The sequence below is a fragment of the Sporosarcina sp. ACRSM genome (assembly GCF_022346545.1).
Classification (GTDB): Bacteria; Bacillota; Bacilli; order Bacillales_A; family Planococcaceae; genus Sporosarcina.
The window spans coordinates 115,344-230,686 of sequence record NZ_JAKRNU010000002.1 but is presented as its reverse complement, the minus strand read 5'-3'; the positions used below and the strand labels follow the sequence as shown (position 1 = coordinate 230,686).

Sequence of the window (115,343 nt, the reverse complement as noted above, 5' to 3'; positions counted from 1 at the left end):
TCGCAGCGCTCGGTTTACTCGCTCCTTGGGTGGCAGGTGCGGCGATGGCATTCAGTTCCGTATCAGTTGTCCTAAACGCATTACGTTTACAAAGAGTTAAATTAGAAAGGTAAATAACTAACACAATACTTTCGGATTTCACATTAGAAAGCCCCAGTTTAGTGCTGGGGCTTATTTATGCGAAGGGCATTCTTGCCTTGTGCATATAACTACAATAAACGGTACGGGATATGTATAATCAACCATTGGATGAAGGGAAATTGGAAAAGAGGCTATGAAATGAAGCATAACATAACGGTTTATACAACTACACTATGTCCTGTATGCCGAATGGTGAAAGACTTTCTCAATGATTCGGATATACCCTTTAAAGAAATCAATGTAGATATTCGGCCAGTTACCATGATAAAACTTATCGGGAAAACAAAGAAACTCACAGTACCACAAACAAATATAAACGGAGAATGGATATCCGGTTTTGACCCCATCCGTATACTGAATGCAATGAGTGTGGAAAATGATATTTAACTAAAACTGTTTGACAATTCGTTCATTTCGAAGTTATTCTTATTTAGAAGTCGTCATAAAAGAATTTGAAAAACGAATCAGTTAAAATTGAAATATGCTGAAAGCAGCTACATACGAAGTGAGGAGAGGTTTTATATGATGATTGATACTGTTTTGGAATATAATGAGCAATTCGTTAAAGACCGAAAATATGAGGAGTTTCGTACAACCAAATTCCCGAACAAAAAAATGGTGATTGTCACCTGTATGGATACAAGATTAATTGAGCTTTTACCCCAGTCTATGAATTTACGTAATGGGGATGCTAAAATCATCAAAAATGCGGGTGGTGTTATTTCCCATCCATTTGGTAGTGCTATGAGAAGTATTCTAGTGGCATTGTATGAACTACAAGCAAGCGAAGTTTGTGTAATCATGCATCATGGGTGTGGCATGAACAATATAAATTCAGTTGAAACGATTAAGAAGATGCAAGAAGGCGGAGTTTCTAAAGAAACATTTGACACATTGGAGTTTGCCGGCATTGATATTAAGAATTGGCTCGCAGGTTTTGAAAATGTAGAAGATAGCGTTCGTAATAGCGTGAATATGATTAAGAAACATCCCCTTCTCCCAATTGGTACACCTGTCCATGGCTTAGTGATTGACCCGGAAACAGGTAAATTAGATGTGGTAGTAAAGGACGATGTTACTGTATAATCACATTAAAAAAGGAATTAGCATTATCCGGCTATTATCCGATATTGTATCCGAATAACGAGATAAGTAAAAGGCATTTGAGAATAAGCTCGTTCCCAAATGCCTTTTACTTTAACTTGACTCAGCAGAAGACTTCCACTTCCATAAGGGGCGGGATGAATGCCGGAAAGCGTTTCAATCAGAGGGAGTTCAAACTCCCTGCTGATTCAAGTTAAGCCTCCGGCGGATGTCACAGATTTTGAAAGGAGTTAATTGCGCAAGCGCAATTCAAAATCTGGACGCAATCACGCCGAGGCGTGATTGATTTGCTGTTTAACACTGTGTTAGTTTTGTTGCAGGAAATCTGCAGTCGATTTTACATCGCAATACATACTTCCAACAGCGCTGACAAATGCAACATGGACTTGTTCAGCTGGAACGGTTTTACCTTCATAAGCCATGTCGCGCGTAGCACATGCATCTTCGATAAGTGTCGTTTCAAAGCCTAAATCTACAGACGCTCTGACAGTTGCATCGATACACATATGCGTCATCATGCCTACGACGACTACTTTGGTTACGCCATTCTCTCTTAATTTGCTTTCCAAATCAGTTTTTAAATAGCTGTTAGGGAAGTTTTTGACGATTAGGTGTTCGTTTTCCAAAGGTTGAACTGTTTCATGTATTTCAGCACCCTCTGTATCCGGAAGGAAGAAGCCCAATGATGGATCAGCTGCGATATGCTGAACGTGAAAAATGTTCTCATTTTTGTTCTTTCTAAAATGTTCAAGTACTTTAGCAGCATTCGCAGCTGCTTGGTCTGGATTCACTAATTCCATTCTTCCGTTTTGGAAATAGTCGTTTTGAATATCTACAATAATTAGAGCTGTGCTCATAATTCTCCACCTCGTTTAAAGTATTTTGCTACATTACAATCATATACCGTATGTGGTATTTTATCGATAAGTTGATGAAACACTTTCAGATAAAACAGTTTCACGGTGAAAGGAATGTATTATGGAACTTGATAATGTTGATTTTCAAATACTTCGGTTGCTTTCCGAAAATTCGCGCATACAATGGAAAGACTTAGGTGAACAAATTCATATGACGGGACAGGCGGTAGGAAATCGTATAAAAAAACTTGAGGATAACGGTGTCATTAAAGCCTATTCTCTAATCGTCGATGAAATGAAATTAGGACTTTCCTATACAGCGTTTATCATCATTTATATGAAAACAGCAAACCATGATTCGTTTATACGGTTAATGAATGATCGAAATGAGGTAGTGGAAGTTCATCGTGTATCGGGAGAAGGCTGTTATCATCTAAAAATAATAGTTGATTCTCAAGAGCAATTGAATCTTTTTCTGGATAAAATACTCGAATATGGGAATTATACTGTACATTTATCGATAAAAGAGATTAAAAAACGCAATCCATTATCTACCACTCTATGATAGAGATCCTTTATGCTTAGGAAATACTTATAAAAGGTAACCGTCTAAACAGATTAAACGTTTAAATGGTTACTTTTTTATTTGACTTCCTTATAGCATTGAAAAATTCCACCCGTATATAATTTTTAGAGTATTCAAATGTCCGAAGATTATTTAAAGTTAAGTTATATAAATCAGATTGACTTTTTTGACATTATTATTCGTCACTACTTTCGTAAAACGGCAAAATGTTGTCGTGTTTGTTGAGAATATGAATTGATTTATATATGTACTAAAATTGAATACTATTTTAGGGGGAATAGAAATGCAGAAAAGTGGAAAAGTCAGACTTCCAAAAGGGAAAACGGTTGCAGTAAATATTGGTTTCGATTTCGATGCACAATCAATTTGGGATGGCTCATTCAATCTAACATCTCCTGCTTACATGGCTAGAGGCGAGTTTGGAGCAGAAGTTGCTGCACCTCGATTGCTGAAACTAACCGAAAAGTATGATATCAAAACAACATGGTGTATTCCCGGACATACAGTGGATACGTTTACAGACATCTGTAAAGAAGTTGTAGCGGCCGGACATGAAGTGGCTCACCACGGGTATGTACATGAAAATCCGACAAATATGACCTATGAGGAAGAAGAAAGAGTCATGCAAATGGGACTTGAATCCCTTGCCAAAATTGGCGTGAAACCACGCGGATATCGCTCACCGTATTGGGATTTTAGCCCAAACACACTTACTATTCTTGAAAAATACGGATTTAAATATGATAGTAGCTTAATGGGCAATGATCTTCATCCGTATCGACCTCGCCCAGTTGAAGTTCATTCAGATCGAGCGAATGTATTCGGACCACCTTCCAGCATTTTAGAAATACCCGTTTCTTGGTATTTGGATGATTTTCCACAGATGGAGTATATTACTGGAGGACAAGAAGGGATGAGACCAGTAGAGGATATTTTTAATCGCTGGGCTTCCATTTTTGATTATGCCCGTAATAATGAGGAAGGCGCATGTTATGTGTTAACAACGCATCCTCAAACAATTGGTCGTGCACATACGATTCAAATGTTGGAAAAGTTAATTCAGTACATGGAAGCGAATGGCGCATGGTTTGCAACACTAGGTGAAATCTATGACGCTTATGAAGAATCTGACGAGTAAGTCGGATACGGGAAAGATAATACTATGTGGGAGGAATTCAATTGAAAAAAGTGAAAATAACGGCTTGTCAATTTCGTGTAGAAAAAGTATCTTCATTTGAAGTATTTCAAAGACAGGTGGAAGAACTAATTAGTCAAGTGCCAACAGACTCGGATTATGTTCTTTTCCCTGAATTATTCACGGTCGGTTTATTGGCGAGTTTTCCGGACGCAGATTCATTGACTGCTACTGATTTGACAAAAATCGATGAATATACACCACAATATATAGAACTCTTTAGTAATATTGCGAAAGAACGGAAACAGGTTATTCTTGCAGGTTCACATATAGTGGGTAGGGAGGATAAATACTTCAATATTGCTTATATTTTTGATAAAGACGGAACATACGTCGAACACAAAAAAACGCATATTTTTCCTGCGGAATCCAATTGGGAAACGGCTGAAGGCGACAGTCTAGAAGTATATTCTATCGGTCCAGCCAAAATCGGGTTAGCGGTTTGTTATGAATCTGAAATACCGGAAATTTCAAGGATACTCAGTGTAAAGGGAGCCGAAATTATCTTTGCCCCTTCATACACGTTCACTGAAGCCGGATTTTGGCGTGTACGTCATTGTGCACAGGCTAGAGCTATTGAAAATCAGGTGTACGTTGTTCATTGTCCTACTGTTGGTGATCCTGGAGAACCTCTTCCAAAGGGATACGGCCGCTCGTCCATTCTAAGTCCATGTGATCTCGCTTGGTCACCAAACGGTGTTGTAGCGGAATCGGAAACAAATACACACACCGTCGTAACCGGAGTTGTAGATATTGATGAAATTTATGAAAATCGAAAAACCGGTGCTGCAACAACTTTTTATGATCGAACACGTCGTGAGGATGTTTACACGAAATATGAGCCTTATAAATCGATGCATGAAAGAAGTCTTTTAACAAAATAAATTTGTAAGCGCTTATAAATATCGAATCAAGTCCATTGAGGTAACCCGTTCTTAGGTAGGCGAGATAAGTGTGGTGTTACCTCATAAATCAGCAAGACGTTTAACAATGGAGGAATACATAATGAGCAGGTTAACAGGGAAAGTAGTCGTTATAACTGGAGCAGCTAGCGGAATGGGGGAAGCCCATGCAAGGCTATTTGTAAAAGAAGGGGCACAGGTTGTATTAACTGATATTAATGAAGAAAAAGGTCAAAAAGTGGCAGAGGAACTTGGTGAAAACGCACTCTTTGTTAAACATGATGTAGCGAATAAAGATGATTGGCAAATTGTGATTGATCAGGCGGAGAAAGCATTTGGACCAATTACCGGACTTGTAAATAACGCTGGAATAGTGGGACCACTTGGACCTTTGGAAGAATTGAACGATGAAGATTTCAACAGGGTTATTGCCATTAATCAATATAGCGTTTTTAAAGGGATGCAAACGGTATTAAAATCGATGAAAAAAACGAACGGCGGTTCCATCGTGAATATTTCCTCAACTTCAGGTCTAGTTGGAACTGCCAATGATATTTCTTATAGTGCAACAAAATTTGCCGTCACTGGAATGACTAAAACGGCTGCCTTGGAGCTTGCTAAGTATAATATACGAGTGAATTCCGTACATCCGGGTGTAATCAGTACAAACATAAAACTATTCGATGAGGTTATAACAGCAACTCCTTTAGGACGAATCGCAGAACCTGAAGAAGTTTCATACTTAATCTTACATCTCATCTCAGATGAATCAACATTCACAACGGGCTCAGAATTTGTTGTAGATGGTGGATTTACAGCTAAATAATAACAAAAACCTGCTGACCACAAGTATTGCCAGCAGGTTTTTGTTATTATTTATGCAGAACGCAAAGAAAGGAATGATGTATTTGTTTATCAGTCTAAAGTATAAATATATTATTCTCTACTTTTTCATGACAATTGTACCTATCATTATCATCATTATATTGATTTCCCAACTTGGGGCTACTAGACTATATGATAAAACTGTCGACTCTAATTTGCATTTCCTTAAAGTGGTAGGCGGTTCCAGTGTTGCTTATCATGAGAATTTCGAAACAGCCCATAGTATGAAAGAATTTTTCGAAAGGTTATTTACTGATTTTAAATTAGAATCAGAAGAGCAAACTTTCCATGTGATTGATGGAGAAGGTAGGAATGTATTTTCTACAAAGGACAGCAAAATCGATTCCAATATGCTAATTGAAAAGATTGAAAAACACAGTGCCAGTTCAGAAAGTAAGAGTGAATTAAGATTGCCTAATAACAATGAAGATGTATTGGTCTCTTACTATCTCGATAAGGAATTGAATATTTATTATATTTTACTTACACCAGCCAACTACGTGCTTGAAAAGGTCTTTTTCATTAAAGAATTGATCATTATTCTTGTGATAGTAAGTTTTATCAGTATTTTTTCGATTGTTCTGATATCCTTCTATTTAACGAGGCCGATTCGAAGGCTGTCAAAAGAGATGAAGCAAAAAAATATCTCACTCTCTGATGAAGTGATGATGAAAGATGAGGTATGGGAAATATCGATTCAGTTAAATAAAGTATTTCAAGAACTAAAAGACCAGATCGATAAAGGATACCATCTTGAAATCAAAACAAATAAAGCTCAGTTTTTAGCTCTGCAATCACAAATAAATCCGCACTTTCTCTATAACACGCTCGGAACCATCAATTCCATTGCTATAATTGAAAGAGTACCGCTTATTGCAGAATTGACGAGGTCTCTCTCTAACATGTTTCGTTACAATACAATTCAGGATAAGGAATATGTTTTCTTAAAAGAGGAATTGGAGCACGTAAAAAATTATTTGCGGGTTCAACTGATTCGGTTCGATGGAATGATTAGGAAAGAGATTAAATTTGAGGATGAGTTATTAGAATGTAAAACGATTAAATTTATGCTTCAGCCAATCGTCGAAAATTGTTTTGAACACGCTTTCGAACATCTAGAAGCGCAAGGTTTAATCCGAATAGTAGGATATAGAAAAGGCGATTCGATTATAATTGACGTTGAAGATAACGGCCTATCATGGAAGCAAAAGCAACTAGATGAAATGAATGCATTATTTAACGAGGCTGATACCTCATTGAATAATGAACAATCCAAAGGTATCGGTCTATTAAATGTAAATACGCGCATCAAATTAGCCTTTGGAAAAGTATATGGATTGTCTTTTCATTCGGTTCAACCAAGAGGTCTTTGTGTAAAGATTACCTTACCTTTTGAAAGTCAGAACGGAGGGGAAGTACATGTTTCGAATGATGATAATCGAAGATGAGGTATGGATGCGAAAAGGATTAGAAAAAATGTTGGCTTGGGACGAGTTACATATTCAGCATGTTGCGAGCGCAAGAAATGGACAAGAAGCCCTCGAATTAATGGATGAATGTAAACCGGATATCATTCTTACGGATATCAAAATGCCCAAGATTGATGGGTTTGGCATGTTAGATAAAATCTCGGAAATTACTGGACGACTGCCGAAAATCATTATTATATCGGGTTATGATGATTTTGAGTTTGCAAAAAAGGCAATACAACATGCTGTCATAGATTATATATTGAAACCGGTTGACCCGGAAGAATTGGAAAAATCATTAACGAAAGCAATCAAGATGATTTTGCATGAAGCAGAGCAAGCATTTCAAACGAATTACTACCAAAATCAAGAATACATCGACATCGATATTGGTATTTCTTTAAAAGAAGAAACGCTGATCTTAAAAGCACTTCAAAAAGGAGATAAAGGATTTGTTAAAAGTATTATTGATGATATATTGGAAAAGTATAATTCTTTAGAACAAAAAAGGATTATTCATTTCCAATTATATTTGTTCTTGTCTAGATATTTAACTGCTGAACAATTAAAATCGCCTAATCGGCTGATGTTACTTCACAAATTTAAGTCTGCTTATACATTTGAAGAACTCAGGGGGATTTATAACCTGGCTTTTGAGCCACTAGTGGATGAGATTATTCAAAACTTCACCCCATCGAAAATAAACTATATTTCACAAGCGAAAGAGTATATCGATATGCATTACAATAATTCTTCATTATCATTAGACCAGATTGCAGAACATCTTAATCTTTCACCAGCCTATTTAAGCTTCATCATTAAAAAGGAAACGGGCATAAATTTCACATCACACGTAACTCAAAAAAGGATTGAATCCGCTAAAGACCTTCTTTTGAATTCAGATATGCCTCTTTATGAAGTTAGTGTAGAAGTTGGTTATAACGATGTAAAATATTTCTTAAAAGTATTCAAAAAAGAAACAGGCTTTACCCCAAATCGTTACCGGGAATTATACAAATAAAAACGGGAGAGAAATTATGTACGAGTCTCAAGGTTTAAATCGATATCATCTACTTTTGGTATTCATTACTTTTTTAGGGTGGATGATATCGGCAATGGATGCATCATTATTTTTCTTTGTGGGACCTTATTTGATGGAACGATTTGATTTTGATTTGCAAGCGTTTGGTTTTATTGTCGGAGGCGGCTTTTTTTTAGCCATTTTTTTTAGCGTATTTGTCGGTCCCTTAATGGATTTTTGGGGGCGGAAAATAATATTTCAATGGATTCTTGTACTTGTAACAGTTGGAACTTTTTTGAGCGGTTTAGCTTGGAATTTTACTTCATTAGTCATTTTTAGATTGATTGCTACAGGAAGTGCTTTCGCTGAGTATGCAGTAGGCGCTACCATACTAATTGAATCAGTTCCTAAAAAACATCGTGGTTGGTTGCTAGGGATAATGGCAGCAGGTTGGCCGGCAGGCACTGCGCTTGCCGGAATTATTACATCCTATTCAATTCCAAATCTAGGTTGGAGAAGCGCGTTTTTTATTGCTACAATACCAGCATTTGTAATTATTGTAATTAGACTATTTGTCGAAGAATCAGAACAGTTTAAGAAAGAACGTAAACGCCAAGCAATATCACTAGATTTTCGAGCGAATAAAAACTTTATGGAATTTGTAAATAACCAGGTCAATGTATTTAAAACTAATTACAGTAAGCTTTTGAGTGGAAAAAATTTATCGAATAGTATACTTGTTTGGGTATATATAAACGCCGCCGTATTTTCGTATAGTTTGTTAATATGGTTCGCCCCTTATTGGATGAGAGATGCCTTCGGACTTGACTTGATGCAGACAACTTATATCACCGTGTTAGGAAGCCTCATTAGTATTTTGGGGTATATTTGCTGCGGATGGCTTGGGGGCTACTTGGGCATCCGTAAAACAAACCTTATTTTTCTCTCAACGGGTACTGTACTGATTGTTTGGATCAACTATTTTTCGAACGAATTTTCCTCCTTTTTAACTGGATACCTTTTATGGAATTTTTTCGGGGCTGGTATATGGGGGATTATTCCGAGACTGTTTACAGAAAAATTCCATACGAGTATACGTGGTACAGCTGCGTCTTTAAATTCAGCGTCTTGTTGGTTAGGATGGGCTGTTATAAGTTCATTTTCACCTTTTATACTTGAGTATATTGGCTTCAATCTAATCATTTATCTTTCAGTAATCATCTTTTTCCCTATAGCTCTTATTACCAATTGGATTATGACAAGGAGTTAACGATTAATTTGAAGTAGGGACGGCGTATTGGATAGAGAGAGATCGAAAAAACAGCAAAAAGAGACTGGGACAAAACCCACCTCAATATAGGAAATAGTGAAATTGAGCTCGCTCAATTTCACTTTTTTTATTTGACGCTTACTTTTTTAAGGTGAAATACATAGCTAAAACAAAGTGCTTTGCCGGTTTCACTTTGTTTTTTTAGTTTTCAAGAAAGCTTATGTTATTTACTGATAACAATGGATAATTTGTAGTTTGCATGTTTGTTTAATTCCGACAAAAATTCATCTAATACTTCATTAGATGGAAATCTACTTTCCAGAAGATAACAACTATCGCCGCTGATTTTATAATTATTGATGACATATTGATTTTGTGTTTTTATAAACGACAGATATGGTTGATGGTACAAATTTTTTGTATAGACGTTAATAAAAGCATGTATAAAATACCCCATTTTGACTTGGTTGACTTCAATGCTACACCCCGTGATAACTCCATTATCCAGCAATTTCATCACTCTAGTTGCAGCCGCTGGCCCAGTCAAATGAACCTTCTCACCCAATTCTTTCATCGTCATTCGGCTATTTTTAGACAACACATCTAAGATTTGCTGGTCCGTGTGATCCAACATTCTATCAAATCCTTTCAAGAAAACCTTTTTGTGTACTGTTACCTTAAATCGTAAAAAGCACATCCAGTATGTGCTTTTAAAAATTAAGTCAAACGGCAAAAAGACTTTATTTTATCTGTGTATTTGTTATTGGGCATAGTATAAGCTATTTCCATACCAAAGAAAAGGAGTACATCAACATGAAAATCCAACAAATTCGAAATGCAACCATCATTGTGGACTATGCAGATAAAAAATTTTTAATCGATCCATTTTTGGCGGAAAAAGGTACGTATCCCCCTTTTGAGGATACGATCAGACAAGATAAATATAACCCTTTAGTTAGTTTGCCGGCATCGGTTGATACTATTATTCAAGGGATTGATGCTGTTATTCTTACGCATTTGCATTTAGATCATTATGATAAAGTGGCCAAAAATGTATTACCGAAAAATCTCAAAGTGTTTGTGCAAAATGAAGCAGATGCCGAAGTAGTCAGAAATGATGGTTTTCAAAATGTAGAGGTTTTAACAGAAGAAACGGTCTTTGGCGATATCCGATTAATCAAAACCGAAGGCGAACACGGAAGAGGAGAAAACGTATTAAAACTTCTTGGCCAAGTATGTGGCATTGTCTTTAAACACTCAACAGAAAAAACGTTATATGTAGCTGGAGATACAGTTTGGTATAAAGGGGTCCAGGAAGTGATTGAGACACATGATCCAGAAATTATCGTCGTAAATGGTGGAGATAATCAAATACTGTCACTTGGTTCCCTCATCATGGGGAAAGAGGATATCTATGAAGTGTACAAAGCTGCATCTAATGCAACAATCATTTCTGTGCATATGGAAGCTGCCAATCATTGGACATTATCAAGAGAGGAATTAAAAAGCTTTGCGATTGAGAAAGGAATTGCTTCTCATGTTTTAGTTCCTGATGATGGTGAATCGTATACTTTTTAGGTTTTAAATGATATGGAGTTTCAATAGACAAGGCGCGCTCATGATTAGTTTTTTGAAAATCATGAGCTTTTATTGATCAGGTATTTTTGTAGGAGGTAATTTTATGAAAAATAAAACTCGATATATGAGTCATTCACAACAGCCAGTTTGGTTGCAAAGTTATATTGATTCGCGTGAAAAACAAAAACAGCTTTATAAAAAAACATTAATAATCGTGATTTTTTCACAAATCTTTGCAGGATTAGGGCTTGCAGCGGGTATAACGGTCGGTGCACTGATTGCACAAGAGATGCTAGGGACAGACAGTGCGGCAGGAATTCCAATTGCCTTACTTACTTTAGGGTCTGCAGGAGGAGCACTGCTTATAGGCCGACTTTCACAGCGTTTTGGCCGCAGATCAGGACTTGCAACTGGTTTTCTTATTGGTGGACTGGGAGCGATCGGCGTTATACTCGCCACCTTTGCCAATAGTGTCATTCTTTTATTTGTTTCCCTGTTTATTTATGGTGCGGGCACCGCTACCAATCTGCTAGCACGATATGCAGGCACAGATCTGGCGACGTCTAAACAGCGGGGAACCGCTGTAAGCCTAGCCATGGTTTCCACTACTTTTGGTGCTGTAGCAGGTCCTAACTTGGTTGATGTGATGGGGAAATACGCGCAATCTATCGGGATTCCAACTTTAGCTGGCCCCTTTATTCTAGCGGCGGCTGCTTTTATCCTTGCCGGATTGGTTCCTTTGATTTTCCTCCGTCCAGATCCGTTGCTTTTGGCTACGGCTATTGCGAATGCCCAACAGAAGGACAGTGCTAAACAGGCAGGTTCAAATTTGGAAGGTTTTACAATAAACAAAAAAGGAATAGCCGTGGGTGCTACAATTATGATCTTAACTCAGTTTGTCATGGTGGCCATCATGACAATGACACCTATACACATGGGAAACCACGGTCATAGTTTGAGAGAAATAGGGTTGGTCATCGGTTTTCATATAGGCGCCATGTATTTTCCTTCGCTTTTCACAGGCGCGCTTGTAGATAAAGTCGGTCGGAGTGCTATGGCTATTGCTTCTGGCATCACGCTTTTGGCCGCCGGTATAGTGGCCGCGTTTGCGCCTGGGGAATCATTGGCACTGATGATCACTGCGCTCGTCTTACTTGGTATTGGCTGGAATCTTGGTCTAATTAGCGGAACAGCTCTCATCGTAGATGCAGCACATCCATCTGTCCGGGCCAAAACGCAAGGGTCAGTTGATGTCTTGCTTGCATTATCCGGTGCTTCTGGCAGTGCATTATCTGGAATGGTCGTTGCTCATTCCAGTTATGCAATGCTATCTATTGCTGGAGCTATTCTTTCGCTATTACTGATTCCTGTAATTTTTGTTTTGTCTCGTAAACCTCATAGCGTAAAGCAGCTATGAGTATCTACTATTCTTATACTGTGAGCGTGAAATAGCCCCCATCCTACATTGAGGCGGGAGCTATTTCACGCTTATTTTTTAGTTTTCTTTATTGAACTCTCCCCATTGGCACATTTCTTGGATAATAGGCCAGAGTGTTTGCCCTTTTTCAGTCAGGCTATATTCGACCTTCGGAGGGATTTGTGGATATTCCTCCCGATGAATGATACCATCATCTACCATTTCCTTTAAGGTGGAACTGAGCGTTTTATAGGTGATTTTCCCGATCATTCGCTGAAGCTCATTATAGCGCACTGTCCCACTTTTTGATAAATAGTAAATAATGAGCAGTTTCCATTTACCGTTAATAATGGAAAGTGTATAGCCGAAAAATGTTTCTTCGTTGTCGGCAACGTTAACTTTGGATTTTTTCGTCATTATACTATCCTCCTAGATAGTATGCGTCAAGAAAGTGCATACTTGTTACTGAATCTATATCGACTATATAATACATTTAGTTTCAAGTAAAGGGGGGAAATGTTGTGGCGAAAATCGGAATTTATGGATCTTCCTTTGATCCGATCACGAATGTTCACTTGTGGACGGCGAGTACGATTGCTCATCGTTGCAAATTGGATTGCGTTATTTTCCTGCCTTCCTCCAATCAGCGTACCGACAAACAGATGCATATTTCTGATGAGCACCGGTGGAACCTAGTCCGCATGGCGATTAAGGGAAATGAGAAGTTTGTTGCCAACGATTATGAAATGAGGCAGTATGCTTGGGAAATTGCCACCTACCTGACAATGAAACACTTCAAGGAAAGATATCCGGATGATGAGGTCTACTTCATCATGGGTGCTGACCTGCTCGTAGATATCGGGGATGAGAAGTGGAAAAAGTCGAAAGAGCTTGTACAGGAAAATAAGTTTATTGTCATGGCGCGAAATGGCATCGACATGTTGACCGCGATTGCAAAATCACCGATTCTGCGAAATGTAGATGATGGTAAAACCTTTCATCTAATCGACAAAGGATTAGCTATGGAAATTAGCTCTACGTATATTCGGGAAGAGTTCCAAAAAGAAGGGGAACCACGATATTTACTTCCTGAAAATTGTTACGAGTACATCAAAGCTAATCATTTGTACCAAAACTAAGGGGGAGTTTCCAATGAACATGCAGATGGAAATCCTAAAAGCATTGCATGTAAAACCTGAAATCAATGTTAAAAAGGAAATTCGCAACCGGATCGACTTTCTCAAAGCATACTGTTTGAAAGTGGGAGCAAAAGGTTTTGTCTTGGGAATCAGTGGGGGGCAAGACTCGACGCTTGCCGGAAGGCTGTCGCAATTGGCAGCCGAAGAACTGAGGGCAGAAGGTAATGAAGCCGAGTTTTATGCAGTACGCCTCCCTTACGGCATGCAAAAAGATGAAGAAGATGCTCAAGCGGCTTTAGACTTTATCCAGCCTGACCAAACAGTTGTCTTCAACATTCAGGATCCCATCGAAGCTTTTGTCAATGTCTATTCGAATGCGACGAGCGAAGTCATGACTGATTATCACAAGGGGAATGTGAAAGCCAGAATGCGTATGGTTGCACAATACGCGATTGCCGGTGAGCAGCAATGCTTGGTCATCGGTGCGGATCATGCGGCCGAGGCCGTAACGGGTTTCTTCACAAAATACGGCGACGGTGGCGCCGATATCCTTCCTTTGGCCGGTCTCACAAAAGGGCAGGGACGCGAACTCTTGAAGGCGCTTCATGCCACCGAGCAACTTTACCTAAAGACGCCAACAGCGGATTTATTGGATAACAAACCTCTTCAAGCGGATGAGACGGAACTTGGGATTGCATACGATGATCTCGATCAATATTTACAAGGGAATCAAGTTAAGCCCGATATTAAGCTGATTATTGAAAACCGATTCGAAGTGACAAAGCATAAGCGGGAGCTGCCCGTTACCCCATTTGATACATGGTGGAAGTGAGCATTTGTTTGAATGGAAGTCACTCCGTATAGGGAAGGGGTATTTGCTGTACGAGGTTTGGCTGTTAATTATATTTACACTATCCCTGAGGGAAGTATATGTCCTAAAAGTGCATACTTGTTTATGAATGTATACCCGCTTTATAATACATTTAAATCAAATTAAAGGAGACAAATAATATATGTTACCAGAACAATATCAAGACAATATAAACACATTACTGCAAAAAATCGAGGAAGCTGACGCAATTGTAGTTGGCGGTGCTGCCGGTATGTCTGCGGCTGCCGGATATAACTGGTATCGGGACGATGAAAATTTTCGGAAGTACTTTAACGCATTTGCTGAAAAGTATGGGATTGACAGCATCTTTGGAGGCTTTTACTATAAATTCCGTACTGAGGAAGAACGATGGGCTTATCTTGCCACGTTGATCAACTTTGTAGCGGAGGTTCCCCTTGGTCAGCCTTACAAGGATTTATATAAAATTCTAGACGGTAAAGAATATTTTGTTCTCACTACCAATCAAGATACGCAGTTTATGCAAATATTCCCGGAAGAAAAGGTCAGTGCCATTCAAGGGAACTGGACAGCTTTACAATGTTCAAAACCTTGTCACGACCAAATTTATCCTTATGCGGAACAGGCAAAGGAATTGTGTTCCCACATTGAAGGAACGAAGATTCCAACTAGCATGGTTCCCGAGTGTCCGGTGTGTGGCGGACCTATGGAACTGTGGGTACGTTCCTTTGTATTTCTGGAAGGAACCAAATTTAGAGATGAGCATCGAAAATATCGTAAATTCCTTCTGGAAAATCAAGAGAAGAAAGTTCTCTTTTTAGAGTTGGGTGTCGGTCAAATGACTCCAATGTTCATCAAAGAGCCGTTCTGGAACATGACGTACAGTTGGCCGGATGCATACTACATTACCATCAATCCAAAGGATGCATTATTGCCGGGGCAGCTGGAGGAAAAAGGGCTTGCGATTCATGAAGATATTGCCCTAGTACTAAGAGATGCGCTGGTCGAACAGCAAAAAGAAAGTAAAGAAGGCGCAGTTTGACAGGAGCATCAGGCTTACTCACATGAACAGGACGAGGAGGAAGAAAACGTATGGAAGAGAAATATTCTAATGTACTAGCAAAAATAAAAGAGGCTGACGGAATCATTATCGGAGCAAGTAATGGTCTCTCCATTTCGGAAGGCATCCATATTTTTGCAGAGAACGCGGACTTTCTGGAGAATTTCGGTGATTTCCGTGAGAAGCATGGTTTTCACAGCATTATACAGGGATGCTTTCATCGATTTCCCACCGAGGAAGAAAAATGGGCATTCTTCAGCCGCATGTACGATTACTTTTTATATGACAAAGAAGCCAGTCCAGTCATGAAGAATCTTTATGAATTAGTGAAAGATAAAAACTTTTTTGTGGTGACTTCTAACATAGACGACCATTTCAGACAGGCAGGATTTCCAGAGGAACGTCTATTCGAAATAGAAGGAAGCAGTCGGAATCTGCAATGCACGAATGGCTGTCACGATAAAATTTATCCAGGTGATGAACTATTGAGTGCAATGGCCCGAAACCAACAGGACGGAAGGGTCCCTCTGGATCTCATTCCAAGATGTCCGGAGTGCGGTGGGCCGATGCAAGTCCATCTAGAATTCGATCGTAATTTTCTAAAAGGTGAAGCATGGCAAGCCAGTTATCGTGCTTATCGGGATTTTATCGAAATAGCACATGGAAAAAAACTAGTTCTTCTGGAATTAGGGGTAGGTGCAAGAAATCAATTGATTAAAGCCCCATTTATGAATTTAACCCATCTTGAGGAAAATGCTACCTATATTACCCTGAATAAGGGAAGAGAGCTTTTCATTCCAAACGAGATTGCTGCTAAATCGATTGGGATCGATGGCAATATTGCGGAAGTATTAGAGCAATTAGTACAGATGAAATAAGCTGATTCAAGTTACGTCTTCGGCGGATGTCACAGATTTTGAAGTACGCCGAAGCGTAATTCATCTAATCAGAAAAAAGGAGAGATTGAAAAATGTTTCTAGCGAATGTTCTGAATGATTCTATCTGTCAACCGATCAAAGAGCCTTATGAACGATGGTATGCATTCATGGAGAAAAATGTAGAGTTTTGGCTTCCGGATAGTGAATGGCACACGAAAACGCATTGTGCTCGTGTCTTGTTGTTATCGCTCATTATCGGACATCAAAAAGGGCTAAGTGACGAGGAAAAGAATGCGCTTGGAATGGTAGCTGTATTTCATGATTCCCGTCGTCTAGATGATGGGATCGACAAAGGACATGGAGCGCGTGCTGCTGCGTATTATAAGGATTATTGCCGAGCGCATGATTTGCCCTTTGATGAGCAAACCTACTACATTACCTATTACCATGACCAAGATGATTCACTTGGATTATCAGAAATTGCGAAATCTCCTCGTTTAGGTGAACGGGGTGTATTGCTATATCAAATTTTCAAAGATGCTGACGCATTGGACCGTTTCCGTCTGGGTCCTGATGGTTTGGATGTAAAATTTCTTCGGACCGAAGAAGGTCGTCAACTTGTTGAATTTGCTAAAGATCTCTTACGAAAAAGTACAGAATCGAAAGCATAAAAATCTATTAATCGTGAGTAAGTCCTGTCGTATTTTATTAGCTGAGGAGGAGAGTGTTATGAACGAGTATATTGACGATAGCTTCGCCCTACACACGGACTTGTACCAAATCAATATGGCAGAGGCATATTGGGAAGATAACATTCATACCAAAAAAGCCGTATTCGAATTGTATTTTCGAAAACTGCCGTTTGGAAATGGATATGCCATTTTTGCTGGATTGGAACGAATCATTGATTATCTCCAAACATTTCATTTTTCTGAAAGCGATTTAGATTATTTAACAGAACTTGGCTATCGAGAAGACTATGTCGACTATTTGCGAACGGTACGTTTTACAGGAACTGTCCGCGCCATGAAAGAAGGGGAAGTCGTATTTGGCAATGAACCCATTCTTCGTGTCGAAGCACCGTTAGCCGAAGCGCAGCTCATCGAGACGGCTTTATTGAATATCGTAAACTATCAAACACTCATCGCAACCAAAGCATCCCGCATCAAACAAGTCGCAGGTGAGCAACCCGTCTCAGAGTTCGGATCAAGACGCGCACATGAATTCGATGCCGCATTATGGGGGACAAGAGCTGCTTATATCGGTGGGTTCTCCAGCACAAGTAATGTTCGAGCTGGAAAACGATTTGGTCTTCCTGTTTCAGGAACCCATGCCCATTCCTTTGTCCAAGCGTATCAAGATGAATACACGGCTTTCCATAAATACGCAAAACGGCACAAAAATTGTGTCTTCTTAGTGGACACCTATGACACCTTAAAGTCAGGTGTTCCTATGGCAATCCAAGTCGCCAAAGAACTGGGTGACAACATAAATTTTGTAGGCATTCGCTTAGATAGCGGAGATTTGGCTTACCTCTCCAAAGAAGCAAGAAAGTTGTTAGATCAAGCAGGCTTTGTTGACGCTAAAATTTATGCTTCGAATGATCTGGATGAATACACCATTATGAACTTGAAAGCACAAGGAGCGAAAATCGATGCATGGGGAGTTGGCACGAAAGCGATCACCGCTTACGATCAACCGGCTTTAGGTGCTGTCTACAAATTGGTCTCCATTGAAGATGACAACGGACAGATGCGTGATACGATCAAAATTTCTTCGAGTCCTGAAAAAGTGACAACACCGGGATTGAAAAAGGTATACCGCATTATCAATAATCTTACGAAAAAATCAGAAGGGGATTATATCGCCTTAGCTAGTGAACAACCCGAAAAAGAAGAAAGACTTCATATGTTCCACCCTGTGCATACGTACATTGGAAATTTTGTCACCAATTTTACAGCCAAAGACTTGCACGAAGATATTTTCGTCAATGGCACACTTGTGTATGATCGTCCGCGCATCCAAGAGATCCAATACTATGCCGGGCAACAACTGGACCTTTTATGGGAAGAGTACAAACGTTCATTAAACCCGGCGGAGTATCCTGTTGATTTAAGCCAGGCTTGTTGGGATAACAAGATGAAGAATATAGAAGAAGCAAAAAAATATAATAGCCTACAAACGATATCCTGATATAGCAAGAAAATTGATCAATAACATTACTGTTTGGAGTTGACTTTAAATGACAAAAGAAGCTTTATTGATTGTGGATATGAGCAATGATTTTGTAGCAGATAATGGAACATTGACGGTTGGTAAGCCAGCTCAAGACATTGTGCCTTATATTAAGGATTTGGCAACGACGTTTTTAGCGGGGGGAGATCTCGTTGTCGTATCGATGGATGCACACCAACCAGATGACCCGCACTTTGAATTATGGCCGCCACATAATATTGTGGGGACAGAAGGACAACAATTGTATGGAGAATTATACGATTGGTTTGAAAGTCATCAAGAGAATAAGAATTTGATTTATTCGCCTAAAACGAACTATAATGCATTCTTCAAAACAGATCTAGCCGATACGTTACGAAATTCAGGGGTAGAAAAGGTTCATACTGTCGGAGTGACGACGGATATTTGTGACTTTTTAACCGTTGCGGGGGCAGATGCAGAAGGATTCAAAACGGCCATTCATAAACGAGGTATAGCCACGTTCACTGAACTTGGAGAAACGATGCTAAATCATATGGAGCGCTGTTTCCATACGGAAATTATTGAATAAACAAGAGATGGATCAGGTCGGTTAATTACATGATGGACTTGTGATCAAAAGATAGGATGAAACGAAATGGAGAAAGCACCAAAAGACACACGTGTCGTTGTGGGAATGTCAGGCGGAGTCGATTCTTCTGTAGCTGCAATGCTTCTAAAAGAGCAAGGCTATGATGTAATTGGGATATTTATGAAAAATTGGGATGATACAGATGAATTTGGCGTTTGTACGGCTACAGAAGATTACGAGGATGTTATCCGCGTCTGCAATCAACTGGATATTCCGTATTATGCCGTGAATTTTGAAAAGCAGTATTGGGACAAGGTGTTCACTTATTTCCTAGAAGAATATAAGACAGGAAGAACGCCAAATCCCGATGTAATCTGCAATAAAGAAATCAAATTCAATGCATTTTTAGATCATGCGATGAGCCTTGGAGCCGATTATGTAGCTACAGGACATTACGCGAGAGTGATCAGAGAAAACGGGAAAGTCAGCATGTTAAGAGGGAAGGATGAAAATAAGGACCAGACTTATTTCCTTAATCAATTAACAGAAGAGCAGTTAAGTAAGGTGTTATTCCCGCTTGGCGATATCGAAAAACCAAAAGTAAGAGAATTGGCAGCCGAAGCTAACTTGGCGACCGCATCCAAAAAAGATAGCACAGGCATTTGCTTTATCGGAGAACGAAATTTCAAAGAGTTCTTAAGTGGTTATTTGCCTGCCCCAAAGGGGAATATGGAGACTTTCGATGGAAAAGTTGTCGGACAACATGATGGAATCATGTACTATACCATTGGGCAGCGGCATGGATTGGGGATTGGAGGAAACGGTGATCCTTGGTTTGTCGTAGGAAAGGATCTGCAAAGGAATGTGCTGTATGTGGAACAGGGCTTCCATCATGAAATGCTCTATTCAGACAGCATCATTTCTGACAATGTCAGCTGGATTTCAAAGGAAGATATACCACATACATTTGAATGTACAGCAAAATTCCGCTATCGCCAGTCGGACAATAAAGTGACGGTGGAGCGCTTGGATGATTCCAAAGTTAAAGTTATTTTCCACGAACCGATTCGTGCTATCACACCTGGACAAGCAGTTGTTTTCTATCAAGGAGAAGTATGCCTTGGTGGAGGAACGATTAACCAAGTGTATCACGACAATAAACAATTAACGTATGTAGGTTAAAATGGAGGGAACGTTGATGGCGGACATTTCTATTTTACTGTCATTCAGTGCAGGTGCGTTAACTTTCATATCCCCTTGTGTATTTCCACTTTATCCTGCATTTTTATCGTATATTACGGGAATGAGTGTAGCAGAAATACAAATGGGTGAATTAAAAGGGCAGCGAAAAGCAATTTTGCATACATTATTCTTTTTAGTTGGCTTTTCAATCATTTATTTAGTGTTCGGTTTCGGAACAGCGGGAAGCGCGAGTTTATTAGAGAATTGGTACTTTCAATATGGAAGTTTAATTCGGCAAATTGGTGCTATCTTAATGGTGATCTTTGGATTGATTACGATTGGGTTACTCCAACCAAAATTTTTGATGAAGGAGCATAAACTGCATATTAAAAATAAACCCGCCGGCTATTTAGGTTCAGTACTGATTGGACTAGCTTTTGCATTAGGCTGGACACCTTGTATGGGCCCGATTTTAGCGGCTACATTAACACTTGTAGGTGCAAATCCCTCACAGGGTCTATGGTATATGGCAGCTTATGTTTTAGGTTTTAGTATTCCTTTTCTATTCATGGCATTTTTCATTACTAAATTCGCTTGGATAAAAAAATACAGTGGCTCCGTAATGAAAGTAGGCGGTGGAATTATGATTGCAATGGGAATGATCCTGTTTTTTGATAAACTTACATTTATCAATTCATTAATTCAACCGATCTTCGGAGATTTCCAAGGATTTTAGTCATTTTAAGAATCCATTTTGAGCAAGCTTTTTCAAAATGGATTCTTCTTTTTATCCCTCAACTGCTGAAATGTGATCATTACTCAAATTAATGAGTTGACTTATTACCCGTAGGGGTATAATATAAGTCTTGTGATCGATTCTCATGATTGAAAGTAGCGAGAATCTTATAAAGCATCAAGCAAACAGTCGTTATCCAGAAACGACTATTTTATTACCGTAAATTATACCTATGCGGGTATAGGTAAAGATGTTGTCACGATAATTAATCATCTAAGGGAGGTAGCGGTATGATTCTAGCTAATATGCAATTAGATGCAAAAGGTTTAGCCTGTCCAATGCCGGTTGTAAAAACCAAAAAAACAATCAGCGATCTCGAAGAAGGCCAAGTATTAGAAATTCAAGCGACAGATAGAGGGTCAAAAGCTGATTTAACTGCTTGGGCAAGTACTGTCGGACATCAATATTTAGGTACAGTGGAAGAAGGCGATGTTCTTTATCATTACATTCGCAAAGGTTCTAATGAGCCAGGAGTGAAAAAGGCCTTTGAACAAACGATTTCACTTGAAGAACTTCAATCACAGAACGGTTTGATTTTAGACGTACGTGAAGCAGCTGAATATGCGTTTGGGCATATTGAAGGTGCCAAATCCATTCCGATGGGAGAATTAGAATCTCGTCTTGCGGAATTGAATAAAGAACAAGAAATTTATGTGATTTGCCGTACAGGCAATCGCTCAGATTTGGCAGCACAACTTTTAGCAACTAACGGCTTTACAAAAGTTTATAACGTTTTACCAGGTATGAATGAGTGGAACGGCAACCTAACAAAAGAAATCTAGGAGGAATTGATGATGTCAGAAAAAGTAGCTATTATTGCAGCAAACGGTGGAATGTTTGATGCTTACAAAGTATTCAATATCGCAACGGCAGCAGCAGCTTCAGAAAAAGAGGTACAAATCTTCTTCACGTTTGAAGGGTTGAACTTAATTCACAAGCAAGCCATGCATACATTAGAAATGCCAGCTGGAAAGGAACATTTCGCCGAAGGCTTTGAAAAAGCGAATGTTCCCAGCATTCCACAACTCGTAGAAATTGCGCAAGATCTTGGTGTGAAATTTATTGCTTGTCAAATGACAATGGATGTGATGGGGCTAACCAAAGAAGATTTCGTGGATGGAATCGAAGTGGGTGGAGCCGTAACATTCCTAGAGTTCGCTAAAGATGCGGCGCCAACATTAACATTCTAATCAGAAAAACTTCATGCAGTGGGGGAACTTCCCTCACTGCAAAAAAATCGACACTAATATACCTAGGGGGGTAAGAGAAGATGACTGTAAACAAATGGACAGCAGCACAAGTTGCTCGAAAAGTAATTGATAACGAAGAACTATTTATTTTAGACGTACGTAACGGAGATGCGTTTGAAGATTGGAAAATTGAAGGGCATAAATTTGAGTATTTAAATATTCCTTACTTTGAATTATTAGATGGTGTGGAAGAAATTCTATCGAAACTTCCGACGGATAAAGATGTCCTAGTCGTCTGTGCGAAAGAAGGGTCTTCTATCATGGTAGCAGAAATGCTATCTGAAGCTGGTCGTGAAGTGGCCTACCTTGAAGGTGGTATGAAATCTTGGAGCAGCTACTTAGAACCAATAAAAGTGGCTGACTTAAAAAATGGCGGTGAACTTTACCAATTTGTTCGTCTAGGTAAAGGTTGCCTATCCTATATGGTGATTTCCGGAGGAGAAGCAGCAATTATTGATGCAGTCCGTTTCACGGATGTATTCATAAACTTTGCAAAAGAAAAAGGTGTAGAAATCAAGCATGTGTTTGACACACACTTACACGCAGACCATATTTCAGGTGGACGTCACATCGCAACCGAAACAGGCGCAACTTACTATTTACCACCAAAAGACGCGACAGAAGTGGTGTTTGATTACACGCCACTCACGGATGACCTAAACGTGAAAATCGGTGCATCTCAAATTGATGTAAATGCACTGTACTCACCTGGTCATACGATTGGTTCTACATCATTTATTATTGATGCTCAATTTTTACTAACAGGAGATATTTTGTTTATTGACTCCATCGGTCGTCCAGACCTAGCGGGGCTAGCGGAAGATTGGGTAGGGGATTTACGCGAAACATTATATTCCGGTTACCGTGAACTGGCAGAAGACCTGGTCGTATTACCTGCACATTTCATGATCATTGATGAATTGAATGAAGATGGAACGGTAGCAAGACGTCTTGGTGATCTATTTAAAGAAAATCATGGGCTGAACATCGATGACGAAGAAGAATTCCGTCGTACGGTGTCAGATAACTTACCCCCACAACCAAATGCGTACGAACAAATCCGTCAAGTCAATATGGGTAAAATCAATCCTGACAATGATGAACAAACCGAAATGGAAATTGGACCGAATCGCTGTGCGGTTCGATAAAAATGAATAAAGGAGTCATTCACATGAACATTACAAAAACACTAGATGCAAAAGGACTTGCATGTCCAATGCCGGTCGTTAGAACAAAAAAAGCGATGGATACGATGAACTCCGGTGAAGTACTTGAAGTGCTGGCAACGGACAAAGGTGCGCTAAGTGATATCCCGGCATGGGCAAAATCGGGTGGCCACACGATAGTAGAGCAAAAAACAGAAGAAGACGTGCTCTATTTCTATATTCAAAAAGCATAATGAAAATCAAATAGCGAGTAGCTATCAATACTCGCTATTTTACTTTGGAAAGAAGGGTAATCCATGGATTTAACATTTATCATCGTCGTATTTGCTATTGGATTTATCGGCTCTTTTTTATCCGGTATGTTAGGTGTTGGTGGTTCGATCATTAAATATCCAATGCTGTTATATATACCTCCCATGTTCGGCCTTGTAGCCTTTACAGCCCATGAGGTATCAGGTATCAGTGCGGTACAAGTACTGTTTGCTTCCCTTGCCGGAGTCTGGGCATACCGAAAAGGCGGCTATCTGAACAAACCACTCATCATTTATATGGGAGGAGCCATCTTACTTGGGAGTTTACTTGGTAGTTATGGCTCTAGCTATTTATCAGAACAAGCGGTGAATGTCGTATATGGTATTCTTGCCGTCATTGCTGCAGTGATGATGTTTGTACCGAAAAAGCCAGTAGATGATATCCCGCTAAATGAAGTGACATTTAATAAGCCAATCGCAACCATCTTAGCTTTAATAGTAGGAATCGCATCTGGTATAGTCGGTGCCGCAGGCGGATTCCTACTCGTACCGATCATGTTGACCGTCCTGCATATACCAACACGAATGACGATTGTAACAAGTCTAGCCGTTACGTTTATTTCTTCAAGCGGAGGGAGTGTAGGTAAACTCGTTACTGGTCAAGTGGCTTATTGGCCAGCCATTATTATGATTGTGGCAAGCCTGCTCGCAGCGCCGCTTGGAGCGAAAGCCGGTAAGAACATGGATACAAAAGTTTTACAAGTTATTTTAGCAATTCTGATTGCAGGTACGGCAGTGAAGATTTGGTTTGATATTTTGGTGTAGTTGATTGAAGCCCATGACAGTATCAAAATAAAAAACAGACAGAAATGTTGTTTTTTCTGTCTGTTTCATGCTTAAAATGTGTAAGATTCGCCGTCATCTGGCACTAATACATTAGAAGAAATCCCTTTTTCATTCGTAAAGTTTCTTAATTCTTCTCTTGATAATGTCCAGTGATTGACCGCTTCCATATGGGTTGAAATAATTTTTGCATTTGGGGACGCTTTATACACTTCATAGATATCCTCTTTCCCCATGACGAGTGAACCGCCTTCCAAAAATTGATTGTCTCCACCATTGACCACAATGACTTCTGGTTTATGTGATTCGATCACTTCTTGAACAGCAGCATACCAAACCGTATCTCCAGCTAGATATAACGTTTTTTCATCAGGGTGCTTGAAGACAACACCACACACTTGTCCCGCAAGTTCTACTAGTGGGCCTCTCCCATGTTCACCCTTTGTTTTAATGAATTGGATGCCTTCAAACACTGTATTCTCTTGTAAAATCTCAATATTGGTGAAACCAGCGTTTTGAATGACTGATGCATCCTCATCATTTTGTACAAACAATTGAATATCTTTTGGCAATGCTTCTATAGCCGCATCATCCCAGTGGTCTAAATGGAGATGAGTGACAATGACAGCGTCAAGATTGGACACGATATTATCAATAGACGTTGGAAGGCCAACTAAAGGATTGTTTTGATCTTGTCTTGGTGCAGGGGGAAATCCTCCTTGAGGTCCGAAAGGTGGATAAGCTCCTTTCTCTGCTAACATAGGATCAATTAAAAACTTTTTCCCAGCATATTGTACTACGAGTGTAGCATTTCGAATAAGTTGAATATCCATAATAACATCTCCTCTTTCCTTTGATTCAGGTATAGTTTATACTATGGGCAATTAGGTGATACAGAGGAAAAATCAAGTCTTTTTACAGTTTGACTTGATTATTGAAAGGATTTGAAAAAATGTTGGATGACACGGATCTGCTTATCTTAGATGAACTAGCTAAAAACAGCCGGATTACAATGAAAGAATTAGGTGAGAAAGTCCATTTGACCGGACAAGCCACTTCGGCGAGAGTTGCAAAACTAGAGGATAACGGAGTGATAGAGGGGTATACCATCCAAGTTAATCAAGACAAGTTAGGGTATGTTACGCATGCTTTTATTACGATCATGACAGAAGGCACTTACCATCAACCGTATCTGTCATTCTTAAAAACACAAGAACCCTATGTAATTCACAACTATAAAATCAGTGGAGATGGTTGTTATCTTCTCGAATGCAAATTTCCATCCAATGCAGAACTGGATCAATTCCTAGAAGATTTAAATAAGCACGTGAACTATAAGTTGTCGATTGTCATTAATAAATAATGCATTTTGATAAGAATGGGGGATTTCAACTTCATACACATCAACCATTGTGAGCAGCTTCAGTGTCCGAAGTTGACAATATACCTGCAAGGGTATAAAATGGTGTTAGGCTTTTTTGATGCATAAAATATAAAATGCTATTTTTTATGAACTGATTGTAAATCTCATCAAGAATAACAGCATAGTGGAGGTGAATACTCATGGAATACAATGATCAAATGAAAAACAGAGTCAAGCGCATGGAAGGGCAACTTCGTGGAATCTTGAAGATGATGGAAGAAGACAAAGATTGTAAAGAGGTCATTACGCAGTTATCCGCTGTTCGCTCCGCAGTAGATCGAACAATAGGGGTGATTGTCAGTTCCAACTTAGTTGAATGTGTTCAAGAGGCTGAACAAAATGGGGTCAAAACGGACGAACTCATTAAGGAAGCTGTCAACTTGCTTGTAAAAAGCAGATAAGAATCTAATGGTTGACAGCTTTCTTTTCAGCTATTAATATACCTGTAGGGGTAGCGGTAAAAGAAGTTCTGGATAAAAAGGTTAATTTTTTTAATTATATAAATACCTATATGGGTATAGAGAGGTGGAGTTAGATTTGGAATTTTTCAATTATGTCATTATTGCACTTTTCCTGTTTTTCATCTTACAGCGTGTTCTCCCTACAAAAGGTGTGCGGCATATCTCAACAACTGATTTAAAAGAAGAGTTACAAAGCAAGGAAAAGCAATTTGTCGATGTCCGAACACCGGGTGAATTCAAAGGAAATCATATCAAAGGCTTTAAAAATATCCCTCTCAACCAACTTTCTCAAAAAGCGGATCAGGAGCTTTCAAAGGATAAAGAAGTGATTGTCATTTGTCAAAGTGGGATGAGGAGCAAAAATGCGAGTAAGATATTGAAGAAATTAGGATTTGCAAAAGTGACAAATGTAAAAGGCGGCATGCTTACTTGGAGAGGGTAGTAAGGTGATTTTTTTGAAGGTTTTAATACCTACATGGGTATTGAAACCTTGATAAAGTTAATATTATTAAATTACTGGAGGATTGTTAATGATGGCTGAATTAAAAACAAATTTGAATATTGTTTGGAATGGTGGAAAAACTGGAAAAGGTACACTTACAGCGGATTATCTAGAAACGGACGTTGCTATTCCGACAGCTTTAGGTGGTAGTGGGAACGGGACAGATCCAAAAGAGCTGCTCGTTTCTTCAGCAACAACTTGTTATATCGCAACGCTTACTTATATGCTCGAAACTAGAAAACTACCTGTAGTGGAACTTACAATAAATACTGCAGCTTCTGTATCCAATACAGGGTTTAACATTGCGCATGCTCCACAAATCGTTTTAGCTGCGGATGCCACAGAAGATCACGTACAATCTGCAGAAAGAGCGATAGAAGGAGCAGATAAAAGTTGTGAAGTCGGGAATTTGTTGAAAAAAGCTGGTGTGGTCATTGAAGTGCAAGGGAAAGTTTCTTTGAAATAAAGGGGACGAACAGAAAACTGCCTTTTAAAATTTTTTTAAATGGTATATACCATAGGAGGTAACTGTATGACTGTGAATAACTTGACTTCAAAAGAAGTAACGAAAAAGATATTTAACAAAGAAGAACTATTTATTTTAGATGTTCGTAACGTAAATAATTTCACCGAATGGAAAATTGAAGGGGAAAACTTCAATTATTTAAATGCTCCATACATCGAATTAAAGGATGGTGTGGAAGGCATTTTGGATAAGATTCCTACCGATAAAGACGTACTCGTTGTTTGTGCAAAAGGGCGTTCATCAATCATGGTTGCAGAAATGCTGTCGGAGGCAGGACGTAACGTTTATTCCTTAGAAGGTGGAATGACAGCGTGGAGTGAACATTTGGAACCTGTTAAAATTGGAGATTTAAAAAATGGCGGCGAGATTTATCAGTTCGTACGAATCGGTAAGGGTTGTTTATCTTACATGGTCGTTTCAAATGGTGAGGCTGCCATTATTGATGCGGCAAGAATGACGAATGCTTATCTTGTATTTGCAGATCGGATTGATGCAAAGATCACTCATGTATTTGATACGCATCTACATGCCGATCATATTTCTGGGGGAAGAAAACTAGCTGAAGAAACAAACGCAACCTATTGGCTCCCACCGAAAGATGCCTTAGACGTAACGTTTGATTATCAACCATTAGAAGACGGAAATGAAGTGCTAATTGGCGATACTGCCATCAAAATTCATGCTTACTATTCTCCAGGCCACACGATTGGCTCTACTTCCTTTGTTGTGGGCGAACAGTTCTTACTATCAGGGGATATTTTATTTATTGATTCAATCGGAAGACCAGATCTTGCTGGGTTAGCGGAAGATTGGGTTGGAGATTTGAGGGAAAGTCTATACAAAAGATACAAAGAATTATCGGGAGAACTTATCGTTTTACCAGCACACTTCATGATCATAGATGAACTAAATACGGATGGCAGTGTAGCTGGAAAATTAAATACACTCTACGAAACCAATCATGGGTTAAACATTGAGGACGAGGATGAATTTAGAAAGCTAGTCACTGAAAATTTACCAGCCCAGCCAAATGCATATCAAGAGATTAGAGAGATGAATATGGGGAAAATGAATACTGATGAAGAAACACAACGAGAAATGGAAATGGGTCCGAATCGTTGTGCGGTCCGATAAAAAGGGTACGAGTAATTGGTTCCCTTTTCTAACGGAGGAAAAATGGATATAGGCATTTTGCAACTATTAATTTCAAACAATTAATAGGCACTCATATAGGGCAATTAGAGTTTCAAAAACTACATAGAAAGGATGATGAAAAGTTGAACCATTGGAATACTCGCTTTCAATCAGACAATTATGTTTATGGCAGGGAACCGAATGCTTTTTTATCGGAATTTCAACAGAAAATCAAAATTTCCGGGGATGTCTTAGCTATAGCCGAAGGAGAAGGGCGCAATGCAGTTTATTTGGCAGAACAGGGCCTGAACGTCACTGCGTGGGATTATGCGGAATCGGGACTAGCCAAAACAAATAAGCTCGCTGAAGAACGAGGGGTAACGGTTTCGACTAAACTTGTTGACTTAAACGAAGCGCACTGGAGTGAAGAGGAGTGGGAAGCTATTGTATGCATCTTCGGCCACTTCCCGACAGAACTCCGACAGAAAACCCTTCAAGGTGTAAAGGAAGCTGTAAAGCCGGGTGGTTATTACTTGACAGAGGTCTATTCACATTACCAGATCCCTTATAAAAGCGGCGGACCACAAGATCTGGATTTTTTATACAAGCCGGAAGAGTTTTTGAAAGTCTTTGCTGATTGGCGCATCGTTCATTTTTTCATGGGAGAGGTTACCCGCCATGAAGGTGAACTTCATAATGGACTGTCACATGTGATTCAGTTTGTCGGTCAAAAACCTGAGAAGCAACAGGGTTGAAGTGAAACTATTTGACCCGAAAATTTCATACAGCAAATCAAAAAACGACTCTAAACGATGCATTTGAGTCGTTTTTTTGATGTAGCTAATTAAAATGAATGATTGTCCATTTTCATCAAACTTTCATAAACCTTTAGTATTGTTGACAGTGAGCGATTTTTATCTTCATTCAGCGGAAGACTCCCACCTCCAGAGGTGGCGGGGTGAATGCGGTTTTGTTTTCTGTTCAGCGGGTGTTCAAACGCCCGCTGAACGAAGATAAAGCCTCCGGCGGATGTCACAGATTTTTAGGGGAGCTTTTCGAGCGAGCTCGAAAAAAATCTGGACGCAATTACGCCGAGGCGTAATTGATCTAGGGGGTTCACATTAGCCATGTCAAGTACACAATTGTCCGTCGGTATGATCATTTTAAGTTTGGCTGTCGGTTTTTTCACTTATTACTTCTTAAGTGATTTAACAAAGGAAAAAAAGAAAACTTATCTGGGAGAGCTTTTGGAGCAACTGATGAATTTTGTTATTTATATATGGGTTGGGAAAATTCTTTTAAACCTTTCTGTCTTTATCAAGGACCCCTTGTCAATATTAGCCTACCCAAGTAATTCAACTGCATTTTACTTAGCGTTTTTTGCAAGCGTGCTTACAATCACAATCAAATCCAAACGGCAAAAAATTAAAATCCCTCCATTATTAAATGCTTTTCTCTATGTCTTTTTAATCGCGTCGTTTGTTTATGAATTCATTCAAATCGTATGGAATGACAATACATATTCAATCAGATATATGGGATTACTTGCTGTGCTTATTATTGTGGTCATCGTGAACCGTGATCGGATAGCAATTGATCGATTCAATCTCATCATGTTGGTCGGTTGGACGCTAGGTACATTGGGAGTGGCTCTCAGTATGCCATTTACGATGGTATTCGGCTATACAATATCCCCATGGTTCTTGGGTTTCATTTTAATCGTTTGTTTAACAATACTTATTTTCAAAAAAAGAAAGAAGGTGTCGTAATTGGGAGGAATTGAGACGGATACGATGTTAGTCGTGGGAATGCTTCTGGCCATAGGGGCGGGTGCTTTATCTTTTCTATCACCTTGTGTGTTGCCGATTTTCCCTGCGTATTTATCGTATATCACAGGCATCAGTGTAAAAGAACTGCAGGGAAATCAAAGCGTTAAAATACGCAGTAAATTATTGAGCCATTCTGTATTCTTTTTGTTAGGTATTTCACTTGTTTTTATTGGTTTAGGTGTCGGTGCTTCGTTTTTGGGTCAATGGATTCAAACGTTATTAATCGGTGATTCAGGACTGCTGATCCAACGTTTAGCCGGCGTCTTCATTATCTTCATGGGCCTTTTTGTTGGTGGTTGGATCAATATTTCATTGCTAATGAAAGAAAAGCGTTTCCAATCCACTAAAAGGCCTGTTGGCTATTTAGGTACTTTTTTTGTCGGAATGGGGTTTGCTGCTGGATGGACACCTTGCATCGGTCCGATATTCGGTTCCATTTTATTTTTGGCTGCAAGTGATCCAGGTCAAGGAATCTTGTATACAGTCATGTATGTGATTGGTTTTTCCTTGCCATTTCTTATCCTGACATTTTTCCTCGGATCGACCAGGTGGATTGTTCGTCATAGTCAAGTGATCATGAAAACGGGTGCCATCATCATGATTCTGATGGGTTTGATCTTATTTACTGGTCAAATGCCACGCATCACTGAATTTCTACTTAAATTAGTGCAGGATACGTGGTTTGAAAAATTAGGATGAGAACGGGAGGAATGGTCAATGAAAAAGGCAATACTTTTGTTGGTTGTAGGGGCAATGCTTGGTTGGGCTGTGTTTGAGTTTGTCAATTCATCTGATAAAGACGAAGCTCTAAATACCTCCGAATATGAAAATGCGAATATCGGAGAAAAAGCGATTGAATCCAATGAAGTTGGAATTCGTAAAGGTCAATTAGCACCGGATTTTGAGCTGAAGACATTAGATGGCGAGACAGTAAGGTTGTCAGATTACAAAGGACAACGCGTCATGTTAAACTTCTGGGCAACTTGGTGCCCGCCATGCCGCGCCGAAATGCCTGATATGCAAAAGTTTCAGGAAAAGAAAGATGTGAAAATTTTGGCTGTGAATTTATCTGAAACAGAATCAGATCCAAGGAATGTTCAGAAGTTTATAGACGAATTGAACCTGACATTGACAGTTCCTTTGGATGACGAATCCGCCGTCTCAAACGAATATCAGGTGATGGCTTATCCAACCACTTATATGATTGACGCGAATGGGCGCATTCAATTTGTCACGTTAGGCGCACTGAATTATGACTTCATGGTACAGCAGTTCGAAATGATGCAATAGGCTATTTCTATGGAGTAAACTAGGAATAGAGGTGATTCGTGATGAAACAAACGATTATGGTTGTTGAAGATGATCAAATGATTCGAAATCTGATCGGTATCTATTTAAAGAAAAACAGCTATGAAGTGGTGGAAGCAAGTGATGGGGAAGAGGCGAAGACAGTTTTTCTAGCACATCGGCCTTGTTTAATCATATTGGACCTCATGCTTCCCAAGGTAAGTGGTGAAGAATTCTGCACTTGGATACGTGAGCAAGCGCATAATGAGGTTTCGGTCATTATGCTTTCAGCGAAAGTACGGATTGATGATCGGATTACCGGCTTAAAATTAGGGGCAGATGCTTATATGACAAAGCCATTTGACCCCAATGAACTGATTGCGCAAGTTGAAGCGGTTCTTCGTCGCACGGGACAGTTTTGCCAAAAAATTGTCTATGAAGGATTATGCATCATGCCAAGAAAAGGGGAAGTTGTACTTTACGGCAAAGATATAAAATTAACAAAATATGAGTTTAATTTATTGTATTACTTCATGCAAAATCCGGATATTGTATTATCACGTGAACAGCTTATGGAGCAAATTCATCCGAATATGGAAAGCAGTATAATGGATCGTACCATTGATGCGCATATAAAAAAACTTCGTGAAAAAATAGAAGACTATCCATCGAAACCAAAGCGTGTCCAAACGGTTCGGGGAATGGGGTATAAGTTTGTCTCGGATAAATAAGCGCTTAGCCCGACTCATACCAGCTGGATTTCTATGGCGCTTAACATTTTTGAATGTGATAGTTGTTGTAGCGATAACTGCCCTAAGTGGTTGGGCCATTTATCATACCGCCTGCTTTCTAGCGGCGGAAGTGGGAGGCTTGGATACGCTTCGGCAGCAACGATTCAATCGTACGCTTTTTAACTACTTATGGATCTTGATCATCATAGCAATCTTTACGGGAAGTGTCCTTCATTTTTATCTAATCAAACGCTTTATCAAACCAATCCGAAGTTTGATCCGAGCCACGAAAGAGCTGAAACAGGGTCATTATCCTGATCCAGTGAACGTCTATAAAAATGATGAAATTGGTCAATTGGCTCTCCAATATAATGAGCTTATTGCACAGTTAGAGATGAATGAACAGCAGAGGAACAGGCTCGTTACTGACGTATCACATGAAATAAGAACGCCCTTATCGAATCTAAATGGGTATCTGCAAGCATTGAAAGATGGAGATATAACCGGAGATCAAGCACTTTTTGCCTCCCTATATCAAGAATCGAACCGATTGTCCCAAATGCTGGAACAACTGGAACAATTGAAAGAGTGGGATTACATATCCGTCCAATCGATTGTTGAAAAGGAAACCCATGAAATCAAAACTATCCTCCATCAATGCGTCGCGATGTTTGAAAGGACTTTGGAACAAAAGAATATTCCAATTCTCCTTAAGATCGAATCGTGTAAGTTAGATATCCATGTGGTGGGAATCCAACAGGTCATTAGCAATTTGTTGGAAAATGCTATCCGCTATTATGAGGGAGATGGCTCCATTCTAGTAGCAGGGGAGAAGCGAGGAAAGGCTTACTATATTTCGGTTACAGGTCCTAGCAAACCAATACCAGAAAAGGAAAGAGAAAACGTATTTAGACGGTTTTATCGACTTGACGCTTCACGAAGCCGTATGACCGGTGGCTCTGGATTGGGACTTGCCATTTCAAAGGAAATTATCGAACGGCATCAAGGTGAAATTGGTATAGACACGACGGATGCGGGTAATCGTTTTTGGATTGTGTTACCGGGTTGAGGTAATGGTATGAAAAAGTTGAATGTGGCACTACTGGTAGTTGTGATCTTTTATGATGGTTTCATCAATTGAATATAAATGATAAATAGCCCCGCTTATTATTAAATGGGGCTATTTATCATTTACAATCCGTTTTCGCTTGAATAGGGTCAGAGATGGAAACAACGCCTTTTACAAAGAGGTCTGCTCCTATTTTTAAGGCAAAATGATTCTTTCCGAAACCTTTTTTTCTAAGATTGGTATCTTGTGGCTACGCCATATTCGGTTGCTTTCTAGACGAACCGTTTGCAATGAGTACACCAACTAAAATGAGCAGGGCGCCAAAATAGCCTTGTAGTCCCATATTTTCATGCAGAAAGATGAAGGCAAGGATTGCTGAAAAGACGGGTTCCAGTGAAAAGAGGAAACCGGCGCTTTCAGGTGTTGTATATTTTTGTGCAATGGGCTGCATCACAAAGCCATATGCAGAGCAGAAAAGTGCCATTCCGAGTATCGCAGTCCATTGGATGGCGCTGTTCGGTAAAACAGGTGTTTCAAATACAAAGGCGCCAATGGTTACATAGAGTGTAGCAAATCCCAATTGATAAATCCCTAGCTGCAAGGCATCCACCTTACGTACAAAGCGATTTGTCACAATAATATGGATTGCATAGAAAAGGGCGGCCACTAAACAAAGAAGTGCACCCGTTGTTATCGTAAAATCCTCGCCGATTACAAGAAATGACAAACCGATCATGACTATCAGAACGCCCCAAGCAATTTTGCTATTTGGCAATTTGCGGGTGATGAATACTTGTAAAATGGGTACAAGAATCACGGTTGTACTTGTCAAAAAACCTGCTGTAGAAGCGGTCGTAGTTTGCACGCCATACATGATCGCAAAGAAAATTCCAGCTAGCAAAGCACCTACGATCGCACTGTATTTCAACGTTCTAGTATCGACATGAATAATTTTCTTGGAAAATATTGCGCTCATGACGAGAAATGCAAGACCGAATCGTAGAGCGATGATTGTTAAGGTAGGAATTGCCTCCACCGCAATCTTCATAAAAATATACGATGTTCCCCATGCCAGTGAAACCGTCGCTAAAATCAAGTTTGCCTGTCGTTGAGTCATAGTTGTATGTCTCTACCTTTCATCCAGTGTACCTGTATTGTATCATCCTACTTTACATTAATAAAATGAATGATTATTATAGTACTATTAGATTTGCTAATGAAAGGGGTAAGAGAATGAATCCATATGAAGCTTTTATTAAAATCATTGAAACAGGTAGTTTTACGAAGGCAGCTGAAGAACTTGGCTTTACGCAATCTGCCATCAGCCAAATGGTTCACTCATTGGAGAAAGAGCTTTCGACTACGCTGATTTTGCGCTCCCGTAAAGGGGTTACATTGACGCCCGATGGTGAAGAGTTTTTGCCTTATATCCGGAATATCCGTAATTCACATCGGGAGTTGATCGAAAAGCATAATGAAATGCAAGGATTACAAAGAGGGTTGATCCGGATTGGAACGTTTTCAAGTGTTTCGTGCAATTGGCTGCCGGGGCTGATGAAGGATTTTAAGGAACAATATCCGAATGTGGAGTTTGAATTGCATCAAGGGGAATATACAACGATTTCAAACTGGATTAAAGAAGGGCGTGTAGATTTCGGCTTTGTCAATCCAACCGCTGTATCGAATCTGAACACAATCCTACTCCAAGAAGACGAAATGCTTGCTGTGTTGCCGACGGACCATCCTTTAGCTACGCACCACACTGTTTCCTTGGAAGACTTAACAAATGATCCCTATATTCTTTTGGACGAAGGAGAACTAAATGAACCGCTATCCATTTTTCAACAAAACAATTTAGAGCCGAACATCCAATACCGAGTGCATGATGATTATTCCATTATGGCCATGATCGAACAGGGGCTAGGGATATCGATTTTATCCAAACTTGTCTTGAATAGATGCCCGTATCCTATCGTGACGAAACCGATTGCTCCATCGGTATTTCGTAAAATCAGTCTAGCTTATAAAGATAAAAAGGTGCTCCCGATCGCCAGCAGATATTTTATCGACTTCATCATCGAAAGGTATGGCAAGCCGAATTGAAGATGTTTTGTTGGAATTATAGTATAGATCAAATGGAACTATTAGTTTGCCATTGAATTGAGAAAGGCGTATAGTTATCTATAGTAACTATTACTTTCGGTAACTATATAAGGAAAGGGTGAATAGCTTGGAAGGTTTTTTTCGGCATTTTTTACGTCTTTACCGACCATTGATTACTTCGCTAAATGAGCTATTGAGCCAATTTGAGCTTTCTTATTCATTATGGCAAGTGATTCATTATGTGAAAAACAACGGTTCTTCGACGCTTGTTGATATTTCAACTTACTATGAAGTTGAAAAACCGACCATTACGAGAAGGGTCCACCGTTTGGAAGAACTCCAAATCGTTAAGCAAATACCGGGTACTGATCGACGGGAAAAAATCATTCAGCTGACGGAAAGAGGGGAAGAGATTTACCAAGTATGTCGAAGTAAGATAACGGATTTGGAAAATAGCATGACGGAAGGAATTTCGAAAGAAAAGCAATATGTGCTATCGCAATTGCTTCCTCAAATACGAGAAAACATTCTAAATAAAGAAGGTAAAAAAGATGAATAGGCCAAAATTATGGACGAAGGATTTTATCATTGTATCATCTATCAATTTCTTGATTTCTTTAATCTTTTATTTATTAGTCGTGACGATTGCGGTTTATGCGGTAGACGAATATAATGCTTCAACGAGTGAAGCAGGGCTTGTCACGGGGATTTTTATCATAGGGGCGCTGATTGGACGGATTTTTATCGGACGCTACCTTGATGTGATTGGTCGAATGAGAACATTATATATTGGATTGCTTTTTTTTACACTGGCAGTCGTTTTATATTTTGTCAATATCGGACTTACTTTTCTACTCATTAACCGTTTGATCCACGGAATTGCGTTGGGGGTAGCGAGTACAGCGACAGGAACGCTTGTTACGCAAGCAATTCCCGTTTCACGAAGAGGGGAAGGTATTGGTTATTATAGCATGAGTGCGACATTGGCCACTGCAATCGGCCCGTTCATCGGCATGTTTATGAGCCAGCATACTAGTTTCCGAATGATTTTTGCCTTCTGTCTTGTATTAGGTATCATCAGTCTATTGATCGCATTTCTTATTCGTATTCCTCCAGTAGAAATCCCGGCACAGACAGCCGAGGCAGGGGGCTTTAAATGGACAAATTTTGTTGAGCCGAAAGCATTGCCGATTGCCATTATTACGTTAGCGCTTGCTTTCTGTTACTCAAGTGTCCTTTCTTTTATTACTTTTTATGCGATTGAAATTGATTTGGTGGAAGCGGCAGGCTTTTTCTTCCTCGTTTATGCGATTGCCGTTCTTGTATCACGGCCATTCTCCGGAAGATTATTAGATCTAAAAGGCGCGAACTTCGTGATGTATCCGGCATTTCTCCTTTTTGCTGCCGGCATGCTTCTTCTAAGTACGGCACAGAGCGGCATCATCTTGTTGGTCGCCGGCGCACTGATCGGTTTGGGCTTCGGGAATATGCAATCGAGTACGCAGGCGATTGCCGTCAAATTGACCCCTGCGCATCGGATGGGATTGGCTACCTCGACATTCTTCATCTTTTTGGATGCCGGTTTCGGTTTCGGCCCTTATCTCCTTGGCTTCCTCATTTCGGCAACTGGATACAGCACCATGTATGTTGTCTTAAGCATTGTAGTTGTAGCTACGGCTGTACTTTATTATTTCCTACACGGTAGAAAAGATCGTCTTCTGAATGAGCCATTGAGCTGACAGATGCATGTGAATATTGATCATGTAAATCTGTCAAACGGATAGATGACAGACTAAGAGTCAAGTACAGAGAACATTCTGGGCTTGGCTCTTTTCTAGTAGATTTCTTTCCATTCTTCATTGATGATACGATAGAGGATTTTTCCAATTGATATGTACAATATATCGTGTCGACAGTACAATAAAAAGAAAATAACATACTGCTTATTTTAGCCAGTGTAATTTATCTGCTAGGGAGAAGGTTTGCGATGCCGGTACTATCATTCTTGTTGTACGTGTTTGTCATGAGTTTCACGCCTGGTCCTAATAATATTATGGCCATGGTTTTTGCAAATCACTATGGGTTTAAGAAAACACTTCGGTTCTGTCTCGGTGTAGGTGCCGGTTTCTTTATCATTATGATGTTGTCCAGTTATTTCAATTTGGTCCTCCATAGTTTTATCCCCAAAATTGAATTACCGATGATGATTTTAGGGGCGGGGTATATGGTGTATTTGGCGATTAAAATCATGACGAGCACAGGAAGCGCGGATCATGATGGAGGAGGAAAATACAATAGCTTTATGGCAGGGATGCTGTTGCAATTTGTCAACCCAAAAGGTGTTTTATATGGCATTACGGTAGTTGCGACATTCATTCTCCCGTATCATAGTTCGACGATCAGCTTGCTGCTATTATCATTATTTTTAGGGTCCGTCGGAATGTTGAGCACATGCAGTTGGAGTCTCTTCGGTTCGATATTCCAGAAGTTTCTATCTAACCATCGAAAGCAATTTAACGTTGTAATGGGATTGTTATTAGTGTATAGTGCACTGTCGATTTTTATCGGATGAAATACATATTGAAAAGCTGTTTTAATGTGGGGAGACACACGTTAAACAGCTTTTTAATTTTACAGATATGATTGTGCTAATAATAGAATGCTTAATTAGAATGGAAAAAAGTGACGATGAGCTTGTATATTTACTTTTACAGACGAATGAGTTAGACTAACGTAGATAATAAATATCCACGTTATATTTGTTGTTTTATGAGAAATGTTTTATCTTCATTCAGCAGAAGACTTCCACCTCTATAGGTGGCGGGATGAATGCTGTTTTGTTTCCTGTTCAGTGGGTGTTCAAACGCCCGCTGAACGAAGATAAAGCCTCCGGCGGATGTCACAGATTTTTTAGAGGAGCTTTTTTCCCGAAAGCGAAGGGCGCCTGCTTAGGAGCGACAGGCATAAGGAGAAGATGCGGCGTGGCGTTTTTTGCCACAGAGCAACTTTGACTTATGACCCGAGCTCCTGGAGCCCGGAGCTAGATGCGAGCAAGCTCGAAAAAAATCTGGACGCAATTACGCCGAGGCGTAATTGATAAAAGGCGGTGAATGTTGTGCAGATGAAAACGGGCGTTGAGCAATCTGTGTACGCCATCATTTTGCTGAAAATGTTGCCAGATAAAGCGGTACTACCTGGAGAGGCGATCAGTCAACAATTAGGAACTTCCCCAACCTATTTTCAGAAATTGTTGAGGAAATTAGTGAGGGCAGATTTGATCACTTCGGTTCCAGGAGTGAAGGGCGGCTTTAAATTAAAGAAAAAACCTGAGGAAATCCAAGTTTACGATGTTTATCTTGCGATTGAGGGGCAACAATCCCTTTATTCTCCCAGCGGAATTCTGGATGACATGCTTGAATTGGAAGAAGAAGATAGATGCTGCTTGTTATCGGACTTGATGGATGAGGCTGAATCTGCTTGGAAAACGGTGTTGAAGCGTGAAACAATAGCATCTTTATATGAAGAAACAGCGAATCGCTTTCCTGGGAAAGTGGAGGAGTTAAAAGAATGGGTTACCGAAAAAATGGTCGTGTAAGAAAATGGAGGAAGTAGGGGAACAACGTTATGGAAAAATTTCAATCGCATCATGGTTTTGTAAGGACATTTAAAGAACATCACTTAACGCTTGGACTCCTATTCCCCTTGGAAGCGTATAAAGGAAGCTTTCCGACGATGGATTTGGAAGCGCAAATGACCCTTGCGAAAAAGGCGGAACAGCTAGGTTTTGCCTCTTTGTTCGTAAGAGATTCCCCGCTTTACGACCCGACTTTCGGTGATGTCGGAGCCCTTTATGATCCGTGGGTATTTCTTTCTTACGTTTCCGCGCACACAGATCGGATTGCGCTTGGCACCGCAAGTATCGTGACCACGCTGCGACATCCGCTCCATATAGCGAAAGCGGCTGCTTCGCTCGATCAACTCTCAAAACAACGTTTCTTAATGGGCGTTGCAACTGGAGATCGCCCCATCGAATTTCCTGCGTTTAAGGTGGCGCGTAATGAGCGTGAAAATTTATTTGCAGAATCGATTAAAGTGATGAAAACAGTATGGAGAGAAACCTTTCCGAACATCCTGACAGAGAGGGTCGAACTGGTTGAAGGGGATGTTGTCCCTAAACCGCTTTTGTCCACGATTCCTGTTTTTGGAACAGGTTATTCTGGCCAAACGATTGAATGGTTGGCCGAACATACAGACGGTTGGCTATTTTATTCGCAAGGGGTCAATGAACAACGTGAACTTGTGAAAAAATGGCACGAAGCGGCGGGCGGATTCAAACCGTTTGCACAAACATTGGCGATCGACTTATCTGAAAATCCGAGGGAAGCCCCGAAACCGATACAGGGCGGGTTTAGATCCGGTGCTGCTTTTTTAATTGACTATCTTAGTGCTTATGAGGATGCGGGAGTGAATCATGTGATGCTAGGTTTGAAACATGGAAAGCGTCCTGCAGAAGAAGTGATTCAGGAATTGGGGGAATCTGTGCTCCCTCATTTTCCTGCCATTAGATATTGAAGGAAGTGGAATATTAATGATTAAAGGTTTAGAACGAATTAATGAATTGGCGAAAAAAGAGCGGGAAGAAGGCCTGACGAAAGCTGAAATGGTTGAGCAAACGGTCTTGCAGCAAGATTATTTGCGTGAAATTCGCGGGCAAGTGTTGAACACCGTTTCAGGAATGACGGTGCTCGATCCACTAGGCAATGATGTCACACCTGAAAAATTGCGTGAACAGAAAAAGTTGCAAGCCGATCAGAACGAGTAGAAAGAACGTTAAAGGACGAAAGGAAGTAAAGTTATGAAAGACTATTTAGTAAAAGCGATTGCGTTTAACGATCAAGTACGTGCTTATGCAGTAACAACAACAGAAACAGTTGGAGAAGCCCAACGTCGCCATCAGACATGGCCGACTGCTTCCGATGCGCTTGGCCGATCTATGACAGCGAGTGTAATCATGGGTGCGATGCTCAAAGGTGAGGAAAAGTTAACAGTAAAAATAGATGGTGGCGGTCCAATCGGCACCCTGTTGGTAGACGCCAATGCGAAAGGGGAAGTCCGAGGGTATGTAACAAATCCCCAAACAGATTTTGACCTGAATGAACAAGGAAAATTAGATGTTTCACGAGCCGTGGGAACGGATGGCATGCTTACCGTATCCAAAGATATCGGACTGCAGCATCCTTTTGTTGGACATGTTCCACTCATATCGGGTGAGTTAGGCGAAGATTTCACGTCCTATATCGTGCATTCAGAACAAGTGCCTTCCTCTGTAGGCGTCGGGGTTTTGGTGAATGCTGATCAGACAATCCAAGCGGCAGGTGGATTCATCATTCAACTGTTACCTGGTACAGATGAAGAGACCATTACGAAGATTGAAGAACGTTTGAATGGAATGATGCCGATTTCCTCGATGGTTGAGCAAGGAATGACGCCGGAACAAATGCTTGAACAAGTGCTCGGAGCCGGAAATGTAAAAATGCTTGAGCAAATGCCCGTACATTTCCAATGTCAATGTTCCAGAGAACGGATTACGAATGCCATCGTCAGCTTAGGAAGCGATGAGATTCAAGATATGATTCAGACGGAAGGTATGGCTGATGCACAATGCCATTTTTGCAATGAAAACTACCATTTTTCTAAAGAAAATCTAGAACGGTTATTGGAAGATACTGTCTAACAAAATAAGTTTTGTCTAGGTCATAACGATATTTATAAGCGATTCTCCGGTTGAAGGGGAGGATTTTAGTATTTCACTTCAGGTATTATTTTAGAGAAATAAAAAGCCGAGAATATAAGTAGAGTGCCAAAGGAAGATCCTCGTTCGATTTTTTCAATGAATGCAAGTCGTTCAATCAGATGGAAATGCTCGTATAAGTGCAATTCCAGTGAATAACGACTTGCCTCTTCTCCTCGTCTAGAAGTTCCTTTAATTGGCTGTTTGACAGATGGAAAATAGTATTGTAAAGTAGGTATCATAATTGAATACAACCTCACTTTAAAAATAGTGAGGTAGAGGCGCGATATTTAATAGTTCTTAGTGGAGTTTGAGATGCAATGATTCTAAGAAGAAGGAAATGTCGCCGAAGCTTGTAATCTTTCTCACGATTGCTTGCTGGGTCTGCAGCGAATAACTGCAGGACTGTCTCAATAAACGTCCCGGTTTATTGAGTGGGCTATCTCATTTGGGAAAAGTGGAGGATTTAGGGCAACTTACATATTGCGACCTGAGATCACTTCAGGTCTTTTTGTATAAGTTGCCCTTTTAGTATGTTAGAAATATAGTAAAAAAGATTCAGAGGGGGAGAATCAATGATGAGAAAAAGGTTATCATCATTCATCGCGTTATCATTTTCAGCGATGCTGTTGTTAGCTGCATGTGGAACAAAAGAGAGCGGTAGCACAACTTCTTCGGAAGGAGAAGGGGAACAGAAAGAAGTTTTACGGGTAGGGATGGAAGCAGGATACCCACCATTTAACTGGACGCAATTAGATGATGCCAACGGTGGAGTGAAAATTGAAGGCAATGCGGAATATGCAGGCGGTTATGACGTAGAAATCGCTAAAAAAATTGCTGAAGGTTTAGGAAAAGAATTAGTTATCGTCAAAACAGAGTGGGACGGTCTAGTCCCGTCATTACAATCCGGTAAAATTGACGTGATTACAGCGGGCATGTCACCAACTGAAGAACGGAAACAATCCATTGACTTTTCCGACAACTATTATACTTCTAATTTTGTGATGATCGTCAAAAAAGGTAGCAAATATGAAAATGCAACTTCCATCCAAGATTTCAGTGGGGCGAAAATAACGGGACAGTTAAATACATCCCACTATGGCGTCATCGACCAAATTGAGGGTGTCAACAAACAACCGGCATCGGATAATTTCCCGGCAATGCGCGTTGCCCTTGAGTCTGGTGTCATTGATGGTTATGTATCAGAACGTCCGGAAGGCATCAGTGCTTCATCCGCCAACCCTAATTTTGTAATGGTCGAATTTACAGAAGGATTTGTTGCAGATGAAGAAGAAACTGCGGTTGCAGCCGGATTAAAAAAGGATAGCGAATTAGTTGATAAAATCAATGAAATTTTAGCAGACATTTCGGAAGAAGAACGTCAGAATATTATGGACGCTGCGATTAAAAATCAACCAGCGGCAGAATAAGGATGAAGTGATACCGGCTGCCTCTTATTGCAGCCGGTTTTTCACTTGATTCAGCTTCTGCTAAATCAAATAAAAGCCTCCGGCGGATGTCATAGATTTTGAAGGGAGTTAATTGAACCAGCCATTAGAAAGCGCAATTCAAAATCTGGACGCAAATACGCCGAGGCATTATTGGTTTTGGTTAGATTCCCCTTTGGAAAGGATGGAATGAATGAGTCTCGAGTGGATTATTCAAATGATTATTAATAACTGGCCGATGTTTCTTCGCGGAGCGGGCATGACGCTTCTCATTTCTGTCATCGGGACGATTATCGGAGCAATTATCGGTTTACTTGCAGGAGTGATACGCACAATCCCCGTTCCAGAACGACGGGCAAAACGAATCTTATTAAAAACGGTAAATGTGATTCTCACATCCTACATAGAGTTTTTCCGTGGAACGCCAATGATTGTTCAAGCAATGGTCATTTTCTATGGATCTGCTTTGGCTTTTGGGATAGATATGGACCGGACTATAGCGGCCATCGTGATTGTCTCTATCAATACAGGGGCCTATATGGCGGAGTTTGTCCGTGGCGGTGTCATGTCGATCGATAAAGGACAGTTTGAAGCGGCACATGCGGTCGGGATGAATCATGTTCAGACGATGCTGAATGTTGTTTTACCCCAAGTGATCCGTAACATCTTACCGGCAACCGGCAACCAATTTATCATCAATATTAAAGATACATCTGTTCTGAACGTCATCGGCGTTACGGAATTATATTTCCAAACAAAAACGGTCGCAGGTATTAGCTTTAAATATTTTGAGCCATTTTTCGTTGCCTGTATATTGTATTTCGTCATGACGTTTACCGTCACTCTGATTCTCCGTTATTTTGAAAGAAAATTGGAAGGACCGGAAAACTATAGCATGATCGGCCAGCCGGCACAAATAACGACTGTAGCCAATACAAAAGAGAGTTAAGACGGAGGTGGGGGACAAATGGAAAAAGTCATCGATATTCAACATCTTAGAAAATCATTTGGTACGCATGAAGTATTAAAAGATATCAATTTTTCAGTAGCCAAAGGGGAGGTTGTCTGTATCATCGGGTCATCTGGATCCGGTAAATCCACTCTTCTTCGTTGTATCAATCTATTGGAGAGGCCAAGTGGCGGACGAATCATCTACCAAGGTGAAAATATTCTAGATGCTAAGCATGATATTCATTCATACCGTACGAAGTTAGGGATGGTATTCCAACAATTCAACTTGTTTAATAACCATGATGTATTAAGTAATTGTGTTGTCGGACAAGTGAAAGTGTTAAAACGCACAAAAGAAGAAGCAGAGAAAGTGGCAATGAAGTATTTGAAAGTGGTAGGCATGGATCGCTATGTGAATGCAAGAGCTAGACAATTGTCTGGCGGTCAGAAGCAACGTGTAGCAATTGCCCGCGCCCTATCGATGGAACCGGATGTCATGTTATTCGATGAACCGACATCCGCATTGGATCCAGAGATGGTAGGGGAGGTTCTGAAAGTAATGAAGGAGCTCGCTGAAACCGGCTTAACAATGCTGATCGTAACTCATGAAATGGAATTCGCAAAAGAAGTTTCCGATCGCGTCGTCTTTATGGACAAAGGAGTCATTGCTGAAGTAGGGCCTCCCGAACAAATTTTCAATAACCCGACACAAGAGCGAACGAGGGAATTTCTAAAACGTACGTTGAAATGATCATATATGGACGAAAACAGCGAGTCTTTCCCTGATCTGTTCAGGGAAGAGTCGCTGTTTTTGTTGTATTCTTTCATTTACTTTGAATGACTTGTTAACCAATTGTCGACGAGTGGGTAGAGTTCATTGACTGCTTTACGGCCAACAACGACGGAGACATGTCCCGTATCCATCAAGTGATACGTTTTGTCTTTACTAGATATTTTATCCATCAAAGGCTCAATTTGAATTGGATTAGCAATGTTATCACGTTTTGCAGCAATATTTAAGACATTTGCTGTAATTTTGCCAAGTTCTACTTTCCGCCCGCGGATGTAGAGTTCATCGTTAATCAGCTTGTTCTCCTGGTAGAACTCGCGGATCCATTGGCGATAAGCTTCCCCAGGGAAAGGTATTCCGTCGTTTAACCATTTTTGCATAAGCTTCCAATTATGAACGAATGCATCATTATCTGCTCGATTCGCCAATCCGACGTAAGGTCCATAAATATTGGCAATCGGGTTCAATAATTTGTTCCCGAAGTCGATCATATCATGGGGAATTAAACCAAGTGTATCGACCAGTTTATCCAAGTTAAAATAACGTTTATCTAAAAAATTCGAATAAAGGCCGGCGTCTGCAAAATCAAATGGACTTGTCATAAAAATCAAGTTGCGGATCGGTAAATCTTGATGGAGTGCAGCGAAGATAGAAGTCATCGTGCCTCCCATGCAATAGCCAAGCAAACTGATTTCGCTGGCTTCCGAAGTCCGCAACACTTTTTTGACAGCACGTGGAATGTAGTCCAGAATGAAGTTATCGAATTTTAAATGGCGGTCTTCATACCCGAATGTACCCCAATCCAACAAGTACACATCATGCCCTTGGTTTGTCAAGTGTTCGATCAAGCTGTTTCCAGGATATAAATCTAAGATATAAGGTTTATTGATCAGTGCGTAAATCATTAGGATAGGTACTTTGTTCGTCTTTTTTACGGCAGGTTGGTAACGATAAAGTTTCGTCTTATTTTTGGTCCAGATGACTTCTTTCGGCGTTTGGCCAACTTGTGGCTCGGCCTCTGTCGTTAACACTTCCGTCATCCGTTTTAGTCGGCGGTAGCCGTTCTGATATTCTTCAGGTAATTGGTCCACCCAATTATCCAATTCTCTCGCACTCGAATAAATCATCATTCTCCCCCTAAACCAAGTTTTCCAGGTACTGATGGACGTTTCCGATAGAAGTCATTACATGTATAATCCGCCGTTCACATTGATCGTCTGACCTGTAATATAGTTTGCTGTCGCAAGGTATACGACCGCTTCAGCAATTTCATCCACTTCACCAAGTCGACGCATCGGAACTTTTGATACGATGGAGTCTAATACCTTCTCCGGCATTGCCGAAACCATTTCAGTAGCAATAAACCCTGGGCAAACCGCATTGACCGTGATACCATTTTTTGCTGTTTCTAACGCAAGAGATTTGGTGAAACCGATCAGACCAGCCTTTGAAGCTGCATAGTTTGTTTGTCCAAATCCACCTGCTTGCCCGATGATCGAACTGATATTGATAATACGACCGTATTTTTGCTCCAGCATTTCGTTAATCACTACTGAAGTTGTACGGTATACGCTATTCAAGTTCACGTCGATCACTTCGTTCCAATCTTCTTCAGAAAGGTTTCGGAACGTTTTATCTCTTGTAATGCCCGCATTATTGACTAATATATCAATTTTACCAAAACGTTCCTTTACCGCTCCGATAAATTGTTGAATATCATTTGCATTCGATACATCGGCTTTGATCGCGTAGGAGTTGCCGCCCTCTTCTTCAATAGCTTTTACAACTGCGTCCGCACTTTCCACATTGGATTGATAGTTGATTGCCACTTGGGCACCTTTTCGCGCTAATTCCTTTGCAATTGCAGCGCCGATTCCACGGGAACCTCCTGTAACAATTGCTACTTTCCCTTCAAGTGGTCTCAAGCTTTCCTGTTTTGTGATTTCGTTTTCGAATAACATTGTCATTGACTGCACACTCCTTCTAATGTTGTGGGATGTATTGAACTTTCACTTCATCTATATTATTGCTTCGTACTCACGGCAGGGACTGCGGGTGCGGGTTTCGTATTCACTTCTTCGATGAGAGTAAGCACTTTATCCAATTTTTTGTCCAAGTTTGATACGGCTTTTTTCAGCTGATTGATTTCCTTTGAGGTGTCTTCTTTTGCCGCAGCATCATCGATTTTATCTTCGAGATCGTCCACTTTGTTCTCTAGATTGATAACGAGGGATGCAATGTTGGAAACTTCGCCTCTTGTAGGCATGTTCACCTGTTTAAGATAAGTCTCGGTCATTTGTGATATGACTTCCTGGTATTGTAAATAGCTATTTAATGTTTGCCCCAATCCTTCGGAGAAGGTTTCTTTCCCCAAGGATTCTTGGAGCACACCGCTCCAGGATGCTTCTGTTTTTTCGTAAATCTCTTTCCACATCGTAAACGGATCAAATGGCACTTTCTGAGTCAAACAACATCATCTCCTTTTCAAATCTATGAGCCTTCTAAAGTTCAGTTTCATTGTACAGGAACATAGTTTTTTTATCAATTAAAATAATCTAAATAATCCGACTCATTTTTGCTGATTTTGACAGCATTCGACATATAGGGTGTTAGATAATGTTGTGATTTGTCTGTTTTTTCTGGGTACTCATTTATGTTAAGGTATAATTGTGTCCAATTTTCAAACTGAGGACATTCGCACTTCTCTCATATCAATGAATGTCCTACATTTAACTTACACTTTACGGAAAGAGGGAGACTTCTGAGAATTTGCTTTCAATAATGAAGCATTAACTGAACTAAAGTTAAAGAGTTGACAAAGTAAACACATAGGTGTAAATTACACTTATAAGTAATTTACAATTAGGTGGTGCTCGACAATGAATTCTGATCAGAAAACATCGGGGAGCGAGAAAAGCGCCAACTTAGGAACCCCGAAAAATTTTCTCATCCCGATTATGCTGTTACATCTTCGGGAGTGGAATGCGCATGGTTATGAATTAATGCAGAAAATTTCCCAATTTGGGATCCATTCTATTGATCAAGGAAATTTTTATAGAATACTTCGGCAACTGGAGAAGGATGCAATGGTCACTTCTGAATGGGATACGACATCAGGAGGGCCCGCCAAACGCATATATTCCATTACGGAGGCTGGAGAGCGGTATTTGGAGTTATGGGCAGACTCACTTGGTCATTATCAAAAAATGTTGGATCAGTTTTTCAATTTGTATAATCCGTTTTTTCCGTCTTATAAAATGCCCTCAAATGAGACGGAGGAAGAGAATGATGATCACTACTAGACGGGTGATATGCAAAATATTTTGCATTCAACATATATATCCATGATCTATGGATCCAATACAAAGGAGGAGACTTTGATGACAAAGAAAGTAGCTGAGGTCAAGCAACAAGCAACAGGGGTGGATCTGATTTGGGATAGCTGGTTAAATAATTTCAAAACACTCCAAAGTATTCAAGCGGAGGTTGAAAGAAAATCATTTCGAGTTTTTGATTACCAAAAGGAACTGATTGATTCTACGCGCAAAACTTTGGATAATATGGAAACGGAATCGAATAAGCTCGTTAAAGAATGGTCAGATCGATTAGAGGACAGTGTAAAAGCTTCTGAAAAAATTCAAAGTGAATTGTCAGCCAATTGGTTATCAACGATTGAAGAAATCAATAATAAAGTACAATCACTTGCTTGGAGTCCAAGTCATGCAGTCTTGGATCTGTTTACGCAATCACAGGCACAACTCGAAACGACCGTCAAAGAAGCTGTACAACAACAGAAAGAAGGTCGCACTGAAGTGCTGAAGCAAATCGAAGACTTAACAATTCAATTGAAGCAGTCGCATAAAGGTGTGTTGGAAACAGTAAAAGCTTGATCCAATTGACTGCCAATGTCCTAATTGACACAAGCAGCGGGAGGGTCGATTCAGTTGGTAAGTTATGATGAGATCAAGATTGGCGACAGAGCGAATATTTCGAAAACTATTACTGAATTTGATATCTATCAATTTGCCGGGATCACTGGTGACTTTAATCCATTACACGTAAATGTAGAGTATGCCAAAAAATCAGTTTTCCAAGAACGGATTGCGCACGGTGTCTTGACAGCTGGATTCATTTCAGCAGTGCTAGGGATGAAACTGCCTGGTCCGGATACAATTTATTTATCTCAAAATCTCAACTTTAAGGCACCCGTTAAAATTGGGGATACAGTTATGGCAGAGGTCGAAGTGTTGGAGAAAAAAGATGCAAAAAAGATTCTTCGGCTTCGTACGACTGTCACGAACCAATTCGATCATAGTGTTGTCGAAGGAGAAGCCGTTGTGATGATGCAAAACTAGCTTTTTCTTCTTTTATAAAAGTAAGTGCCAAGTTATGTAGACCCATAGCTTGGCACTTTTTTTGCAAAATTTTTAAGATAAAGTGAAACTTCAATCAGTGGGGGTTTTCTTCATCCTCCACTGATTGAGGGGAACACAAGCTAAAAGCGTCACGTCCTGTGACAACGCTTGTGTAACCAACATCGTGTTGGCCCGAACCAATCGGGCTTTTATCTTCCTTTAACGGATGTCCAAACTACCCGCTGTAGGAAGGCGACTTAAGTTCGCGGCGTCATGTAAGTGCCTTAATTTCTGCAAAGAGCGCAGAAATATGGCAAATCGAACCCTTCGCTGTTCGATTGGCAGTTGATCTCCCACCTCTTCTTATCGTTTTACTTAAGTCTTGAGGTGGGAGTCTTACTGCCTGTTAATGCGGGATAAAATTGAAACGACTTTCATACACTTTTAGAAGTATGAAAGGGGAATTCGAATTGATTGAAAAAGCACTTTTAATGATTATCCTTTTGCGTATTTTCTCAGGAAGTGTAGATATTACCGCTGCGATGTTAATGTACAAGTTCAACGATTTGGAAAAAGCGTTTTATATCAATACGCTTTTAGCATTAGTCGGTCCCATTGTATTAATCATTACAACAGGGATTGCCTTATTCGGACTAGCTGAAAAAATTTCCATAACCCGGATGATTTGTCTGTTTGGCGGTATTGTACTCATTATTTATAGTTTGAACGCAGACTAAATCATTCGAACAAAGAACAAGCCATCTCTTGATCGGGAAAAGAGATGGCTTGTTCTGTTAGGATGCTGGATAAAAGTCATATAGACCGATGTTTTGTACCCATACTTCGGCATTTTGCCCAGTGGGGTAGGCAATCCATAAATCACCTTTTAAACTGATGTCTTTTTTCCGCAACCAAGTGATCTTTTGGATAGAAGGTAAAAAGATTGGATCATAATCGCCTTTGTTAGAGGAAGGCGACGTTATTTTCGTCTGTTTTTCATTGTCGAAAGTTACAAAATATAAAGCGGGTTTCGGTCGCTTATCAGGATCATTGGACCATTCACTTTCCGGCACTCTGGAAACGATAAGGGAATTGTCATTTACCCAGGAAAATCCTAATTCTGCATAGTTTTTTGGAGTCAGTGTTTCGGTTTGTCCGGTCGTCGGTTCAGTGACTTTCAGATCTTTGTTTTTGAAGCCGAAGACAATTCGCCCTCCACCAGCGATATAACCGAGTGTATTCTTGTTGAACGCCCATTTCGGTGTGAACATATTAATCGTTTCATCGATCACTTCAAATTGTTTGCCATCCGCAGACAAAATACAAATCATATTGCTATCCATCGACCAGGAGGGGAACGCTGAGACGATAAAGGAAATCCATTGCTTATTGGGCGAGTAGGTCAATGATTCGGCATTGATGGATTGAATCTTGACATCCCCTTTTACCAGCTCCTTTGGAACGACGAAAAACTTCTTTGTACTTTTTGTTAAGTCTTGTATATTTCGGTAACCATCCGCTATCGAAATCATATAAAGGATGGGGTGGGTCCAACCGTCTGGACGAATCGAAGCACTTGATGAGGCGATAAAGCCTTTCCCATCTGGCTGCCACTGATACTCATTGACACCTAAAGCGATATTATAAAATGTTTTCAAATCGGATATGTTTAGCACACCACCGTCGCTAAAGGCAATGATGTTTTCCGTTGGTGACCATTTGGGATTATAACCGTCATAAAAGATTTTCTGATGTTTTTTCGTATTGGTATCGTAAACCCATAATTCATTGCTTGTTTTTTTATTTCCGACAACGCTGCCGGTCACTTCTTTCTGGTAAAGGATCATTCTTCCATCAAATGACCATTGGGGAGGATAATTGTATAGCGCTCTATTCTCCGTTATTCGCCTCTCATTTTCACCTTCTTTTATCCATAAGTATCCGTCCCGGCTGAATACGATTTTCATTTTGGTACTAGCTGTTTCAGCATGCAAAGAAGAAGGGGAAATCAAACAAAAAATCATTAGGACTAGGATAATTCTTTTCACGGCTTCACCTCGTTTTTTTTTTATGATTTCCGATTAACGCGAAACTAAGCATGAATAATTGTTTTGGATTTTTTTACTGAAAAAATCATCGTAACGAACATCTGTGAGACAATTGTGTTTTATGTTTCCAGCAGGTAGATGTACAATAAACTTAAGTGTTTTGACAGTTCATTCTAAACTATATAAAAAGGGGAACATGAAATGTTGACAGAAGTGGCAGATGGCATACATAAGGTGATAATCCAATTTCCTGGGGGAATGGGTGAGGTGAATTGCTATTTACTGAAAGGGCTTAATGGGTATACAGTGATTGATACGGGGACTGATTCGGAGGAAGCGAAAGAACGATGGAAACAAGTCTTGGCATCTGGAATTGTCATCGAAAAAGTGGTTTTGACACATACCCATATCGATCACATCGGTCTTGCAAAATGGTTTCAGCAAGAAGTCGGCGTGCCGGTCATCGTATCCAATCTAGGGTACGAGGAAATGAAAAAGAGGCGAGATAAGTGTAGAAGAAAACGAATAAACAACTTGCTCGTTAAACATGGAGGACAGGCACTTCCTGATTCGAAGAAAGATGATTCGTTCCTTTATGATTTCGAACCGAATGGTTTTTTTGAAAATCAGCAGCACATCCAATTGGGCGCAGAATTATTTGAAGCGATTTGGACACCTGGTCATGCACCGGATCATTTTTGTTTTTACAATCGTGATAAAAAAATAATGATTGTGGGAGATCATGTATTACAAAAAATCAATCCGGTCATCGGTTTATGGTCGGGAGAAGAGGAAAATCCTTTACAAGATTATTTGATCTCCCTCCAAAAAATAAAAAAATATCCTGCTGAAATTGCGTTATCGGGTCATGGGGAGACGATTAATCATTTACTGGGTCGAGTGAATGCTTTGACAGCTCAACATGAGCATCGCCTGCAACAAGTTTTACAATCCGTGAAAAATGACAGTAAAACGGCCTATCAAATCTGTATCGAAATATATGGAACGGAAAATATCATCCTCAACTTAAGTGCTTTCATGGCAACGCTTACGCGATTATTATATTTAGAGTCGATTGGGAAAGTGAGAAGAAGGGAAAGCGAGCAAGAAGTTCTATTCGTAGCAAACGTGTAACGCTCGGAATTAGCCAAGTATCATTTCAGGAAAATCTTCCGACATCTCACACAACTCATTGAAAATGTTTTTATTTATCCTACAAGGGAAACCTATAAAGGATATTACATTCGGTTATGAGGTGGTTTTGTTGAATCGGTTATTTTCCATTTTGATTTTTATCGGCATTCCGCTCGTTGTGGTAGGAGCTATCTTCCATTGGTCGGATATTCCGATGTTTTTTCTTTGTTGTGTAACGATTATTGCCCTTGCAGGTTATATCGGAAGGGCGACAGAAAGTTTGGCGATTGTGAGCGGTCCGAGAGTGGGTGGCTTGCTGAATGCAACGTTCGGCAATGCGGTTGAACTGCTCATTTCCATTTTCACATTGAAAGCAGGCATGATCGGCATTGTTTTGGCATCTTTGACGGGGTCTGTTCTTGGAAACTTGCTGCTTGTGCTTGGTCTATCCTTCTTTGCAGGCGGCATCAAATATAAGCGTCAAAATTTTAGTATTCATGATGCGAAATACAATTCAGGCTTGTTGATTTTTGCGGTCATCGTCGCTTTTGTCATACCCGAAATTTTTTCGATGTCGATGGATCACTCAAAAACTTTAAGTTTAAGCATCGGTATAGCGGTGATTTTGATTGCTTTGTATATGGCGGGTCTCTTCTTTAAATTGGTGACGCATCGGGGTGTATTTGCATCCGCCGAACAACGGGAAGAAGAAACTGAAACGCCGGAGTGGACAAAGGGAAAATCGATGCTTATTCTTTTATTGGCAACGGTAGCGGTCGCATTTGTTTCGGAACAACTTGTTCATACATTTGAAACGCTTGGTGAGCGGTTCGGCTGGACGGAGTTGTTTATCGGTATTATTATCGTGGCCATTGTCGGGAATGCCGCAGAACATGCATCCGCTATTACAATGGCGCTGAAAAACAAGATGGATATCGCAGTGGAGATTGCGGTCGGTTCCACATTACAAGTCGCTATGTTTGTGACACCTGTCCTTGTACTTATTTCGCTCTTTATGGTGCAACCGATGGCACTCGTTTTCACGGTACCTGAATTGGTGGCGATGATCACGGCGACACTTCTTGTTATCAATCTTTGCAATGATGGGGAATCCAATTGGTTTGAGGGTTTGATTCTCTTTGCGGCTTATGTCATTATGGGAATCGGTTTTTTCCTTTTGTGAACGTGGAAGAGTTTAGAAAAGATCAGCTTCTTTCGTAAAGACGATTGTGCATGTCATCGTCTTTACGGAGGAGTTGGTCTTTTTTCCTATTATGACGAATTTGAGTACTAAATGTCACTCCAGTCAGAATAGAATGAAAATGTCATGCCGAGTAACGGCTCAGAAAAGAATTGGCCTTTGCAAGATGGCGGACATTGAAAGCAAACTGACGAAGGAGGAGATTTTGGATGTCAAAAATAAAAATACTGTTCTGGACCATTGTTTTCGTATTTTCAACGTATTCGGTGACCTATGCTTCCGATGTGATTGAATTTCCTGTGACGGAAGAAACGTATGAAGTGCCCGATGTGTTCACTGAGGATTTGGACGAGCCTAACGAAATCACAGCTCCGGAGGAAAATAAAGATGAATTGACAGATGACAAAATGGAATTAAGTGCCGAGCCGGATATCTATACGGTTATAGAAGGGGATAACTTGTTTCGTATTGCCCTGACGCATGAAATACCCCTTGACGACTTAATGAGTTGGAATGACTTGGAAGGGGATTTGATCCATCCGGGCGATGAATTGCTTGTCAATGGAGAGGAGATTGAAGAAAGTAAAGATCCTGTCGTCGAAAGTGGAGAAAAAGCTGTTTCTTCACAAGAAGTTGCCGAATCTACTCCATCTACACCATCCATCGATGAAGGAAAAGAGCTTTTTGTGACCGCAACAGCTTATACGGCGTATTGTAAAGGCTGCTCAGGGACGACTGCCTATGGCATAGATCTGCGCTCAAATCCCGATCGGAAAGTGATTGCAGTAGATCCGAGAGTGATACCGCTTGGGACAAAGGTATGGGTGGAAGGCTATGGGGAGGCGATTGCAGGAGATACCGGCGGCGCGATTAAAGGGCATAAGATCGATGTATTCATCCCTTCCTATGAACGTGCGATGGAATGGGGCGTGAAGAAAGTGAAAATGAAAGTGTTGAATTAATTGAAGAAGCCTGTCCAACAAACATGTGTAAATAGTTTGTTGGACAGGCTTTTATCCATTAAGATAAACGATTTTTAAAATCATCGTAACCGAATTGCTTGATGACTTTCGGTCCGTCATTCAACGTATTAAGTACGATAGATGGTAAGTTGATACCGTTGAAAGTATTGTTTTTGACCATTGAGTAATGGGCCATATCACAAAAGACCAGTTTGTCGCCAGGTTGTAGCGGTTGATCGAAAGAATAGTCACCGATGACGTCGCCTGCTAGGCATGTCGGACCACCGAATCGATACGTGTAGGCTTTCTCGTTCGGAAGTCCCGCGCCGATGATCTCTGGACGATAAGGCATTTCCAATACATCAGGCATATGGCAAGAAGCCGATGTATCTAAAATCGCGATATCCATTCCGTTATAGAGCGTATCCATAACGGTTGCGACAAGAAATCCTGTGTTTAGGGCCACGGCTTCTCCCGGCTCTAAGTAGACATCGACGTCGTATTTGTTTTTCATATACAAAACGGATCGCTCCAACGTTTCGATATCATAATCCGGGCGGGTGATGTGATGGCCGCCACCGAAATTGAGCCATTTCATCTGATGAAGATATTTCCCAAACTTTTCTTCGATCACTTGAAGGGTACGTTCAAGTGTATCAGAGTTTTGTTCGCACATTGTATGGAAATGGAAACCATCAATCCCATCCAGTTGGTCAGGTTCAAAATTATCCAGTGTCACGCCGAATCGGGAATGCGTGAAACAAGGGTTATACATGTCCACTTCAATTTCAGAGTACTCCGGATTGATGCGGATGCCGCACTCAATCTTTTTCGGATGATTTTTTACCCTTTCCTTAAACTTATTCCATTGCTGAAAAGAGTTAAAGACAATATGGTCCGAATAAGAAAGAATCTCCTCAAAATCGGCATCCGAGAAAGCTGGGGCATACGTATGGACTTCCTTCCCCATTTCCTCGTAGCCTAGTTTCGCTTCCAAAATACCACTTGAAGTTACACCATCTAAATATTTACTAATGAGGGGATACACCGCAAACATTGAAAAGCCCTTCTGCGCAAGTAGAATTTTACAACCCGTTCGATCGGCAACCGATTTGAGCTTCTCTAAATTTTTAATGAGCAGTCCTTCGTCTACGACATAGCTAGGGGAGGGCACTGCATGTACGTCAAAATTCAATTTTCAGGCCCCCTTAGTCGATTAGTGTAGGATTGAAGCTTTCTTGCCATGGCAGACCGTACTCGTTCAATGCTTCCATAAATGGATCTGGATCGAATTCTTCAATATTATAAACGCCAGGCTTGTTCCATTTTCCTGTCATAATCATCATTGCACCGATCATGGCAGGGACGCCTGTTGTATAGGAAATTGCTTGAGAACCGACTTCTGCATAACACTCTTGGTGATCACAGACATTGTACACATAATACGTTTTTGGTTCACCATCTTTGACACCTTGGAAAATACATCCGATATTTGTTTTCCCTTTTGTACGCGGACCGAGGGAAGCCGGGTCCGGAAGAACCGCTTTTAAGAATTGCAATGGTGCAATTTCTTTTCCTTCGAAGTTAATCGGCTCAATGGATGTCATGCCGACATTTTCAAGCACTTTTAAGTGCGTCAAATATTTTTCAGAGAATGTCATCCAGAAACGGATTTTTTTCACGCCTGTAATGTTCAAAGCAAGGGATTCCAATTCTTCGTGATAGAGCAAGTACACATCTTTTGGTCCGATTTCCGGGAGATCGTAAACACGTTTGACGGATAATGGTGGTGTTTCGATAAACTCACCGTTCTCGTAGTATCTGCCATTAGCAGTGATTTCACGGATATTGATTTCCGGATTGAAATTCGTTGCAAATGGGTAACCGTGGTCACCAGCGTTTGCGTCAACAATATCAATCGTATGGATTTCATCAAAGTGGTGTTTAAGCGCATGTGCGGAGAAGACACCTGTCACGCCTGGGTCAAAGCCACTGCCAAGAAGGGCCGTAATGCCGGCTTTTTCAAATTTTTCACGGTAAGCCCATTGCCATTTGTATTCAAATTTTGCTGTGTCAAGAGGTTCATAGTTTGCTGTATCCAAATAATGAACGCCAGTTGCCAGACATGCATCCATAATCGTTAAATCTTGGTAAGGTAGCGCAACGTTAATGACGATATCCGGTTGGAATCCGTTGATCAATTCGATCAGCTCGTTTACATTGTCGGCATCTACTTGTGCCGTTTGAATTTTCGTGCGGCCACCGTCCAATTTCTCTTTTAATGCATCGCATTTAGATACTGTACGGCTCGCGATACAAATTTCTTCGAATACGTCCGGAACTTGACAACATTTGTGCACAACAACGCTAGCAACTCCGCCAGCACCAATAATTAAAGCTTTACCCATTGGTAAACACCACCCATTTCATTTATTTTTAGTTTGTTTTGATTGCCAACAACAGTTCCCGCAGTACTTTACAGGCGACGGCTGTGGAAACACCGCTGTGATCATACATAGGGGAGAGCTCATTAACATCACAAGCTACAATATTAAGTCCGGCGACTTGCAAGATCGCTTGCAATAAGTCCATAAAGCTGACGCCGCCAGCTTCAGGCGTGCCCGTGCCAGGGAAGACTGACGGATCCAAGACATCTAAGTCAATCGTCAAATAGACCGGTTTTCCTTTTAATTTTTCGACGACTTGTTCCAGTCCGCCAAAATTAAATTTGTTTGTAAAAACATGGTCTTTACCCCATTGGAACTCACTGCGATCCCCTGAACGGATACCGAATTGGAAAATCTTTTCGTCCCCTAGTATATCCCATACTCTTCGGATGACGGTAGCATGAGAGAGCGTTTCTCCTAGATAGTCATCACGTAAGTCGGTATGCGCATCGAATTGGATAATATGCAAATCAGGGTACTGTTTGGCGACGGCACGCACAGCACCAAGTGTGACAAGGTGTTCGCCACCGATCATACAAGGGACTTTGCCGGCATCCAAGATCTGTTTCGTGAATTCTTCAATATGCGTTAATGCTTTCTCCGTATTTCCAAAACTTAGCTCCAAATCGCCACCGTCGAATACGGCGATATCTTCCAAATCTTTATCTTGATAGGGGCTATATGTCTCAATGCCAAACGAATCCCCGCGCATCGCTTTACTCGCAAAACGCGTTCCGGGGCGGAAAGACGTCGTGGAATCGAAAGGCGCCCCGAAAATGACGATATCGGACTGCTCAAATTCATTATCGCAGCCGATAAATGTTTCTATATTTTTACTCAACATCTTGCAATTGCTCCTTCACGTAGTTTGGCAGTGCGAATGAACCGACATGGATATCAGTATTATAATATTTCGTGATCAAGTCGAGTTCATTCCAAGCGACTGCATCCAAATCGGCAATCGGGTCATATTTTTTAGACGCGAATCCGAACAGCCAATGACCGGATGGATAGGTCGGAATATGGGCTTGGTAAACTTTACAGATCGGGAAAAACCCGAGAATCCGTTGATGAGCCCTTTGCATGCCGAGCGCATCTTCTGTATAAAAAGGGCTTTCATGTTGATTGACCAAAATACCATCTTCTGTAAGAGCTTTAAAGCAGTTCCCATAAAATTCTCTTGTAAACAAACCTTCTCCAGGACCAAAAGGATCTGTCGAGTCGACGATGATCAAATCATAGTCATTTTCTTTTTTACGGACAAATTTAAGTCCATCTTCAAAAAATAGGTTCACTCTTGGATCATCCAATTGAGATGCAGTTTGCGGAATGTATTCACGGCATAAGTCCACAACCATCTGATCAATCTCAACCATGTCGATCTGCTCGATTGACTGATATTTTGTCAGTTCACGAACTGTACCACCATCTCCTGCGCCAATCACAAGTACTTTTTTTATACCCGGATTGGTCGCCATCGGAACGTGGGTGATCATGTCATGGTAAATGAATTCATCTTTTTCGGTGATCATCACATAACCGTCAAGGGTCAGTACTTTTCCGAATTCCACAGTTTGGAATATATCAATTTTTTGAAACTCACTTTGTCCCGTATAAAGGTGTTGTTCCACTCTTATTGAAAAACGGGCATGGGGTGAATGATCTTCCGTGTACCATAAATTCATCATTCCACCTCCTTCAATACATTTATATGTTGGATGGCGCTATCTTCAGTCCCTGTTAAAAAACATCCTTTTTCTTTACAGTAAGCGATATAATCCAGTATTTCTGTTGTGATGCGCTCACCCGGCGCAAGGATAGGGATGCCAGGTGGGTAACACATGACAAATTCACTGGAAATATAACCGGCACTTTCCGCAAGCGGTAAATTTTTTTTAGGTGCATAAAATGCCTTTTGAGGCGTAGCGACTACTTGCGGATTAATATATTCATGGTCAAAGACATCATTTTTATCTTTTGCATAGCGCCGTTTGATCTCCGCGAGTGCGGCGACTAGCCGTTCAAGATCCAACTGTCTATCTCCGACGGAAATATAAGCGAGCAGGTTGCCGATATCGCCAAATTCAATTTGGATATCGTATTCGTCCCGGAGAATATCGTAAATTTCTATTCCAGCAAGACCGATTTCACGAGTATGGACGGAAAGCTTGGTGACATCGAAGTCAAAAATCGTATCGCCATTCAGCAGTTCCTTTGAAAAAGCATAATAACCACCAATTTTGTTAATTTCGTCTCTTGTGTATTGGGACATTTGAGCCACTTTTTCGAATACTTGTCGACCATGAAGGGCTAAGTTCTTCCTAGAAATATCCAAAGACGAGAGCAATAGGTAGGATCCGCTTGTCGTTTGGGTCAAGTTGATGATTTGACGCGTATGTCCTTCGCTCATTTCATTATTGATCAAGAGGAAAGAGCTTTGTGTTAAAGAGCCCCCGGATTTGTGCATGCTAACAGAGGCCATATCAGCACCAACTGACATAGCAGAAGCTGGAAGGTTTTCACCAAAGTAAAAATGTGTGCCATGTGCTTCGTCGACGAGGACGAGCATCTGATGTTCATGTGCAAGATCTGTCAGCGCTTGTAAGTTTGAACAAATCCCGTAATAAGTGGGATTGTTGATGAGAATAGCCTTCGCATCGGGATTTTCCAAAATGGCACGTTCTACATCTTGGACAGACATCCCCAAAGGAATGCCAAGTTCTTCATGTACACCTGGATTGACATAGACTGGCACGGCTCCGGTCAGAATGAGCGCGTTAATGGCACTGCGATGCACGTTCCTTGGCATGATGATCTTATCACCGGCTTTACATGCGGTCATAATCATTGCCTGAACGGCGGATGTCGTGCCGTTGACCATGAAAAAGGCATGTTTTGCACCGAAAGCTTGAGCAGCCAATTGTTCAGCCTCTTTAATGATCGATACGGGATGACAAAGATTGTCTAACGGTTTCATGGAATTTACATCGACCGCCAAACATTGTTCCCCTAGGAACGCAGCCAGTTCTTCATTGCCTCTTCCACGTTTGTGACCCGGTACATCGAAAGGGACGACCCGCATATGCTTATAACGGTTCAACGCTTCCATGATCGGGGCTTTCTCTTGTGAAAGATGTGTCATTTTATCACCTCTCACTCATCATATATATTGGTACCGCTGAAAATTTCAATCATTTCTTTGCGCAAGTTATTCGTAATTGTCAGTCGCTCTTTCGGAGACAATTCGAGAACATCCCTGTTAAATAGGTAATTTTGCAATTCGATTTCTTTGATCAGCAGTTTTGTGTGAAAAATATTTGATTGGTACACATTGACATCGATTGCATCGTATTTTTGCAATGTAGAGGTATTAATGTACTCTTGAATCGATGTCATCGGTTGGTCCATAAACAATTTCTTCCCGTTGACATCGCGTGTAAACCCCCGTACTCGATAATCCGCTGTAATGATATCAGAATCGAAACTGCCAATCAGATAATCAAGTGCGTTCAACGGCGAAATTTCGCCGCATGTTGCCACATCGATATCTACACGGAAAGTGGCAATTGAGTTATCCGGATGGAATTCCGGGTACGTATGCACGGTTACGTGGCTTTTATCCAAGTGACCGAGGACGGTTTCACGAGCTTTCAGAATATCGAGCTGTCCCCGATTACATGATTCGTCAATCTGAGAGTATGGAAAGGATTCTTCTGATATCAGGATCGTTACACTGGCACCTTGGGGATCATAATCCTGTTTACTGACATTCAACACATGGGCACCAATCATTTCAGTTACATCATACAAGATATTGGTCAGCCGTTCGGAGTTATATTGCTCATCAATATAAGCGATATAATCACTTTGCTCCCGCGCACTTTTTGCATAGTTAACATCATAGATGTTAAAGCTAAGTGATTTGGTGAGGTTGTTAAAGCCGTACAGCTTTAGCTTATTTTCCAACCCTAACATCACGCCTCTCATTAGAAATCAAAAAGTTGAAAAAAAGTTCTAGAAGGTATATCCATCTATTTCAATCCATTAATGCTCGTTTGTAAAAATCGATTCATTTCTAAATATATAGGATAACTTCTCCAAGTCAATATAATTTTTTAAAAAAATTTACCTTCTACTTCTTAAAGCATTAGCATGGACCAATTCGTAAAACAAAACCTTATTTTTCACACTATATATAGGTAAGGGGATTTCTTTTCTTCTATATATATGCAGGCAGTCGGTGTTAGCACGAGAAACATTTTCATAAATGTTCAGGCTACAAAATCGCATTTTTGATCAAGAGCATTGAGCGATATAACCGATATTTAGTATTCTTCCCGGAAGGTGAGGTTTAATAAACATTCTTAAAGGAATAATAGAGGCAGAACATCTGAAAGGAGCCACTATTCAATGGCAAAATCTGCAAAAGAGCTTGCACTAAAAATTTTGAATGACAGTTTGATCGGTACGATGGCAACAATCCAGTCGAATAAGCCTCATTCCCGCTACATGACATTTTTTAACGATGGGTTCACCATTTACACAGCAACGAGCAAAAGGACGCATAAAGTGGAAGAGGTCCAAAAAAATCCGAACACCCATATTTTATTAGGCTATGAAGGGAAGGGGTTCGGCGATGCATTTCTAGAAATCGAAGGAACCGTTGAGGAATCGCAGGAAGAAACAATCAAGGAAAAAGTATGGAACAAACTCCTAAAAGGCTGGTTTGATGGACCTGAAGATCCTGATTTCCTCATTTTGAAAATCACCCCTACACAAATCCGCGTCATGAATACAAAAGGTGAAGAGCCGCAGATTGTGGACTTTTAAGCGATCGGTGGCGGGATTGATCAAGTATAAAAAGCCAAAACAATTGACTCTTTCAAGCCGCAGAGATTATACTAATCCTACAAATTGAATAGACAACTTTCTTTAAGGGGAGTAGCTACACAGCAAACGTCGTCAATACAGGATTCCTATCCTCGGCTTTGCTGGCAACAATTGTTGTTTGCGAGACCTTACCGATGATTTGGTGAGGTCTTTTATATTAAAAATAGGCGATATGACCAAATACTGGTTATATCGTCTTTTTAGTTTTAGAAATCTATTGGAGGTCTAATGTTGGATACTTATCAAGCACTTGCGAAAACAGTCATCATTAACAAGAACAATCGTCTAATTAGCTATGATGATTCTTTAATACTTGTTGGGACAGGGAGAAGTGCATTTGTTTTTAGGATAAAGTCATCAAATAAAGCGATTAAATTATTTTTCCCAGCTTTTTCTTTCATAGCAAAAGAAGAAGCGGAAATTTATAAAATACTTCAAAATATCGACTATTACCCAACTATCTATGAGGCGGGATCGAATTATATCGTAATGGATTATATTGAAGGCCTGACACTTTTTGAATGTTTGTCTAATGGGTACATCATAACGTCTACTCATCTGAAAGAAATCGATTATGCACTCTCGTTAGCGACAAAGAACGGTTTAAATCCTTCTGATATCCATCTGAGAAACATTTTCATCACGCCAACACGTGCCATAAAGATTATTGATGTCGCACGCTTTAGACAAGTAAAAGACTGTAGGCAATGGGCGAATCTAAAAAAAGCCTATTATCAGTTTTATCGGAAACGTCTGTTTCCAAAGAGAGTCCCTGCTCCGATTTTAAATAGCATTGCATTCCTTTATAAAAAAGGATGGATCCCTTATTATTGAACAAAACTGAAAGAAGTCATTGAAAAAACGAATAAAAACCTGCATAATGATAAGTTAGTATCTTTATTGCTAGGAGAGATTAATATGGTATCTGAGGTAAATCTTAAATTGAAAGAGAAGCAACAGGGTAGGGTACTTGAAAATCGGGGACGACTATTAGTGAAATGTCCAGACAAACCGGGGATTGTCTCGGTATTATCGACATTTTTACATAATCATAGTTCGAATATCATCGAATCCAGCCAGTACTCGAGTGATCCGGAAAATGGGACTTTTTTCATCCGAATCGAATTTCACTGTGAAAATCTGTTGGAGAAACGGGCACAACTTGAAGCGGACTTTGCAGAAATCGCTGCGAATCACTCGATGGATTACCATTTCGCATATAGCAATGAAAGAATACGTTCAGCAATATACGTATCAAAAGAGCCTCATTGTTTAATGGAATTGTTATGGGAATGGCAAAATGGTGATTTAGACACGGATATTGTCGTTGTTATTAGCAACCATGAAGAAGCCCGTCCCTTGGTTGAGTCTTTAGGGATTCCTTTCCACTATATCCCTGCTAATAAAGAAATTCGGAAACAAGTTGAGGCTGAACAAATTCGTCTAATGGAAGAGTATAACGTTGATTTGCTGATCCTTGCTCGTTATATGCAAATCTTGACACCTGACTTTGTTCGACATTTTGAAAATCGCATCATCAACATCCATCACTCATTTTTGCCAGCATTCATTGGGGCAGGCCCATACGAGCGTGCATTTGAACGCGGTGTAAAATTGATAGGTGCTACTTCCCACTATGTCACAAATGATCTTGACGAAGGTCCAATTATTGAGCAAGACGTGGAGCGGGTGGATCACCGAAATGATGTGATCGATTTGAAGAAAATCGGTCGTCAAATCGAAAGGCGGGTTCTTGCAAAAGCTGTGAAATGGCATCTGGAAAACCGGATCATCGTTGAAGGAAACAAAACGATTGTGTTTCATTGACCCCAACAAAATACGAGTGTCCAGTCAGTTTACTGGGCACTCGTATTTTAATTGTATCAATTACTGATAACTTTTTTCGTAGGTTCGAATATTTTTCTCTCGCTTTCCAATCGCACTTTTTTAATATCAAAACGGATCAAAATGGAAATGACGAGTGCAATTACAAATAAACCGGCAAAAAAGATGAGACTGCTTTCATAACTTCCCGTTGTATCTTTCATCCAAGCGGCGAACATAGGCCCCGCAAGTCCTGCGGCCGACCAAGCTGTTAAAATATAGCCATGGATGGCACCAAGTTGTTTCGTTCCGAAAATGTCGGCAATGTATGCAGGAATAGATGAAAAACCACCGCCATAGCATGTGTAAATAATGGCTAACATGACTTGAAACAGAATTGCGTTAGTCGTAGAAGGCAATAGGGCAAATAAAAGAATCTGGATGACAAAAAAGGCGGTGTATGTGTTTTGCCGGCCGATATAGTCAGAAATAGCCGCCCAACCGAGTCGCCCGGCTCCATTGAAAATGCCAAGAACACCGACAAGTGCAGCCGCTTGAATCGTTGTCATGCCGATACTATCGATGGCAAGCGGTTTGGCTGCGGATAGTATGGCAATGCCGCAAGTGACGTTAATAAAGAGCATGAACCATAAATAGTAAAAACGTTTCGTTTTCACTGCCTCATTTGCAGTCAATTGAGCTAAATCCTGTTTTTGTTCCACCTTGCCGGACTTCATTTTTTCGATAAAACCGGGAGGCGCCCAACCTTCTTCAGGTTTTTCAAGATAGAGAGAAGATAAGATCATGATGACTAAATAAGAAAAACCGAGAATATAAAAGGTATTTTGAAGTCCGACTGAAGTGATCAACGCTTCCATTATCGGACTACTAATGGCGGCAGCAAAACCGAACCCCATAATTGCAAGCCCTGTTGCGAGTCCTCGGCGGTCTGGAAACCATTTGACGAGAGTAGAAACAGGCGCAATATATCCCACACCAAGCCCGATACCGCCAAGCACCCCGTAAAACAAATAGAGTAGCGGCAACGAGGAAGCGCTTACAGCGAATCCCGAACCAATTACACCTGTTCCGAAACAGACCGCTGCCAAAATACCCGCCTTTCGAGGTCCATATTTTTCGACGAAATGGCCAAGAAAGGCGGCAGAAAGACCCAAAAATAAAATAGCGATACTGAAAGTGAGTTGCACTTGACTTGTGGTCCAACCGAACTGTTCAATCAAAGGATTCGTAAAGTTACTCCAAGCATACACGGACCCGATTGAAATGTGAATCCCTACTGCTGATGCGGCGATCAACCATCTGTTTTTCATTTTCTTCCCATTCATCCCTTCTCCTCCTTAATTTATATATGAAATTAAACAGAAAAAAACTGTAATCTCCAAATCCATTTTCAGAAGACAGAATACGAGATGATAAACCTTTTAATTGCATAAATGAATATTTTTTCTAATATTTCAGCCATGTTAGCATCTTTTAATCTATTTGTCACTACAGTTTTTGAAGGTTGATGGAAATTTGCTGTTATTTTCCAATGATCCGCTCAGGGTGTGTATAGAGATTAAATGAATTTTGTCGGATGAATCCAACAGTCGTAATGCCGAGTTCTTCAGCAAGAATCAGAGCGCGTTCTGTCGGGGCAGACTTGGAAAGAACGATTTCGCACCCGATTTTTGCCACTTTCAATAAGATTTCTGATGAAATCCTTCCGCTGAAAACGATAACTTTGTCGCGGACGGAAATCGATTCTTTCAAGCAATGCCCGTAAAGTTTGTCCAGCGCATTATGTCTTCCGATGTCCATCCGGGATAAGATAAATCCATTCGGATCACAAAGCGCTGCAATATGAACCCCTCCGGTTTGGTGGAACAGATCTGCCGATTGGTCCATTTGTGCCATCAGGGTAAAACAATCTTCCGGAGTGAGAGTGACATGGATCGTTTTCATTTTTTTAGCGGTTAAGGCATCATGGGCAAAAACAAAACCTTGCCTGCTCATTCCACAACAAGAATTGATATAGCGTTTGTTCAGCATTTTTTCATAAAAAGGATACATCTTTTCCGTTTCAATATGCACAAATCCCGATTCTTCCTGAAGCCGAATTTCTTTAATATCTTGATAGTTTGGTATGACGCCTTCTGATGCCAAAAAACCTACTACCATATCTTCGATATATTGAGGTGAACAGACAATTGTCGCAAATTCACGTCCATTGATGTGAATCGTTATGGGCTGTTCGGTAACAACATGGTCCATTTTTTCTACAAATTGTCCGTTGGTGTAACGAAACACGGTCCTTTTTTTATCGAGATCCATTCGACTCTCCTCCCGTATCTTCAATCGACCGATCAAAAAGGAAAACGGAAATGGCGATATCATCCTGCAACTTGATATCTGAAAAGAGATGGACAAATTTTGCGCCGATCAGCTCCTCCATGCCTGCGGGAGGGGCTTTATCATAGACATCTTGAATCATGCGGGTTCTTGCCGCATGTACCATTTCTTTACCTTCTGGTGTCTGGGCAATAAATTTTTCCGTAGGTGTCAAGTTTCCGTAGAGAGTGGAAATGACCATGTTGTCCATGATGACCGTATGAATCCGTTCAGGACCTTTCCCGAATAATTCTTTGCGTAACTTTCTAATAATATCATTAAATTCATGTATTTTTTTCGACATGGATGGGTTCCTCCTTCAGAAGTGTATAAATAGCTGTTGCAATATTTGAAAAACAGATTGTTAATTCAACCAACATCCACTATACTAGAGTTATAGATGATTTTGCGGTATGACCTGCCCTGAGATTATCAAACATAAACCTAAAAATTGGATTGGTTGTTTAGCATGTCCTGTTAGAAAACTATTCCACTATGGAAGTGCACTTGTCAAGTCGGTGTATTTTTTCATAGTGGTTTTTTTATTGAACTTTAATTGATTGGTGATTAAAAAGGAGGCGTTAACATGACGGTCAAGATTAATGGGTCCGCTTTTCATTTCGAAGAAGGGAAGACGATTCTTGAAGTGATCAATGAACACCAATTTGCCCATCCGCAAATTTGTTATTTACCGGAAGTGGATCCAATTCAGACATGCGACACATGTATCGTAGAGGTAGATGGACGCCTGGTTCGCGCATGTTCTACGAAAGCGATTTCAGGGATGGATATATCGCTATCCTCTCCGAGGGCGAAAGAAGCCCAGACGGAAGCGATGGATCGGATTCTTGAGAATCATTTATTGTACTGCACGGTCTGCGATAATAATAATGGAAATTGTAAAATACATAATACCGTGGACTTGATGGAGATTGAGCACCAAAAATATCCGTACAAACCGAAATGTCCGGAAAATAGTGTGGATTTTACCCATCCATTTTACCGCTATGATCCAAACCAGTGTATCGCTTGTGGGCAATGCGTGGAAGTATGTCAAAATTTACAGGTGAATGAAACATTGTCCATCGATTGGGAGAGAGAGCGCCCGATTGTTCTATGGGATGGCGGAGCGAAAATCAATGATTCCTCCTGCGTCGGTTGTGGTCATTGTGTAACTGTTTGTCCTTGCAATGCGTTGATGGAAAAGTCGATGCTAGGCGAAGCTGGATTCATGACCGATATGAAAGACGAAATCCTGTCACCGATGATCGATTTGGTGAAGGATGTAGAGCCGGGCTATAGCGGCATCATGGCCATTTCAAATGCTGAAGCGGCGATGCGCGACACGCGGACAAAAAAGACAAAAACGGTCTGCACATTTTGCGGGGTGGGCTGTTCGTTTGAAGTATGGACAAAAGACCGAAAAATCTTGAAGGTCCAACCTGTTTCGGACGCCCCGGTCAATGCGATTTCAACATGTGTGAAAGGAAAATTCGGATGGGATTTCGTCAATAGTGAAGAGCGGATTACGACACCGCTGATCCGCAAAGGGGATGCGTTTGTTGAAGCGACTTGGGAAGAAGCACTAGACCTAGCTGCACGTCAACTCGGCGCCATAAAAAAAGAGCATGGCAAAGACAGTGTCGGGATCATTTCTTCATCAAAAATCACAAATGAAGAGAACTATGTCATTCAAAAACTGGCACGCCAAGTTTTTGAAACGAATAACGTTGACAACTGTTCACGCTATTGCCAATCCCCTGCAACGGACGGCTTGTTCCGCACAGTCGGCATGGGAGGGGATGCGGGGACCATCAAAGATATCGCAAAAGCGGGTCTTGTCATCATTGTTGGAGCAAACCCGGCAGAAGGGCATCCTGTTCTGGCTACACGTGTAAAACGTGCCCATAAACTGCATGGACAGAAACTGATTGTCGCAGATTTACGGAAAAATGAGATGGCGGAACGCTCGGATATCTTCATGAGTCCGAAGCAAGGCACAGACCAAGTTTGGCTTATGGCAGTGACCAAGTACATCATTGATAACGGCTGGCATGACCAATCGTTTATCGAGGAAAATGTCCATTATTTCGAGGATTTCAAAGACGTTCTTGCGAAATATACACTCGATTATGCAGAGAAAGTGACGGGCGTGTCCAAAGAGATGCTGATCCAGACTGCGGAAATGATCCGGGATGCGGACGGTACATGTATTCTTTGGGGTATGGGCGTCACGCAAAACACAGGTGGATCCGATACATCTGCCGCCATTTCGAATTTATTGCTTGCGACGGGGAACTATCGCCGTCCAGGGGCAGGTGCTTATCCGCTCCGCGGTCATAATAATGTACAAGGCGCATGCGATATGGGAACACTTCCGGGTTGGTTGCCCGGTTACCAACATGTGACAGATGATGCAGCACGCGGAAAGTTTGAGGATGCATACGGCGTCAAGATCGAAGGCAAGCCTGGAATGGATAATATCCAGATGTTGCATTCAATTGAAGACGGGATCATGAAAGCAATGTATATCGTCGGGGAAGATATGGCGCTCGTCGATTCAAATGCAAACTATGTGCATGACGTCCTCTCCAAACTGGACTTTCTTGTTGTACAGGACGTATTCTTCTCCAGAACTGCCCAATATGCGGATGTTATTTTACCAGCCGTACCATCCCTTGAAAAGGATGGCACATTCACCAATACGGAGAGACGTGTGCAACGTTTATACAAAGCGCTTCCGGAGCTGGGGCAAGCGAAGCCCGATTGGTGGATTGTCCAAGAGATTGCGAACCGTCTCGGTCAACAATGGAACTATCACCATCCAGGCGATATCTTTGCCGAGATGGCAAGTTTGTCTCCGCTCTTCAGTCAAGCGGATTACAGCGTGCTTGAAGGATGGAATAGCTTCCTTTGGGGAAGTTTGGATGGCGCAAGCACACCATTGCTCTATACGGACGGATTTAACTTCCCGGATAAGAAAGCGCGCTTTGCCCTTTCTGACTGGGTGGAGCCTGTTGCATTTCCGGATGAGTTTGATCTCCATATCAATAATGGGCGTTTGCTAGAGCATTTCCATGAAGGCAATCTGACAAATAAATCAGATGGGATCCAGGCGAAAGTGCCGGAGATTTTTGTGGAAATTTCACCTGAGCTTGCGAAAGAGCGTGGGGTGTTAAGCGGTTCGATCGTTCGTCTGATCTCCCCATTCGGCGCATTGAAATTGCCGGCACTTGTAACGGGACGAGTGAAAAAAAACGAACTTTTCCTGCCGATGAACTCGGTTGAAAAAGAATCAGCCATCAACTTCCTGACCGGCCCTGCCGTCGATCAACGCACGAATACACCGGCGTATAAACAAACGATGGTGCGAATGGAAGTTTTGAAGAGAGATGGCGAGAGTCCATTGCCTAAAACAAATCATCGAAACAAAAAACGGCATCCGCAAAACGGCGTGGAAGTACAACGGAAATGGGCGCGACCGAATTATGTCCATTTGACGGATAAGGGAAGGTGATGTTCGATGGCTATACCGATTACGACCATCAAAAAGAAAGAATTGACAGCCGAGGAGAGCAAACGTCAAAAAATAGATGAGCTTCAGTCATTGATCGCCGAGCAGGATCATGTGTTCAATAAAATACTAGAAATTACAGGAGAACTGGATGATGCGGGCGTTTTCGATGCATTAAAAGCGATGGTGAAAGCGAAAGATGAACTTGCGAAGGTTGCAGTCGAGCAAGCAGGGAGGGAACCTGTCACCAATTTGATCAATCATGCGCTGAATGCATCCGGGGTTGTGGCTGCAATCGATCCGGAAGTGACCGCGAAAATTGGAGCAAGCGTGAAGAGCGGACTTGAGGAAGCTGAACTTTACCGGGATAACGGGCACAAAGTGAGCATTTTTGAATTAATGGGCGCCTTGAATGATTCCGATACAAATCGGGCCATTAAGTTCGGATTGGATTTTCTGAAAGGGATGGGGAAGGAGTTGGGACGTGATACACGCTCCGGCGATGTGTAAAATGTCCAAGAAGATTTTGCATCTAAATAGATAAAAAGAAAAAGTGATTCCGAAAAAGGGAATCACTTTTTCTAATGCTTATCCATCTTTACGTACAAGAGGTTCGAAAAATCAGTGTTTCTTCTATAATATATGTGTATCGATTTTCAAAATCAATTCCGCAATATCGGGTTTGCTGATCTGTTCGATTGCGCCGACTTGGTTGCCTTTATGGCGTAAATCATCCGTTATTAGACTGGAAAAGATCACGACAGGCAATTTTTCCAGAACGGGATGGGTCTTGATTTTTTTCGTGAAATGATGCCCGTCCATTTGTGGCATTTCAATATCTGTAATGACTAAATGGACATGGTCTTCAATAGTTCCTTCTTGTACTTCGTTTTCCAAGTATTGGTAGGCTTCTTGTCCGTTTTCAAAAAACTCAAGATTGTCATAACCTGCTTCGGAAAGTGTATCCGCTAAAAGTTGACGGAGTAAGGGAGAATCTTCTGCCACAATGATTTTCTTTTCGGAACGCTCCCGTTTACCCAGTTTTTTTACCTCGTCCATTCGGATACCGGATTCTGGATTGATGTCAACCATGATTTTCTCAAAATCGAGTAGTAGAATCATATCGTTATTGAATTTGATGACACCGATTATTTGCGAGCTTCCCCCTTGATACATATCGGAAGGCTTTTCAATCTGTTGCCAAGAAAAACGGTGGATTTGGGTGACATTTCCTACATGGAATACGACCATTTGCTTATTGAATTCCGCAACAATGAATTTTTCTTGTGGATCATGCGGAGCAGTCGTTAATCCCAAAGCTTTATACAAATTGACAACTGGAAGCACTTCTCCTCGTAATTGAATTATCCCTTCGACATGTGGATGGGCATGTGGAACCGAAGTGACAGGAATCGGCTGGATGATTTCCTTTACTTTAATGACATTAATGCCAAATCTGTTATTCCCCAATTCGAATTCAATGATTTCAAGTTCATTGGTCCCACTTTCTAATAATATACCTTTTGAACCTTGCACAATTCCATCTCCTTTAATTATGTTCATGCTTCGATTGTACCATGGAATGTATAATTATCCTATTTTGGATTTTTTACGTTTTAAAATAGGTTTTCAGGTCGTTTTTTTGTGCTGATGTAACTGTCGTCAATTTGTCACGAATCTTTCCTTTGTCATACCTGACAAGTAATAGTAAAATGGATAGGAAGAGGTCAGTTTCTACAAAAATCGTGAAATGAACTTCATGGTCGAGGAATTCCCCTGTGATGAAGTGATGCTTCCGGCGGATCATGGATCTGGGGCGATATGGATCGAAATAACAAGTAACTGACGTTATTTGAGGAGCGATTGATAAATGGTTAGAGAGAAAATGCCTTCTATGCGGAATGGCGAAATGGCTGCTTTGTCAAATGAGCGAACTGGGTCAACACTTTTAGCGGATATCGTTTCTTTATTTAAAGGACTTGTTCTCGTTTTAAATGTATTACCCGTCTTGACTGGTTTTTGGTTGGCGCTACATTTTACAAATACAGCCTTTAGTGAAACTTGGTCTGTATTTTTATTGACAATCATTGGAAGTACACTTGTAATGGGAGGGGCACTTGTCCTCAACAACTGGTATGACGTCGACATTGACACAATAATGGACCGGACGAAAGAACGGCCGACTGTCACAGGACATTTCCCACTTAAAGCTGTTTTGACGATAGGTCTTGTTTTGTCGGCAATCGGATTTGTCCTTCTTCTTTTCACAACTATTGAAGCGACAGTTTACGCGTTTATCGGGTGGTTTACGTATGTCATTTTATATACGATGTGGTCAAAGCGGAAATACACCTTAAATACAGCAATCGGTAGTGTTTCCGGTGCTGTGACGCCTTTGATTGGTTGGGCGGCTATTGCACCGGGTTATCATATTGTTCCAATTGTATTTGCACTGTTGCTATTCATCTGGCAAATGCCTCATACTTTTGCGATCGCCATAAAGAAATTCGATGAGTACAAGGCTGCAAAAGTTGCGATGTTACCGGTTGTTCGTGGCATCCCTATGACAAAACGGCAAACGGTCATTTACGTTGCCTGTTTAATGCCATTGCCGTTTTTATTAAGTTCGCTTGGGACAACTTTCATGGTTGTGGCGAGCGTGTTGAATGTAGTGTGGTTAGTTGCGACCATCACTGGTTTTTTTACAAAAGATGATAAGAAATGGGCGCAAACGATGTTCCTATTTTCAGTGAATTATTTAGCGATCATATTTTTAGTGGCTATTATTGTGACATTCCCCGTGTTCAATTGACGCCACTGTTTATCAACTGACGAATCCCTTGAGCATCTACCTCGAGGGATTTTTTAGCACTGTATTCATAGTAAACCTATATGAATTTAAAAATATACTGAAAAGTCATTGACTTTGAATTTTGGTTACGGTAATATGATTCTCGACTGAATCATTCAACTTGCTTCAGCAAATCTTTTTGTACTGAAAGCGAAGCGTCAGCTACAGAAGTCCCCATTTTCATAAATGACGGGATGAATGCTAGAAATGCATTTAATTCAGTGGGGGTTCAAGCCCTGGCTGAATTAAGTTGAGCCTCCGGCGGATGTCACAGTTTTTGAAAGGAGTCAATTGCGCAAGCGCAATTCAAAACCTGGACGCAATTACGCCGAGGCGAAATTGATTTATACATGTGATTGCCGATTAGACAACTAAAGGCATCTTTCTGACCGATCAATTGGATCGGCTAGAAAGATGCCTTTTTGTCATCGAAGAACTGTCGGGAAGGAGTTGGAGAGATTTGTGCTTTCGATGATGAATATGGATATGATGCTCGTGCTTATTTTAATCGTTTCGATGCTTGTTTGTTTAATCGTTGAAATCGCGCGGCCGGGAATGATCATATTTTCTGTGCTGGTGATTTTATTACTAGCCGGAATATTGACGCCACGGGAAGCGCTGAGCGGTTTTTCAAACGAAGGGATGATGACCGTCGCCTTGCTGTTCATCGTTGCAGGTGCTGTTCAAAAAAGCGGAATGACGGATTATATCGTAGAAAAATGGTTAAGGAAAAGTCAGACTGAAACAGGGGCTATGGTACGATTTTTTGTACCCATTTCCATGCTATCTGCATTCCTGAATAATACACCGATTGTTGTTACTTTCACACCGACGATCAAAAACTGGTGTGAAGAGCGGGGAATCGCTCCTTCCAAGTTTTTGATTCCCTTGTCCTATGCAACCATTTTAGGTGGAACGATTACATTGATGGGGACTTCGACGAATATCGTTGTGCATGGGATGCTATTGGACTATGGATTGGATGGTTTTTCGCTATTTACACTGTCAGCTGTCGGTATTCCAGTTACAGTGCTCGGTCTGTTCTTTCTGTTCACGATCGGGAAACGGCTGTTACCAGACCATAAAGGGTTTAGTCAGCAAGTGAAAGAGGGTGCGAAAGAGTATATTGCGGAAATGAATGTCGGAACGAATTATCCTTTTGTTGACCAAAGCGTAGCGACCGCAGGACTAAGTAATTTGGAAGGTTTGTATTTAATCGAAATCATCCGGGAAAGCGGACGCGTTTCACCTGTACGGAATTCGACAATCATTCAAGCAGGGGATCGGCTCATTTTTGCAGGGAAAATTTCGACGATGGCGGAATTGCAGAAGATGAATGGATTGACCCTTAGGACCGGGACTGATCTTGAATTGGATGATTTGAAAAATGGGTCAACACATCTAGTTGAAGCGGTTGTGTCCCACCGTTCCGGTTTGCTGTCCAAGTCCATCAAACAATCCCAGTTTCGGGCACGCTTCGATGCAGGCGTAATTGCCCTGCATCGCAATAACGAACGAATCCAAAGTAAAGTGAGCGATATACTAGTAAAGCCTGGTGATACACTGCTATTGCTGGCAGGTGCAGATTTTGTAGAGAAGTATGAGCGTTCGAATGATTTTTATGTTGTTTCTAGGTTGGAAACACCGGATGTGCTGAATCGGTTTTCGTGGAAATCTTGGTTTTCTATCGCTTTGTTAGTGTTTATGATTTTGTTTGTATCTTTCGGCTTGTTTTCGATGCTAGAGGCGATGGCACTGGCTGTTATTTTGCTCATCATTGCCAAAATCGTCAACGCAGAAGAAATTATGAAAAATATGCAATTTGACGTGTTGCTCATAATTGCTAGTTCACTTGGAATTGGGGTGGCGATGACAAAAACGGGGCTTGCAGATATGCTCGCAAGCGGGCTGATTACAGTCGGAGAACCGTTTGGCATCATCGGGATTATCATCATATTCTATACGTTGACCAATCTTTTTACCGAATTTATCACGAATAGTGCAGCTGCGGTTCTTATGCTACCCATCGGTTTGGAGTTGGCCAATACATTGCATGTGGACCCGATGGGATTTGCGATTCTCGTAACGATTGCCGCATCCGCAAGTTTTTTGACCCCGATCGGTTACCAAACGAATTTGATCGTTTATGGACCCGGAGGCTATACATTTTTCGATTATGTACGAATTGGAACACCTTTAAGTTTGTTAGTAATGGTGACGGCAATCACCGTTATTTATACTATTTGGTTTTAGGAGGAGATCACAATGACAGCATCAACAAATATCGTATGGCATGAATCAGAAGTGACAAAGGCGGAAAGACAACGGGCGAAAGGGCATAAAAGCGCTGTTCTATGGTTTACGGGCTTATCTGCATCGGGGAAATCAACAATATCGGTTGCATTGGAAACCGTACTTCACCAAAAATCGATCCACACGTACCGGTTGGATGGAGACAACGTTCGATTCGGCTTAAACAAGAATTTGGGTTTCAGTCCAGAGGATCGAACTGAAAATATCCGAAGAATTGGTGAAGTATCTAAGTTGATGATTGACGCGGGTTTACTGACGTTAACAGCGTTTATTTCTCCTTATCGGGAAGATCGTGGGCAAGTAAGGGAGTTACTGGAACCCGGTGAGTTCATCGAAGTGTATGTCAAGGCTAGTTTGGAATCTTGTGAAGAACGCGATCCGAAAGGTCTTTATAAAAAAGCGCGATCAGGCGAAATCAAAGGATTTACAGGAATTGATGCCCCTTATGAAGAGCCGGAAAACCCGGAGATCGTCATTGATACAGATCAGCTAGACGTTAAGGGAGCTGTCAATCTGATTCTGGATTATTTAAGTGATAATGGGTATATTTGAAGATTCCTAGGAAACATTTTCTCTAATGTGTAATAAACTAGTTTAAAACCTACTTGACATATAGGAATTATCTAGATATTATAATCAATAACAACTGGCTGACCGGATAACCGGAAGCCTTTCCTTATCAGAATATAGCAACTAACCATTCGCTGACTAGAAAAACTAGAGGCGACTTTAATCACTGTTCGGTTAAAGTCGCCTTTTTTAAAATATTAAAAGTTTGTTTATTCTTTTAAAAATGACAAGAGGGAATTAGGGGAATTATCTAGCATTTAAAGAAAGGGATTTCTAAGTTATCAAATGATGAAAGGAGCGAATATCGCGATGTTAACTTATGATACCTGGACGGATCAGGAACGGGATTTTATTGCGGATGATCCGTCCAAAGGGGCACTGGATGTCCTGCGCTGGGCATATGACGAGTACGACGAGAAATTAGTGTATGCGTGTAGCTTTGGTGTTGAAGGGATTGTGATGATCGACCTCATTTCGCAGATAAAACCGACTGCTCATGTCGTCTTTCTGGATACGGGTCTTCATTTCAAAGAAACGTATGCGCTAATTGACGAAGTGCAAAAACGTTATCCTCAATTGGTCATCGAAATGAAAAAGCCGGAACTGACCGTTGCACAACAAGCCGAAAAATACGGAGACAACATGTGGGAAAGGCAGCCGGATCGCTGTTGTTACATGCGGAAAGTGATTCCCCTTCGGGAGACGTTGAGTAGCGCAACAGCCTGGTTGTCCGGCCTGCGTCGTGAACAATCAGCATCGAGAAGCAAGACGGACTTCATCAACAAAGATGAGACGTTCCAATCGGTGAAAATTTGTCCACTTATCCATTGGACGTGGACAGATATTTGGGATTACGTAAAGGAACACCAATTGCCTTATAACCCGTTACATGATCAAGGGTTTCCAAGCATAGGTTGCGCACCATGTACATTGCCTGGAGATACCACAACAGGGTCGCGTGAAGGGCGTTGGGCCAATCAGACAAAAACGGAATGCGGTCTGCATCAGCCAGCCGCAGGTAACGAATAAAGAAAGTTTTAGTTTCTATAAAAATGGAGGAATTGACATGAGTTTAAGCACACCACACGGCGGGACGTTAATCAATCGATGGAATCCGGATTTCGATAGTAATAGCTTGACTGTAACGGTTGAACTGGATGAAATCGCGAGCAGCGATCTGGATTTGATCGGTACGGGAGCGTATAGCCCAATCAGCGGTTTTCTAACAGAAAAAGATTATAACGCAGTAGTAGAGACAATGAGATTATCGACGGGTGAACCGTGGACTATTCCGATCACATTGCCGACAACAGAGGAAAATGCACAGCAGATTTCAATCGGTAGCCTTGTCAAATTGGTTCGTGATGGCGAGGCCTATGGGATCCTCGAAGTTTCCGATATTTACAAGCCGGATAAGGAGAAAGAAGCACAACATGTCTATCAAACGACCGATCTTGCGCATCCGGGTGTCAAAAAGTTATTTGAACGCCCAGCTGTGTACTTGGGTGGACCGATCACGCTCATTAAACGTCGACCACTCGATGAGTTCTCGAAATATCTCTATGATCCGCAAGAAACACGGAAAAACTTTGAAGCATTAGGTTGGAAAACGGTTGTCGGTTTCCAAACGAGAAATCCGGTCCATCGGGCACATGAATACATTCAGAAATCAGCATTGGAAATCGTTGATGGGTTGTTTTTGAATCCACTTGTAGGTGAAACAAAATCGGACGATATTCCAGCGGATGTGCGCCTTGAAAGCTACGAGGTGTTACTTGAAAATTATTATGCCAAAGACCATGTGTTCTTAGGAGTCTTTACAGCGGCGATGCGCTATGCGGGACCTCGGGAAGCGGTTTTCCACGCGATGGTGCGCAAAAATTTCGGATGCACTCACTTCATCGTTGGTCGGGACCACGCCGGTGTAGGTAATTATTACGGCACATACGATGCGCAGAAAATCTTCAGCAAGTTTACGACGGAGGAGCTGGGGATTACGTTGCTATTCTTTGAACATAGTTTTTATTGCAATGCGTGCCAAAGTATGGCAACGCCAAAGACATGTCCGCATGATGCGGCAGAACATGTCATCTTATCCGGAACGAAGGTGCGTGAAATGCTTCGCAATGGGGAACACCCTCCTGCAACTTTCAGCCGTCCGGAAGTGATTCAAGTATTGATAGAAGGTTTGAAAAAAGAACTGATCCATTCGTAAAAGGTTGGCGAACGGTGAGAGGAGAGAAGAAGATGGGGAAAGTATATTTGGTTGGCGCTGGACCCGGCGATGTTGATTTGATCACCGTTAAAGGTCTGAAATGCATTCAAGAAGCGGATGTCATCCTATACGATCGCTTGATCAATAAAGAGCTGTTAACGTATGCAAAACCCGGGGCGGACTTGATCTATTGCGGGAAACTACCAAACTACCATGCCATGATTCAAGACACGATCAATCACTTTTTAGTGAAATATGCAAAACAAGGCAAAGTGGTTACACGATTGAAAGGGGGGGATCCTTTCGTCTTTGGAAGAGGGGCGGAAGAGGCGGAAGTGCTGGCCAATCATAAAATTCCATATGAAGTCGTTCCTGGCATCACTTCCGGAATTGCTGCTCCGGCATATGCCGGCATCCCGGTGACACATCGTGAATTGGGTTCGAGCTTCGCAATCGTGACAGGTCATATGCGTGCCGGAAAAGATGATGCGATCCATTGGGAAAGCCTCGCGAAAGGAATCGATACGCTAGCGATTTATATGGGGGTCGGCAATCTCCCTTATATTTGTGAACAACTGACCAAACATGGCCGATCGGCAAATACCCCGGTTGCGCTCGTCCATTGGGGAACGACGGAAGCACAGCATACGATAACGGGCACACTCTCGACAATCGTTGAAATCGCAAAGGCATCCGATATCCAAAATCCAAGTATGATCATCGTGGGGGAAGTCGTGAAATTACGGGATAAGATTCAATGGTTTGAACAAAAAATGATGAGTGAAACACTTATGAAAGAAGCTACATTCTAATTGTTCAATACAAAGGGGGAAGGACAGCATGCAAGCCGTATTATATGTTGGTCACGGTAGCCGCTTGAAAGCAGGCGTCGATGAAGCGATACAATTCATCGAAAGGTGTAAATCACGCATTGATGCACCGATTCAAGAAATCTGCTTCCTGGAATTGGCGAAGCCGAATATTGAAGAAGGAATTGCGAAGTGCGTGGAACGCGGGGCTACGAGCATTGCGGTTATCCCCATCCTATTATTGACAGCGAACCATGCAAATGAAGACATTCCATTTGAAATTGAAGTGGGAAAAATCATGTACCCGGATGTCACATTTACATATGGAAAACCACTTGGGATTCATTCGAAAATCGTGGATAGTCTTTATGATCGGATCGTAGAACAGCAAGTACCGATTGCAGAAGATGCGCATGTATTGCTGATAGGGAGGGGGAGCAGTGACCCGGCTGTAAAAAGGGACTTGACGGAGATCGCACGGTTATTGAAAGAGAAGTACTCATTTTCAGACGTCGATGTCAGCTTTCTTTACGGAGCAAAGCCCTCATTCGAAGATGCCTTACGCCAATTGAAAGAAGCTCACCATCGGCAAGTATTTATCATTCCTTATTTACTATTTACAGGAATTTTGATGAAAAGCATTGAGAAGAAAGTGGCGCAACAGTTTTCCGCTGACCAACAGCTTATCCTTTGCAATAGTCTCGGTTATCATGAGGCAGTGGAAGAAGTGCTTGCCGAGCGGGTGAATGAATTGCTCGAAACGCCAGAAATCTGGCAACTAACTTGATTCAGCGGAAGTCCCCCACTTCCAAAAGTGGCGGGATGAATGCCAGAAGGCATTTCAATCAGAGGGAGTCCAATTCCCTGCTGATTAGAGGAACTCAGGCTAAGGTCGCCGCGTCCTGCGGCAATGCCTGAGTGACCAACATCCTGTTGGCCCAAGCCTCCGGCGGATGTCACAGATTTTGAAAGGAGTTAATTGCGTTTAGCTAAGTGCCTTAAATTCTGCAAAGAACGCAGAAATACGGCAAATCGAACCCTACGCTGTTCGCTTCGCAATTCAAAATCTGGACGCAATCACGCCGAGGCGTGATTGATTCTCTTAATGGGAAATACAATTTGAAAGGACGTTCATTGACTATGGGGAAACGTGAAGAAAATCTTGAGTTTACCATTGAAAATTTGAAGAAAATGTTGAGCACGATGAATTACGGCTCCATCACGCTCGTTGTCCAGGACAATGTTGTAATTCAAATTGAGAGAAATGAGAAAATTAGATTGAAATAAACATTCTGGACAATTGTATTCAGATTTTATAAATATGATTTTGTGAGGTGGAAGTGTTGACGCTTCAAGTGATAAATAGTCCTTTTAATGAAGAGCAAGTGCAGCTTTTAAATTTACTATTACCAAAATTGACAGAGCCGCAAAAAATTTGGCTTGGTGGTTATTTGAGTGCCTATCAGCCAATGAACGCGCAAATTGCGGCGAGTGATGTCGCTGTTGGCGAGATACATGCTTCCGTTATGCAAACCGAAGTGGCCAGGAAAGAAGTGACGATTCTTTATGGTTCACAAACGGGTAACGGGCAAGCATTGGCAGAGAGCTTATCCAAAAACCTGTTGGCGGAAGATTTTCATGTCTCACTGTTCTCCATGCACGAATTTAAGTTAAATTCCCTGAAGAAAATAGAGAATTTATTATTAGTGGTCAGTACGCATGGGGAAGGCGATCCACCGGATAATGCTTTGCCATTCTATGAGTTTCTGTTTGGGAAGCGTGCCCCGAAACTGGATCATTTACAGTATTCGGTTTTAGCACTAGGTGATAGTTCATACGAGTTTTTCTGCCATACAGGTAAACAATTTGATGAACGTTTGCAAGAACTGGGTGCAAAAAGGCTCACACCACGAGTCGATTGTGATTTGGATTATGACGAACCTTACGAAGAATGGTCCAACCAAGTATTAGAAAATCTCAAAGAGCGGTTGGGGTCCGCTGTAGCACCGTCATCACAAGTTGCAGTCGGCCCAGGCGCAACCCAACAATCGAGCTATTCCAGATCAAAACCGTTTCAAGCAGAAGTGCTAGAAAACATCGACTTGAATGGTCGCGGTTCAAACAAAGAAACACGACATTTGGAATTATCATTGGAAGGGTCGAATTTGGAGTACGAACCGGGCGATAGCTTGGGCATTTATCCAACGAATGATGAAAAATTGGTAGATGAATTGATTGCAGCTGCAAAATGGAATCCAGAAGAAACCGTACATGTCAATAAGCAAGGAGAACGCCGAGCGCTCAGAGAAGCCCTCATCTCCCATTTTGAAATTACTGTACTTACAAAACCGCTATTGCAAAAATTTGCGAATCTGATCAACCATCCAAAGTTGGTTGAATTAGTGGCATCCGAGAATGATCAAGCATTGAAAGAGTATATTGACGGTCGGGATTTGTTAGACCTTGTACAGGATTTCGGACCATTTAACATTCCTGTAAACGAGTTTGTAGCACTTCTAAGAAAAATCCCTGCTCGCTTATATTCAATTGCGAGCAGTTCGAAAGCCAATCCGGATGAAGTCCATTTGACAATTGGGGCAGTTCGATACGAAACATATGGCCGTGAGCGGAAAGGTGTTTGCTCGGTTCAATGTGCAGAAAGATTGGAGCCTGGTTCGACCGTACCGGTTTATATTCAACGGAATGACAACTTTAAATTACCTGATAATCCCGATACACCTATTATAATGATTGGACCAGGTACAGGGATTGCTCCGTTCCGATCGTTCATGGAAGAGCGGGAGGAAATCGGTGCGGAAGGGAAATCGTGGTTATTCTTTGGCGATCAACATTATGTGACGGACTTCCTTTATCAGATCGAGTGGCAAAGATGGCTGAAGGATGGCGTCTTAACGAAAATGGATGTCGCTTTTTCACGGGATACGGATGAGAAGGTGTACGTTCAACACCGCATGCTGGAGCAGAGTGAGGAGATTTACCGATGGTTAGAAGAAGGCGCTGTCGTTTATATTTGCGGGGATGAAAAGAATATGGCTGCCGATGTCCATACCACTTTGGAAACGATTCTTCAAGAAGAAGGCGCCCTGAATGCGAAAGAGGCCGCCGATTATTTGGCAGACATGCAAAAGCAGAAACGTTATCAGCGCGATGTCTATTGAAGCAAGTGCGAAAGGGGTAAAAGAAGATGACACAAAAAATAGTTTTACCGCCGCAAACGGGAGAACCGAGTGATGTCGAGCGGATTAAACGGGAAAGTAATTATTTGAGGGGGACACTTGCAGAAACGCTTGTGAACCCGATCAGCTCTGGGATCCCTGATGATGATAACCGATTGATGAAATTCCATGGCAGTTATTTGCAGGATGATCGAGATTTGCGTAACGAGCGGCAACGGCAAAAGTTAGAACCGGCCTATCAATTTATGGTTCGTGTTCGTGCCCCGGGCGGTGTTGCAACGCCGGAACAATGGCTAGTGATGGACAGTGTGGCGAATAAATATGGCAACGGAACATTGAAGTTGACAACTCGGCAAGCTTTTCAAATGCACGGGATATTAAAGTGGAATATGAAGAAAAACATACAGGAAATCAACGCAGCGTTAATGGATACATTGGCCGCTTGTGGGGATGTCAACCGTAACGTCATGTGTAATCCGAATCCTTATCAATCGGAAGTCCACGCGGAAGTGTATGAATGGTCCCGACAGTTGAGTGAATATTTGTCTCCGCGGACATCCGCTTATCATGAGATTTGGTTGGACGGGGAAAAAGTCGTGGACAGTCAACAAGCGGATGTAGAAGTGGAGCCAATGTATGGCGCATTGTATTTGCCGCGTAAATTTAAGATCGGGATTGCTGTTCCTCCGAATAATGACATCGATGTGTTCTCGCAAGATTTAGGCTTCATCGCCATTTTGGAAGATGATCAACTTGTCGGATTCAATGTAGCGGTCGGTGGAGGCATGGGCATGACACATGGAGATAAAGAAACGTATCCTCAGTTAGCGCGGGTCATCGGTTTTTGTACACCTGAACAGTTGCTGGAAGTTGCAGAAAAAGTAATCACGATACAGCGTGATTACGGGAACCGCTCTGAGCGGAAGAATGCACGTTTTAAGTATACGATCGATGCGCGAGGACTTGATTGGATTAGCGAAGAGCTCAATGAACGATTAGGCTGGGTACTTGCAGAAGCGCGGGCCTATCATTTCGATCATAACGGAGATCGCTATGGTTGGGTGAAAGGGAGCAACGGGAATTGGCATTTCACACTCTTTATCCAAAACGGTCGTGTCAAGGATTCGGATGATTATCCGTTAATGACAGGTTTACGGGAGATTGCGAAGGTTCATACGGGAGATTTCCGACTGAGCCCGAACCAGAATTTGGTCATAAGCAATGTGACAAGTGCAAAAAAGAAACAAATCGTCGAAATGATGGAGCAATATGGTTTGACAGCCGGAGAGCAGCATTCAGCATTGCGTCGAAGTTCGCTCGCATGTGTCGCTTTACCGACCTGTGGATTGGCGATGGCGGAAGCCGAACGTTATTTACCGGTGCTCTTGGATAAAATCGAAGTGATTTTGGATGAAGCGGGATTACGTGATGAAGAGATTGTCATCCGGATGTCTGGTTGTCCGAATGGTTGTTCACGACCTGCATTAGGGGAGATTGCTTTTATCGGAAAGTCGCCTGGTAAGTACAATATGTACTTAGGGGCCGGTTTTGTAGGCGATCGTTTGAATAAATTATACCGGGAAAATGTTGGGGAGCAGGAAATTCTTGATTTGCTACGTGCGCTCTTTTTCCAATATGCAAAAGAAAGGCAAGAAGGCGAGCATTTTGGCGATTTCGTCATTCGTGCAGGACATGTGAAAGCGGTCCAATCCGGCCTGGATTTCCATGATTGATTGAAAAAGACCGTAGCATCTACGGTCTTTTTTAGACGGACTAACTTGATTCAGCAGAAGTCCCCACTTCCATAAGTGACAGGATGAATGCCAGAAGGCATTTCAATTCCAAGGGAGTCCAAACTCCCTGCTGATTCAAGTTAAGCCTCCGGCGGATGTCACAGATTTTGAAAGGAGTCAATTGCGCAAGCGCAATTCAAAATCTGGACGCAATTACGCCGAGGCGTAATTGATGGGGAGGTGAAGTGTGCAATGGAAGCATACCCAATCATGTTATCTATTAAAGGGAAGGAAGCGGTAGTTGTAGGTGGGGGGACTATTGCTTACCGGAAAATGATCGGTCTATTGCAGGCGGGGGCACTTGTCACTGTAGTTAGTCCGGAATTGCATGAAAAGGTCGAGCAATTATACCTCGAAGCACGGATTGAGTGGAAAAAGAAAGAATTTGAACCGACTGATATCGCATCTGCATGGCTTGTCATTGCAGCGACGAATAGCCATGTGGTGAATGAACTGGTTGCGCTATCTGCACAAAATCATCAACTGCTCAATATTGTCGATAATCCGGAAGCGAGTAATTTCCATGTTCCGGCAAAGTTGACACGAGGGGACTTGACGATCAGCGTCGCGACAGCCGGAGCTAGCCCTACACTAGCCAAAACTATCCGTGATGAACTATCATTGATTTACGATGATTCGTATAAGGATTATCTACAATTTCTGGCTGAAGTAAGGGAGAAAATTCGGCATTCAACACTTGAGCATACAACAAAAATGCACTATATTAAAGAATCTACAGAAGATACGTTCAGACAATCAAAAGAAAAACAGCAAGACTTTATCGAGAAAATTGATCGCCTACTGTATGAAAACGCAATACACGTATAAAAATAGGTACTACCCTTTCAAAAAAAGCAGTTCATTCACTTCTGTGAATTGATCTGCTTTTTCGATTGAGTAAATGTACTATATAGGTAGGAATAATGTGCTTTAATGGGTATAATAAGAGAAGCGGGAAATATTTTCATAAACACTATAAAGATAAAGGGATGAGAGAGATGCGGATTGTCAATAATATTGCTGAACTAATAGGTCAGACACCACTTGTTAAACTAAATAGACTTCCGGACGCGAAGGGGGCAGCTGTCTATGTAAAATTGGAATTTTTTAATCCGAGTCGTAGTGTGAAAGACCGTGCTGCGTATAATATGATTATTGAAGCCGAGAAAAGTGAAGTGTTGAAACCGGGGGCAACGATTATCGAACCGACTTCAGGCAATACCGGAATCGGGCTTGCGATGAATGCTGCCGCAAGAGGTTATCGTGCCATTTTTGTTATGCCGGACAATTCCACAGTTGAACGGATCAATTTGATGAAAGCCTATGGAGCGGAAGTCGTTTTAACGCCGAGTGCAGAAAGAATGCCGGGTGCCATTGCAAAAGCGGATGAAATCGCAGCGACGATCGAAAATAGTTTTATACCAATGCAATTTGAAAATGCCGCAAATCCGGACATCCATCGCACGACGACTGCAGTCGAAATTATTGAGGCGATGGAATCGATCGACCGTAAACTGACTGCTTTTGTGTGCACATCGGGGACCGGCGGGACAGTGACAGGTACGGGCGAAGCATTAAAGGTCCATGATCGGAATATTACTGTCCATGTCGTTGAACCAGCCGGATCACCTGTTTTATCGGGAGGTCAACCAGGAAAGCATAAGCTGGTCGGTACAAGCCCAGGTTTTATCCCTCCAGTGCTCAATACGGAGGTCTATGATGAAATCTTTCAGATTGAAGATGATGAGGCGTATGAGACCGTACGGGGATTGGCGGCAAAAGAAGGGATTTTGATCGGTCCTTCAGGCGGAGCGTCCGTCTATGCAGCGATGGAAGTGGCAAAGCGATTGACACCGGATGATACGGTCGTTTGTATCGCACCTGATTCCGGCGAGCGTTATTTATCGAGTGATTTGTTTGAATCATAAAAAAGAACCTTATGCCATTATAGTCGGCATAAGGTTCTTTTGGCTTGTTCGCATTATTTGGGAGAATTGTCGACCAGTTCGTCAACATATCAAAAAAAATATCGAAAAGTTCGACAATAATAGTTGACAAATCATATCTATATAGTAGAGTATAGATATTATAAAACATATCTAATTAGTAGGATATTTGAAAGTAGGGAAGATGGGATGTATTTAACGATTGATGGGGTTGAAAAAAGCTTCGACCATAAGGAAAAAGGTCAAGTGAAAGTTCTGGATAAGATTCAGCTAGACGTGGAAAAAGGACAGTTCGTATCCATCGTCGGTCCTTCGGGATGTGGAAAATCTACATTATTATATCTGATTGCAGGATTGGAAAAAGCGGATCAGGGAGAAATTCGGATTGCGGGCAAGAAAGTGACGGGAGCCGGACCGGATCGCGTCGTTGTTTTTCAGGAGGATGGATTATTCCCTTGGCTCAGTGTCCTCGATAATGTAACCTACGGATTGCTATTGAAGGGCATCTCCAAAGCGGAAGCAGAAAGCAAAGCGAAGGAAATGCTGAAAATGGTCCATCTCAGCAATTATACAGAGTCATTTCCTCATCAGCTTTCCGGCGGGATGAAACAGCGAGTTTCCATCGCCCGCGCACTTGTGATGGAACCTGCTATCCTTTTGATGGATGAACCATTCGCTGCCTTAGATGAACAAACGAGAATGGTATTGCATAATGAACTGCTAGAGATTTGGAAAAAAACGAAAGTGACGATTTTTTTCGTTACACATAATATTCGGGAAGCGGTCTTATTATCTGAGAAAATTGTCGTTTTTGAAACGAGACCAGGAAAAATCAAAGAGACATACGCAGTAAAGACAATGAAAGATGGAGTGATGCCGAATGATAGTACATTCCATTTGGAAAAACAGATACTGGCATCACTGCAAGGCGAAATAGAGAAAGTGTTGAAGGAGGAAATGGGGGATGACTACGTTTTTAAGGCGGACTCTCTTCATCGTGATGCTAGCGGTGATATGGGAAGTCACATCTAGACTATCTACATTACCTGATTTCATGTTCCCAACCCTCAGTCAAGTGCTGCAAACACTTTTTTATGGGCTGGTAGACGGACAAATCGGGATTGCTATTTTTAAAAGTATGAGCCGATTGCTGATCGGATTCTCGGTTGCAGTTCTACTTGGACTTCTGTTGGGTTATTGGATATGGCGATCCAAGTGGGTAGAGGATACACTTGGTTTTCTAATTACGGCCTTACAGTCGATTCCAAGTATTGTTTGGTTTCCGCTCGCCATCATTTGGTTTGGCCTGAATGATTTTTCCATTTTGTTTATTGTCGCAATCGGGGCAACATGGACCATGACGATCAATGCGACTAGCGGATTCAAGAATGTGCCACAGCTTTATCAAAGAGTGGCCAAAACATTAGGATCGGGCGGTTTCCACTTTTTGAGGACAGTCATTTTACCAGCATCCGTTCCACAAATCATTTCAGGGCTGCGAATTGCATGGGCGTTTTCATGGCGCGCCTTGATGGCCGGTGAGCTATTAGGATCCGGCGGTGGTCTCGGTCATCTGTTGGAAACGGGCAGATCGCTCGGACAGATGGATTTAGTTATTTCAGTCATGATCATCATCGGTGTCATCGGTACGATTATGGATAACCTCGTATTCTTGCGTTTGGAGCGAAATGTACAGAAGAAGTGGGGCATTCAATAAAAACACATCAGCTTAAAGGGGAGAATGAAATGAAAAGGCAGTCCTTTCTAGTGTTACTCATTTCTGTTTTTGTATTAAGTATCGTCGCCGCATGCGGGCAAGGCGATGCAAATGGGAACAGCAGCAAAGAAGTGAATATCGGATACTTTCCGAATTTGACACATATTGCAACGATCGTTGCGTTGGAAAAAGATTATTTCAAGGAAGCATTTGGTGAAGATATTAAAATCAATACAAAAACGGTCAGTAATGGCGGGTTGTTCATGGAAGCGATGGCGACAAAGGCCGTTGATGTAGGAACTGTCGGCCCAGGTCCTTTGTTGAATCGTTATGTCCAAGATCCGAGTTATCATATCATTTCCGGAGCGGTAAACGGAGGGGCTGTGCTCGTTTCGAGTAGACATAGTCAAATTAGTGATCTAGCAGAATTGGACGGAAAAAAAGTAGCAATTCCTGTCATTGGCAGCACACAGGACGTGATGTTACGGAAAGCACTCAATGATATAGGATTAAAGCCGACGACGAATGGTGGAACAGTTGAACTGTTTGCAGCGGCACCTGCTGACACTGCAACTCTTTTTATCCAGAAGTCGGTAGACGCAGCGGCGACTCAAGAGCCTTGGGGTTATATTTTAGAAACGCAGGCAGATGGAGAGTTACTGTTGGACTGGGATGCATTTGCTTGGGGGAAAGAATCGACCAATACGGTTGTAGCGGCAAGCAAACAATTTTTAGAAAATGATGATTTAGTGAAAGCTTACTTGACGGCTCACGTCCAAGCTGTGAATTTCATCAAAGAAAACCCGGAAGAAAGTCAAGATTTGGTTATCCAACATATTAAAGATTTGACCGGTAAAGAGATCAATAAGGATGAACTTCAAGCTGCATTTGCGAGACTGGAAGTAACGACGGACGTCAATGCCCAAGTGATTCAGGAAATGGCCGATATTAGTCAAGAGGCCGGTTATGTAACGAGCAATGACATCGACGGATTGATTCAATTGGAGCAGTTAAAGGCTGTCGGAAATAATTAAAAAAGATAGCTAGACAAAGGGATCCACTGTAATTTTGGTGGTATCCTTTTTTGTTTTAGTGAAAATGCGGAATCTATGAAACTTCATTATCTATTAAACGTAGAATAGGTAATGAAGTGGAGGTGTTGAAGGATGAAGGAGGGAAATGAAGTTTTTGACAAGAAAGAAGATTTGAATGTATGGACGTCTATTTGGATTAGGCCGAGAGAAACAGTCCGCTACGCAATCGACAATAAATCGATGAAGTTTGCACTTATTCTTGTTCTAATTTCCGGGGTTTTTGATGTGCTGAATGGGGCGTCGCAAAATAATACAGGTGACGTCATACCCATTTCGGTAATCTTGCTATTAGCAGTTGTGTTAGGTCCTTTTTTAGGTTGGATTGGGTGGTGGATCGGTGCAGGGATTGCTACTTTTGTCGGGAAGTGGTTCGGTGGCATAGGAAAGTTTGAAGAGTTGAAAATGGCTTTTGCAATTTCTTATATACCGATTATAATCGGTGCGATCCTATGGATTCCGGATCTCCTAATATTGGGCGAAGCGTTATTCATTGAAGACATTGATATTTCAGCAGGGAAATGGCTTTGGTTAATTTTTAGTGGATTTATTGGGGTCGTGCTAGGCATATGGAGTTTCATTATTACAATAAAAGCAATTGCGGAAGCGCATAGATTCTCGGCGTGGCGAGGATTATTAACGGTTATTATACCTTCGGTTGTGATCATCATTGTGCTACTCCTATTCTTGGTTCCATTACTATTTTTGTAAAGCTATTAACAAATGAAATCGCTGGTTGGAAACAGTGTAAAGCTGTTTCCAACCAGCGATTTGTTCTTTATTTTACAAAATATGCTGCGACATCTCGAGTCGTTTGTTCCGGAACCTTCAAGCAGAGCGGTTCACTATGCAAGAAATTGAAAACGTTCATGTCGCTCGTTTGAAGTCCGCCGATTGTCATACGGGGAACAAGTCGCACATGTACGCGTTCAGCCCCATTTGGAAAGAGCGGAATAAAGAGAGCAAGATTGAAGCTTGCGATGCCGATTTGTTCAAAGTAGCGGAAAAACTTGATCACACTCTGTGCGAGATCTTGCCAATTCTTTTCGGTTAGTTCATCAAAAGAGGAGGCATTGAATAGCCCTATGAAATCGGTATGGCTTTTCGGTGCGAATGCATGCAACCAGTCGATCGCGCCTTCTGTTCCGATGATCCGCGCATCGAGTTCGCATTCCTGTTTAAGAAGTTCGTCATAAAAATTTCGATCGTTTATTTCGTAAAACTGTTGGGCAGCTGCTAAGGCAGTTGCTTGATAGTTCGTCGGGTGTTCTGATGCCAACACATGAATATGAGGATGTAAAATACTTCCTCCGGACGGCGGTAGATAGTTCCAGTTAATGGATGCGAAAGCTGTATTTGGGTCTTGTGCTTTGACTTTTTTCAAATAGTCAAATGCGACCGAAAACGAATCGGCAATTATTGAACTCGTAAATTCCTCCAGCTTGACATAGTGTTGATCTGTCATGCGGACAACAGCATTATGTTTACTGTATGGAAATAGATTTGGAAAGACGACCGCTTCACTTTTTGTAAGTCGTCCTTCTTCGATTAAAGTATTTGGAAAAGTGGGTGTAAAGGATTGCACATTTTCAGGGCAAAACGGGCATTTACTGCCAGCAGTTTCTTTAGCGAGTTCTGTATAATCAGTAGGTACAAATGGGGCTCCAGGGTCGAAAATAATTCGGGAGGTTTCCCCAGTTAATGGATCTGTACGGATTTCAGTTTTACGATCAATTAATTTCCCATCTTGCATCGGATCATGGAATGTGAAAAATTCTTCATGAGCTGTGAATTGGATTGTCATTTAGAGTTCCCCCTACAAAATATTAAACACATCAACTCTATTCTATCGATGATTGAAGGAAAAGTCAGTATTATTAGTCGGATTCTTTAGATTCTTCCTTATTCTTTGGGTGATAAAAAAGAAAAGAGTAGCAAATAACGCTACTCTTTCCTGTCTTCAAAATCTTATTCTGCGTCGTATCCGGCTGCCGCTTCCACTTCACTCAAGGAAATACCGAGTGCGTCCGCTACACCTTGCCCGTATGCCGGATCAGCTTTGTAGCAGTGTCCGATATGGCGGAGCTGGATAAACTTGTCGGCTGCGCCGATATTGCGTGCAGTATTTTCGAATAGCAATTGTTTTTGTACATCGCTCATTAAGTTGAAGAGCTTACCAGGCTGCTCGAAATAATTGTCATCGTCTTCACGGAAGTTCCAACGATCAGCATTGCCGAATAGGTCAAGTGCCGGTTCTTTGTATTGCGGTTGAGCTTGCCATTCACCATAGCTGTTCGGCTCGTAGTGAAGCGTGCTGCCCATATTGCCGTCCACACGCATAGCTCCATCGCGATGGAAACTGTGGACTGGACATCTTGGCTGGTTAACTGGGATTTGGTGATGGTTAACACCTAGACGGTAACGCTGTGCATCTCCATAAGAGAAGAGGCGTCCTTGTAACATTTTGTCCGGAGAGAAGCTGATGCCCGGTACAACGTTTGCAGGAGTAAAGGCTGCCTGCTCGACTTCAGCAAAGTAGTTGTCAGGATTCCGGTTCAATTCCCATTCACCGACTTCTATGAGAGGGAAATCTTTTTTGTACCATACTTTTGTCAAGTCAAACGGGTTGTAAGGCATGTTGTTTGCCTGTTCTTCTGTCATAACTTGGATGTACATTTTCCATTTCGGGAAATTGCCTTTTTCAATGTTTTCATAGAGATCACGCTGATGGCTCTCACGGTCGACGCCGACAAGTGCAACTGCCTCTTCGTCTGTCAAGTTTTCGATGCCTTGTTGGGAGCGCATATGGAATTTTACCCAAACACGTTCGTTATCCGCATTGATCATACTGAATGTATGGCTACCGAAACCATGCATTGTACGGTATGATTTTGGAATGCCACGATCACTCATAACAATTGTCACTTGGTGGAGAGCTTCTGGGAGAGATGTCCAGAAATCCCAGTTGTTATTCGCACTTCTCATATTTGTACGTGGATCCCGTTTGACGGCATGGTTCAAATCAGGGAAGTTCAAAGGATCTCTGAAAAAGAAGACCGGTGTATTGTTTCCGACTAGATCCCAGTTGCCTTCCTCCGTGTAAAAGCGCATTGAAAAACCGCGGATATCACGTTCCGCATCTGCAGCGCCGCGTTCTCCGGCAACTGTGGAGAAACGTACGAACATATCTGTTTTCTTACCAATTTCGGAGAAAATTTTTGCACTCGTATATTTTGTTATATCATGTGTGACGGTAAATGTACCGTATGCCCCGGATCCTTTGGCGTGCATGCGGCGCTCAGGAATGACTTCACGGTCAAAATGGGCCATTTTTTCTAAAAACCATACATCTTGTAGGAGCATAGGACCTCTTGGACCTGCCGTCATCGAATTTTGGTTGTCTACTACAGGTGCACCGGCAGCTGTTGTTAATCTTTTTTTAGGGTTATTGTTTTCAGTCATACATTCCCACTCCTTAGATTGTTTTAATTACTACATTAGAATCATAACAAATAAGATCCGAGAATCCAAGCATAATAGCTTTTATAAAAAAATCTCCTCTAAATCAATAAAGATAACGCGGTTATTTCTTGCATTAAAGGCAAGAAACGCGATACCTTCTGTATAATTTTAATTGAAAGTGATTATCAATTTGGGAAGCTTGGGTAAACAGATAGATATTTATTAGAATGGTTTTAAATTCAGAAATATAAGTTAAATAATACTATCTCCATTATTAACCATAAAAACTCTTTTGACAACTATAAAGGTAGCATTTTCAACAGAATTCATCCATTCGTCAAGTATGGTAAACTTGAAAAAAGAAGGAGTAATACAAGGAAATTTTAAGAAGAGGATCTTGATAACCATGAAAGAGTACTTAAATTCTGTGCAACAATTTTTTGATATTAATTTTGAGAGTGTGAGAGGCTATTTCATTACACTGGCATTAACGATTTTGTTCACATATGCGCTCATCGTTGTTTGCAGGAAAATTTTGCAACAGCTTTTCAAACGGACAAGCATTTTGGAAGAGAAGAAGAAAGAAACGATTGAAAGCGTTGTAAAAAATACGTCTAGATATCTATTCGCGACGATCATTTTAATCGCTGCGATTAAGCCATTTGTTGTTGATTTGAAAGAAGTCATCGTTGCGGGAGGGATCATTGCGGCTGTGATCGGGTTCGGTGCCCAAAAACTGATCAACGATATTATCAGCGGGATTTTCATGATTTTTGAAGGAACGATTAAACGAGGGGATTTTATAAACGTCAATGGAGAACCCGAAGGGGGCACAGTCGAGGAGTTAGGATTTCGAATTGTGAAAATTCGGTTGATCAACGGGAAATTAGTGACGATTTCAAATGGTGAAATTCGCAAGATGGTAAATGGATCGGTTGAGAAAAGGAGAATCTTCGAAAGTGTCGTCGTCTCATTCCATCAAGATCCAAGTATTGTCAAACAACTGCTACGAGAAGTTTGTGAGGAGTTGAATCAAAAACAACTCGATTATTTAAAAGTGGATCAGTTAACCGGTGAATTTGTAGAAAAGTATAAAGTGTATGGCTTACATTCGCTAGACGCGAGCCCGTTCGGCTACAAGTTTTCGATCGTAGCCACCGTGAATGATACTGATTATTTGCCAGCCGCTTTAGAGGCGAAAGAAGCGATGGCCCAAAAACTATACGACAACAAAATTAAAATGGCAGAGCAATTGATCAACAGAGGCCATTAACGATAAAGAAAAACGGCTAGAGGAACGATGCTAAATCGTATTTCCAGCCGTTTTTTTGTTTACTTGCTTTATTAAATGAGCAAACCGAATAATGTGCTGTCCTTATTCACTTCTTTAAAAGGGAAGCCGCATTGTTGCATCCGTAAGATGAGACTATCATAGTCCTCTTTCTTTTTGATTTCAATCCCGACGAGACCCGGACCGTTCTCTTTATTGTTTTTCTTCGTATATTCAAATGTCGTAATGTCATCATCCGGACCGAGAACTTCATCCAAAAATTGTCGCAATGCACCTGCCCTTTGTGGAAAGTCCACAATGAAGTAGTACAGAAGCCCTTCATAGATAAGTGATTTTTCTTTGATTTCTTGCATTCGTCCGATATCGTTATTGCCCCCGCTGATCACACAGACGACCGATTTCCCTTTGATTTGTTCTTTGTAAAAATCCAAGGCCGCGATAGGAAGAGCACCTGCAGGCTCAGCAATAATGGCATGTTCATTGTAGAGGTCCAGTATGGACGTACATGTTTTTCCCTCGGGTACAAGTACGATATCATCCACGTATTGTTGGCAGACATCATAGGTAAGTTGCCCAGCGCATTGAACTGCCGCTCCGTCGACAAACTTATCGATGGATTCCAATAGGATAGGTTGTTGTTTTTGGAATGCGGCATGCATGCTGGCCGCTCCTTGTGGTTCAACACCGATGATTCTTGTGAGAGGGGAGACGTTTTTCATATAGGCACTTAAGCCGGAAACAAGGCCACCGCCCCCAATGCTCGCAAAGACAAAGTCTAATGGTTCTTCGATGTCGTTTAATATTTCAACCGCAACAGTTCCTTGACCGGCAATGATATGCGGATCATCGAACGGATGGATGAAAATGCGTCCTTCAGCGTTTGCGTATTCAATCGCTTTGCTTGATGAAGCATCGAATGTGTCGCCAGTCAGAATGATTTCCACAAAGTTCTTCCCGAACATTTTCACTTGATTGACTTTTTGTTTAGGTGTTGTTTGAGGCATGAAAATTTTAGCATCGATACCTAAATGAGCACAAGCATACGCTACGCCTTGCGCATGATTGCCTGCACTGGCACAAACAACCCCTTTTTCACGAGCTTCTGTTTCGATCGTTTTGATTTTATAGTAAGCGCCACGCAGCTTAAAAGAGCGGACATACTGCAAATCTTCTCTTTTTATGTACACTTGGCAATCATATTTTTCAGATAGCCTTTCATTCTTTTGCAATGGTGTGTGGCTGACGACATCTTTTAACAATTGATTGGCAATCAGGATGTCTTCCACATGAACTGTTTTCACTTTAGTATTTGTAGTATTCATAAACTTTCCACTACCTCCGTCATTGTTGAAGATTTCTTAATGATAACATGAATTCTGCAGAAAGGACAAAAGAATCTTCTTAATTATGCGTGAACTATTTGTGAAAATAGTTTTTGTTTACAATCAATTTCCAGTATTTATCGGGATTTGAATGCTATGCCGAAAGGATGACCTGAATGTGGAAAAGATATTTATTAAACCTTTTGTTTCATGTTAATTTAGCGTAAGATAGATAACTAGAATACGTACAATATACCTATCTTTGAGAATGTAGGGGGAAAGACATGAGAAATACATTAACGATACAGCTTGGAGCGATTATCGTCGGGATTATGATAGCGATGCTCGCTATTACCTCTATCGCTACCTATAAGACGGCTTATGAAAAATTATATGACGCAGCAGGGGTCGAAGCCTATGGATGCGCTAATATTACGACAGGGCTTCTCCGTCCAGAGGATGTCGATAAGATGTTGGCGGGAGATCAAGGCGTTATGGAGGAAGTCGGTCAACAATTGAACTGGACAGTCGATCATAAAAACATTTTCGAAACACAATACATCGTTGACTTGGACGGAAAGATTCTTGCGCTTGACGACAATTTGCGTGCGAAAGGAATCGAACCGGGAGATTCTGTTCCATTGGATGAAGAAGCCATTCGCCTATTGTTGGAAACGAAACACTCTACATATTCGGAACTATATCATTTCGCGGGGATGGAAAGATTATCGGGCTATGCACCGATTTTTGAAAATCATAATGCGAATGGGGAAATCATCGCAGTTAGCGTCATCGATTTCGATGGTTCAATTGTCGCTGAGCGAACGTGGGAAGTTGTGAAGAATGGTATTTTGATCAGCCTGATTCCTATGATCATCGCTTCCATCATCACCTTATACCTGATTAGACGAAAAACAAAGCCGATTTCCGCACTTATCGCGCAAGCGAAGGAAATTGCGGATGGAAATCTTGCGATTGAGGATGTCGTGATCAAAAGTAATGACGAGGTAGGCGATTTAGCCCGTACCCTGAACACGATGACCAGCAATTTAAGGAATATGATTGGTACTGTGCAAGCGACAGCGATCCAATTAACCAAAAACTCGGTCGATACATCAACTTCGCTAAACGAGATGCAAACGGCCATCCAGCAGATCGCCCAAAACATGAATGAAACGGCAACATCAATCTCGAACGGTACGATCAATGCGGAACATGCATCCACTATTTTAGAGTCTTTGGCAAAAGATCTGTTGGATTCCAAGGAAAAGGCTGTACTCAGTGTGGAAAATTCCCATCAAACGATGCAAATTGCAGAAGATGGACAACAGAGCGTATACCGCATTAACGATGATATGGTACGAATCAGAACCGCCTCGATTGAATCAGGCGAGACGATTGAAAATCTGATTGAATCGACGACTAAAATACAAGATATTACAAATTCAATTTCAGGAATCGCTTCTCAAACGAATTTGCTTGCTTTGAACGCTTCCATAGAGGCAGCAAGGGCTGGTGAACATGGGAAAGGGTTTGCGGTAGTAGCAGAGGAGGTGCGGAAACTAGCGGAACAATCCAATAAAGAAGTACTGGAAGTCGAAAAACTGGTGCAAGAGTTAACGGAAAGTATTCAACTTGTCGTCAATTCTACTTCTGAAAGTACAAAGCTCGTTGAGTCCGGAACGGAAACGGTAGCCAAGACAGCGACATCACTCAATCGTATTTCGGAAGCCGTATCAGAAACAGTGAAGGAAATCGGTATGATTTCCGAACTGACGACTGCGGAAGCAGATAGTTCCAGCCGTATTGTTGAACTGATTAACGAATTGACTCAATCCATCCATACGATAGAAGATATGAGCAATCATATCTCAGCCGCAACGGAGCAGACTTCCGCCTCCATCGATGAGGTTGCCACACGATCCAAAGAAATGAGTGATCTGGCACAAGACTTGGAGAAAATCGTCTGTCAATTTAAATTATCGTAAAGGAAAATAACCCGAAAGCCATGCGCTGTTCGGGTTATTTTTTGTAGAATCAGATAGGAAGAAACTTCCTGACGATTAAGAATGTCCAAGTGGAAAGGATGAAAGGCGAAGTAAGTGCGGGCAGTCCAAAAGGATTGATCAGATGATCCATTCCAGCGGTAATGGGAACGGTCATTGCTGCCGCGAGTATACCGACAAATGGAAAGTTCCTTTTTTCATCGAACAATAGCCCAACCGCAATGATGGTCAGCACCGCATTATAATTGTATAAGCCCAAATCAAGAGAAGCTACATCAACGCCCAATGAAATGGCTGTCAACCAAGAAATGAAAGCTCCAGCAATGGCATATACCCCATACCTCCAACCCGCAACAAAAAGGGCTAGAAGGATAAGCGAACCAGCCCAGAATGAATCAATGATAAATACCTCACCGACTCCTTTGATCAGGCTGGCGAAAAAATTGGGAGTCCCTTCATACGGGATCAACCATTGGGTCGGGGAAGCTGTCACAAACGAGGGATTGACATGTAAACCATCAATCCGATAGGTTAACAGGAGCCCAATCCACGTCATTAAAACGAAAGGGATGGTTAAAACAGGAATATGCAATCTATTAAATACTCTTGAAAAAAGAATCATTAGCAATCCGGCTGCACAACCTATGAACGGAACAACTATCCAGCGCCAACTGACATATAAAAACAACATGACGGCGATCCCGCTCAGTAAAGAGTTGAATCCGTACATCCCGCTTTTAACTGCCGCTCTATCTCCGCCTAAATAGTAGCCTGTCAATGTGCCTGCCATCGAGGAGAGAAACGCCATGGTCGCTAAAAGAGGGGAGTGCAAAAAAATACCGAGTAGAATGAGACCGCCAGAAAGCGCGTTTTCCATAAGCATCACTTGTGAAAAACCTTTCAGAGATATGGAAATGAGACGGAAGACCCTATTCAGTTGAATCGTGTGCCCCATTGAGTTCATCCCCTTTTGGTTGCTGCGAAAGAATTTGTTCCTAAACCTTTATGACGAACACCTTAAGACGGCTTGTTATTTAGCGTACTTCGAATATCCATTCATAAAGTAAAGGAGAGATTTCAATCGTTTTGTCATTTGCACTGTCATTATTATCATATAGAAACATACGATTAAACAAATCGAATAAATTATGCGTTAGTAACAGCGCTGATTATACGGGGAGTTAATGGAGTATGCAAGGCGCAAATTATTCCAAGGCAGGCCCGAAGCCTTTATAATCGGAGAAAATGAAAATCTGGAGAACCTCATCTATCTCCTTTCTGCTCTTCCAAAAACGATGTGATATAATTAGAATAACAAGAATATTGAGGAGGTTTGCCATGTTAAAAGCCTTTTTTATGGGATTATCTCAAAATCAGCTATTGAATGACGCGGCAAAAAAGTATGGTTTAAAGCTCGGCGCGCAAACTGTCGTAGCAGGGACAAACGTGGAAGAAACGATTCAAAGTATAAAAGAGTTAAACAATCATGGCATTTCTTGTACAGTCGATAACTTAGGGGAATTTGTCCATGATAAAGCGGAAGCGTTAAGGGCAAAAGAACAAATTTTAGCAGTCATTAAAGCGATTCACGACCATGGTGTTGATGCGCATATTTCGTTGAAACCTTCTCAATTAGGCCTTGATATCGACTATGCATTCTGTTTAGACAATGTGAGGGAAATTGTTTCCGCTGCCAAACGCTATGATCTATTCATCAATTTTGATATGGAAGATCACGCCCGTTTGCAACCATCATTCGGTCTAGTGGACGAGTTATCAAAGGAATTTGATAATATCGGCACGGTTATTCAAGCCTATTTCTTCCGCGCGGAACAGGACTTGGAAAAATATAAAAATTACCGTCTGCGAATTGTGAAAGGGGCCTATAAAGAACCTGCTGACGTTGCCTATCAAACTAAAAAAGAAATCGATGAGAATTATATCAGATTGATTGAATGGCATTTGTTGAATGGGAAATTCACTTCAATCGCTACGCATGATCACCATGTAATCCAACATGTCCAGCAATTTGTAAAAGACAATCGCATTCCGATTGAGAAATTCGAATTTCAAATGCTCTATGGTTTCAGAAAGGACATGCAATTACAGTTGGCGAGTGATGGCTATAATTTTTGTACATACGTTCCCTTTGGCAATGATTGGTACGGTTATTTCATGCGCCGTCTTGCGGAAAGGCCACAAAATGTGAATCTCGTTATGAAACAAGTTTTCAATAAGAAAACGAATACAATGCTTGGTTTAGCCGCAGGCGCATTTCTACTAGGCCGGGTGACAAAAAGAAAATAAGGATACGCAAAAAAAGGTTGTAGAATGGAAGTAAGTGTACTCCATTTTACGACCTTTTCATTTACATATAGTGATTAACCAATTGTCACAATGATGATAAAGTAAACGATCATTGCGAGTAAGCCGATTGGAACACCGAAACGTGCCCATTCGATACTTTTAATATTCAGTTTTCCGGCGGCGATAATGTTGGGTATATTCCCGGGAATCAACATACCGCCACTGATGAGAAGACCGAGAAGAATAGCCTTAATGGTCGGCTCATCCATCGTCGGACTGATTTCTGCTGCTGCGAGTGTAGCGTTGTCAAGAACAGCTGAAATCATATTGATCCAGTACAAGACATAAGGATGGAGATCGAGTAAATATCTTTCGATGAACGGTTCAAATCCAGCTCCAAGTAAGGTAAGGGCCATGACGAATAGATAAATCTTAACTCCACGAATTAAAATGTCTATGTAAGATTCGGTTCCTTGATCTGCGTAAAGACTTCTTGTTTTTTCCTGAGGTTTGATGATAACAGCGGCAAGTATACCGAAAACAATAACGCCAGGGATGACATCTGCACCAATTAATTGGAGTAAATAGAAGAAATCTTCATTCAATTTACTCGTTGCAATCGTCGACAAAGGTTCGCCAATCGGCGTTAAAACTGCCCCCATCCCGATAGAATAACAAGCTAGGATAACAAGTCGTACTTCGGATTTGCGATCCAAACGAAGGACACTTACGACAGTGACGAGGACAATCGCAGCAATAATGGCTGTAATCACACTAGAAATGATTCCGAGAATGATGACAACAAGTGCTAAAAACAACCTGAACGGCATCGCTTTACTCATGCCGAGAATCCCATTTTCAATTGGGCTTTGAAGCCAACGGAATAATAGCCCAGCAATGATTACTGCCAGTGTAATTTGAATGGGATCTTCCAATGCCTTGACAATGAGTGATTTATCCAACATACCGCTCACAATTGCGGCGGCCACACCCATGATGAATAGGAAAACTTCCAAGTTACGCTCGACTATTTTCACAGTGAACGGTAAAAACAGTACGAGGATTAAAATAATTGTTAAACCAATAATCATCATTTTACTCCTTTTCAATCTATTATAAAAATAACTAACATTCTTATCATAGCATTTATTAATAGGGAGAAAAACCTGATTTTAAAAATAATTTCATCTTCATTGAATAAATACTTTTGTACCGAAAGCGAACGGTAACGGCAGAAGAACATCATGCCTCGGGTCGATGAACGTAAAAAGGTATAATCCGTTGCGGATCATACCTTTTAGGATTAGCGTACGCCTTTCATATAACGTTGGATGAAAGGGGAAATACCGAAGAGGATAATTCCGAGCAGAATAGCCACTCCTCCGATAATTCCAAAATACATCATTTCCGTTTCAGGCGTATAAAACTTAACGAGCTGTGCGTTCAGTGCTTGTGCGGCTGCGTTCGATAGGAACCAAAGGCTCATCGTCTGAGCAGAGAAAGCAGCAGGCGCAAGTTTGGTTGTCGCGGACAACCCGACAGGCGATAGGCATAATTCACCTAGCACGACAAGTAGGATGCTTAAGACGAGCCATAGTGGGCTGACGAGGGCGTCTGTACCTCCAAAATAACCTGGTAATAAAATGACGATGAAGGACAGTCCAGCAAATAGGAGCCCTAACGAGAACTTTTTCGGGATAGAAGGCTGGCGGTCACCGAGCTTCATCCACAGCCATGCAAATACGGGTGCTAATGTGATGATGAACAGCGGATTGAACGATTGGAACCAAGCCGGTGAAATGGTAATTCCCATAAAGTTTAAGTTCGTCCGTGTATCCGCGTATAGCGCTAAAATCGTTGAACCCTGTTCTGCGATTGCCCAGAACATGACAGCAGCAAGGAAGAGCGGAATGAACGCAAGGATACGTGAACGTTCCACATCATTCGTTTTTGGACTCCTATACATCACAATAAAGTAAGCGGTAGGGATGAGGAAACCAAGTATACCCACGATTGTGATAAAAGATTCGAATGTAAGCCAACCGCGTGGAATAGCGATTGCAATCGCTATTGCAATGACTACTAATGCAATTGCAGCAATAATGGATACTTTTTTCTTTTCCTTTACAGACAATGGATTTGCCACTTGTGTACCGGCAAGTCCAAGGCTACTCTTCTTCGTTAGCATAAAGACAACCAAGCCGATAAACATCCCGATAGCAGCCAACCCGAATCCAAGATGGAAACTGGTGTGCATTAATTCACCGGTGATAATCGGAGAAATGAAAGCCCCCAAGTTGATCCCCATATAGAAAATACTGAAGCCGGCATCCCGTCTATTGTCGTTTTCAGGATAAACGTCACCGACGATACTAGAGACGTTCGGTTTCAATAGACCTGTTCCGATTACGATGAGTACCATCGACGTGAAGAACATGGCTAGATTACCTGGAATTGCTAGCGCAATATGACCGAGCATAATGAAAATACCGCCATAGAATACGGCTTTCGAAGTACCGAATATCCGGTCTGCAAGCCAACCGCCGATGATTCCGGACATGTATACAAGGGAACCGTAAATGGACATAATCGATAATGCAAGGGTCTTATCCAATCCGAGCCCGCCCTTAGACACCTCGTAGTACATATAAAAAACAAGGATCGCTCTCATCCCATAATAGGAAAAACGCTCCCAGAATTCTGTGAAGAAAAGAGTGAACAATCCTTTTGGATGTCCGAAAAATCCTTTCTGCGGAACGCTTTCCACAATTTCTTTTTTCGTTAACTGTGACATTATGTTGCCTCCTTCATATTTCACTATAATACATATAATCGTTTTCAATTGTCAAAAATAATTTATTTATTCAATGGTATTTGGAATATAGTTGGTTTTACAATGTTTTACCCTAATCGAAATTTTCGAAACAGATTATAAAAATATGTTTCTAACTAAAAATTAATTATACCAAAATACTTTTTGTTTGGAATAAACAATCATTTCGCAGTTTGGATAGAAGGTCAATATGAAATCAAATAAAGGATGCGCAGGTACATGACTTCATTCCCGAATACATAGATTGAAGAAGGGATAAAGAGAGTGATCTAGGACGTGATGAAAATTCGTTTAGGAGGGAAATTGTTGGAGGTCTATGATGTTGTCTTAATCCCACTGATTATCGGGATGGTAGAACTATTGAAAATGTATGGAATGTCAAGGCGATTACTGCCAATCATGGCGTTGATTTTCGGGATATTGGGAGGCATCTTTTATATCTATCCCCATGACCCGAAAGCGGGGATACTTGTTGGGATCATGATGGGGTTGTCGGCAAGTGGACTGTATTCAGGTGGCAAGGCGGTGGTGGAAAAAGAAGTTAGGCAGTGAGTTGGCCGAGAAGGAAATCGATGGAAAAGTATTTTGTTAGTATAATAGATGACAGAATATTTACAATCCTATATACTGAATGAAAACAACGAGGTGAAAAGAGATGAACATTCCATTAATTTTACCCCATTTCCTAGATCGAGCTGTCACATTATTCGGCGAAAAAGAAGCGGTCCACTGTGAGGGGAGAACCATCACGTATAAGCAATTGAATGGCAGAGTCAACCAGCTATCCAATGGACTACGAGACCTCGGAATTGTAAAAGGAGATCGAGTCGCTTATTTGGCAGGCAATTCACTTGAAATGTTAGAAGGCTTTTATGGTGTTTTTCAACTTGGTGCGATAATGGTGCCGCTGAATATTCGCCTAAAGCCCGAAGATTATCTATTCATCCTGAACCATAGTGAAGCTAAAGTGCTTTTCGTCGATCAAGATTTCTATTCTCTAATCCGCTTGATTATCCCTGATTTCAAAACGGTTGAGCATATCATTGTTCATTATAAAGACTCGGAAACGAATGCCATCGATTATGATGATTGGCTGACTTCCTACTCGGCTTCGGTGTTCGATCGTGCAGATATTGATGAAAATGACGTCTGTAGCTTGCTTTATACAAGTGGAACGACCGGAAATCCAAAAGGGGTCATGTTGACACATCGGAACAATTATTTACATGCGCTATCGACAATGCACCATTTAAACGTGAAAGAGTCGGACGTCTATTTACACGTACTACCAATGTTCCACGTAAATGGATGGGGTGCTCCTTTTTACTATACGGCTAACGGTGCGACACATATTTGCTCCCGAAAATCGACGCCTGCTTCTATTTTCAAAGCACTGCAAGATTATCGGGTAACTATCTTACATATGGCACCAACCGTATTGAATGCTTTATTGCAATACCATGATGCACATCAACCTGTCGTGGAACAAGATGTCCGAGTGGTCATTGCCGGTTCCGCGCCTCCACCTGCGTTTATTACCAGAGTCGAGGAAGAATTAGGTTGGAAGTTCATTCAAGTATATGGGATGACGGAATCAACCCCGCTCAGCCTTATATCAACCATTCATTCCCAGTTAACGGATTTGCCAAAAGCGCAACAAACCGTTTTGAAATCGAAAGCCGGTTATCCGATGATCGGCAGCGATGTCCGTGTCCTTGGAGCAAATGGACGCGAAGTAGAACACGATGGGGCTGAGGTGGGGGAAGTGGCTGTTCGGGGTCACGGCGTGATGAAAGGTTACTGGAAAAATGAAGAGGCTACAAAAGAAGCGCTTCAAGAGGGTTGGCTTTTTACAGGAGATATGGGAACTGTGGATGAATATGGTTATATCAATATTGTTGATCGTAAGAAAGATGTCATCATTAGTGGCGGTGAAAATATTTCATCAATCGAAGTGGAAGGGGTCCTTTATGAACACCCTGCTGTTTTGGAAGCTGCTGTCATTGCTGTACCACATGAAAAATGGGGTGAAACTCCTCACGCTTATATTGTTCTACGGGAAAATATGGAAGCGACTGAGGAAGAGTTCATCGCTTTTTCAAGGGAGCGATTAGCCCACTTTAAAGCGGTTACAAGCGTCACGTTCGTCGAAGAACTCCCAAAAACTGCATCGGGTAAAATTCAAAAAGTTCAACTCCGCGATACTTACTGGGAAGCGCAAGGAAAGAGTGGGCGTTTGGTGAATTAAATCGATGGTTTCTCAAAAAGCTTACATTCGCTATGTTTTTGCATAGCGAATGTAAGCTTTTCTAATTCGACTAAAATTCAAATGCGTCCTAGCCTATCCGTTTAGCGGGATTTGCCATTGATCTTCCTTGTATTTTCATTGATTGGTTATATAGGACAGACAATACACTTTCAAAAAACCGTCCATATCAGCTATGATAGAAACAGGTAGTCATTTAGAAATGGAAGTGTTGTCATGAGTCAATTGATCGTTGAAAACCTGACGAAGACGGTCGGGGAGAAAACGTTATTCAACAATATAGCGTTCACAGTGGTGAGCGGGGAAAAAGTCGGGTTGATCGGCATAAACGGTACCGGTAAATCGACGTTGCTGTCCATCATCGCCGGAACTGAAGATGCAGACACAATATCGAAAGACCATCCGAATAAATATCGGATTGCATATCTACCGCAAGAACCTGATGTGGATCCAGAGCGGACCGTCATGGAAACGGTGTTCATGAGTGATGCACCGATTATTAAATTGAACTTGGATTATGAACATGCCCTTCAGGCACTGACGGCAAATCCGGAGTCTTCCGCTCATCAGGAGCAATTCACCAAACTGCAAAACGAAATGGATGCGCAGTCTGCATGGGATCTGAATGCAAAAGCGAGAACGATCTTGACGAAACTGGGCATTGATACGTTCGATAAAAAGATGGGAGAGCTGTCAGGCGGGCAGCAAAAAAGGGTTTCATTAGCTAAAGTGCTTATTGAACCTGCGGATTTGCTGTTGCTCGATGAACCGACCAACCATCTTGATGTGAATTCCATCACTTGGTTGCAAGAGTTTTTAAAAAATGAGCAAGGCGCGGTCATCTTCGTCACGCATGATCGCTATTTTCTTGATGTGGTCTCTACACATATTTATGAGCTGGCCGACAAGACGTTGTATTCCCATACTGGAAACTACGGCGATTATCTCGAATCGAAAGCGTTGCGTGAAGAAATGGCGGCGGCAACGGGCGATAAGCTTCGCAACCAATACCGCTCTGAGTTGAAGTGGATCAAGCGGGGTGCGAAAGCACGATCGACGAAACAGAAAGCCCGGATTGGCCGTTTTGAAGAGCTAGCTGAAAAAGTGAAAAAAGAAGAGAGCGGCGTCGAAATGGATGTTGCGTTGAAAACTTCTCGGCTTGGACGAAAGGTCATTGAAGCGATGAGTATTTCAAAATCGTTCGGCGACAGAAAAATTGTCGAGGATTTTTCATGCTTGCTTCAATCCGGTGATCGGATAGCAGTTGTCGGGGCAAATGGAGCGGGGAAAACGACGTTATTAAAACTAATCTCAGGCGAAATTGAACCGGATAGCGGGCACATTGAAAAGGGATCTACGGTGAAGATTGCCCATTTCCATCAACATATCCCATCGATGAATGGAAACAAACGGATTATCGAATATATACGTGAGACATCGAATGATATCGAAGATGCGGACGGCGTGCGTATATCTGCTTCACAAATGTTGGAACGTTTTTTATTCCCGACTTCATCTCACGGGACACCCATCAGTAAATTGTCTGGCGGAGAACGGAAAAGATTGTATTTGTTGAAACTATTGATGGAACAGCCCAATGTATTGTTGCTGGACGAGCCGACGAATGATTTGGATTTGGAGACATTATCCGTGCTCGAATCATTCATTGATACGTTTCCGGGTGTTGTCATTACAATATCCCATGACCGATTTTTCCTCGATCGTACATCGACGAAATTATGGATATTGGACGGCTCCGGAAAAATCGATTCTTGGTACGGGATCTATACAGATTACCTTGAAACCTATGAAGCTGTTACAGATGTGAAACCAGAACCTGTTGTTGAAGTTGTGAAACCGGCCAATAAGCCTCAGAAAAAGAAAATGACTTATGCTGAAAAGAAAGAATGGGAATCCATCGATACGGAAATTGAGAAAGTGGAGACGGAAATTGAACAGACCGAGGCAGAAATGGCCTCCGCCGGCTCCGATTACGATAAACTAAGAGAACTGACAACGAAGCTCGATGCATTAAACGAATCGTATGAAACATTGATCGAGCGATGGTCATACTTACAAGAAATTGCAGAGTCTTAAACTGGAGGGAACTTATTCATGAAAATTGTAACGATTGAACCGACACCGAGCCCGAATTCCATGAAAATTGTCTTGGATACGGAATTGCCGCAAGGTACCGGCCATAATTATAAAAAAACGGACGTAGAAATAGCCCCGTACCCTGTATCCGAATTGTTGAACATCAATGGGGTCAAAGGAATTTATCATGTCATGAATTTCATGGCGGTTGAACGGGTGGGGAAAGTCGCTTGGGAAGCGATTCTAGCTGATGTTCAAGCTGTTTTTAATGAAGAGCAAAGTGAAGAATCTGAAGTGGAGGAGCAAGCCGACGACAGCTTTGGTGAAGTGTATGTACACGTCCAAACTTATAAAGATATACCTTTGCAAGTGAAGGTGTTTGATAGCAATTCCGAAGAACGCTTCGGCTTGAGCGAACGTTTTGTCAAAGCGATGAATGCTGTTCAAGGGCGTGAAGTCGAAAACTATATATTACTACGTAAGTGGGCGGACTACGGAATCCGCTACGGCGAAAAAGCTGAAATAGGAGAAACGGTTATTCAGGAAATCGAAGCTGCCTATCCGGACGAGCGTCTGCAGGAAATTGTCCGCCAAGCCGGGGAAGGTCACTCGGACACTGTCCAGCGTGGAAGAAAAGTGACGCTTGAAGAATTTGACGTCGAAGAATGGGAAACAAGGTTTCAATTGCTTGATCAAATGCCTGATCCCGATATGTCGGATGCTCCATTATTGGATCGGGCGCTTGATGATGAAAAAATGTCAATCCGTCGCCTTGCCACAGTCTATCTTGGCATGATTGAAGATGAAGCAGTTATTCCCTATGTTGAAAAAGCACTTAAAGACAAAAGCTGGGCTGTCCGCCGTACTGCTGGCGATTGTATGAGCGATCTCGGATTTGAAGGATTTGAAGCTGCGGCTATCGAGGCATTGAAAGATAAAAATAAATTGGTTCGTTGGCGTGCGGCGATGTTCCTTTATGAAACAGGAACTGAAAAAGCACTTTTTGCATTGAAAGAGGCTGAAAACGATCCGGAGTTTGAGGTGAAGCTGCAAATCCGTATGGCCATTGCACGAATTGAGGAAGGCGAGGACGCCAAAGGTTCCGTTTGGAAGCAGATGACCGAAGCACGGATGGCATCGCCGGAAGAATAAGTTAGAGGTGAACAAGAAGGCTGATTGGAAACGTTACATTTCGTTTCAATCAGCCTTCTTTATTATTATCCACTTTGATGGTACAGTAGAGTACTTGTGCACACAAAATAATGTTCAATTCATCGATTGCATTCGCAAACGATGTCCAGCTTCAGAAAGGTTGTTTTCAACATGGAACCATTATCAGGAACAAAACGATTAAAGTTTGCATTACTTCTTGGAACATTGGCAGCAATGGGTCCGTTGACGATTGATATGTATTTGCCATCATTTCCTACAATTGTATATGCATTTGAAACGACAGCTTCCTATGTACAAGTTAGTTTAACAGCATGTCTGTTAGGTATCGGGCTCGGGCAATTGATTGTCGGACCGATGAGTGATGTACGAGGACGAAAAAAGCCATTGCTCGTTTCGCTTATCGTTTATTTTATAGCTTCACTCTTCTGTGTATTCGCACCAAGCATCGGTTTCTTTATTGCTGCCCGTTTTATACAAGGGTTAGCTGCATCCGCCGGCATCGTTCTTTCAAGAGCGATTGTTCGCGATGTCTACAGTGGAAGGGAATTGACAAAGTTCTTCGCCTTGTTAATGCTCATTAATAATCTGGCTCCGATCCTTGCCCCCGTCTTGGGTGGTGGCATTCTCGCATTCACGAATTGGTCAGGAATCTTCACTGTATTAAGTGCAATCGGCCTGCTTTTATTTATCATTGTGTTATGGAGATTAGACGAGACGCTGCCCGAGCAAATGCGTGTACCGAGTAGTCTTTCCGCCACATTGAAAAACTTTTTGTCTTTACTGAAAAGCCGTCAATTTATGGGATTTGCCCTTGCGCAGGGCTTCATCATGGCGGGGATTTTCGCTTATGTGGCTGGGACACCTTTTGTGTATCAAAATATTTACGGTGTTTCGCCACAAACCTTTAGCTTGTTGTTCGGCATGAACGGACTCGGCCTTATAATGGGGGCTCAAGTGGTAGGAAGGCTGTCAGGAATCGTATCTGAAAAACGATTTTTAGAAATCGGATTATTCATCTCGGTCCTATCTGGTGCATTGCTCCTGCTGGCCGTCTTGCTGAATGGACCACTCGTTACAATCGTTGTGCCGATTTTCTTTTTCGTCGCATCGATTGGCGTCATTTCGACATCGTCCTTTTCATTGGCGCTGGAATCACAAGGGCATATTGCAGGGAGCGCTTCCGCGTTGCTTGGATTACTGCCTTTCGTTTTGGGAGCGATCACTGCGCCACTCGTTGGGATAGGGGGAGAAGAAACCGCAATTCCAATGGGCGTTATCATTTTCGTGTCAGGCCTCATCGCTGTCCTGTCATATGCCGGACTTGCAAGAAATACAATCAGAGAAAACTGATGGATAGCCGCCAACTCAACCGAGTAGGCGGCTATACTTACATGGTTGAGACTCAGTTGAATACAATGGCAGTACCCGGTGTAGAAAGGGGCTTCCATATGAAAGAAGTGATCATTGCGTTAGTCAGTTCTTCCATTACCATTCTGATCACTAGTTTCTTTTCTTATCATTTTCAATTGATGAAAGAAATCCGTAATGAATCTGTAAAATACAAATCGGAAATTTTGAAAAAAATCTATACGCCGGTCTTAAAAATATTAAAAGCAGCTGTTGTGGCTGGTGAAGGTTATGATGGCATTACGAAAGAATCGCTGTATGAAATCGATGATATTGTCAAAAAGAATTATGAGTTGGTCGATCCGGAATTGGATGCCATCATCTGGTCGATCAAAAAAGAAATAAGACGGGATCATTATGAAGACAGTTTGAAGTTATTTGATAAAAATAAAAAATTATTCAACCACGTCGAACTTCATTTCAACTTTTACCGTAAACAGCTTGGATTACCGTATAACAAAAGAAGGATTTGAAGTGTGCGAAACCGATTAAAGGGCACAAATAGAGCGGAAAGACGGGTTCCATTAACAAGATGCATCGCTAAAGAGGATTTCGACTTCTTATGTCTTTCCTGTATAGGTAGGCATCTTTTCTTTTCCTATTGAAAATGGACAAGTGCCGACAATCACACATAAATAGCGAATATGATACAGAGAAAAGTATTTAAGGGAGATGATGGATTCTCACTTGAATATTGTAAAACACGAAGAGGAGGTATTTACAATGGTTAAAATTGCAATCGATGCCGGGCATGGATTTGATACACCTGGGAAGCGTTCCCCTGATGGCGAGCGGGAATGGTCATTTAACAATAAAGTAGCTCAATATGCCATAGCGAAATTACAAACTTATAAAGACGTAGAAATTCTTCGTGTAGATGATCCTACTGGAAAGACGGATGTTCCGCTTACAAAAAGGACAGACCTTGCGAATAAATGGAAAGCCGATGTTTACGCATCTATCCATCACAACGCGATGAATGGGAAATGGGGGATGCATAGCGGCATTGAAACATATACGTCAGATAATCCGGATGCGAGTTCACGATCGAAGGAAATAGCGAATATTGTCCATCCCCGGGTCGTCATGGCGATGGGGATTAGCGATCGTGGCATGAAACAAGCGGATTTTCATGTGTTACGTGAGTCCTCCATGCCTGCCATTTTGACAGAAGGAGGATTTTTAGATTCCAAAGTTGACATAATAAAATTACGTGACGACAATTACTTGAAAGCCCAAGGCGAAGCTATTGCGGATGGCTTGGCGTCCTATTTTAAATTGAAGTCAAAAAATGAACTGGAAGACAAGGAGTCCTCCGTTGCTAAAATAATGACGGAAAAGTTCTATAATCCTTCCTCGCAAACAATGATCGATGCCACAATTTCTGTCTTGAAGCGACTCGAACAAAGCGGGAAAACAACATTACCTCCTATTTGGCGTGAAAAATTATCGAATGGGACGCTGACCGAATCTGATGCGATCGGGTTATTGTTTCTCGTATTGGATCAAGGATACTTCGATGAACTGAAATGATTTCGCTTAAGTAGTTTAAAATGCGGGAACAGCATATAGATTGACGATTCAAGTAGAATAATCGTGAAAAACAGCAAATGATGCCACAATTTCATTTGCTGTTTTTTATTATTTTTTTATCAATTTTGATCTATTTGAATTGGGAAAAGTTAAAGGGTTAAATCTATTTGATCATTTATTTATACTTGATTAATGGTCTTTGAAAATAAATTTTAAATTATTTTAAAGGATTTCGAAGAGCTTTTAACGGTTGTTACGTCAATCTCAATTGACTTTTCGAATTAACGTGACATTCAGAAAAATCCGTTTTTCCATTTGAAGTTTGAAATTCTCTATGTTAATCTAAAAACTATAAAATTTAAGAGTTTTACGAAAAAATAAAGGAGGAAATTATGAGGAAATTTAAGTTTGGAATTTTGGCCACGGTCATTTTGCTTCTGTTGGCGGCATGTGGAAACGAAGGAAACGGCTCATCCGGGGATATTTTGTCTTCGCTACAAGACAAAGGACAGGTAAAAGTTGGTTTTGCAAACGAAAAGCCTTATGCATATGAGGAGGATGGCGAATTGAAAGGAGCTGCTGTTGATATTGCAAAAGCGATTTTCAAAAATCTTGGTGTAGAAGAAGTTGACGGACATCTGTCTGATTTTCAGCAACTGATTCCTGGATTGAACGCCGGTAAATTCGATGTCATTACAGCTGGAATGGCGATTACACCGGATCGTTGTACCAACGTAGCTTTTGGTGAACCTGAGATGAAATACGGGGAAGGCCTCATTGTCGAGTCCGGAAACCCGATGAAGTTGCATAGTTATCAAGACATAGCAGCCAATCCCGAAATTACGGTTGCTGTAATGAGCGGCGCGACCGAAAAGGCATTCCTTTTGGCTGAAGGTGTTGCTGAAAGCCAAATTACAATGGTTCCAGATATTCCGGCTTCTTTCTCGGCGGTTGAGTCAGGGAGAGCACATGCAACGACAGGTACAGAAATGACGATCAAAATGGCGCTTGAATCTTCAAATCAAGACAAACTGGAGTTTGTCAATGACTTCGAACAACCGAATATTGAAGGTGTACCAAGCTACGGTGCAGCTGCTTTCCGTCAAGATAACGAGGCATTAAAGGACGCGTATAATGCCGAACTTAAAAAGTTGAAGGCAAGTGGCGAGCTTGCTGCAATTATTGAGCCTTATGGATTTACAGAAGAAATGAATGTTGTAGCTCTTGAAGTGACTACTGAGAGTATTTGTAGCGGTGAAAATTACTAATCGTTTTAGGGTCGCACCTTTGTTACAGGTATGGCCCTTTTCACATTACGGCTGAAAATGGAGATGTTTTTATGAGTTCCATAATGGAAATATCCCTTGTACTCCTAGAGGGGATAAAAATCACATTAATCGTATTGGCCCTTTCCATCACCATCTCGACTTTGATTGCGTTTGTCGCTGGGTTGTCGAGAGTGTCCTCTAATGTTCTGCTCAACAAGTTCACCGGATTTTATGTTGAAATATTCCGAGGGACTTCGCTCATCATACAACTTTTCTGGTTTTCTTATGCATTACCGGGATTGTTTAATATTCACTTGGGAAGTGATATCTGGACAGCTGTGATTGCTATTTCTCTGAACTATGGCGCTTATATGTCTGAGATTGTCAGAGGGGCGATCCTATCGGTTTCCGGTGGACAAACAGAAGCCTCGATTGCACTAAATTTAACGAAATTTCAACGGTTGCGCTATATCATTATCCCGCAGGCAATCCGGATGATGCTTCCCGAGTACGGAAATTATTTAATCCAGATTTTGAAAGCGACTTCTCTTGTATCGTTGATAGGCCTGACAGATTTATTGTATTACGGAAATATTTACAGAAGTACTCATTTAGCAGAAGCGCCGACAGTCTATTTGCTGATCCTCGTTTTCTATTTTATCCTCGCATTGCCGCTTATCGCATTTACAAGGAAGATGGAAGTTTTCTCTAAGAAGGGGGTGGCGCAGCAATGAAATGGGATTGGAGCGTGTTTTTTGAAGTCATTCCACTGATTTTCAAAGGGTTATGGATTACACTCGGTTTAACGATTGCTTGTTATCTTTTTGCGATGATCTTTGGTTTCTTTTGGGTGTTCATGGCGCGTATCCCTTCTAAAACCGTTCGCTGGATTTTCCGTTGGATTGCCGAATTCATTCGTTCGACACCTCCTTTGGTTCAATTGTTTTTCATTTTTTACGCTTGGCCGATGGTGCCTGTAGTAGGCGTCTCGCTCAATCCGTTTGCGGCGGCGATTTTAGGTCTTGGTTTACATTTTAGTACCTACTTGTCCGAAGTCTATCGTTCCGGCATCGAGTCGGTTGATAAAGGACAATGGGAAGCTTCGACGGCGTTGAATTTATCGTCAAAACAGAAATGGCTGAAAATCATCTTACCGCAGGCGATTCCGCCGACCATTCCGATGCTTGGTAACTACTTGATCATTATGTTTAAGGAAGTGCCGCTTGCTTCTACAATCGGTGTTGTTGCGATGCTGCATATAGCGAATGATTACGGAGCCCAGTATTGGAAGTATGTAGAACCGTTAACGGTTGTCGCATTGTTCTTTTTATTGCTCAGCTATCCATCCGCTTTATTGATTAACAAGCTGGAGAAAAAATATAATCGGCGTTTTGATAAAAAATCAGTTTCGACACTGTAACTGTAAAGGGAGTTCATATCTATGGGAGAATCCATCGTTCATTATTCAAACATTTTTAAAACATTCGGAGAGGTTGATGTTTTGAAAGGCATCGATTTAGAGGTTAAACCTGCCGAAAAAGTCGCATTGATCGGTCCGAGTGGATCAGGGAAGACGACCATTATCCGTATGCTTATGACGTTGGAGCAACCGACCTCAGGAACGATTTTGGTCAATGGGGAAAATTTATGGCAAATGGAGAAAAAAGGGCAGCTTGTAATGGCAGATGAGCACCATTTACGATCGATACGCGGAGATATCGGCATGGTATTCCAACACTTCAATCTGTTCCCGCATATGACCATTTTAGAGAATTGTATGCTAGCGCCAACAATCGTTAAAAAGGAAGACAAAACGGAAGTGGAACAGCAAGCGGTAGAAATGCTTGAAAAAGTTGGTCTCGGTGACAAAATCGACTTGTATCCAAGCCAATTATCGGGAGGTCAAAAACAGCGGGTTGCGATGGCTCGTGCCTTGATGATGAAGCCGAAAGTGATGCTATTTGATGAAGTAACTTCTGCTCTTGACCCGGAACTTGTTGGAGAAGTATTGGAAGTGATCCGCGACCTAGCCAAGGAAGGAGAAATGGCGATGATTTTAGTTACCCACGAAATGGATTTTGCGCTTGATATTGCTGACCGAATCCTGTTTTTAAATGATGGGGTTATCGAGGAGGAAGGATCACCGGAAGAAATTTTGATGAATCCAAAAAGCGAGCGCTTACAAGACTTCTTGGCGCGTTTCAATAATCGATAAACAGATGATGTGAAAAAACAATCTCTTCTATAGTAATATGGAGATGGACAAAAATTTGTAGAAAGAACGTTTTACTAACTGGAGGGAATTGAACACATGAATGCTTACGATGAATATATGAAGGGCATCGTCAAACCGATGCGTGAGGAACTTGTACAAAATGGATTTACAGAATTGACAACGGCAGAGGCTGTTGAAGAGAAGATGGACAAACTGGAAGGGACGGCACTAGTCGTCATTAATTCGGTTTGTGGATGTGCAGCAGGTCTTGCAAGGCCAGCTGTAAGGGAAGCTTTGCAAGAAGCTGAACAGAAACCGGATCATCTATTGACCGTTTTCGCAGGACAAGATAAAGAAGCGACAGAAAGAATGCGTGCGTATTTTGCAGAAGTACCGCCAAGCTCTCCGTCCATTGCCTTATGGAAAGATGGCGCATTGGCTTACTTCATCCCGCGGGAACAGATCGAGAACTTCGAAATGGAACAAATTAAAAACCATCTGGCGGAAGTTCTGACTCAAGTTTGCAGCAAGTGAACATGATCATTACAACAGGTGGCAGACCGGATAAGCATTCCGAAATGTTAGCGATGGAAGCGGTCAAAGCGCTCGATTCACCTTTTGTGGAACGGAATAAGCGATCTGTCTTCCGCTTGCAGGAAGAATACAGGGCAGATGTGTTGGTAGCTGGAAAAAATCGATTTGAACTGTATCGGTTAGGGATGGAAGAACCCTTTTTCTTCCATCCGAATTCAGCTGCCTTCCGATTGAAACGGTTGGCAAAAGGGGAACGTGATCCGATGGTTGAAGCCGCTGCCTTACGCGAAGGTGACTCTTTTCTCGATTGTACACTCGGACTTGCTTCCGATAGCATTGTCGCGTCTGCTGTCGTTGGAGACAGTGGAAAAGTTTTAGGGATCGAAGCGGACGCAGCAGTAGCATTTATCACTGGGCGAGGGCTCCAATCCTTTTCGACAAATTCGGAACAACTCTGTAACTCAATGAGCCGGATTGCAGTCATTCCATCAGTCGCCATTGACTATCTCCATACACAACCAGATGCCTCTTGGGATATCGTCTATATCGATCCGATGTTCCATCGACCGATCGAAGAATCATCCAACTTCACTCCATTGCGCAAAGCTGGCGTCCATGGCATGCTATCACAGGCGTGGATGGAACAGGCGATGCGAGTCTGTAAAAGACGAGTCGTCGTAAAAGACCGATTTGACTCGCATGTATTTGACCGTTTCCAGCTAATCCGGAAAGTCCGACCGAATACAAAATTCCATTTCGGTTATTTGGAAAAGGAATTCCTCGTATCTTCAACTGAATGAATGAAAAACGCCATCATCCTCATATGCAGGATGATGGCGTTTTTGAATGAATGTTAATGCGTAAAGTTCAAAGAGCTTAAATACAGTATCAATGCGAGCATTCCGATACCAATAAAGAGTTGTACATCCACGAGTATTACCCTCCTTCAAAAAAACGCACATTTATCTACAAATTTATTGTACAATGAATAGTAGAAAGAAGAAACCTTTTCTATGTCTTTTCGTCAAACAGTTAACGCGCATTTTAAAAAATGTTCAAAATTGCAGGTGAAATGTATGAGAAAATGGATACAAAAGACAATTGTTATTGCAGTAGCGCTTCTGACATTTGGCGCGATTTCGCCGAACCATGAAATTTGGACAACTTTGCAGGAGAAAGTCCATCCAAAACAGACGGAAGATCCATCACGTCTTGCCGATTATGCCATCGGATTGGATGATCCTGTTTATGCAGATGACGGAGATACGTATGCCGATCCAAGTGAAGACTCATTAGTCGTGTCTGCAAAGGAAATGGCCTACACAAAATTCGGTTCCAAGATCGGTCCAGTGATTGGAGACGAATTTGATGAAGTTATCTTCCCGAAAATCGAGGAAGCGATCCAAATGACACTTCTGCATTCTGAAGATCTACATAAGCGAAAGTTGGCGATCAGCGAACGGCCAGGAGGAGACTACTCCGAGAAAATATTCAATGTCTATGACATGGATACAAGGAAAGATCTTATCCGTTTTCACGTCCGAACCGACAAACGGCCACAAGATGGCTATTTTTTCAACTTCCATTATCATGTCGCCGATGATGGATTTGTGACACATCACACGATTGGCGATATCTATTGGTCGAAAAACACGCCGCCTAAGTGGTTATCATAAACCACTTAGGCGGTA

General features: G+C 41.5%; 118 protein-coding genes and 1 riboswitch (1 of these 119 only partly in view). Of the genes, 93 read left to right on the top strand and 25 right to left on the bottom strand.

Annotated features, from left to right (window positions below):
* The 3 genes from MHZ95_RS04970 to MHZ95_RS04960 all read left to right on the top strand — a co-directional run.
* Positions 1-113 carry the end of a heavy metal translocating P-type ATPase gene (locus tag MHZ95_RS04970; protein WP_239389420.1) on the top strand. 2,305 nt of this gene lie to the left of the window's left edge, so 113 of the gene's 2,418 nt are visible here — the last part of the coding sequence; the start codon falls outside the window, past its left edge; it ends in the stop codon at positions 111-113.
* 166 nt (positions 114-279) lie between these two features.
* Positions 280-528: a glutaredoxin family protein gene (locus MHZ95_RS04965; RefSeq protein ID WP_239389419.1), complete on the top strand. Its 249-nt coding sequence runs from the start codon at positions 280-282 to the stop codon at positions 526-528.
* 135 nt (positions 529-663) lie between these two features.
* Positions 664-1,227 carry a beta-class carbonic anhydrase gene (locus MHZ95_RS04960; RefSeq protein ID WP_239389418.1) on the top strand — a complete coding sequence of 188 codons (564 nt, stop codon included), beginning with the start codon at positions 664-666 and terminating at the stop codon, positions 1,225-1,227.
* Between the two features lie 323 nt (positions 1,228-1,550).
* Here the strand turns inward: MHZ95_RS04960 and MHZ95_RS04955 are convergent, their stop codons facing one another.
* Positions 1,551-2,102 (bottom strand): cysteine hydrolase family protein, encoded by a 552-nt coding sequence (locus MHZ95_RS04955; RefSeq protein ID WP_239389417.1) that lies wholly within the window; start codon positions 2,100-2,102, stop codon positions 1,551-1,553.
* A gap of 121 nt (positions 2,103-2,223) precedes the next feature.
* On the opposite strand from MHZ95_RS04955, the gene MHZ95_RS04950 reads away from it, so the two are divergent.
* The 7 genes from MHZ95_RS04950 (at position 2,224) to MHZ95_RS04920 (ending at position 9,430) form a co-directional block, all read left to right on the top strand.
* Entirely contained in the window at positions 2,224-2,667 is a 444-nt protein-coding gene (locus tag MHZ95_RS04950) for an Lrp/AsnC family transcriptional regulator (RefSeq protein ID WP_239389416.1), read from the top strand.
* A 304-nt stretch (positions 2,668-2,971) separates the two neighbouring features.
* Entirely contained in the window at positions 2,972-3,826 is an 855-nt protein-coding gene (locus MHZ95_RS04945; RefSeq protein WP_239389415.1) for a polysaccharide deacetylase family protein, read from the top strand.
* 50 nt (positions 3,827-3,876) lie between these two features.
* Positions 3,877-4,767, top strand: a complete 891-nt coding sequence (locus MHZ95_RS04940; protein ID WP_239389567.1) for a carbon-nitrogen hydrolase family protein — start codon at positions 3,877-3,879, stop codon at positions 4,765-4,767.
* 121 nt (positions 4,768-4,888) lie between these two features.
* Positions 4,889-5,611 (top strand): glucose 1-dehydrogenase, encoded by a 723-nt coding sequence (locus MHZ95_RS04935; protein ID WP_239389414.1) that lies wholly within the window; start codon positions 4,889-4,891, stop codon positions 5,609-5,611.
* On the top strand, positions 5,589-7,118 hold the full coding sequence (locus MHZ95_RS04930) for a sensor histidine kinase (RefSeq protein WP_239389413.1): 1,530 nt from the start codon (positions 5,589-5,591) through the stop codon (positions 7,116-7,118). Before MHZ95_RS04935 ends, MHZ95_RS04930 begins: the two co-directional genes overlap by 23 nt.
* Positions 7,090-8,160, top strand: coding sequence for a response regulator transcription factor (locus tag MHZ95_RS04925; protein WP_239389412.1), 1,071 nt, complete (start codon positions 7,090-7,092; stop codon positions 8,158-8,160). Before MHZ95_RS04930 ends, MHZ95_RS04925 begins: the two co-directional genes overlap by 29 nt.
* A gap of 16 nt (positions 8,161-8,176) precedes the next feature.
* Positions 8,177-9,430 carry an MFS transporter gene (locus MHZ95_RS04920; RefSeq protein ID WP_370642908.1) on the top strand — a complete coding sequence of 418 codons (1,254 nt, stop codon included), beginning with the start codon at positions 8,177-8,179 and terminating at the stop codon, positions 9,428-9,430.
* Between the two features lie 223 nt (positions 9,431-9,653).
* Here MHZ95_RS04920 and MHZ95_RS04915 read toward each other — a convergent pair whose 3' ends face one another.
* Positions 9,654-10,064: an Lrp/AsnC family transcriptional regulator gene (locus MHZ95_RS04915; RefSeq protein ID WP_239389410.1), complete on the bottom strand. Its 411-nt coding sequence runs from the start codon at positions 10,062-10,064 to the stop codon at positions 9,654-9,656.
* 179 nt (positions 10,065-10,243) lie between these two features.
* Between MHZ95_RS04915 and MHZ95_RS04910 the strand changes: the two genes are divergently transcribed.
* Positions 10,244-11,008 carry an MBL fold metallo-hydrolase gene (locus tag MHZ95_RS04910; protein WP_239389409.1) on the top strand — a complete coding sequence of 255 codons (765 nt, stop codon included), beginning with the start codon at positions 10,244-10,246 and terminating at the stop codon, positions 11,006-11,008.
* A 103-nt stretch (positions 11,009-11,111) separates the two neighbouring features.
* Positions 11,112-12,425 carry an MFS transporter gene (locus tag MHZ95_RS04905; protein ID WP_239389408.1) on the top strand — a complete coding sequence of 438 codons (1,314 nt, stop codon included), beginning with the start codon at positions 11,112-11,114 and terminating at the stop codon, positions 12,423-12,425.
* Positions 12,426-12,503: 78 nt separating this feature from the next.
* On the opposite strand, the gene MHZ95_RS04900 is transcribed toward MHZ95_RS04905, so the two are convergent.
* Positions 12,504-12,845 carry a winged helix-turn-helix transcriptional regulator gene (locus MHZ95_RS04900; protein ID WP_370642916.1) on the bottom strand — a complete coding sequence of 114 codons (342 nt, stop codon included), beginning with the start codon at positions 12,843-12,845 and terminating at the stop codon, positions 12,504-12,506.
* 101 nt (positions 12,846-12,946) lie between these two features.
* Between MHZ95_RS04900 and nadD the strand changes: the two genes are divergently transcribed.
* From nadD to MHZ95_RS04830, 14 genes are all read left to right on the top strand, one after another.
* Positions 12,947-13,564, top strand: coding sequence for a nicotinate (nicotinamide) nucleotide adenylyltransferase (gene nadD, locus MHZ95_RS04895; protein WP_239389406.1), 618 nt, complete (start codon positions 12,947-12,949; stop codon positions 13,562-13,564).
* A 13-nt stretch (positions 13,565-13,577) separates the two neighbouring features.
* Positions 13,578-14,396, top strand: coding sequence for an ammonia-dependent NAD(+) synthetase (gene nadE, locus MHZ95_RS04890; RefSeq protein ID WP_239389405.1), 819 nt, complete (start codon positions 13,578-13,580; stop codon positions 14,394-14,396).
* Positions 14,397-14,577: 181 nt separating this feature from the next.
* Positions 14,578-15,456: an SIR2 family NAD-dependent protein deacylase gene (locus tag MHZ95_RS04885; RefSeq protein WP_239389404.1), complete on the top strand. Its 879-nt coding sequence runs from the start codon at positions 14,578-14,580 to the stop codon at positions 15,454-15,456.
* 50 nt (positions 15,457-15,506) lie between these two features.
* Positions 15,507-16,352 carry a Sir2 family NAD-dependent protein deacetylase gene (locus tag MHZ95_RS04880; RefSeq protein WP_239389403.1) on the top strand — a complete coding sequence of 282 codons (846 nt, stop codon included), beginning with the start codon at positions 15,507-15,509 and terminating at the stop codon, positions 16,350-16,352.
* A gap of 92 nt (positions 16,353-16,444) precedes the next feature.
* Entirely contained in the window at positions 16,445-17,023 is a 579-nt protein-coding gene (locus MHZ95_RS04875) for an HD domain-containing protein (RefSeq protein ID WP_239389402.1), read from the top strand.
* Positions 17,024-17,081: 58 nt separating this feature from the next.
* Positions 17,082-18,545, top strand: coding sequence for a nicotinate phosphoribosyltransferase (locus MHZ95_RS04870; RefSeq protein WP_239389401.1), 1,464 nt, complete (start codon positions 17,082-17,084; stop codon positions 18,543-18,545).
* A 49-nt stretch (positions 18,546-18,594) separates the two neighbouring features.
* Entirely contained in the window at positions 18,595-19,137 is a 543-nt protein-coding gene (locus MHZ95_RS04865) for a cysteine hydrolase family protein (RefSeq protein ID WP_239389400.1), read from the top strand.
* Between the two features lie 66 nt (positions 19,138-19,203).
* Complete coding sequence (mnmA, locus tag MHZ95_RS04860) at positions 19,204-20,319, top strand: tRNA 2-thiouridine(34) synthase MnmA (protein WP_239389399.1); 1,116 nt, start codon at positions 19,204-19,206, stop codon at positions 20,317-20,319.
* Between the two features lie 13 nt (positions 20,320-20,332).
* Entirely contained in the window at positions 20,333-21,055 is a 723-nt protein-coding gene (locus MHZ95_RS04855) for a cytochrome c biogenesis CcdA family protein (protein ID WP_304648880.1), read from the top strand.
* A gap of 290 nt (positions 21,056-21,345) precedes the next feature.
* Entirely contained in the window at positions 21,346-21,897 is a 552-nt protein-coding gene (locus MHZ95_RS04850) for a sulfurtransferase TusA family protein (RefSeq protein ID WP_239389397.1), read from the top strand.
* Positions 21,898-21,909: 12 nt separating this feature from the next.
* A complete protein-coding gene (locus MHZ95_RS04845) occupies positions 21,910-22,305 on the top strand; it encodes a DsrE/DsrF/DrsH-like family protein (protein WP_239389396.1) in 396 nt (131 codons plus the stop codon).
* A gap of 80 nt (positions 22,306-22,385) precedes the next feature.
* The gene (locus MHZ95_RS04840) at positions 22,386-23,513 is read left to right on the top strand and encodes an MBL fold metallo-hydrolase (protein WP_239389395.1); all 1,128 of its coding nucleotides are present in this window, start codon (positions 22,386-22,388) and stop codon (positions 23,511-23,513) included.
* 23 nt (positions 23,514-23,536) lie between these two features.
* Positions 23,537-23,764 (top strand): sulfurtransferase TusA family protein, encoded by a 228-nt coding sequence (locus MHZ95_RS04835; RefSeq protein ID WP_239389394.1) that lies wholly within the window; start codon positions 23,537-23,539, stop codon positions 23,762-23,764.
* A 63-nt stretch (positions 23,765-23,827) separates the two neighbouring features.
* Positions 23,828-24,607, top strand: coding sequence for a sulfite exporter TauE/SafE family protein (locus tag MHZ95_RS04830; RefSeq protein ID WP_239389393.1), 780 nt, complete (start codon positions 23,828-23,830; stop codon positions 24,605-24,607).
* A 71-nt stretch (positions 24,608-24,678) separates the two neighbouring features.
* Here the strand turns inward: MHZ95_RS04830 and MHZ95_RS04825 are convergent, their stop codons facing one another.
* The gene (locus tag MHZ95_RS04825; protein WP_239389392.1) at positions 24,679-25,458 is read right to left on the bottom strand and encodes an MBL fold metallo-hydrolase; all 780 of its coding nucleotides are present in this window, start codon (positions 25,456-25,458) and stop codon (positions 24,679-24,681) included.
* Positions 25,459-25,577: 119 nt separating this feature from the next.
* Between MHZ95_RS04825 and MHZ95_RS04820 the strand changes: the two genes are divergently transcribed.
* The 11 genes from MHZ95_RS04820 to MHZ95_RS04770 all read left to right on the top strand — a co-directional run bounded on the left by MHZ95_RS04820 (position 25,578) and on the right by MHZ95_RS04770 (position 33,587).
* Positions 25,578-25,988 (top strand): Lrp/AsnC family transcriptional regulator, encoded by a 411-nt coding sequence (locus tag MHZ95_RS04820; protein ID WP_239389391.1) that lies wholly within the window; start codon positions 25,578-25,580, stop codon positions 25,986-25,988.
* A 200-nt stretch (positions 25,989-26,188) separates the two neighbouring features.
* Entirely contained in the window at positions 26,189-26,449 is a 261-nt protein-coding gene (locus MHZ95_RS04815) for a metal-sensitive transcriptional regulator (protein ID WP_239389390.1), read from the top strand.
* 136 nt (positions 26,450-26,585) lie between these two features.
* Positions 26,586-26,951 (top strand): rhodanese-like domain-containing protein, encoded by a 366-nt coding sequence (locus MHZ95_RS04810; protein WP_239389389.1) that lies wholly within the window; start codon positions 26,586-26,588, stop codon positions 26,949-26,951.
* A gap of 91 nt (positions 26,952-27,042) precedes the next feature.
* Positions 27,043-27,477 (top strand): OsmC family protein, encoded by a 435-nt coding sequence (locus MHZ95_RS04805; protein ID WP_239389388.1) that lies wholly within the window; start codon positions 27,043-27,045, stop codon positions 27,475-27,477.
* 66 nt (positions 27,478-27,543) lie between these two features.
* Positions 27,544-28,671, top strand: a complete 1,128-nt coding sequence (locus MHZ95_RS04800; RefSeq protein WP_239389387.1) for an MBL fold metallo-hydrolase — start codon at positions 27,544-27,546, stop codon at positions 28,669-28,671.
* 143 nt (positions 28,672-28,814) lie between these two features.
* Positions 28,815-29,426, top strand: a complete 612-nt coding sequence (locus tag MHZ95_RS04795; RefSeq protein ID WP_239389386.1) for an SAM-dependent methyltransferase — start codon at positions 28,815-28,817, stop codon at positions 29,424-29,426.
* 372 nt (positions 29,427-29,798) lie between these two features.
* On the top strand, positions 29,799-30,440 hold the full coding sequence (locus MHZ95_RS04790; RefSeq protein ID WP_239389385.1) for a YfhO family protein: 642 nt from the start codon (positions 29,799-29,801) through the stop codon (positions 30,438-30,440).
* Positions 30,441-31,199 (top strand): cytochrome c biogenesis CcdA family protein, encoded by a 759-nt coding sequence (locus MHZ95_RS04785; protein ID WP_239389384.1) that lies wholly within the window; start codon positions 30,441-30,443, stop codon positions 31,197-31,199. It abuts the gene before it with no gap.
* Between the two features lie 18 nt (positions 31,200-31,217).
* Positions 31,218-31,790, top strand: coding sequence for a TlpA disulfide reductase family protein (locus MHZ95_RS04780; protein WP_239389383.1), 573 nt, complete (start codon positions 31,218-31,220; stop codon positions 31,788-31,790).
* Positions 31,791-31,831: 41 nt separating this feature from the next.
* The gene (locus tag MHZ95_RS04775) at positions 31,832-32,518 is read left to right on the top strand and encodes a response regulator transcription factor (protein ID WP_239389382.1); all 687 of its coding nucleotides are present in this window, start codon (positions 31,832-31,834) and stop codon (positions 32,516-32,518) included.
* Positions 32,502-33,587 carry a sensor histidine kinase gene (locus tag MHZ95_RS04770; RefSeq protein ID WP_239389381.1) on the top strand — a complete coding sequence of 362 codons (1,086 nt, stop codon included), beginning with the start codon at positions 32,502-32,504 and terminating at the stop codon, positions 33,585-33,587. Before MHZ95_RS04775 ends, MHZ95_RS04770 begins: the two co-directional genes overlap by 17 nt.
* Before the next feature lie 250 nt (positions 33,588-33,837).
* Here MHZ95_RS04770 and MHZ95_RS04765 read toward each other — a convergent pair whose 3' ends face one another.
* Positions 33,838-34,704 (bottom strand): DMT family transporter, encoded by an 867-nt coding sequence (locus MHZ95_RS04765; RefSeq protein ID WP_239389380.1) that lies wholly within the window; start codon positions 34,702-34,704, stop codon positions 33,838-33,840.
* A gap of 116 nt (positions 34,705-34,820) precedes the next feature.
* Between MHZ95_RS04765 and MHZ95_RS04760 the strand changes: the two genes are divergently transcribed.
* The 11 genes from MHZ95_RS04760 (at position 34,821) to MHZ95_RS04710 (ending at position 44,631) form a co-directional block, all read left to right on the top strand.
* Entirely contained in the window at positions 34,821-35,690 is an 870-nt protein-coding gene (locus MHZ95_RS04760; protein WP_239389379.1) for a LysR family transcriptional regulator, read from the top strand.
* 118 nt (positions 35,691-35,808) lie between these two features.
* Positions 35,809-36,249 (top strand): MarR family winged helix-turn-helix transcriptional regulator, encoded by a 441-nt coding sequence (locus MHZ95_RS04755; RefSeq protein WP_239389378.1) that lies wholly within the window; start codon positions 35,809-35,811, stop codon positions 36,247-36,249.
* Entirely contained in the window at positions 36,242-37,429 is a 1,188-nt protein-coding gene (locus MHZ95_RS04750) for an MFS transporter (RefSeq protein WP_239389377.1), read from the top strand. The genes MHZ95_RS04755 and MHZ95_RS04750 overlap by 8 nt, the downstream gene beginning before the upstream one ends.
* Before the next feature lie 248 nt (positions 37,430-37,677).
* A complete protein-coding gene (locus MHZ95_RS04745) occupies positions 37,678-38,262 on the top strand; it encodes a LysE family transporter (RefSeq protein ID WP_239389376.1) in 585 nt (194 codons plus the stop codon).
* A 543-nt stretch (positions 38,263-38,805) separates the two neighbouring features.
* Positions 38,806-39,285: an RrF2 family transcriptional regulator gene (locus tag MHZ95_RS04740; RefSeq protein WP_239389375.1), complete on the top strand. Its 480-nt coding sequence runs from the start codon at positions 38,806-38,808 to the stop codon at positions 39,283-39,285.
* A gap of 29 nt (positions 39,286-39,314) precedes the next feature.
* Positions 39,315-40,262 carry an LLM class oxidoreductase gene (locus MHZ95_RS04735; RefSeq protein WP_239389374.1) on the top strand — a complete coding sequence of 316 codons (948 nt, stop codon included), beginning with the start codon at positions 39,315-39,317 and terminating at the stop codon, positions 40,260-40,262.
* Positions 40,263-40,278: 16 nt separating this feature from the next.
* Positions 40,279-40,512, top strand: a complete 234-nt coding sequence (locus MHZ95_RS04730; protein WP_239389373.1) for a DUF896 domain-containing protein — start codon at positions 40,279-40,281, stop codon at positions 40,510-40,512.
* Between the two features lie 33 nt (positions 40,513-40,545).
* Positions 40,546-41,424 (top strand): Hsp33 family molecular chaperone HslO, encoded by an 879-nt coding sequence (gene hslO / locus MHZ95_RS04725; RefSeq protein WP_239389372.1) that lies wholly within the window; start codon positions 40,546-40,548, stop codon positions 41,422-41,424.
* Positions 41,425-41,749: 325 nt separating this feature from the next.
* A riboswitch (Lysine riboswitch) is annotated at positions 41,750-41,931 on the top strand.
* A gap of 128 nt (positions 41,932-42,059) precedes the next feature.
* The gene (locus MHZ95_RS04720) at positions 42,060-42,911 is read left to right on the top strand and encodes a transporter substrate-binding domain-containing protein (protein WP_239389371.1); all 852 of its coding nucleotides are present in this window, start codon (positions 42,060-42,062) and stop codon (positions 42,909-42,911) included.
* A gap of 211 nt (positions 42,912-43,122) precedes the next feature.
* Complete coding sequence (locus tag MHZ95_RS04715) at positions 43,123-43,878, top strand: amino acid ABC transporter permease (RefSeq protein ID WP_239389370.1); 756 nt, start codon at positions 43,123-43,125, stop codon at positions 43,876-43,878.
* An 18-nt stretch (positions 43,879-43,896) separates the two neighbouring features.
* Positions 43,897-44,631: an amino acid ABC transporter ATP-binding protein gene (locus tag MHZ95_RS04710; RefSeq protein ID WP_239389369.1), complete on the top strand. Its 735-nt coding sequence runs from the start codon at positions 43,897-43,899 to the stop codon at positions 44,629-44,631.
* Positions 44,632-44,708: 77 nt separating this feature from the next.
* On the opposite strand, the gene phaC is transcribed toward MHZ95_RS04710, so the two are convergent.
* The 3 genes from phaC to MHZ95_RS04695 all read right to left on the bottom strand — a co-directional run bounded on the left by phaC (position 44,709) and on the right by MHZ95_RS04695 (position 47,137).
* Positions 44,709-45,794, bottom strand: coding sequence for a class III poly(R)-hydroxyalkanoic acid synthase subunit PhaC (gene phaC / locus MHZ95_RS04705; protein WP_370642915.1), 1,086 nt, complete (start codon positions 45,792-45,794; stop codon positions 44,709-44,711).
* 60 nt (positions 45,795-45,854) lie between these two features.
* On the bottom strand, positions 45,855-46,595 hold the full coding sequence (fabG, locus tag MHZ95_RS04700) for a 3-oxoacyl-[acyl-carrier-protein] reductase (RefSeq protein WP_239389566.1): 741 nt from the start codon (positions 46,593-46,595) through the stop codon (positions 45,855-45,857).
* A gap of 98 nt (positions 46,596-46,693) precedes the next feature.
* Positions 46,694-47,137, bottom strand: a complete 444-nt coding sequence (locus MHZ95_RS04695; RefSeq protein WP_239389367.1) for a poly(R)-hydroxyalkanoic acid synthase subunit PhaE — start codon at positions 47,135-47,137, stop codon at positions 46,694-46,696.
* 412 nt (positions 47,138-47,549) lie between these two features.
* Between MHZ95_RS04695 and phaQ the strand changes: the two genes are divergently transcribed.
* The 4 genes from phaQ (at position 47,550) to MHZ95_RS04675 (ending at position 49,762) form a co-directional block, all read left to right on the top strand.
* Positions 47,550-47,972 carry a poly-beta-hydroxybutyrate-responsive repressor gene (gene phaQ / locus MHZ95_RS04690; RefSeq protein WP_239389366.1) on the top strand — a complete coding sequence of 141 codons (423 nt, stop codon included), beginning with the start codon at positions 47,550-47,552 and terminating at the stop codon, positions 47,970-47,972.
* Between the two features lie 78 nt (positions 47,973-48,050).
* Positions 48,051-48,560: a hypothetical protein gene (locus MHZ95_RS04685; protein ID WP_239389365.1), complete on the top strand. Its 510-nt coding sequence runs from the start codon at positions 48,051-48,053 to the stop codon at positions 48,558-48,560.
* A 24-nt stretch (positions 48,561-48,584) separates the two neighbouring features.
* Entirely contained in the window at positions 48,585-49,025 is a 441-nt protein-coding gene (locus tag MHZ95_RS04680; protein ID WP_239389364.1) for a MaoC family dehydratase, read from the top strand.
* A 470-nt stretch (positions 49,026-49,495) separates the two neighbouring features.
* A complete protein-coding gene (locus MHZ95_RS04675) occupies positions 49,496-49,762 on the top strand; it encodes a YqhV family protein (RefSeq protein WP_483315924.1) in 267 nt (88 codons plus the stop codon).
* Between the two features lie 57 nt (positions 49,763-49,819).
* Here MHZ95_RS04675 and MHZ95_RS04670 read toward each other — a convergent pair whose 3' ends face one another.
* Positions 49,820-51,073: a TolB family protein gene (locus tag MHZ95_RS04670; protein WP_239389363.1), complete on the bottom strand. Its 1,254-nt coding sequence runs from the start codon at positions 51,071-51,073 to the stop codon at positions 49,820-49,822.
* Positions 51,074-51,274: 201 nt separating this feature from the next.
* Here MHZ95_RS04670 and MHZ95_RS04665 point away from each other — a divergent pair, with 201 nt between their 5' ends.
* The 3 genes from MHZ95_RS04665 to MHZ95_RS20930 all read left to right on the top strand — a co-directional run bounded on the left by MHZ95_RS04665 (position 51,275) and on the right by MHZ95_RS20930 (position 54,370).
* Positions 51,275-52,207 (top strand): MBL fold metallo-hydrolase, encoded by a 933-nt coding sequence (locus tag MHZ95_RS04665; protein WP_239389362.1) that lies wholly within the window; start codon positions 51,275-51,277, stop codon positions 52,205-52,207.
* A 127-nt stretch (positions 52,208-52,334) separates the two neighbouring features.
* Entirely contained in the window at positions 52,335-53,390 is a 1,056-nt protein-coding gene (gene cax / locus MHZ95_RS04660; protein WP_370642903.1) for a calcium/proton exchanger, read from the top strand.
* 227 nt (positions 53,391-53,617) lie between these two features.
* Entirely contained in the window at positions 53,618-54,370 is a 753-nt protein-coding gene (locus MHZ95_RS20930; protein ID WP_304648879.1) for a 3D domain-containing protein, read from the top strand.
* A gap of 58 nt (positions 54,371-54,428) precedes the next feature.
* Here MHZ95_RS20930 and nspC read toward each other — a convergent pair whose 3' ends face one another.
* Genes nspC through speD form a run of 6 tightly spaced genes read right to left on the bottom strand, consistent with a single transcriptional unit; the run spans position 54,429 to position 60,792 of the window.
* A complete protein-coding gene (gene nspC, locus MHZ95_RS04645; protein ID WP_239389360.1) occupies positions 54,429-55,565 on the bottom strand; it encodes a carboxynorspermidine decarboxylase in 1,137 nt (378 codons plus the stop codon).
* A 13-nt stretch (positions 55,566-55,578) separates the two neighbouring features.
* Positions 55,579-56,778 (bottom strand): saccharopine dehydrogenase family protein, encoded by a 1,200-nt coding sequence (locus MHZ95_RS04640; RefSeq protein WP_239389359.1) that lies wholly within the window; start codon positions 56,776-56,778, stop codon positions 55,579-55,581.
* Positions 56,779-56,806: 28 nt separating this feature from the next.
* On the bottom strand, positions 56,807-57,661 hold the full coding sequence (gene speB, locus MHZ95_RS04635) for an agmatinase (protein WP_239389358.1): 855 nt from the start codon (positions 57,659-57,661) through the stop codon (positions 56,807-56,809).
* A complete protein-coding gene (speE, locus tag MHZ95_RS04630; protein ID WP_239389357.1) occupies positions 57,651-58,502 on the bottom strand; it encodes a polyamine aminopropyltransferase in 852 nt (283 codons plus the stop codon). Before speE ends, speB begins: the two co-directional genes overlap by 11 nt.
* The gene (locus MHZ95_RS04625; protein ID WP_239389356.1) at positions 58,502-59,959 is read right to left on the bottom strand and encodes an aminotransferase class I/II-fold pyridoxal phosphate-dependent enzyme; all 1,458 of its coding nucleotides are present in this window, start codon (positions 59,957-59,959) and stop codon (positions 58,502-58,504) included. Before MHZ95_RS04625 ends, speE begins: the two co-directional genes overlap by 1 nt.
* A gap of 11 nt (positions 59,960-59,970) precedes the next feature.
* The gene (speD, locus tag MHZ95_RS04620) at positions 59,971-60,792 is read right to left on the bottom strand and encodes an adenosylmethionine decarboxylase (protein ID WP_239389355.1); all 822 of its coding nucleotides are present in this window, start codon (positions 60,790-60,792) and stop codon (positions 59,971-59,973) included.
* A gap of 435 nt (positions 60,793-61,227) precedes the next feature.
* Here speD and MHZ95_RS04615 point away from each other — a divergent pair, with 435 nt between their 5' ends.
* The 3 genes from MHZ95_RS04615 (at position 61,228) to purU (ending at position 63,534) form a co-directional block, all read left to right on the top strand.
* Complete coding sequence (locus tag MHZ95_RS04615; RefSeq protein ID WP_239389354.1) at positions 61,228-61,647, top strand: pyridoxamine 5'-phosphate oxidase family protein; 420 nt, start codon at positions 61,228-61,230, stop codon at positions 61,645-61,647.
* Positions 61,648-61,935: 288 nt separating this feature from the next.
* On the top strand, positions 61,936-62,541 hold the full coding sequence (locus tag MHZ95_RS04610) for a protein kinase family protein (protein ID WP_370642901.1): 606 nt from the start codon (positions 61,936-61,938) through the stop codon (positions 62,539-62,541).
* An 84-nt stretch (positions 62,542-62,625) separates the two neighbouring features.
* Entirely contained in the window at positions 62,626-63,534 is a 909-nt protein-coding gene (gene purU / locus MHZ95_RS04605) for a formyltetrahydrofolate deformylase (protein ID WP_239389352.1), read from the top strand.
* 56 nt (positions 63,535-63,590) lie between these two features.
* Here purU and MHZ95_RS04600 read toward each other — a convergent pair whose 3' ends face one another.
* The 3 genes from MHZ95_RS04600 to MHZ95_RS04590 form a co-directional block, all read right to left on the bottom strand.
* Positions 63,591-64,862: an L-lactate MFS transporter gene (locus MHZ95_RS04600; protein WP_239389564.1), complete on the bottom strand. Its 1,272-nt coding sequence runs from the start codon at positions 64,860-64,862 to the stop codon at positions 63,591-63,593.
* Positions 64,863-65,073: 211 nt separating this feature from the next.
* Positions 65,074-65,865 (bottom strand): formate dehydrogenase accessory sulfurtransferase FdhD, encoded by a 792-nt coding sequence (fdhD, locus tag MHZ95_RS04595; protein ID WP_239389351.1) that lies wholly within the window; start codon positions 65,863-65,865, stop codon positions 65,074-65,076.
* The gene (locus MHZ95_RS04590) at positions 65,852-66,226 is read right to left on the bottom strand and encodes a Na-translocating system protein MpsC family protein (protein ID WP_239389350.1); all 375 of its coding nucleotides are present in this window, start codon (positions 66,224-66,226) and stop codon (positions 65,852-65,854) included. Before MHZ95_RS04590 ends, fdhD begins: the two co-directional genes overlap by 14 nt.
* Before the next feature lie 282 nt (positions 66,227-66,508).
* On the opposite strand from MHZ95_RS04590, the gene fdhF reads away from it, so the two are divergent.
* Positions 66,509-69,439, top strand: coding sequence for a formate dehydrogenase subunit alpha (gene fdhF, locus MHZ95_RS04585; RefSeq protein ID WP_239389349.1), 2,931 nt, complete (start codon positions 66,509-66,511; stop codon positions 69,437-69,439).
* A 6-nt stretch (positions 69,440-69,445) separates the two neighbouring features.
* Entirely contained in the window at positions 69,446-69,946 is a 501-nt protein-coding gene (locus MHZ95_RS04580; protein WP_239389348.1) for a helical membrane plugin domain-containing protein, read from the top strand.
* Positions 69,947-70,069: 123 nt separating this feature from the next.
* On the opposite strand, the gene MHZ95_RS04575 is transcribed toward MHZ95_RS04580, so the two are convergent.
* Positions 70,070-70,972, bottom strand: a complete 903-nt coding sequence (locus MHZ95_RS04575) for a chemotaxis protein (RefSeq protein WP_370642899.1) — start codon at positions 70,970-70,972, stop codon at positions 70,070-70,072.
* A 334-nt stretch (positions 70,973-71,306) separates the two neighbouring features.
* On the opposite strand from MHZ95_RS04575, the gene cyoE reads away from it, so the two are divergent.
* The 16 genes from cyoE to MHZ95_RS04495 all read left to right on the top strand — a co-directional run bounded on the left by cyoE (position 71,307) and on the right by MHZ95_RS04495 (position 88,649).
* Positions 71,307-72,248 carry a heme o synthase gene (cyoE, locus tag MHZ95_RS04570; RefSeq protein ID WP_304648878.1) on the top strand — a complete coding sequence of 314 codons (942 nt, stop codon included), beginning with the start codon at positions 71,307-71,309 and terminating at the stop codon, positions 72,246-72,248.
* Positions 72,249-72,761: 513 nt separating this feature from the next.
* Positions 72,762-74,540, top strand: coding sequence for an SLC13 family permease (locus tag MHZ95_RS04565; protein ID WP_239389562.1), 1,779 nt, complete (start codon positions 72,762-72,764; stop codon positions 74,538-74,540).
* Between the two features lie 12 nt (positions 74,541-74,552).
* Complete coding sequence (gene cysC / locus MHZ95_RS04560) at positions 74,553-75,152, top strand: adenylyl-sulfate kinase (RefSeq protein WP_239389346.1); 600 nt, start codon at positions 74,553-74,555, stop codon at positions 75,150-75,152.
* A gap of 327 nt (positions 75,153-75,479) precedes the next feature.
* A complete protein-coding gene (locus tag MHZ95_RS04555; RefSeq protein ID WP_239389345.1) occupies positions 75,480-76,199 on the top strand; it encodes a phosphoadenylyl-sulfate reductase in 720 nt (239 codons plus the stop codon).
* A gap of 37 nt (positions 76,200-76,236) precedes the next feature.
* Entirely contained in the window at positions 76,237-77,385 is a 1,149-nt protein-coding gene (gene sat, locus MHZ95_RS04550) for a sulfate adenylyltransferase (protein ID WP_239389344.1), read from the top strand.
* A 32-nt stretch (positions 77,386-77,417) separates the two neighbouring features.
* Entirely contained in the window at positions 77,418-78,197 is a 780-nt protein-coding gene (gene cobA / locus MHZ95_RS04545) for a uroporphyrinogen-III C-methyltransferase (RefSeq protein ID WP_239389343.1), read from the top strand.
* Positions 78,198-78,225: 28 nt separating this feature from the next.
* Entirely contained in the window at positions 78,226-78,981 is a 756-nt protein-coding gene (locus tag MHZ95_RS04540) for a sirohydrochlorin chelatase (RefSeq protein WP_239389342.1), read from the top strand.
* Between the two features lie 353 nt (positions 78,982-79,334).
* Positions 79,335-79,481 carry a YezD family protein gene (locus MHZ95_RS04535; protein ID WP_239389341.1) on the top strand — a complete coding sequence of 49 codons (147 nt, stop codon included), beginning with the start codon at positions 79,335-79,337 and terminating at the stop codon, positions 79,479-79,481.
* 56 nt (positions 79,482-79,537) lie between these two features.
* Complete coding sequence (locus MHZ95_RS04530) at positions 79,538-81,373, top strand: assimilatory sulfite reductase (NADPH) flavoprotein subunit (RefSeq protein ID WP_239389340.1); 1,836 nt, start codon at positions 79,538-79,540, stop codon at positions 81,371-81,373.
* Positions 81,374-81,399: 26 nt separating this feature from the next.
* Positions 81,400-83,124 (top strand): assimilatory sulfite reductase (NADPH) hemoprotein subunit, encoded by a 1,725-nt coding sequence (gene cysI / locus MHZ95_RS04525; RefSeq protein ID WP_239389339.1) that lies wholly within the window; start codon positions 81,400-81,402, stop codon positions 83,122-83,124.
* A gap of 252 nt (positions 83,125-83,376) precedes the next feature.
* Positions 83,377-84,012 (top strand): NAD(P)-binding protein, encoded by a 636-nt coding sequence (locus MHZ95_RS04520; RefSeq protein ID WP_239389338.1) that lies wholly within the window; start codon positions 83,377-83,379, stop codon positions 84,010-84,012.
* Between the two features lie 170 nt (positions 84,013-84,182).
* Positions 84,183-85,112: a cysteine synthase A gene (gene cysK, locus MHZ95_RS04515; RefSeq protein ID WP_239389337.1), complete on the top strand. Its 930-nt coding sequence runs from the start codon at positions 84,183-84,185 to the stop codon at positions 85,110-85,112.
* 207 nt (positions 85,113-85,319) lie between these two features.
* On the top strand, positions 85,320-86,162 hold the full coding sequence (locus tag MHZ95_RS04510; RefSeq protein WP_239389336.1) for an ABC transporter ATP-binding protein: 843 nt from the start codon (positions 85,320-85,322) through the stop codon (positions 86,160-86,162).
* Complete coding sequence (locus MHZ95_RS04505; RefSeq protein ID WP_239389335.1) at positions 86,095-86,847, top strand: ABC transporter permease; 753 nt, start codon at positions 86,095-86,097, stop codon at positions 86,845-86,847. Before MHZ95_RS04510 ends, MHZ95_RS04505 begins: the two co-directional genes overlap by 68 nt.
* A 29-nt stretch (positions 86,848-86,876) precedes the next feature.
* On the top strand, positions 86,877-87,881 hold the full coding sequence (locus tag MHZ95_RS04500) for an ABC transporter substrate-binding protein (RefSeq protein WP_239389334.1): 1,005 nt from the start codon (positions 86,877-86,879) through the stop codon (positions 87,879-87,881).
* Positions 87,882-88,013: 132 nt separating this feature from the next.
* Positions 88,014-88,649, top strand: coding sequence for a Yip1 family protein (locus tag MHZ95_RS04495; RefSeq protein ID WP_239389333.1), 636 nt, complete (start codon positions 88,014-88,016; stop codon positions 88,647-88,649).
* A gap of 67 nt (positions 88,650-88,716) precedes the next feature.
* Here MHZ95_RS04495 and MHZ95_RS04490 read toward each other — a convergent pair whose 3' ends face one another.
* Both MHZ95_RS04490 and MHZ95_RS04485 read right to left on the bottom strand, forming a co-directional pair.
* Positions 88,717-89,742 (bottom strand): hypothetical protein, encoded by a 1,026-nt coding sequence (locus MHZ95_RS04490; protein WP_239389332.1) that lies wholly within the window; start codon positions 89,740-89,742, stop codon positions 88,717-88,719.
* A 164-nt stretch (positions 89,743-89,906) separates the two neighbouring features.
* Positions 89,907-91,400, bottom strand: a complete 1,494-nt coding sequence (locus MHZ95_RS04485) for a catalase (protein WP_239389331.1) — start codon at positions 91,398-91,400, stop codon at positions 89,907-89,909.
* Between the two features lie 406 nt (positions 91,401-91,806).
* Here MHZ95_RS04485 and MHZ95_RS04480 point away from each other — a divergent pair, with 406 nt between their 5' ends.
* Positions 91,807-92,673, top strand: a complete 867-nt coding sequence (locus tag MHZ95_RS04480) for a mechanosensitive ion channel family protein (RefSeq protein WP_239389330.1) — start codon at positions 91,807-91,809, stop codon at positions 92,671-92,673.
* Between the two features lie 71 nt (positions 92,674-92,744).
* Here the strand turns inward: MHZ95_RS04480 and ilvA are convergent, their stop codons facing one another.
* Positions 92,745-94,013, bottom strand: coding sequence for a threonine ammonia-lyase IlvA (gene ilvA / locus MHZ95_RS04475; protein ID WP_239389329.1), 1,269 nt, complete (start codon positions 94,011-94,013; stop codon positions 92,745-92,747).
* Positions 94,014-94,297: 284 nt separating this feature from the next.
* Between ilvA and MHZ95_RS04470 the strand changes: the two genes are divergently transcribed.
* Positions 94,298-96,001: a methyl-accepting chemotaxis protein gene (locus tag MHZ95_RS04470; RefSeq protein ID WP_239389328.1), complete on the top strand. Its 1,704-nt coding sequence runs from the start codon at positions 94,298-94,300 to the stop codon at positions 95,999-96,001.
* A gap of 49 nt (positions 96,002-96,050) precedes the next feature.
* On the opposite strand, the gene MHZ95_RS04465 is transcribed toward MHZ95_RS04470, so the two are convergent.
* A complete protein-coding gene (locus MHZ95_RS04465) occupies positions 96,051-96,974 on the bottom strand; it encodes an urea transporter (RefSeq protein WP_239389327.1) in 924 nt (307 codons plus the stop codon).
* 383 nt (positions 96,975-97,357) lie between these two features.
* Here MHZ95_RS04465 and MHZ95_RS04460 point away from each other — a divergent pair, with 383 nt between their 5' ends.
* On the top strand, positions 97,358-98,326 hold the full coding sequence (locus MHZ95_RS04460; RefSeq protein WP_239389326.1) for a proline dehydrogenase family protein: 969 nt from the start codon (positions 97,358-97,360) through the stop codon (positions 98,324-98,326).
* Positions 98,327-98,400: 74 nt separating this feature from the next.
* Here the strand turns inward: MHZ95_RS04460 and MHZ95_RS04455 are convergent, their stop codons facing one another.
* On the bottom strand, positions 98,401-99,417 hold the full coding sequence (locus tag MHZ95_RS04455; protein WP_239389325.1) for a DUF1646 family protein: 1,017 nt from the start codon (positions 99,415-99,417) through the stop codon (positions 98,401-98,403).
* Between the two features lie 212 nt (positions 99,418-99,629).
* The gene (locus tag MHZ95_RS04450) at positions 99,630-101,120 is read right to left on the bottom strand and encodes a peptide MFS transporter (RefSeq protein ID WP_239389324.1); all 1,491 of its coding nucleotides are present in this window, start codon (positions 101,118-101,120) and stop codon (positions 99,630-99,632) included.
* A gap of 345 nt (positions 101,121-101,465) precedes the next feature.
* Between MHZ95_RS04450 and MHZ95_RS04445 the strand changes: the two genes are divergently transcribed.
* From MHZ95_RS04445 to MHZ95_RS04380, 14 genes are all read left to right on the top strand, one after another.
* Positions 101,466-101,711, top strand: a complete 246-nt coding sequence (locus MHZ95_RS04445) for a hypothetical protein (RefSeq protein WP_239389323.1) — start codon at positions 101,466-101,468, stop codon at positions 101,709-101,711.
* A 103-nt stretch (positions 101,712-101,814) separates the two neighbouring features.
* Entirely contained in the window at positions 101,815-103,407 is a 1,593-nt protein-coding gene (locus MHZ95_RS04440) for a long-chain-fatty-acid--CoA ligase (RefSeq protein ID WP_239389322.1), read from the top strand.
* Positions 103,408-103,641: 234 nt separating this feature from the next.
* Positions 103,642-105,522 carry an ABC-F family ATP-binding cassette domain-containing protein gene (locus MHZ95_RS04435; protein ID WP_239389321.1) on the top strand — a complete coding sequence of 627 codons (1,881 nt, stop codon included), beginning with the start codon at positions 103,642-103,644 and terminating at the stop codon, positions 105,520-105,522.
* 18 nt (positions 105,523-105,540) lie between these two features.
* Entirely contained in the window at positions 105,541-106,674 is a 1,134-nt protein-coding gene (locus MHZ95_RS04430; RefSeq protein ID WP_239389320.1) for a conserved virulence factor C family protein, read from the top strand.
* Positions 106,675-106,845: 171 nt separating this feature from the next.
* Positions 106,846-108,045: a Bcr/CflA family efflux MFS transporter gene (locus MHZ95_RS04425; RefSeq protein ID WP_239389319.1), complete on the top strand. Its 1,200-nt coding sequence runs from the start codon at positions 106,846-106,848 to the stop codon at positions 108,043-108,045.
* A 41-nt stretch (positions 108,046-108,086) separates the two neighbouring features.
* Complete coding sequence (locus MHZ95_RS04420; protein WP_239389318.1) at positions 108,087-108,575, top strand: hypothetical protein; 489 nt, start codon at positions 108,087-108,089, stop codon at positions 108,573-108,575.
* A gap of 250 nt (positions 108,576-108,825) precedes the next feature.
* Positions 108,826-109,635 carry an N-acetylmuramoyl-L-alanine amidase family protein gene (locus tag MHZ95_RS04415; protein ID WP_239389317.1) on the top strand — a complete coding sequence of 270 codons (810 nt, stop codon included), beginning with the start codon at positions 108,826-108,828 and terminating at the stop codon, positions 109,633-109,635.
* A 392-nt stretch (positions 109,636-110,027) separates the two neighbouring features.
* Positions 110,028-110,903, top strand: a complete 876-nt coding sequence (gene ehuB / locus MHZ95_RS04410) for an ectoine/hydroxyectoine ABC transporter substrate-binding protein EhuB (RefSeq protein ID WP_239389316.1) — start codon at positions 110,028-110,030, stop codon at positions 110,901-110,903.
* Between the two features lie 71 nt (positions 110,904-110,974).
* Positions 110,975-111,637: an amino acid ABC transporter permease gene (locus tag MHZ95_RS04405; RefSeq protein WP_239389315.1), complete on the top strand. Its 663-nt coding sequence runs from the start codon at positions 110,975-110,977 to the stop codon at positions 111,635-111,637.
* Positions 111,634-112,323 carry an ectoine/hydroxyectoine ABC transporter permease subunit EhuD gene (ehuD, locus tag MHZ95_RS04400; RefSeq protein ID WP_239389314.1) on the top strand — a complete coding sequence of 230 codons (690 nt, stop codon included), beginning with the start codon at positions 111,634-111,636 and terminating at the stop codon, positions 112,321-112,323. Before MHZ95_RS04405 ends, ehuD begins: the two co-directional genes overlap by 4 nt.
* Before the next feature lie 21 nt (positions 112,324-112,344).
* Positions 112,345-113,118: an ectoine/hydroxyectoine ABC transporter ATP-binding protein EhuA gene (gene ehuA / locus MHZ95_RS04395; RefSeq protein WP_239389313.1), complete on the top strand. Its 774-nt coding sequence runs from the start codon at positions 112,345-112,347 to the stop codon at positions 113,116-113,118.
* Positions 113,119-113,214: 96 nt separating this feature from the next.
* Positions 113,215-113,652 (top strand): BrxA/BrxB family bacilliredoxin, encoded by a 438-nt coding sequence (locus tag MHZ95_RS04390; RefSeq protein ID WP_239389312.1) that lies wholly within the window; start codon positions 113,215-113,217, stop codon positions 113,650-113,652.
* Positions 113,649-114,452, top strand: a complete 804-nt coding sequence (locus MHZ95_RS04385) for a class I SAM-dependent methyltransferase (protein ID WP_239389561.1) — start codon at positions 113,649-113,651, stop codon at positions 114,450-114,452. The genes MHZ95_RS04390 and MHZ95_RS04385 overlap by 4 nt, the downstream gene beginning before the upstream one ends.
* A gap of 276 nt (positions 114,453-114,728) precedes the next feature.
* Positions 114,729-115,328, top strand: a complete 600-nt coding sequence (locus tag MHZ95_RS04380; RefSeq protein WP_239389311.1) for a YpjP family protein — start codon at positions 114,729-114,731, stop codon at positions 115,326-115,328.
* The last annotated feature ends 15 nt before the right edge of the window (positions 115,329-115,343 follow it).

Excerpts from the sequence above, each read along its gene's own strand:
- MHZ95_RS04965 (WP_239389419.1), top strand. The coding sequence starts at position 280 with ATGAAGCATAACATAACGGTTTATACAACTACACTATGTCCTGTATGC.
- MHZ95_RS04960 (WP_239389418.1), top strand. The coding sequence starts at position 664 with ATGATGATTGATACTGTTTTGGAATATAATGAGCAATTCGTTAAAGAC.
- MHZ95_RS04955 (WP_239389417.1), bottom strand. The coding sequence starts at position 2,102 with ATGAGCACAGCTCTAATTATTGTAGATATTCAAAACGACTATTTCCAA.
- MHZ95_RS04950 (WP_239389416.1), top strand. The coding sequence starts at position 2,224 with ATGGAACTTGATAATGTTGATTTTCAAATACTTCGGTTGCTTTCCGAA.
- MHZ95_RS04945 (WP_239389415.1), top strand. The coding sequence starts at position 2,972 with ATGCAGAAAAGTGGAAAAGTCAGACTTCCAAAAGGGAAAACGGTTGCA.
- MHZ95_RS04935 (WP_239389414.1), top strand. The coding sequence starts at position 4,889 with ATGAGCAGGTTAACAGGGAAAGTAGTCGTTATAACTGGAGCAGCTAGC.
- MHZ95_RS04930 (WP_239389413.1), top strand. The coding sequence starts at position 5,589 with ATGGTGGATTTACAGCTAAATAATAACAAAAACCTGCTGACCACAAGT.
- MHZ95_RS04925 (WP_239389412.1), top strand. The coding sequence starts at position 7,090 with ATGTTTCGAATGATGATAATCGAAGATGAGGTATGGATGCGAAAAGGA.
- MHZ95_RS04920 (WP_370642908.1), top strand. The coding sequence starts at position 8,177 with ATGTACGAGTCTCAAGGTTTAAATCGATATCATCTACTTTTGGTATTC.
- MHZ95_RS04915 (WP_239389410.1), bottom strand. The coding sequence starts at position 10,064 with ATGTTGGATCACACGGACCAGCAAATCTTAGATGTGTTGTCTAAAAAT.
- MHZ95_RS04910 (WP_239389409.1), top strand. The coding sequence starts at position 10,244 with ATGAAAATCCAACAAATTCGAAATGCAACCATCATTGTGGACTATGCA.
- MHZ95_RS04905 (WP_239389408.1), top strand. The coding sequence starts at position 11,112 with ATGAAAAATAAAACTCGATATATGAGTCATTCACAACAGCCAGTTTGG.
- nadE (WP_239389405.1), top strand. The coding sequence starts at position 13,578 with ATGAACATGCAGATGGAAATCCTAAAAGCATTGCATGTAAAACCTGAA.
- MHZ95_RS04885 (WP_239389404.1), top strand. The coding sequence starts at position 14,578 with ATGTTACCAGAACAATATCAAGACAATATAAACACATTACTGCAAAAA.
- MHZ95_RS04880 (WP_239389403.1), top strand. The coding sequence starts at position 15,507 with ATGGAAGAGAAATATTCTAATGTACTAGCAAAAATAAAAGAGGCTGAC.
- MHZ95_RS04875 (WP_239389402.1), top strand. The coding sequence starts at position 16,445 with ATGTTTCTAGCGAATGTTCTGAATGATTCTATCTGTCAACCGATCAAA.
- MHZ95_RS04870 (WP_239389401.1), top strand. The coding sequence starts at position 17,082 with ATGAACGAGTATATTGACGATAGCTTCGCCCTACACACGGACTTGTAC.
- MHZ95_RS04865 (WP_239389400.1), top strand. The coding sequence starts at position 18,595 with ATGACAAAAGAAGCTTTATTGATTGTGGATATGAGCAATGATTTTGTA.
- mnmA (WP_239389399.1), top strand. The coding sequence starts at position 19,204 with ATGGAGAAAGCACCAAAAGACACACGTGTCGTTGTGGGAATGTCAGGC.
- MHZ95_RS04850 (WP_239389397.1), top strand. The coding sequence starts at position 21,346 with ATGATTCTAGCTAATATGCAATTAGATGCAAAAGGTTTAGCCTGTCCA.
- MHZ95_RS04845 (WP_239389396.1), top strand. The coding sequence starts at position 21,910 with ATGTCAGAAAAAGTAGCTATTATTGCAGCAAACGGTGGAATGTTTGAT.
- MHZ95_RS04840 (WP_239389395.1), top strand. The coding sequence starts at position 22,386 with ATGACTGTAAACAAATGGACAGCAGCACAAGTTGCTCGAAAAGTAATT.
- MHZ95_RS04835 (WP_239389394.1), top strand. The coding sequence starts at position 23,537 with ATGAACATTACAAAAACACTAGATGCAAAAGGACTTGCATGTCCAATG.
- MHZ95_RS04830 (WP_239389393.1), top strand. The coding sequence starts at position 23,828 with ATGGATTTAACATTTATCATCGTCGTATTTGCTATTGGATTTATCGGC.
- MHZ95_RS04825 (WP_239389392.1), bottom strand. The coding sequence starts at position 25,458 with ATGGATATTCAACTTATTCGAAATGCTACACTCGTAGTACAATATGCT.
- MHZ95_RS04820 (WP_239389391.1), top strand. The coding sequence starts at position 25,578 with ATGTTGGATGACACGGATCTGCTTATCTTAGATGAACTAGCTAAAAAC.
- MHZ95_RS04815 (WP_239389390.1), top strand. The coding sequence starts at position 26,189 with ATGGAATACAATGATCAAATGAAAAACAGAGTCAAGCGCATGGAAGGG.
- MHZ95_RS04805 (WP_239389388.1), top strand. The coding sequence starts at position 27,043 with ATGGCTGAATTAAAAACAAATTTGAATATTGTTTGGAATGGTGGAAAA.
- MHZ95_RS04800 (WP_239389387.1), top strand. The coding sequence starts at position 27,544 with ATGACTGTGAATAACTTGACTTCAAAAGAAGTAACGAAAAAGATATTT.
- MHZ95_RS04790 (WP_239389385.1), top strand. The coding sequence starts at position 29,799 with ATGTCAAGTACACAATTGTCCGTCGGTATGATCATTTTAAGTTTGGCT.
- MHZ95_RS04780 (WP_239389383.1), top strand. The coding sequence starts at position 31,218 with ATGAAAAAGGCAATACTTTTGTTGGTTGTAGGGGCAATGCTTGGTTGG.
- MHZ95_RS04775 (WP_239389382.1), top strand. The coding sequence starts at position 31,832 with ATGAAACAAACGATTATGGTTGTTGAAGATGATCAAATGATTCGAAAT.
- MHZ95_RS04765 (WP_239389380.1), bottom strand. The coding sequence starts at position 34,704 with ATGACTCAACGACAGGCAAACTTGATTTTAGCGACGGTTTCACTGGCA.
- MHZ95_RS04760 (WP_239389379.1), top strand. The coding sequence starts at position 34,821 with ATGAATCCATATGAAGCTTTTATTAAAATCATTGAAACAGGTAGTTTT.
- MHZ95_RS04750 (WP_239389377.1), top strand. The coding sequence starts at position 36,242 with ATGAATAGGCCAAAATTATGGACGAAGGATTTTATCATTGTATCATCT.
- MHZ95_RS04745 (WP_239389376.1), top strand. The coding sequence starts at position 37,678 with ATGCCGGTACTATCATTCTTGTTGTACGTGTTTGTCATGAGTTTCACG.
- MHZ95_RS04735 (WP_239389374.1), top strand. The coding sequence starts at position 39,315 with ATGGAAAAATTTCAATCGCATCATGGTTTTGTAAGGACATTTAAAGAA.
- MHZ95_RS04730 (WP_239389373.1), top strand. The coding sequence starts at position 40,279 with ATGATTAAAGGTTTAGAACGAATTAATGAATTGGCGAAAAAAGAGCGG.
- hslO (WP_239389372.1), top strand. The coding sequence starts at position 40,546 with ATGAAAGACTATTTAGTAAAAGCGATTGCGTTTAACGATCAAGTACGT.
- MHZ95_RS04720 (WP_239389371.1), top strand. The coding sequence starts at position 42,060 with ATGAGAAAAAGGTTATCATCATTCATCGCGTTATCATTTTCAGCGATG.
- MHZ95_RS04715 (WP_239389370.1), top strand. The coding sequence starts at position 43,123 with ATGAGTCTCGAGTGGATTATTCAAATGATTATTAATAACTGGCCGATG.
- MHZ95_RS04710 (WP_239389369.1), top strand. The coding sequence starts at position 43,897 with ATGGAAAAAGTCATCGATATTCAACATCTTAGAAAATCATTTGGTACG.
- phaQ (WP_239389366.1), top strand. The coding sequence starts at position 47,550 with ATGAATTCTGATCAGAAAACATCGGGGAGCGAGAAAAGCGCCAACTTA.
- MHZ95_RS04685 (WP_239389365.1), top strand. The coding sequence starts at position 48,051 with ATGACAAAGAAAGTAGCTGAGGTCAAGCAACAAGCAACAGGGGTGGAT.
- MHZ95_RS04665 (WP_239389362.1), top strand. The coding sequence starts at position 51,275 with ATGTTGACAGAAGTGGCAGATGGCATACATAAGGTGATAATCCAATTT.
- MHZ95_RS20930 (WP_304648879.1), top strand. The coding sequence starts at position 53,618 with ATGTCAAAAATAAAAATACTGTTCTGGACCATTGTTTTCGTATTTTCA.
- MHZ95_RS04640 (WP_239389359.1), bottom strand. The coding sequence starts at position 56,778 with ATGGGTAAAGCTTTAATTATTGGTGCTGGCGGAGTTGCTAGCGTTGTT.
- speB (WP_239389358.1), bottom strand. The coding sequence starts at position 57,661 with ATGTTGAGTAAAAATATAGAAACATTTATCGGCTGCGATAATGAATTT.
- speE (WP_239389357.1), bottom strand. The coding sequence starts at position 58,502 with ATGAATTTATGGTACACGGAAGATCATTCACCCCATGCCCGTTTTTCA.
- MHZ95_RS04625 (WP_239389356.1), bottom strand. The coding sequence starts at position 59,959 with ATGACACATCTTTCACAAGAGAAAGCCCCGATCATGGAAGCGTTGAAC.
- speD (WP_239389355.1), bottom strand. The coding sequence starts at position 60,792 with ATGTTAGGGTTGGAAAATAAGCTAAAGCTGTACGGCTTTAACAACCTC.
- MHZ95_RS04615 (WP_239389354.1), top strand. The coding sequence starts at position 61,228 with ATGGCAAAATCTGCAAAAGAGCTTGCACTAAAAATTTTGAATGACAGT.
- MHZ95_RS04610 (WP_370642901.1), top strand. The coding sequence starts at position 61,936 with ATGTTGGATACTTATCAAGCACTTGCGAAAACAGTCATCATTAACAAG.
- purU (WP_239389352.1), top strand. The coding sequence starts at position 62,626 with ATGGTATCTGAGGTAAATCTTAAATTGAAAGAGAAGCAACAGGGTAGG.
- MHZ95_RS04600 (WP_239389564.1), bottom strand. The coding sequence starts at position 64,862 with ATGAAAAACAGATGGTTGATCGCCGCATCAGCAGTAGGGATTCACATT.
- fdhD (WP_239389351.1), bottom strand. The coding sequence starts at position 65,865 with ATGGATCTCGATAAAAAAAGGACCGTGTTTCGTTACACCAACGGACAA.
- MHZ95_RS04590 (WP_239389350.1), bottom strand. The coding sequence starts at position 66,226 with ATGTCGAAAAAAATACATGAATTTAATGATATTATTAGAAAGTTACGC.
- fdhF (WP_239389349.1), top strand. The coding sequence starts at position 66,509 with ATGACGGTCAAGATTAATGGGTCCGCTTTTCATTTCGAAGAAGGGAAG.
- MHZ95_RS04580 (WP_239389348.1), top strand. The coding sequence starts at position 69,446 with ATGGCTATACCGATTACGACCATCAAAAAGAAAGAATTGACAGCCGAG.
- cyoE (WP_304648878.1), top strand. The coding sequence starts at position 71,307 with ATGGTTAGAGAGAAAATGCCTTCTATGCGGAATGGCGAAATGGCTGCT.
- MHZ95_RS04565 (WP_239389562.1), top strand. The coding sequence starts at position 72,762 with ATGAATATGGATATGATGCTCGTGCTTATTTTAATCGTTTCGATGCTT.
- cysC (WP_239389346.1), top strand. The coding sequence starts at position 74,553 with ATGACAGCATCAACAAATATCGTATGGCATGAATCAGAAGTGACAAAG.
- MHZ95_RS04555 (WP_239389345.1), top strand. The coding sequence starts at position 75,480 with ATGTTAACTTATGATACCTGGACGGATCAGGAACGGGATTTTATTGCG.
- sat (WP_239389344.1), top strand. The coding sequence starts at position 76,237 with ATGAGTTTAAGCACACCACACGGCGGGACGTTAATCAATCGATGGAAT.
- cobA (WP_239389343.1), top strand. The coding sequence starts at position 77,418 with ATGGGGAAAGTATATTTGGTTGGCGCTGGACCCGGCGATGTTGATTTG.
- MHZ95_RS04540 (WP_239389342.1), top strand. The coding sequence starts at position 78,226 with ATGCAAGCCGTATTATATGTTGGTCACGGTAGCCGCTTGAAAGCAGGC.
- MHZ95_RS04535 (WP_239389341.1), top strand. The coding sequence starts at position 79,335 with ATGGGGAAACGTGAAGAAAATCTTGAGTTTACCATTGAAAATTTGAAG.
- cysI (WP_239389339.1), top strand. The coding sequence starts at position 81,400 with ATGACACAAAAAATAGTTTTACCGCCGCAAACGGGAGAACCGAGTGAT.
- MHZ95_RS04520 (WP_239389338.1), top strand. The coding sequence starts at position 83,377 with ATGGAAGCATACCCAATCATGTTATCTATTAAAGGGAAGGAAGCGGTA.
- cysK (WP_239389337.1), top strand. The coding sequence starts at position 84,183 with ATGCGGATTGTCAATAATATTGCTGAACTAATAGGTCAGACACCACTT.
- MHZ95_RS04510 (WP_239389336.1), top strand. The coding sequence starts at position 85,320 with ATGTATTTAACGATTGATGGGGTTGAAAAAAGCTTCGACCATAAGGAA.
- MHZ95_RS04505 (WP_239389335.1), top strand. The coding sequence starts at position 86,095 with ATGACTACGTTTTTAAGGCGGACTCTCTTCATCGTGATGCTAGCGGTG.
- MHZ95_RS04500 (WP_239389334.1), top strand. The coding sequence starts at position 86,877 with ATGAAAAGGCAGTCCTTTCTAGTGTTACTCATTTCTGTTTTTGTATTA.
- MHZ95_RS04495 (WP_239389333.1), top strand. The coding sequence starts at position 88,014 with ATGAAGGAGGGAAATGAAGTTTTTGACAAGAAAGAAGATTTGAATGTA.
- MHZ95_RS04490 (WP_239389332.1), bottom strand. The coding sequence starts at position 89,742 with ATGACAATCCAATTCACAGCTCATGAAGAATTTTTCACATTCCATGAT.
- MHZ95_RS04485 (WP_239389331.1), bottom strand. The coding sequence starts at position 91,400 with ATGACTGAAAACAATAACCCTAAAAAAAGATTAACAACAGCTGCCGGT.
- MHZ95_RS04480 (WP_239389330.1), top strand. The coding sequence starts at position 91,807 with ATGAAAGAGTACTTAAATTCTGTGCAACAATTTTTTGATATTAATTTT.
- ilvA (WP_239389329.1), bottom strand. The coding sequence starts at position 94,013 with ATGAATACTACAAATACTAAAGTGAAAACAGTTCATGTGGAAGACATC.
- MHZ95_RS04470 (WP_239389328.1), top strand. The coding sequence starts at position 94,298 with ATGAGAAATACATTAACGATACAGCTTGGAGCGATTATCGTCGGGATT.
- MHZ95_RS04465 (WP_239389327.1), bottom strand. The coding sequence starts at position 96,974 with ATGGGGCACACGATTCAACTGAATAGGGTCTTCCGTCTCATTTCCATA.
- MHZ95_RS04460 (WP_239389326.1), top strand. The coding sequence starts at position 97,358 with ATGTTAAAAGCCTTTTTTATGGGATTATCTCAAAATCAGCTATTGAAT.
- MHZ95_RS04455 (WP_239389325.1), bottom strand. The coding sequence starts at position 99,417 with ATGATTATTGGTTTAACAATTATTTTAATCCTCGTACTGTTTTTACCG.
- MHZ95_RS04450 (WP_239389324.1), bottom strand. The coding sequence starts at position 101,120 with ATGTCACAGTTAACGAAAAAAGAAATTGTGGAAAGCGTTCCGCAGAAA.
- MHZ95_RS04440 (WP_239389322.1), top strand. The coding sequence starts at position 101,815 with ATGAACATTCCATTAATTTTACCCCATTTCCTAGATCGAGCTGTCACA.
- MHZ95_RS04435 (WP_239389321.1), top strand. The coding sequence starts at position 103,642 with ATGAGTCAATTGATCGTTGAAAACCTGACGAAGACGGTCGGGGAGAAA.
- MHZ95_RS04430 (WP_239389320.1), top strand. The coding sequence starts at position 105,541 with ATGAAAATTGTAACGATTGAACCGACACCGAGCCCGAATTCCATGAAA.
- MHZ95_RS04425 (WP_239389319.1), top strand. The coding sequence starts at position 106,846 with ATGGAACCATTATCAGGAACAAAACGATTAAAGTTTGCATTACTTCTT.
- MHZ95_RS04420 (WP_239389318.1), top strand. The coding sequence starts at position 108,087 with ATGGTTGAGACTCAGTTGAATACAATGGCAGTACCCGGTGTAGAAAGG.
- MHZ95_RS04415 (WP_239389317.1), top strand. The coding sequence starts at position 108,826 with ATGGTTAAAATTGCAATCGATGCCGGGCATGGATTTGATACACCTGGG.
- ehuB (WP_239389316.1), top strand. The coding sequence starts at position 110,028 with ATGAGGAAATTTAAGTTTGGAATTTTGGCCACGGTCATTTTGCTTCTG.
- MHZ95_RS04405 (WP_239389315.1), top strand. The coding sequence starts at position 110,975 with ATGAGTTCCATAATGGAAATATCCCTTGTACTCCTAGAGGGGATAAAA.
- ehuD (WP_239389314.1), top strand. The coding sequence starts at position 111,634 with ATGAAATGGGATTGGAGCGTGTTTTTTGAAGTCATTCCACTGATTTTC.
- ehuA (WP_239389313.1), top strand. The coding sequence starts at position 112,345 with ATGGGAGAATCCATCGTTCATTATTCAAACATTTTTAAAACATTCGGA.
- MHZ95_RS04390 (WP_239389312.1), top strand. The coding sequence starts at position 113,215 with ATGAATGCTTACGATGAATATATGAAGGGCATCGTCAAACCGATGCGT.
- MHZ95_RS04380 (WP_239389311.1), top strand. The coding sequence starts at position 114,729 with ATGAGAAAATGGATACAAAAGACAATTGTTATTGCAGTAGCGCTTCTG.